Source organism: Mesorhizobium sp. CA15, from assembly GCF_020165215.1.
Lineage (GTDB): Bacteria > Pseudomonadota > Alphaproteobacteria > Rhizobiales > Rhizobiaceae > Mesorhizobium.
In genome coordinates, this window is record NZ_JAIUHQ010000018.1 from 1 (window position 1) to 94,085 (window position 94,085).

The following is a 94,085-nucleotide window of genomic DNA, read 5'->3' on the forward strand; positions in this document are numbered from 1 at the left end:
TCGGGGGAGAGGTGGCTCGGCGAAGCCGAGACGGAGTGGGGGTCGACCAGCGCTACATAAGACAATGCATGCGCCAAGCACCAATCAAACGGCCGGTAGCGAAAACAACCGGCCGCCGGCCGGCACGACGTCATCGATGCCGGCAAGCCGCAGGCAGTGCCAGGCCATGGCGTGGTTGGAGGAGGTGACGGGAATGCCGATGCGCCGCTCCAGCTCGGCGACCGCTTCCGCCACGCGCAGGCTGGTGCAGGAGATGAAGATCGCGTCCACCCCCGGCACGGTGGCCATGGTCTCGGCCGCCGCCTCGATCGAGGCAAGCGAGATGCGAGCCGCCTCGCGGTCGTCGCGCCGGTCGAAAGTGGCGACGGCTGATATGTCGAGGCCGCGGCCGGTGAAATAGCGGACCAGGCCCTGGTTGATCTCGGGTGCATAAGGGGTCAGCAGGCCGATGCCCCTGGCGCCGAGCGCCTTGACGGCGGCCAAAGCGCCGGTGACCGGCGTGGTGCAGGCGACGCCCGGCCGCGCCTTGCGGATCTCGGCGAAGACGGCTTCCTCGCCGAGCGTCATGGTGGCCGAGGTGCAGCCGAAGCCTACGACGTCGAGCGGGATGCTGGGCAGGATCAGATCGACGGTCGGCGTGATGCGCGGGCCGATGGCGCGCAAAGTATCGGGCGTAATGTCGTTGTCGTTGAACAGGCGCGCCTCGTAGAAGGCGACGCCCGGAATGCGGATCAGGGCGCGGAACTCATGCTCCAGCGTCTGGTCGGTGGCGAGGATCGCCAGGCCGATCGCCGCGCGCGAGGCGAGGCCGCCGTCGATCTCCGACGGAAGGACGCCCAGGTCGACTGGCTTGGGGTCGACCGGTCCTGGCGATTGCGGGCGGGTAGCGGCCGCGCTGACAGACATGGCATTCCCTTTCCTGCTCGATCCCCTCCGGGATCATGCTCTCAGTTCAAAATTCCGTCCATCGAGATCGCCGGCTTGCGGCCGGCGATCAGGTCGGCGGTAATGCGGGCCGAGCCATGCGACATGGTCCAGCCGATATGGCCGTGCCCGGTGTTGAGATAGAAATTGCTGAGGCGGCGCCGGCCGAATTCGGGCAGATTGTTGGGCGTCATCGGCCGCAGGCCCGCCCACATCTCGGCGCGGTCGTAGTCGGCGCCTTCGGGATAGAGTTCCTCGGTCGCCCCTTTCATGAAGGCGAAATCGGCCGGTTTATGGCTGGTGTCGTAACCGGCGAACTCGGCCGTAGCGGTGACGCGCAGCCGGTCGCCGAAGCGCGATACGGCGACCAGGTTGTGCTCGTCGATCGCGGCGATGGTGGGCGGCCGCGGCTGGTTGCCGATCGGAATGGTTAGCGAATAGCCCTTGATCGGATAGATCGGCAGGCTGATGCCGACGGTGCTCGCGACCAGCGGGCTGTAAGAGCCGAGCGCCAGCACATAGGCATCGCCCTTGACGCTTCCCTTCTCGGTCAGCACCTGAGCGACATCGTCGCCGGACGTCTCGATGCCGGTGATGGTCGTGCCGGTGCGGATCTCGCCGCCGCGCGCGACCACTTTTGCCGCCAGCGCGCGGGTGAATTTCGCCGGATCGCCGGTCTCGTCGGTCGGACAATGGATGCCGCCGGCGATTTTTTCCTTGGCGGAAGCCAGCGCCGGATCGAGGGCGACGATGGCGTCGCGGTCGAGCACCTTGATCAGCTGGCCGTCGGATTCCAGCAGCTTCATATGCTCGACGCCTTTGTCGAGCGCCTGCTGGCTGCGATAGAAATAGAGGATGCCGCGATCGTTGCGGTCATAGTCTATCGCCTCGTCGGCGACGACCTCGTGCAGCACGGATTGCGAATAGACGGCCAGCCGATGCTTGAGCAGCGTGTTGCGCCTGGCCTTCCCGGCCGTGCATTCCATCAGGAACAGCCATGACCAGCTGTAGAGCCGCGGATCGGCCGAAAGCTTGAAGCGCAGCGCCTGGTCTTTCAGCAACAGTGATTTCAACAGGATCATCGGCGCCCTGGGCGAGGACCAGACGAAGGAATGCCCCGGCGCGATCATGCCGGCATTGCCCCAGCTGGTTTCGGCGGCGACTTCGGCGCGCCGCTCGAGGATGACGACCTCGTGCCCGTCCCTCTGCAACTGATAGGCCGTGGTGACACCGACCACGCCGCCACCCAACACGATCACGCGCATGGCGCCTCCGGAGATCGCAAGTTGGGACAGTTTAGAGGGTGGATGGCGGCGCGCAATGGCACACATACCGAGAGGTCAGCGGGACAGCGCCCCTCGTAGTCAGGGCGATGCAAGTGGCGCTTCGTCATTCTAGGGCGGAGCAAGGAGCGAAGCGACGCGCGCAGACCCTAGAATCCATGCCGTGACATTGGCCATAGAATGCAACGGTCCAGAATAGCGGTGGTAATGGCGCCAGCTAAGATCGCCACATGACAGGCTACGTCTACATGACCGCAAGCCAGAAAGGCGGCACGATCTATATCGGCGTCACCAACGACCTTGCTCGCCAGATGCCTGAGCATAAGTCCGGCCAAGGCTCCGGCTTTACCAGCCGCTACGGCGTGCAGCGTCTGGTCTGGTACGAAGAATATTTCGACATCACCGATGCCATTCAGCGTGAGACGTCATTGAAGCGGTGGCCACCGGCAATGGAAGATTGAACTGATCGAGAAGACCAATCCGGAATGGTTCGAGCTGTTTCGCGGGATTGGCTGGTGAACCGTTCTGCACCGTGGCGGCTCTCAACCGTCACGGCATGGATTCTACGGTCTTCGCGCGTCGCTTCGCTCCTTGCTCCGCCCTAGAATGACGAAGGACAAGGGCTGGCAGGCCATAGGGGGCGCGAAGGATTACCACGATGACGTGGTATCTACGAGTTCTCAGGTCTGCAACGCCTGCTCCAGATCCGCGATCAGATCGTCCCCATCCTCGATCCCACACGACAGCCGCACCAGCGAATCCGAGATGCCGATCGCACCGCGCTTTTCGGCCGGGATCGAGCCATGCGTCATCAGCGCCGGGTGCTCGATCAGGCTTTCGACGCCGCCGAGGCTTTCGGCCAGCGTGAAGAGCTGGGTGCGTTCGAGGAAGCGTTTCGTTCCCGCCAGGTCGCGGTCGAGGTCGACGGAGATCATGCCGCCGAAGGCGTGCATCTGCTGGACGGCGATGGAATGCTGCGGGTGGCTGGCGAGGCCGGGATAGATGACCCGGCGGACGTCTTTTCGCGTTTCCAGCCATTGCGCTATTTTCAGGCCGTTGGCCGAATGACGCTCCATCCTGAGCGCCAGGGTTTTTATGCCGCGCAGCGCCAGAAAACTGTCGAACGGGCCGGAGATGGCGCCGATGGCGTTCTGCAGAAATTTCAGCTGGGCGGCGAGGTCCTTGTTGTCGCCGACGACCGCCACGCCGCCGACCATGTCGGAATGGCCGTTGAGATATTTCGTCGTCGAGTGCACGACGATGTCGATGCCGAGCTCCAGCGGGCGCTGGATATAGGGGCTGCAAAAGGTGTTGTCGGCGACGGTGAGCAGCCCCTTGCGCCTGGCAAGCGCGGCGACGCCTTCGAGATCGACGATGCGCAGCAGCGGGTTGGTCGGCGTTTCGACCCAGAGCAGTTTAGTCTCCGGCCGGATCGCCGCCTCGACCGCGGCGAGGTCGGTGAAGTCGGCGAAGCTCACCTGCAGCCCGGCGGAGCGCTTGCGCACCCGCTCCATCAAGCGGAACGAGCCGCCATAGATGTCATCGGTGGCGACGATATGGGCGCTGGAATCGAGCAGCTCGAGCACCGTGCCGATCGCCGCCAGGCCGGAAGCGAAGGCGAAAGCCGCCGAGCCGCTTTCGAGGTCGGCCACGGCGCGCTCGAAGGCAAAACGCGTCGGGTTCTGGCTGCGGGCGTACTCAAAGCCCTTGTGCACGCCGGGCGACTGCTGGCCGTAGGTGGAGGTGGCATAGATCGGCACCATCACGGCGCCGGTCAGCGGATCGTGGCTCTGGCCGCCATGGATGGCGCGGGTGGAAAAGGCCAGGCGGTTCTTGCCGTTTGAAGTCATTTGGCGCGGCGCCTCAGATGGTTGATCAGGTCGATACGGGTTATCAGGCCGATGAACTCTTCGCCATCGAAGACAATGGCGACCTCGTTGCGGTCGAAGACAGGCAGCAGCGCGTCCAGCGTCTGATTGGCCTGCAGCGTGTGCAGGTTCGACGTCATGGCCGTGCGCACCGGCGCGTTGAAACGGTCCCAGCGGCCGTCATAGGGTCCATCGACCTTGGCTAAAATATCGCTCTCGTCGACGATGCCGACCAGCCTGCCTTCGTCCAGCACCGGCAGCTGCGAAACGTCGGAGCGGCGCATGCGGCCATAGGCGTTGAGCAGGCTTTCCTCCGGGCCAACGGTCACAATGTCGCCGGTGCGCGGCGAGCGCATGACCAAGTCGCGCAAATCGCCATGCTGTTCCTGGTCGGCAAGGCCCTGCTCGGCCAGCCAGATATCGTCGAAGACCTTTGACAGATATTTGTTGCCGCTGTCGCAGACCAAGGTCACGACGCGCTTCGGCACCGTCTGCTCGCGGCAATAGCGAAGCGCCGCCGACAGCAGCGTGCCCGAGGACGAGCCGGCCAGGATGCCTTCCCTCGACAACAGATCGCGCACCGCCAGCATGCTCTGCTTGTCGGGAATGGAATAGGCCTTTTTCACCAGCGACAGATCGGCATTGGGCGGCACGAAATCCTCGCCGATGCCTTCAACGGTCCAGCTGCCGGCCTCCACCATCTTGCCGGTCTTGATCAGCGGCGCCAGCACCGAGCCGACCGGATCGGCGAGCACCATCTCGGTCTTGGGCGAATGTTTCGCGAAAAAGCGGCCGAGGCCGGTGAGCGTGCCGCCGGAGCCGACGCCGACCACCGCGGCGTCGACATCACCTTCGAGCTGCGAAAATATCTCCGGCCCGGTCGTCGTCTCATGCGCGAGTGGGTTCGCCGGGTTGGCAAACTGGTTGGCATAGAAGGCGCCGGGGGTCTCGGCGGCGATCTTCTCGGCCATGTCCTGGTAGTATTCGGGATGGCCCTTGCCGACATCGGATCGCGTCATGCGCACCTCGGCGCCCAAAGCGCGCAGATGCTGGATCTTCTCGCGCGACATCTTGTCGGGCACGACGAGGACGATGCGGTAGCCTTTCGGGATGCCGACCTGGGCGAGGCCGAGGCCGGTGTTGCCGGCGGTGGCCTCGACGATGGTTCCGCCGCGCTTCAGCCGCCCCTCCTTCTCCGCCGCCGCGATCATCGAGAGCGCGATGCGGTCCTTGATCGAGCCGCCCGGATTCTGGCTTTCGAGCTTGATGAACAGGCGGCACTTGCCGGTGTCGAATTTGGTCAGCTCCACGATCGGCGTCTGGCCGATCAGGTCGAGCACCGAAGCGTAGGGCGGACGCAATCTCGACAGGTTGATGTGCGCGCCCTTCGGCGCCGCTTTTGTCTGCTCGCTCATCTTCATTGCTCCATAGAAGCAGTTCGAGGCGGATGTCGGCAATCTCGCGCGGGAAGCCGCGGGAATCCATTCCGGTTTTGCGGATCGCGCGCCCTGTCTTTTCCAGCCCTTTTCATCAGGAAAGAAGATAGATCGTGCCAATCCGGCGGCGAGTGGAGGAATGGAATTCTAGCGGGTTGCTTCGCAGTCTCTCATTGTTGAAGCCAGCGCGAGGCACCCCCCTCTGTCCTGCCGGACATCTCCCCCGCAAGGGGGAGATTGACAGTTCCGTCGCCGGCGCTTCCCCTTCGACGTTGGCGATTGGCGAAAGCGGGGATGAAGTCCGATCTCCTCCCTTGCGGGGGAGATGCCCGGCAGGGCAGAGAGGGGTGCTGTCCCGCCAGCATGTCAGAATTCCTGTTGCCAGCGAGAAGCCATGCTATCCCAACAACTGCTTGCTCAGCTTCGCGCATTGCACGCGGATATCCGGAATGGCGTCGATCTCGAAGAAGGTGCCGCGCGTCAGCGGTCCGACGGCGAGCAGCTTCGAGGACACCGTGCCGTCGGCCGCGATCAGCTCGCATTTCGCCGTGACATCGAGGCCGAGGCGCAGCGGATCGGGACGCGCCAGCCCGCGCTCGACCAGCGAACGCACGACACCGTTCGACGTCCGCGATATGTCGCGGGCGATGCCCATGCAATCATAGAGGCGGGCGACGTCCAGGGTCTCGACGTCCTGCGTGCCGCGCGGCTGGATTTTCACCACGAAGCCGCCGTTCGGTTCTATGGCCACCACCCTGCCGGCGACGAGACGGATGCGGCCTGAGGCGACCGCATCGGTGACGCGCGCATAGACTTCCGGCGCCATGCGGTGGCGGTGGATATCCCACCAGGCCTTGGTGTGCTCGACGAAGCGGCGCTTGGCCGAGGACGGCCAATTCTGCCAGATCGTCTGGTTGAAGGGTCTGAGACCATCGACGACGTCGCGCCAGTCGCCGCCGGCTTTCTGGGTCTCGCGGATCAGGTTGCGGAACCAGCCGACGAAATAGGAAAGCTGGGTGCCGAGCGGAATATCGGCGATATCGAGCTTGATCGGATTGCCTTTGCGGTGCGGCGACGGCAGCAGGCCGCGCCGCGACACCGCGACGATCGAACCGCGATGGCCGCGCTGCTCCAGCGACAGGAAAGCGTCGATCATGCTCAGGCCGGTGCCGAGCAGCAGCACCTGGGCTTCAGGATCGAGCGCGGTGTCGGCCTCCGTCCCCATGCGGACGGCATGACCTTGGAAGGCGCCGGGCTGCTCGTCGTGACCAGTGGCCAGGACGGCGAGATGCGCCACGACGCTGGTGCCGTTGGCGAGTACGACTTCGACGCCCGACGAGGTCGGCGCGATCGACAGGCTCTCCTCGCGGATCAACCGCAGACGACCGGTGTCGCGCTCGCGCTCCTCGAGGCCCTCGAGCACATCCTGCAGATAGCGGGCGTAGAGGCTGCGCGGCGCGTAGAACGGTCCCTGGTCCGGCCTGGCGAGGCCGCGTTCCAGCACCCAGCGCGCGAAATGGGTCGGGTCGTCGGCGTAAGCGCTCATGCCGGAGGCGTTGACGTTGAGCACATGCGCCGAAAGCAGCGTCGAATAGGCCATGCCCTGGCCGAAATGCGGTCGCTTCTCGATCAGCGTGACGCGCAGGTCCGGATTGGGCGACTTCAACAGGTGCGCGGCCAGCACGACGCCGCTCGCGCCGCCGCCGACAATGATGATGGAATTGCCGCGTCCAACCATGACTGCTACCCGAAACGGGACTCGAGCGATCAGCGCTGGGCGAGCGCCGCGGACGGCCTCAGCCGCAAGCCACGAACGATCGCCGGAACGGTTTTTTGAAGGTCGCGCATCGTTCTCTCACTCCCAATGTTGATAAGATTACTATACTAACCGTGCCGAGCACGAAATCGCAGTCCCAATGCCACCCCCTTTGAAGCATGGATTTGCCGAGAAGGGACGACAGGCGGATTTTTCGTTCGCTGGGGTGTTTTGTGGGAGGGCGGCGGCCATCTTCCTTCGTCATTCTGGGGCGGAGCGACGCGCGCAACGATGCTGCGTGCCGGCGAATGCGACCGCCTGACCGCCAACCGTCTCCGCCCCGACCGGCAAGGTCATATGCGCGAGCGGGTCGCCCAGCGCAGGCCGACCACGCCGACCAGCATGGTGACGAGGCCGATATAGAGCCATTGCGTCTGCCCGGTCATGAAACTGCCCTTGACGAGACCGAGGCCTTGCAGCGACCACAGCGCACCCAGCCCCAGCACAATCAGCGCCAGCACAAACCTGATCAATCGCATCGGCTGGACCCTCTCCGGAAGTCGATCCTGAACGGCAATGGGGACGCAACAAAAGACGTCGAGGAACCTAAGCAGTTCCGTCCCTCAGTACTTCAAATCTTGTGGGCCGATCTTGCCCCGAATGTCCCGTATGCCGGCCCGATATTCAGTGAGAATACGCGTTAATGGGGCTGTGAATATCATGACAAACTGTTTCGCGGCGACTCCAAACGTGTGCTGTCGCCATGGAACCGCCAGATCAATGCCGCATTTCCCGCCTCATTCGGCACATATCGGCGGGGCATATCTCTAACGGAGCCATCCCCAAAGCATGAAGAAAACCAACCAGACTGCGCTTGTCGCGGTAACGATCGCGGCTGGCCTGATGGCCGGCGCCTCATCCGCCTCCTCCGCCGCCGCGCAGTGCGGCCGCGCTTCTTGGTATGCGCTGCATTCCAGAACCGCCTCAGGGGAGCGCATGAACCCCTCGGCACTGACTGCAGCCCATCGCTCCTTGCCCTTCGGCACCAAGCTTCGGGTCACCAACAAGAACAACGGCCGCAGCGTCGTCGTGCGCATCAACGATCGCGGTCCGTTCGTGAAGGGACGTATGCTCGATCTCTCCCGCGGCGCCGCCGGCCAGCTGGGCTTCATCGGTTCGGGCCATACCGCCGTCTGTATGGCGCGCGTCTGAGCCGCCTTTTTTGATGCATGTCGTCATCCAAAGCGCTGCCCACTTCAGGGCGATATGCATTGGTCGTGTCCGGCATGAGGGGCCGGACACATATCCTTCACATTTCGGCAGCGCACATTGAGCCGGCTCGCCCGCTTAGGTCCGGTTTTCAACAGGTTGAACGAAAGATGCATTCGTCAGACAAAATGACGTATTGCATCGCAACAATATCTTGCTAACCTCGCCGGGAGACATTCAAGGCTCGGCGCAGTTCGTCGTCCTTTTGGTCGTCGGACGGCAGCGGGGTTCGCGATGTTCTACCAGCTCTACGAAATGAACCATGCGGCGCTGCAGCCGGCCCGCTTCTATGCCGACGCGGTGCGGCTCTTCTACTCCAACCCACTCAATCCGGTTTCCCACACCCCCTTCGGCCGCTCGGTCGCGGCGACCGCGGAGCTCTTCGAGCGGACCACCCGTCGCTACGGCAAGCCGCAGTTCGGCCTGGAAAAGGCCGTGGTCGACTGGAAAAGCGTCGGCGTCACCGAAAAGACGGTATGGTCGAAGCCGTTCTGCGACCTGATCCGCTTCGAGCGCGCGCTGCCCGCCGGCCGCAAGCCCGACCCGAAGCTTTTGATCGTGGCGCCGATGTCGGGCCATTACGCGACACTGCTGCGCGGCACGGTCGAGGCGATGCTGCCCCATGCCGACGTGCACATCACCGACTGGGTCGATGCCCGCATGGTGCCGGCGGCGCTAGGAAGCTTCGATCTCGACGACTATGTCGACTACATCATCGAGATGTTCCACGCGCTCGGCCCCGACACGCATGTGATGGCCGTATGCCAGCCCTCCGTGCCGGTGCTGGCGGCGGTGGCGCTGATGGAAAAGCGCGGCGATCCCTTCGTGCCCTCCACCATGACGCTGATGGGCGGACCGGTCGACACGCGCCGCAACCCGACCGCGGTCAATCTTCTGGCCAAGGAAAAGGGCATCGACTGGTTCCGCGATAATGTCATCATGCCGGCGCCATGGCCGGTGCCGGGCTTCGGGCGTCCGGTCTATCCGGGCTTCCTGCAGCTCTCGGGCTTCATGAGCATGAACCTCGACCGCCACATCATCGCGCACAAGGACTTCTTCATGCACCTTGTGAAGCATGACGGCGACAGCGCCGAAAAGCACCGCGACTTCTACGACGAATATCTGGCGGTGATGGACCTGACGGCGGAATTCTACCTGCAGACGGTCGACACCGTGTTCGTGCGCCACGCTCTGCCGAAGGGCGAGATGACGCATCGCGGCGAGGCGGTCGATCCGAAGGCGATCCGCAACGTCGCGCTGCTGACCATCGAGGGCGAGAACGACGATATTTCCGGCCTCGGCCAGACCCAGGCCGCGCATGATTTGTGCGTCAACATCCCGGCCGACAGGCAGGCGCACTACATGCAGCCGGCCGTCGGCCATTACGGCGTCTTCAACGGCTCGCGCTTCCGCTCCGAGATCGTGCCGCGCATCGTCGACTTCATTTCCAGCTATGGCCGCCAGCACCGCGTGGCGGCGAAGCCTAAACTGGTCCGTTCCGCCAAAAGCTGAACTCCGGAGCACATCATCAGCCTTGCCGCCACCTGGCGGCCAGCGGTGTTGCACCTGCGCTTCTGTTGCGAAAGTGCCGCTACCGGATCGCGCAGGTAACCATGCCGCTAAACTGACCGTCGTCTCCAATTGACACGGACTGTAAATCGCCCTTAACGTTTCGTTAATAAAGAACAGGGCGGGGGCAATGACTTCCTCAGCGATGACGCGGATTCTGCGCTTGTGCGCAGCCGCAGGACTGGCGATCTCTGCGCATTGGGCGGTGCCGGCCTGGGCGGCTGGCGCGATGGCCACCGGCGGCCTGACCTCGCAACCGATCGGCCACTATGATTTCTGCAAGTCGCATCCGAGCGAATGCAACATCCGCCCGGTCACTCTCGGGCCGGCCACGATGACGGACGGGCTGTGGCGCAGGCTGGTCAGCGTCAGCGCCAAGGTCAACGCCGCCGTCAAGCCGTTGAGCGATCTCGATCACTACGGCAAGGACGAAGTCTGGGCCTATCCGGACGACGGCTATGGCGACTGCGAGGACTATGTGCTGGAAAAGCGCCGCCAGCTCTACCGCCTGGGCATGTCGCTGGCCGACCTTTTGATCACCGTCGTGCGCAAGCCGGACGGCGAAGGCCATTCGGTGCTGACGGTGCGCACCGACAAGGGCGACTATGTGCTCGACAACCTGACCGACAAGGTCAAAGCCTGGGACGCGACCGGCTACCGCTTCCTCAAGCGGCAGGCGATCGACAACACCGGGCGCTGGGTCTCGATCCGCGACGGCCAGCCTGTGCTTGTGGGCTCGGTGCAGTAGGCCTCGAACACCCTGCTTTCTTCGCGAGGCGCTCTACCCCCTCCGCTGTGGGTGCACCGAGCGGCGCATGCCAGGCTGGTTTCGACGGCCGGCGAAAAGGCTCTGTGGCTGGCGGTGGGTTGAGCGGGGCGCTTCTGGTGCCAACCTTGGAGATTGGCCGAAACCCACGTGACGTCGTCATACTCGGGCTTGACCCGAGTATCCATGCCGTGACCCTTGCTGCAGAGTGCAACGGTGCAGAATTCTGTAACCGTTGGAACGCCTTGGCGTAACGGCATGGATTCCAGGGTCTGCGCGCGTCGCTCCGCTCCTTGCTCCGCCCTGGAATGACGACCGAGCAGTCGTAGCCGCACATCGCAACGGGCGATGACAACAAAAGCCCGGCCGATAGCCTTGCCGAATATTTTCACGCAACTCCATGAACCTTTTGCGTCCGGCCGGCGACACACAGCCGTGGACGACAAACCCAACCATGGAGAATTTCAATGACTGCTTTCCTGCGAAACACCTTGCTTGCCGCCATCGCGGTGTCGGCCTTGACCGGATCGGCCCTGGCGGACGAGACCACCAAAAGCTGTGCCAAGACCAATCTCAACGATCTGTGGAGCGGCCGTTGCTGCGGCGTCGACTCCTCGGCTTGTCTGGGCGGTGGTAACGGCGGCCGCGATCACAACAACAATGGCGGACGCGGTAGCACGAACGGCGCCGGCAAGCAGTGATTTCAGGAATAAGGGCTGTCCGCGGCCCAGCACACGGAAGCCGTGGCCCTCGCTGAACGTCACCGCGGTGCAGAACGATCTCTGTTCTGCGCCGCCTTGTCCTTCGCGGGAGGTCACGGAATGGATCCTCAGGCCTGCGCGTCCGCTTCGCCCGTGGATGACGAAGTTCGGGCGGCTTCGGCTAGCCGCCCCGTTTCATCAGGGCAAGCTATCCGCGCAGCGCAGCGCGGACAGCCGCCGTGATTTTCCTCAGCTCCGCCTCATCCAACTTCTCGATGCTCTCGGCCAAAAGGTTGGCCAGCTCGGTTGCCGCAGGCGACAGGCCGGATGTATCGATCCTGACCCTCGGATGCGAGCTTTCGGCGAGGCGGGCAAGATCCTCGGCGTCGTCCCAGATGATGTTGAAATAGCCGATGATCTTCTGGATCAGTGTCCAGGTCGGCGCGCCGCGGCGGCCGTGCTCGAGCGCCGAAAGATAGGCGGCGCTGACGCCGATGGCCTTGGCCATCGCCTTCTGGCTGACGCCGCGCTCGGCGCGCAGCGTCCTGAGCTTCTCGCCGAACGGGGTCATGTCGGCTGGCTCATTCGCGAATCCTCATGACCGTATCCGCCGCAGCCGCACATAGAGCGCGCCCGAGCCGCCATGATTGCGGGCAGCATGATCGTGGCTGGACACCAGATGCCGGAAAGCGGGCGTCGACAGCCAGGCCGGCACGGCGCGGCGCAATATGCCGTCGCCGCCCGAGGACGAACCCTTTCCGGTGATGATCAGCACGTAACGGATGCCGCCGGCATGCGCGCGGTTGAGGAAGGTGAGCAGCAGCGAATAGGCCTCGTCCTGCGTCATGCCGTGCAGGTCGACGCGGCCTTCGATCGGCAGCCGGCCTTTTTTCAGCTTGTGCAACGTCTGGTCGTCGAGCGAATGCGCCACATGCGGCGCCTTCGGCTTGGCGGCCACGGCCGCAACGCCATTGGCGGCAGGCCGGGGCGTCTCAGGCTTGGGCTCGACGATGTCGGGGATCTCGACGGCCGTTTTGCCCTTCAGCGGCCGGGCAGAGCGCGCCACCAGGTTCCACAGGATGCGGTCGTCGTCGCTGAGATGGTCGTCGCGGCGGCTCACCGGGTCGCTCCATGCAGAAGCGCACGCGGCAGCAGCGCATGGAAATCGGCCGCGTTGCGGACCACGCCGGCGATCTCGCCGGCAGCGTCGCCCCAGCCGGCGAAGAGATCGCCGCGCGCCGCACCGGTGATAGCCGAGCCGGTGTCCTGCGCGATCATCAGCCGCCGGAACGGTTTTTCATCGAAGGCGGTAAGGGTCGGCGCATCGATATAGAAGGGCGTGCCGAATGTGTGCAGCAGGCGGTCGACCGCGACCGAGCGGCCCGGCGTCAGCGGCACCTTGGCGGCGGCGATCGGGCCGAGCGAAGCATCGTCGACCGCGGCTTCGCGAAAGAAAATGTAGGAGCGGTTCCGCCACAGGATCTCGTCGACCCGGTCGGGATGTGCCTTGAACCAGGCTCGGATCGATTGCATCGTTACCTTTGCCAGCGGAATCTCGCCGAGATCGCTCAAGATCTTGCCTGGGCCGGTGAAGCGCTGGCCGGACTTGGCGGCATAGGTGACGCGGGCGAGCCTGCCGTCGGTCATCTTCAGACGTGCCGCGCCCTGCACATGGATGAAAAACGCATCGACCTTCTCGGCGAGCCAGGCGATTTCGAGATTTCGGCCGGCGAGCGCGCCGCGCTCGATTTCGCCGCGGTCGAAATATTCGACGGGAGCATCATCCGTCCGGCGGGCGAAGGCCAGATAGGCATCCATGCCGGCTGGCCGGTTGCCGTCGTCGATGTCGATCAGGTCGGCGGGGCGCGTCAGCAGCGGCACGGTGAACCGCTCGGTCCTGACCGGCGAGGCTTCGACCTCGGGCTCGTAGAAGCCGGTGACGAGACCCGCGCCGTTTTCGGCCTTGACCAGCATCGGCACGAAATGCCGTTCGAAGAAGGATCGCGCCTCGGACCTGCTCGGCGCCGAAACGGCACGCGCCTCGGCATAGGCATCGGCAAAAGCATTGAAATCGACGCCGAGCGATCCGGTGCGGTAAGATTTTATCGGCGTGTGGAAGGCCGAGCGGCGAAACGCGGCGAAGGCCGCAGCATGGTCATCTTCGCCCCAGCCCGGAAGGTCGCTGAAGGATTTTATGCCGAATGCGGAAGAGAGCGGCACGACTGGGGCCCCGCCGCTTGATCTCAATCTTCTTCTTCGGTGGCGACAAGCTTCCAATTCGGGTCGCGCGAGCGGGTGTCGCGGGCGAAGGTCCAGACATCCTTGACCTCGGCCACCGTTTCAGGGTCGCCGTCGATGACCGCGCCGGCCTTGTCGCGGGTCGCCGAGATCAGCTCGGAGACGACGCGCAGCGTGATATGCGCTTCCGAGCCCTTCATTTCGGCGGCGACGATGTCGGCCTTGTCGATGCCGACGAAGGAGGATTGGATCTTCTCCGATTTGGCCTCGCGGTCGCCGATCGCGGCGACGAAACCATCATAGACTTCGCGCGACAAAAGGTTCTTCAGCGTCTTACGGTCGCCGTCGGCATAGGCCATGACGATCATCTCATAGGCCATCTTGGCGCCGTCGACGAAGGTCTTGGGATCGAAGGACGGATCATTGTCCTTGATCGTGCGCAGGCCCCTGTTGAGGTCGGTATCCGGCTTGGCGAAGGCGTCGATCGCGGCATAGGTCTCGGGCGCAGGTTCGCCCGGCATGCGCTTGCGCGGCAGCGACACGACATTTTCAGGCTTCTGCGCCGCATCGGCCTCGCGCGTGCGGCTCGCCGAATAGGGATCGAAGGGCGGGCGCTCGTTTCCGGTGCGACGTCCAAGCACGTTGCGCAGCTGGAAAAAGATCACAACCGCCGCAATCAAAAAGAAAATCGTGCCGAAGTCGAAGAAACCCATAATTTCCGCCAACTCGATCCCTGTTCTTGCCGCACCGGCGTAAACCCCTCGGGGATCGCGGTCGCATAGCGTTCAACACCCAAAGCATATAGAACGGCAGGCGCTATCATTCAAATCAAAGGCAGCCATACCTATCTAAAGGCGCCAAGGCCAGCGGCGATTGTCCGCGAGCGCCGCAAAAGAAGAAAGCGATCGGTCGACACTTTGCGCATTTCCTTCATCCCGTTGTTCCTGCTGTTGCTGCCGCTGCTGGAGATCGCCGGCTTCGTCGTCGTCGGCCGCGAAATCGGCGCTTTGGCGACGGTCGGGCTGGTCATCCTGTCCAGCGTCGCCGGCAGCCTGCTGCTTCGGCATCAGGGTTTCGGCGTCATGGCGCGGGTGCGGACGGAAATGGACGCCGGGCGCGACCCCAGCCGCCAGCTCGCGTATGGGGCGATGATCGTGCTGGCGGCGATCCTTCTGATCATTCCGGGCTTCATCACCGACATCTTCGCCATTCTTCTCTTGTTGCCGCCAGTGCGCGACTTCGCCTGGCGCCTGCTCAAGAACCGCATCGTCATGGCGACCAGCTTCGGCCGCGGCTTTTCGGCCCGCCGGCGCGACAACGTCATCGACCTCGACGACAGCGACTATTCGCGCGACGATTATCCGAACCGGCCGGATCACAATTCGCCCTGGCGGCGGCTGAAGAACGATTAAGGGCCAAAACGCCTACCGGTTCGTCCTTGGGCGGAGCGGGAAGCGAGCGTACCGCGCAGCCCACAGGATCCAGTGACTTCGAGTGTTGCCGCGGTGCAAAATTCTGCTCCGCCGCATTGCACGGCTCAGGTCACGGAACGGATTCCAGGGTCTCCGCGACGCCGCTTCGCGGCTGCTCCGCCCTGGAATGACGAGGTTGAGAGGCTTCGGCCAATACCTGGCGTTCGCGCTGTCCTGTTCCTTCCGCCGATGAGGGCGGCAAAACTTGTTTTGTCCGGCCGAGCATGGTAGCGAACCCGCGATTTCAATCCGGTCAGCAATGCTGCCCAGGCAAAAGGACTTAAAGGCTCATGGCCAGCAACGATGACGCCGCGACCGGCGCCGCCAACGGCAACGGCACCCAAAACCAGCCCTCGCTCAATGTGCTTGCGCAATATGTGAAGGACCTCTCCTTCGAAAGCCCCGGCGCACCGAATTCGCTGCGCGGCCGCGACAAGGCTCCGGGCATCGCAATCAATGTCAATGTCAACGCCAACCCACTCTCGGACAAGCAGTTCGACGTCAATTTGACGCTGAACGCCAAGGCCTCCTTCGACCAGGAAGTGCTGTTCAATGTGGAGCTGGTCTATGGCGGCGTCTTCGCCATCAGCGGCTTCCCGCAGGAGCACATGCTGCCGCTGCTGTTCATCGAATGCCCGCGGCTTCTGTTCCCCTTCGCCCGCCAGATCGTCGCCGACGCCACCCGCAATGGCGGCTTCCCGCCGCTGATGCTCGATCCGATCGATTTCGCGCAGATGTTCCAGCAGCGCATCGCCGAGGACCAGGCTGCGGCTGGCAAGGTCCAGGTGAGCTGAGGCTAACCGGCGCGACACCCTATCGAAAGCCCGGCTTCGCGCCGGGCTTTTTTCGCTGCTTGCTCCGCCCTGGAATGAGACCGGGAACATGGCCATGGCCAATCTCGAAGGTTGACGGCTGATCGCTGGGCCTGATCAACAAAAACCCCGGACAAAACGATGCCGGGGTTTTTTCGTCTTAGCAGTTCAGGAGCCGTCTATTCCGCTGGCGATGGTTTCTTGCGGAAAATCGATGCCAGATTGTCCCACAACTCGATCTTGGCGCCCTGGCGCTTCATGATCACGCCCTGCTGCAGGATCGACAGCGTGTTGTTCCAGGCCCAGTAGATGACGAGGCCGGCCGGGAAGCTGCCCATCATGAAGGTGAAGATCACCGGCATCCAGGTGAAGATCGCCGCCTGCGTCGGGTCCGGCGGCGCCGGGTTCATGCGCATCTGCAGGAACATGGTGATGCCCATGACCACCGCCCAGGCGCCCATATGCGGGAGGAAGGCGGGAGCCGCGAACGGCAACAGGCCGAACAGGTTGAAGATCGAGGTCGGATCCGGCGCCGCGAGGTCGTGGATCCAGCCGAAGAACGGCGCGTGCCGCATCTCGATGGTGATGTAGAGCACCTTGTAGAGCGAGAAGAAGACCGGGATCTGCAGCGCCACCGGCCAGCAGCCGGCCAGAGGATTGATCTTCTCGGTCTTGTAGAGCTCCATCATCGCCTGCTGCTGCTTCATCTTGTCGTCCGCGTATTTCTCGCGGATCTCGACCATCTTCGGCTGCACCTTCTTCATGTTCGCCATCGAGGCATAGGACTTATTGGCGAGCGGGAAGAAGATGGCCTTGACGACGACGGTGGTGGCGAGGATCGCCAGCCCGAAATTGCCGAAGAATTTGTAGAGCGTGTCGATGAGCCAGAACATCGGCTTGGTGATGAAATAGAACCAGCCCCAGTCGATCAAAAGGTCGAACTGGCGGATCTGCCGGTCCTTGGCATAGGCATTGATGGTCGAGACTTCCTTGGCGCCGGCGAAGATTTCGGATTCGACCGTCGTCGACTGGCCGGGCGCGACGCTGATCGCGTCGGACAGGTAGTCGGACTGGTAGCTGTGGCTGTGCGGCCCGTCCTTGAACTCGAAATAGGAGAATTTCGGCTGGAAGGGCTGCTTCTCCGTCGGGATGAGCGTCACGGCCCAGTATTTGTCGGTTATGCCGAGCCAGCCGTTGGTCGACTTGCTGGGCGTGTATTCCTTGTCCTTCTCGATCTTGGCGTATTTGTATTCCTGCAGCCCCTCGCTGCCGGTCACGCCGATCAGGCCCTCATGCAGCACATAGGTGCTGGCGACGGCCGGCTTGTCGAAACGGGTGACGCGCCCGTAATTGTACAGCGAGACGGCGGCCGTTCCCGAATTCTGCACCGTGTCGGAAACGGTGAACATGTATTCGTTGTCGATCGAGATGGTGCGCTTGAACGTCAGGCCCTTGTCGTTGGTGAAGGTCAGCGTCACCGGCGTCGAGGGCGTCAGCGTCGGATTGCCGTCGACGCTCCACACCGTATCCGCGCCGGGCACAGTGCCGGTGGTGTCGTTGCCGACGAAGCCTATCTCGGCGAAATAGCCATTGGGCAGCGATGAGGGGTTGAGCAGCTCGATCTCGGGCGAGTTCTTGTCGACCGTCTCGGTGTAGTGCTTGAGCCTCAGGTCGTCGAGGCGCGCGCCGGCCAGATTGATCGAACCCTCGAGGCTGGGCGTGTCGATCTTGACGCGCTTGGTGGCGGCAATCGCCTGGTCGCGGCTGGCCGCGGTCACGCTATCGCTGCCGGGCGCGCTGGGGATGGCGCCGGCGGTCGGGGCCGGCGTTCCGGTCGCGCTTGGATTGGTGCCCTGCGCTTCCTTCTTTTGCGCCTCGGCGCGCTGTTGCTCGATGCGGGCCTGCTCGCGCTGCTGCTCCATGCGCGGGTTCATGTAGAACACCTGCCAGAGCGTCAGGATCAGCACCGACAGCGCGATGGTGATGAAGAAATTGCGGTTGTTTTCCATCGAAGCCCTTGGCCTATCGTGTTCCGCGCAGCCGGCGGGAGAGCTCGGCCTTCAACTGGCCGAACGGAATGGCAAGCACGTCTTCACGCCCGACGATGACATAGTCATTGCCGGGCGCCATGTCATCGGCGGCATGAACGCGCACGGCTTCCCTCAGCCGCCGCCGGACGCGGTTGCGCACCACGGCGTTGCCGACCTTCTTGGTGACTGTGTAGCCGACGCGCGGCGCAAGGTCATCGCCGCGGTCGAGAACTTCAACGAGAAAAAGCCGACCGCGGCGTTTCTCGCCGCCGCGCACAGCCAAGAAATCCGCGCGTTTCAGAAGCCGCCCGGGAGTTTTCCCCTGTGGCTTGCCGGGTGCGGGCAACGATCTCGTCTTTCGTTCAGGCGCTGAGCCGCTTGCGGCCGCGGTTGCGACGGGCGGCAACGACGCCACGGCCACCCTTGGTGGCCATGCGGGCACGGAAACCATGCCGGCGCTTACGGACGAGCTTGGACGGTTGGTAGGTACGCTTCATTTGTTTTAATACCGCGGGGTGCGGCCCTTCTTGATTCTGTCACTGTGTAACAGGAGCTTTGCCGGGCCGGCCTAGGCGCGATCGAAACCGCGCCGGGACGAATGGCCCGAGCGTGAGCGGGCTTATAGAAAGAAGGTCTTTGGAAGTCAATCCGCCCCGCCGCGAGGCATTTTTCGCCGAGCCGACGATGAAATTGGCAAAAAAGCCGCAAATCGCATAATCTTGGCCGATCAAGCCTTTGTGAATGCGCGTCAATGACGAGTGAAACTCTGCCCACGAACGAGAAGGCACAGCCGGCGGCGGCGAATTCGTCGCGCCGGGTGCCGTTGTCGCGCGGTCTGTCGACCAAGCTGCTTTTACTCACCATCGCCTTCGTGCTGCTGGCTGAAATCCTGATCTTCCTGCCCTGGATCGCCAGCTACCGGGTCAACTGGCTGAAGGAGCGCCTGAGCACAGCCGCCGCGGTGTCGATCGTGCTGTTGCAGGGCGAGCCCAACTCGCTGTCCCACAACGCCCAGAACGATGTGCTGATGGCGATCGGCGCCAAGGCGATCGCGGTGCGTGACGGTGGCGTCTCACGGCTTCTGGTGGTCGCCGACATGCCGCCACAGGTCGACGCGCACATCGATATAGCCAATGTCGGCCTGATCAACGGCATGACCGGCGCGCTCGACACGCTGTTCTTCGGCGGCAAGCGCATGCTGCGCGTCTTCGGCCCGGTCGGCGACAGCGACAAGGAATTCGAGCTGATCATGCCGGACTACCGTTTGCGCGACGCCATGCTGAGATACTCGCGCAACGTCGCCGTCGTCTCGCTGCTCATCTCGCTGTTCACCGCCATGCTGGTCTATGCGGCGATCGACCTGATCATGATCGGGCCGATTCGCACCATGACGCGCTCGATCCTGGCCTTCTCCGAGGCGCCCGACGATCCCGGCCGCGTCATCCGCCCCGCCGACCGCGCCGACGAGATCGGGGTCGCCGAACGCGAGCTGTCGCAGATGCAGGACCGGCTGCAGAAGATGCTGTCGGAGCAGAAGCATCTCGCGGATCTCGGCCTGGCCGTCTCCAAGATCAACCACGACATGCGCAACATCCTGGCGTCCGCGCAGCTGATGTCGGATCGCCTGCGCCAGGTGAAGGACCCGACCGTGCAGGCCTTCGCGCCGAAGCTTCTGCGCGCCCTCGACCGCGCCGTCTCCTACTCCGAAGGTGTGCTTCACTATGGCCGTACGCAGGAGCCGGCGCCGTCGCGCCGCCGCGTGCGGCTGCGCCAGTTGGTCGACGACGTGCACGGCCTGCTCGACATCGAGGACGGCATCGAGTTCATCAACGCCATCGAGCATGCCTTCGAGGTCGATGCCGATTCCGACCAGCTGTTCCGGGTGCTCACCAATCTCTGCCGCAACTCCGTGCAGGCGATGGCAGCCGACACCGAAAGCGCGGTGGTGCGCCGGCTGGCGGTCGCGGCCGAGCGCCAGGGCAGCGTCAGCCGCATCACCGTCACCGACACCGGACCCGGCCTGCCGCCCAAGGCGCGCGAGAACCTGTTCGCCGCCTTCCGCGGCTCGGCGCGCAGCGGCGGCACCGGGCTTGGCCTAGCGATCGCGCACGAGCTGATCCGCGCTCATGGCGGCACGGTCGAGCTGGTCGAATCGATCGGCGGCCGCACCGTCTTCGCCGTCACCATTCCCGATCAGCCGGTGCGGCTCGATCAGGCGCGCAACGGCCTGCGCCGCCCGGCTTGAGGTATGCCGATATTCAGGTGAGGCCGGCCTGCAAATGGCGGCTTCCTGCGCTTCCGGTGCTCACGTACTTTAAGTACGCTCCGCTCCGGTTCTCAGAAACCACCATTTTCGACTCGGCCTGACCTGAATCTCGATACACCTCAGGCACGGCAAAACCACCTGCGACAAAACTTTTGCCGGATCGGCTTGCTTTTCGCAAATTCAGTCGTTAGGGAACACTCCACATCGCGGCCGGCCTTCTCGACCGGATCGCGGGGCCTGTTTCATGCACGGCCTGTTGCGCGCCCGTAGCTCAGCTGGATAGAGCACCAGACTACGAATCTGGGGGTCAGGAGTTCGAATCTCTTCGGGCGCGCCAACAATTTCAGATGTTTAGCTGAATCCCACCGTTTTCAAATGGCCGTTTTGAAACGGCTTTGCATCGTCGGATGGATTTGCGCGGTTGGGAGAACTGCAGCAAAGGATCGGGCGATCATCCGGCCCGAAACGTGTTGCGTTTATGTATGCGGCAGAACCAATTGCAAAATAAAATCAGTCGGCCTAATCTGAACCGATTGCACAATGCAATTAGATTTGTGATGCCGTGTGAGGAACAGACAATGGCCAAGCTCGTGTTCGGAATGAACCAGTCGCTGGACGGCTACGTCGATCACACGGCCTTCGGGCCGAGCCCCGCGCTTTTCCGCCACTTCATCGAGGAGGCCGAGCGTCAGGCGGGCAGCATCTACGGTCGCCGCATGTATGAGATCATGCGCTACTGGGACGACGAGCATCCTGAATGGGATGCCGAGCGACTTGCCTACGCGGCGGCGTGGCGGAACCAGCCGAAATGGGTCGTCTCGCGCTCGTTGAAGTCCGTCGGGCCCAATGCCAGTCTTGTCGAGGATGATCTCGAAGGCGCTATCCGCAAGCTGAAAGCCGAGCGCGCCGGCGAGATCGAAGTCGCCGGCCCGGATTTGGCGCGAAGCCTCACTGAACTGGGCCTGATCGATGAGTATCGGATCTACCTGCACCCCGTGGTGCTTGGTCACGGCAAGCCGTATTTCGCCGGGCCCCGGCCGCCGCTGCGCCTGATGGCTCATGATCGGATCGGCGAGGATGTGATCAGGTTGAGCTACGTTCCTGCCTGATCTCGCGACGTCCTCTCGTGCCGCACCAGACTGCTTATCCGAGCTTCGCAGTCCGAATCTTCGGGCGCCATTCCTGTTCAACGCCCACTCTGAATGATCAGGGCAGGGCTCAGCGCGCCTATGCCGGGTAAGCCAGCGCCAGGATTCTGGGCTCGATGGTGACGCGCACGGTCAACCGATTGCCGGATGAAGTGACCGCCTCGCCCGAGGCGAGATCGACGGCGATGTCCTCAAAGCCCAGCACGCGGCCGTCGAGCGGAAACGAGGCCTTGTAGACCGCCTCCTTGATCGCAAACAGAATGCGGCTGCCTATACCGGAATCAAGATCGCCCAGACGGTCCTGCGGCGTTGCCACCATGCCTTGGAGGTCGTGCGGCAGGGGCAGGGCAGGCTCGATGTCGACGCCCACGCTTCTCATCGCGTCGGATCGCGCGGCGACCGCCACGGCAAGTTCGTCGTCATGCGCGATTGAACCGACGATACCTGCAGGCCAGATCGGGTTTCCCAATTGGCTCCGCAAGACGGCGAGATCCGCACAGCTCAGGCTCCGCAGCAATTCATGCGCGACCTGACGGCCTGCTCCGGTGGCGGCGCGCGCCCTTTGTTCGCGCGTGGCGATGGAAGCGCCTTCCGCCGGCAGGAGGTATTGTTCGTCGCCGGCACGAATAAGACGGCAGCCGGTGACGAGGCCGGGCTGCGCGAGGCCGGCCAGCGCCTGCTCGACGGCGCTCTCGATGTCCGGTCGCGCGTCGTCCGGCCGTGTGATCACTTGCTGCTCAATTCGAGCACGGCAATCATCTCGCCATCCTCGTCCAGTTCCGTCTCGACGAAACCGAAGCCGGCATAGAGCCGGCGCGCCGCCTCGTTGTCCGGTTCGTAGCAGATCGAGACGCGGCGTATGTGGCCGAGTTGCGCGATCTCCTCCAGCACCCGGGCAACCGCGGCACGGCCAAGGCCCTTGCCTTGTTCGCGGCGGTCGATCATGAAACGATAGATGATCGCCTCGTCATCGTCCTCCGGAGCGCTGTACATCAGGAATCCGACGACGCGCCCGGCCGCAACTACAGCGCGGGCGATGGCCTCGTCATCCTCCCCGGCCTCTTCCAGCGAGTCGACATTTGAAGCGACGAAGCCTTGCTGCTCGGGCGTCAGCTCGAGCGCCAGGATCGCCGCCCGGTTATCTTCGCCGACGGGACGCAGGACAACCGGGCGGTCGCCTGTCCGCGCGTCGGCGGCACGCTTCACTGTTTCTGCCCGATCTTGATCGCGCTCGCGTCGATCGGCGTCACCACGCCATAGAGCTTCGCCGGGTTGCCGCGCCACACGGTGTTGGGCTCCAGCACTTCGCCCTTCATGACGAAGCAATCGAGGTCCGCCACGGATCCCTCGCCCATTGCCACGGCGTAGTGGACGAAGGCGGCGGGGGCGAGCGTGCAGCCATTGCCGATGCGGATGTAGTCGGACTTGAACGCGCCTTCCTCCAGCGAATGCGCCTGGATGACGCAGCCCTCGTTGAGCGTCGCGTCGTCGCCGATCTCCACCAGCGACCGCTCGGTGATGATGCTTCCCCCGTCATAGACGCGCCGCCCGACCTTAACGCCCACCAGACGCAGGAGCAGCGGCCTGAACGGTGTGCCGGTGAACAGGCCCATGATCGGCGAATCGGACAGTTTCCAATGGCGTTCGTGCCGCCAGAAGACCGGGTCGTAGATCGTCGCCATCCTGGGCTTCAGCCGGCGGAAACCGAGGCTGACGCGTTCCAGGAAGACATAGAACGGAATGCCGATCGCCGTGGTCAGCACCACCGCCACGAACAGCGCCGTCTGCTCCCATTCGTTGTAGTAGTTGAGCGCCCTGTCCCAGATGGCGAGCGTCAGGAACAGGATCAGCCACTGCGCGGCCAAGAACAGCAGCGCGGTGACCAAATTGTGGAGGTTCTTCAGCGGCAGCCGGCGGCGGCGCTCCTCGTCGGAGATCAAGCCGAGCAGTTCCTTGTCGCGATTGACCATGCGCGGGATTTCAAAGGGCGGCGACCCCAGCAGCCCGACATTCTCGCGCACGGGACCATCGACCGGTACATGCACCTTGGTTCCGAGCAGGCAATTGTCGCCGGTGCGGGAATCCGGCGAATAGATGATGTTGTTGCCGAAGAAGTTGCGCTCGCCGACCCGCGTATGCTCGAGGCGGAAGGAGTTGGCGGACTTCTGCATGTTGACCATGAACAGGCCGTCGGAGACCATGGTTTCCGAGCCGATCTCGCTGAGCTGCGGGTTTTCATGCCGCTGGTTGGTGCCAAAATTCGACCCGGTCTGGTTCACCTTGTTCAGCCGCCAGCCGATGGCGCGCAAATAGTAGACTACTGCCGAGCTGTCGCCGAACAGCACATTCAGCAGCCGCACGTTGCTGACCAGCTCCAGCATCGATTGCAGCCAGTAGTGAAAGCCGTAGAGCGAATAGTCTCGGCCGGGCTTCAGCATGAGGTTGAACAGCCGCGGCACGATGGCCGCCAGCAATACGCCGCCGATGATGAAGCCCGCCAGCGTCACCGTGGTGCCGATCGCCACGATGCCGATGGTCTCCTGATAGTCGTCGCCGACATTCTCCCAGTAGGTGTGGAACAGAAGCGGGAACGGCGTGACGATGGCGAAGAGGATGAAGAGCTGGATCGCCTCGTAGATGATCCGGCGCGCTCGCGACAGCGGCACGTTGGGAACCGTGCAATAGTCCGCCTCGGTCGGAATCGCCGGCGATCCGTGCCAGCGCTCGCCGGCAGGGATCGCCTGTCCGCGATGCAGCGACGAAGCGTGGCCAAGCTGGGCGCCGTCGCCGATGCGGGTGTCGATGTCCAATGTTGAGCCGACGCCGACGAAAGCGTTGTGGCCGATGTCGAGCGGGCCGGTGTGGATGTAGCCCGCCTGGGCGCGGAAGCCCAGGATCATGGAATCCTTGCGCAGGATCGAATTGTCGCCGATGCTGATCAGGTCGGTGCAGACCGGAACGGACCGGCACTCGATAACGGTGCGGTTGCCGAGCCGGGCGCCGAGCAGGCGCAAATAGAGGCTGTATAGCGGGCTGCCGCGGAACAGCACCACCGGCGCGCTGCGAACCAGCGCCTTGACGACCCAGAAGCGATAATAACGCCAGCCCCAGATCGGGAACGTCTCGGCCTTCCAGCGGCCGACCAGCAGCCATTTGGCGATGATGGCAAAACCGCTGAGCCCGAAGAAGACGCTGGCGGACAACAGAACGCAGCGCAGATAGAGCTGCACCGGGTCGTCCAGCGCGTCATAGACCCAGTTGAGCCCGTCATTGATCGCCCAGAGCGAGCCATAGCTGTAGAGCGCGTAGAACATGAGCTGCCCAAAGCCCGTGCTCCAATAGGCAAGGCTGGAAGCCCGATGCGTCAGCATCGGCTCGCTCGTCGCAACCGCGGCCATCTGCGGCGCGCGCAGGTGCTCGGCGAGCTTCGCGACCGTGGGATGCAGGTAGACGTCGCGCATCGAGGTCGTCGACCAGGCCTTGCGGGAGCGGATGCGCGCGCAGAACCTCGCCATCAACAGCGAGTTCGCGCCGAGGTCGTCGAAGAAGTGGTCTTCGATGGAGATGTCCTCGAATTTCAGCACATCCTGCAGCGTGTCGACCAGAAACCTCTCGTCCTCGTTGCGCGGGTCGATCATCGCATGGCCGGCCGCGACGCGCGCGCTGGTCGGCTTTGGCAGCTTTCTCAGGTCGACCTTGTTGGAGACGGTCATCGGGATCGCGGGCAGCTGCTCCAGATAGGCCGGAACCATGTAGTCGGGCAGCCGCTGCTTGAGTTCCCGCACGAGCGTGGTGCGATCCACACTGTCGCCTCCGCTCCTTGGGGCGTAATAGGCGACCAGTTCCGTGCGCTCGGGCTCGATCTCCCACGTCGTGACCGCCGCCTGCGCGATGCCCGGCTGTTCCAGCAGCACGGCCTCGATCTCGCCCAGCTCGATGCGGTAGCCGCGGATTTTCACCTGCGTGTCGATGCGGCCGTGGTACTCGATCTCGCCCTTGCCGTTGATGCGGCCGAGATCGCCCGTCCGGTAGATGCGGCCGCTGGGATTGTTCGGCAGGCCGATGAAATCCTTGATGAATCGCTGCTCGGTGAGTTCCGGCCGGTTGAGATAGCCTACCGCCACGCCCATGCCGCCGATGCAGATCTCGCCCAGCTGGTCGCCGGTCAGCACCTTCGGCTTTTCGGGGTCGAGAATGGCTATCGAATAGGTGGGCAGCGGCCTGCCGATGGTCACCGGTTCGTCCGGCGTCAGCAAACCCATGGTGGCAGTGACCGTCGCCTCGGTCGGGCCATAGGTGTTCAGGATCTGGCGGCCGGGCTTCGCCCAGCGCACCACGAGCTTTTGCGAGCAGGCTTCGCCGCCGACCAGGATCGTGCGCAGGCTGGGCGCGTCGCTCTCGATCGACGACAAAAGCGTCGGACTGGAGGCCATGCAGGTGATGTGATGCTCGCGCAGGAAGCTGGCCAGCTCTTCGCCCACGAGGGGCTGTTGGCCGGGCGCCGGCACGACCGTGGCACCGGCGGCAAAGGGCACCCAGATCTCCTCGGAGGAGAAGTCGAAGGCGATGGTCATGCCCTGGTACACGCGGTCGCCCGGCTGGTAACCGTAGGATGCCGCGGCAACGCGGATGAAGTTGCAGAAACTCCGATGCGTGATGACCACGCCTTTCGGCTTGCCCGTGGTGCCGGACGTGTAGAGAATGTAGCAGGTCTGGTCGTGGCTGCCCTCCGGCAGGGGCGCCGTTTCTGGCTTGAGAGCGATTTCGGATTCCGCCGAGTCGATCGAGATATGCGGAACCGGCAGGCGCGCCACGCGCGCGGCGTAACCGGAGACGCTGATCACCATCGTGACATTGGCGTCCTCGATGATCATCACCATGCGATCTTCGGGGAACGCGGTGGCCAAAGGGACGAAGGCCGCCCCGGCCTTCATCACGGCAAGGATAGCGATATAGGTTTCAGCGGAGCGGTCCAGCAAAAGGCCTACCCTGTCGCCCGGCTTCACGCCACGCTCGATCAGCAGATGCGCGAACTGATTGGCACGGCTGTTCAGCTCGCGATATGACCAGGGCCGGCCGCCGGAAATCACCGCCGGTGCTGCGTCGAAGCGGCTCGCCAGATCGCCGAAGAAGCGGTCAAGCCTCTCGTGCGGCTCGCCCTTATGTATGAAATCAGGGCCGATCAGGATCTGATCGCGCGGTGGCGATTCCGTCACTGGTTTGGCTTTGGGCGCGTTTTTCTTGGCGGGCTTGGTTGCTTCATTCAGAGACATTGGAGGACCCGCGAGCTCGTATGGCTCGCACTATGCCGTGATTGGCGAAAAGACAATTGACTGACGATGACGGGCCAGTTGATTTGCCTTTGCGGCGGATTTGAGATGGCGTTCCGATCGGCAATTCATGCCACGCGACGTTCACGATGATGTGACGGAGCGCCGTCCCCGCGACGGCACCTGATCGCCTCTATTCAGCCCTTGCCGGCATTGGCCTTTCCGTTCGCTCCGTCGAGCAGGGCGATCAAGGCGGTGGCTAACGGCAGCAAAGAAACGCGCTCGGTTCTATTCGAACCGTGATCGCTTCGCAGCTCAATTGGTAAGCAAGCAGATATCCGCCTCGGCGACGCAGTACGGCACGTAGCGGAAATCGCGGATGCGGGCGACCTCTTCATCGCGCCAGTCGATCAGCACGAAGCCGCGCACGGCATCGTCCGCCTGTGGGTTGCGGATGAGGATCGCCGGCCGGCCATCGACGAAGCCGAGCGACAGGGCCCAGTCGCCGAGGTGGTCGTAATTGCCGAAATAGGTCGAGGCTTCCTTCTTGCCGTTGAGGCGGGTGCGATTGAGGACGTCGACCTGGACATCCTCGGCGATCAGCCTCCTGACCCCGTCGAAATCGCGCGCGTTGAACAGGTCCACATAGCGGCGCAGCCGGCGCTCCTCCTCCCGGTCGAGCTTCGGCATGGCCACTTGGTCCGTTCGGGCGGCCAGCGCCTTCAGCTCTGCCCGGCCGCGATGCAGCGCCGCCTTGGTTGCAGCCAAAGTCGCTCCCGTCACCTCGCAGGTTTCGGAAAGGCTGAGACCGAGCACGTCGATCAGGACCACGGCGCTGCGCTGCGCCGGCGTGAGTTGCATGAACGTGCGCAGGCTTGCTGCCGCCGCAAGCCTCGCCTCGGCGCTGGCCGAGAGATCCTCAATCGTCGTCATGTCGGTTTCGGTGATACGTGAGCGCTCCCGCTGGCGGCGGCGCAGATGATCCTGCGCCGCATTGTGGGCGATGCGGAACAGCCACTGCTCGAGGCGCTCGACGCGGGCGCCGCCATCATACGCGGCAAGCGCCTTTACAACCGTCTCCTGCACGATGTCCTCGCCCTCGATCGACGAGCCGGCCATGCGGGCGGCGTAGCGGTGAAGTTTCGGCCGCAGGCCGACGAGCATGGCGTCAAGTTCCGCACGGCCGAACCCTGCTGAGCTCATCGTCCTCTTTCTCGCCTTGCCGAGGCCGTGCCGGATCAGGCGGGCACGGCTTCATAGGCCTTGGCCAGCATACGATAATTCCCGACGATCTTCGCCGGCGCCCTCACAAGAGGCGTCGAACGCCGCGCGGCATGATCGGCGCCGAAGGCCTTGAACGCGTCGAGCTCGGTCAGCGCCGAGCTATCCTTGTCGTAGCCGACGATGTGGACGAACTCGCCATTCTCCAGTTCGAGCACCAGATAGCGCAAGGTTTGCGGCTGCGTTTCATCCAGCGCCTCGAACACTTTTGCCACCAGCGCCCGGTTCTCGGCGATGCTTGCGTCTTTCACGCCGTAGCGGATGAGATTGTAGGTCATGGTCGTCTCCTGTTTGCGATCTGCGTGAGGAAGACGTTCCATGGCCTCCAAAGGATTCCCGGGCCGGGTCTTATTTTTTGATCGTCTCGGGCGATCAGCCGGCTGCGCCGATCATGGAGACGATCGTGTCGTCGCCGGCCGATTGCGGCCGCATCCGGCCGCTGGCCAACTCGACCGACAGTTTGCATAGGGCTGAGTTGACGGGCGTCGCCATGCCGTGCAGCCGCCCGAGAAGCACGATCTCGCCGTTGAGGAAGTCGGTTTCGAGGGAGCCGGTCCCTCGCACGATGCTCTGCAGCGTCGAGGAGCCGACACGCGTTCGGCCGGGGATGGCGGTTATGGTCAATTCCTCGCGCGCCATGGCGTCGGTCTTGTCCCAGTCGATCCCGGCGGCGGTGAGCACCGCCTCGGCTTCGGCGCGCGCCTTGGCATACCATTTCCGCTGCAGCTCGGTCTCGCCCAGCGCCGCGTCGATGATGTTGCGAAGGTTGGCGAGCAGCTTGCGGTACTTGCTGCTCATCACATTGTCCCTGGGGTCGGCGATGAAACCGGAGGCGCTCAGAACCCCGCACAGTTTCTCGACTGTGTCGTCGATTCCGGAAGGATAGCGGCCGATATCGAAGGCGCCGATCTTGGGCGCGAAATAGGCCGCGACCTGACCGGGCGTGTCGTAATCGGCCGGCAGCATGACCGTCGCGCCATAGACATTGGCGAAGAAACGCAAGGCCAGCGCCTCGTTGGCGACGCCGTTCTGGAAGCAGCACACCGGCTGCGCCGTGACACCGGCGGCGTTGAGCCGTTGCAGCGCCCCGAGCGTATCAGGCGTTTTCATCGTCAGCAGCACGACATCGTCCGGCTCGAAGGAAATCTCCGACGGGTCGGCATGGACGGGAAAGCGCGCGGTCCTTGTGCCTTGCGGGGTGGAAAGCGACAGTCCCGAGGCGCGGATGGTATCGAGCTGCCTGCCGCGGGCGATGCCGAGCACCGTGTGGCCTGAAAAACTCAGCTGGGCCGCGATGGCGCCGCCGATAGCGCCGATCCCATAGACGATGATGCGCATGCTGTTCCCGTCATGATTGGAGTTGGGACTTCAGTCGAGTTGACCGAAAAAGCCTACAGCGTTGTCGCCGAGGCGGCGACCATCCGCACCCTCCGTTCACGCAATCGTGGCCGCCGCCGCCCGCCCGGCGCTGCGCCCCGAAAAAATGCAGCCGCCGAGGAAGGTGCCTTCCAGCGCCGCATAGCCATGCACGCCGCCGCCGCCGAAGCCGGCGGCTTCGCCCACTGCATAAAGCCCCGGCACCGGTTGGCCGGCGGCGTCGAGCACGCGGCTGTCGAGATCGGTCTGCAGCCCGCCCAGCGTCTTGCGGGTCAGGATGTTGAGGCGCACCGCGATCAGCGGGCCGTTCGCCGGATCGAGCATCTTGTGCGGCTTGGCGGTGCGGATCAGCCTGTCACCGAGATAGGAGCGCGCACCGCGCAGCGCGGTGATCTGCGCATCCTTGGAGAACGGATTGTCGAGCTGCCTGTCGCGGGCGCGGATCTCGCGCTCGACCTGGGCGACCTCCAGCAGCGGCTCGCCGCCGGCCAGCGCGTTCATCCGCGCCACCAGTTTCGCAAGATCGGCCTCGACGATGAAATCCTCGCCCTTTTCCATGAACGCCTTCACCGGGGCGGGAATTCCCGATGTCGCGCGGCCCAGCACCTGCCGCCAGCTTTTGCCAGTGAGATCGGGGTTCTGCTCGGAGCCCGACAGCGCGAACTCCTTCTGGATGATCTTCTTGGTCAGGATGAACCAGGAATAGTCGAAGCCGGTGCTCATGATGTGGCTGAGCGTGCCCAGCGTGTCGAAGCCCGGATAGAGCGGCACCGGCAGCCTTTTGCCGCGCGCGTCGAGCCAAATCGAGGAGGGGCCGGGCAGGATGCGGATCGCGTGCTCGGTCCAGATCGGTGCCCAGTTCCTGATGCCCTCGACATAGTGCCACATGCGGTCGCGGTTGATGACCCTTCCGCCGGCCGCCTCGGTTATCGCCAGCATGCGGCCATCGACATGGTCCGGCACGCCGGTGATCATCCGCTTCGGCGGCGCGCCCAGCCGCGACGGCCAGTTCTGGCGCACCAGCTCGTGATTGCCGCCGATGCCGCCGGAAGCGACGATCACCGCTTGCGCGCTGAGATCGAACGTGCCGGTCACGGCGCGCGAGCTCTTGTGGCCGCGCTCGACGCTGCTCGGTTCCAGCACATCGCCGCGCACGCCCGTCACTGTATCGCCGGTGCGGATGATCTCGTTGACCCGGTGGCGGAACCTGAACTGGACGAGCCCGCGCTTCTGCGCCTCGCGCACGCGCAGCACGAAAGGCTCGAGCACGCCGGGCCCGGTGCCCCAGGTGATGTGGAAGCGCGGCACCGAATTGCCGTGGCCGACGGCATTGCCGCCGCCGCGCTCGGCCCAGCCGACGACGGGGAAGAATTTCATGCCCCGCTCGATCAGCCAGGAGCGCTTCTCGCCGGCGGCGAAGCCGACATAGGCCTCCGCCCATTTGCGCGGCCAGAAATCCTCCGGACGGTCGAAGGCGGCGGTGCCCATCCAGTCCTCGAGCGCGAGGTCGTGGGAATCGCGGATGCGCATGCGCCGCTGCTCCGGCGAATCGACCAGGAACAACCCGCCGAACGACCAGAAGGCCTGGCCGCCCAGCGACTGTTCCGGCTCCTGGTCGACGATGATGATTTTCTTGCCGGCCTCCGCCAACTCCGTCGCGGCGACGAGGCCGGCCAGCCCCGCGCCGACAATGATCACGTCCGCGTCAGCCATTTTCCCTCCCAGGATCAGCCGGCAAACTTATTGCAAAGCCTCAGACGGGCTCCCAGCCGTCTTTGTCACCGGCGCGGAAGATGGCGTCGATGACTTTCTGGTTGAGCACCGATTCCTCCAGCGTGAAGACGCGGTCCTTGCCGCCCTGGGCGGCGCGCACGAAGGCTTCGCACTCCAGCCTGTATTGCTGCGTGCCTGGGAAGCGGAACACCTGCGCCTCGCTGTGGTTCTGGTTGTGCAGCTCGATGCGGTGGTGATCGTAGAGCCCGGCATTGAACGGGGCGAAGACCTCGATGAAGCCCTTCTCGCCGTGGAATACCATCACCTGCCGCGCCGCCATCTGCGTCGACAGGTAGAAGGACAGCTCGAAATCGCCGAAATCGGCTCGGATCGAGGAACAGATGTCGGTGCCGAAAGTCTTGTCGCGCTCGATCGTCGCCTGCACCCGCAGCGGCTCCTTGCCGGTCGAAAAGCGCGTCGACACGGCCGGATAGACGCCGATGTCAGGCAGCGCGCCGCCGCCGAGATCGAGCTGGTTGCGCATGTTCTTGGGGTCGACATTGTAATAGGAAAACGCGCCCTGCACATGGCGCAGCCGGCCGATGGCGCCGCTTGCGATCAGGTCGCGCACCTTGATCCATTGCGGGTGATAGACGACCATGAAGGCCTCGCAGACCAGCACCTTCTTCTCATCGCGCAGCCTGATCAGCGGCGGAATGTCCTTGGCGTCGAGCGCCAGCGGCTTCTCAACCAGCACATGTTTTCCGGCCTCGATCGCTTTCGCCGTCCATTCGACATGCTGGGAGGTGGGCAGCGGGATGTAGACGCCGTCGACCTCCTCGGAGGCGAGCAGTTCCTCATAGGAGCCGAAGGCATGACGGGCGCCGAAACGCTCGCCCAGCGCCTTGGCTTTCGACAAGTCGCGGCTGGCGATCGCCGACAGGACGCCGTTCTCCGACTCCACGATTGCCGGCAAAAGCTGCTCGCGGCCGATCTTCGCCGTCGACAGAACACCCCATCGGAACATCGCTTCTCCGTGTCGGTTTACAGGCGACGAGGTTTGCCTGAAATCGGCGGAAAAGCCAATGCGTGAGGCAGCCCGCCGTTCCTCGCCCCACGCAGTGGGCTACGGCATGCACACATTTCCAAGCGGCTGGCCTTTGGCGATAGCGTGCATGGCAGCTTGGCGCTTGCGTTATCCTATGCTGCCTGGTCGACCTCCACTCCGTCTCGGCTTCGCCGAGCCACCTCTCCCCCGATCGACGGGGTAGAGGAAAGGCGCCAAGCTTTTTGCCTCAACGCCCGTCCAGCAACGCTCCTTTCCTTCCCTCCGGAGGGGGGAAAGGTGGCGCTGCGAAGCAGCGACGGATTGGGGGAACCACCTGGCAATCAAGCCTCGGCCTGATCAGTCGCGCCAGTCACAGAAGATGTGTGCATAGCGTAGACGAAGTGGTGAGAGTTGACCGCACAGCGGACGAGAGGGGGCAGCGCTGCCCTTTGCGATGCAGCAGATCGTCGTCCGTTAACCGAATCGGAAGGAGATGCTTAACGCTTCCTCTCTATGTCCCCTCCCGGGAGGCACCACAGAGCGAGCATGATGAACGATAGCCCCGAAAAGCGAAACGAATGGCGTGCCATCTTTTACGTGCAGGCGCGCGTCGCCATCCTGTTTGTGCCGGTTGTGCTCAGTCTTCTCCTCATCGGCATCTTCGCCGGCAATGAGCGCAAATCCGTGCCCGATGCCGTCGATCCGACCGTGACGAGCTCGGTGCGCTGAACAAGGCGTCGCCCGGCCGGCTTGCCCTGCACCGTCAAACAAATTTCGGGATCGGGCCGTTCTGCGGCGTCGTGTCTTCGCCGAGATCGATGAACACCTCGTCGACGAAGCACCAGCCCCAGCCTTCCGGCGGGTCGTAGCCCTCGATGATCGGATGCTGCGTGGCATGGAAATGTTTCGTCGCGTGGCGGTTGGGCGAGTCGTCGCAGCAGCCGACATGGCCGCAGGTCCGGCAGAGCCTCAGATGCACCCACCAAGAGCCGCTCTTCAGGCATTCCTCACAGCCGAGCGCGCTCGGCGTGACCTTTTTGATGTCCCTGGTGTGCCTGCATTCGTCCATCAGGATCTCCTCGTCGGTTTGGCTTATTGGCTTGAGGCGGCGCCGTCCCGCGCCAGATAGGCATGCAGCGCCGCAACCACCTGGGCGCCTTCGCCGACGGCGGCTGCGACGCGCTTGATCGAGCCGCAGCGCACGTCGCCGATGGCGAACACGCCGCTGCGGCTGGTCTCCATCAGCCCGTGCCCCGGTGTCGTGTCCGGCCCGGTGCGCACGAAACCCTTGGCGTCCAGCGCCACGTTGCAGTTCACCAACCAGTCGGTGTTCGGGTCGGCGCCGATGAACAGGAAGAAATGGCGGATTGCGCGCGTCGTCTCTTCGCCGGTCGCCCGGTTGCGCCAGTGCAGCCGCTCGAGATTGCCCTCATGGCCCTCCAGCGCCGCGACCTCGGTCTCGGTCAGCACCTCGATGTTGGGCTGTGCCTTGATGCGCTCGACCAGATAGCGCGACATGGTGGCGTCGAGGCTGTCGCGGCGCGCCAGCAGCGTCACCTTGCGCACTTGGCTCGCCAGATAGACGGCCGCTTGGCCGGCCGAATTGCCGGCGCCGACCAGCGCCACCTCCTGGTGCCGGCAAAGCCTGGCCTCGATCGGCGACGCCCAGTAATGCACAGAGGTGCCCTCGAATTGCGCGAGGTTGGCGATATCGAGGCGGCGGTAGCGCGCGCCGCTGGCGATCACCACCGCGCGTGCGCGCACCGTTTCGCCATCGCCGAGGGCAAGCTGGTAGCGGGCGCCGTCGGTAGCGTCGTCGAGCAGCTTCGCCTCGTCAGGGATAACCATCTCGACGCCGAATTTCTGCGCCTGGTTATAGGCGCGCGCCATCAGCGCCATGCCGGTGATTCCGGTCGGGAAGCCGAGATAGTTTTCGATGCGGGCCGAGGCGCCTGCCTGTCCGCCGAAGGCGCGGCAATCGAGCACGATGGTCGACAGCCCTTCCGAGGCGGCATAGACCGCGGCCGCCAGCCCCGCCGGCCCGGCGCCGACGATCGCCACGTCGTAGATTTTTTCGGCATCGATCGGCCGCAGCAGGCCGACGCAGCGGGCAAGCTCGGTCTCGCCCGGATTGTGCATCAGCTTGCCGTTCGGACACAGCACGATCGGCAGGTGGTGCGGGTCGACATGAAACCGCTCGATCAGCGTTTTGGCGCAAGGGTCGGTGTCGGAATCGAGAGCGCGATGGGGAAGTCCGCTGCGGCGCAGAAAGCCCTGCAGCCGCAGCACGTCGCCATTGCCGGGCGGGCCGATGACGACCGGCCCGCTGGTGCCGCTTTCGAGCAGGCCGACCCGGCGCAGGATCAGCGCCCGCATGACGCGCTCGCCGAGATTGGCCTCCTGCACCATCAGATCGCGCAGGCGCTGCGAGGGGATGACGATAGCCTCGACCGGTCCGTCCGCCTCGGCATTGACCAGCGACGGCCGGTTCGACAATTGCGCCAGCTCGCCGACGAAATTGCCGGCACCATAGCTGATGATCGCCTCGCGCGGGCCAAGCCCGCCGGCCTGGGTGATGTCGACCTTGCCCGCCAGAATGAGGATCACGCCGGGCGACACCGTGCCGGCCGTCACGATGTGATCGCCGGCGGCATAGGCGCGCGCCTCGCCGAAGCGGCGCATGCGTTCGATGTCCGCGTCGGTGAGGATCGGAAACATCTGGTCGCGGCGCGCGGCGATGGTCGGGCTGACGGAAGGGGCCATGGGGCGGACCGTAGCGTCGTCGAGGCCGGGTTTGAAGCGCTTTGTTGGGAGACTGGCCGGAAGGAGAGGTTGGTCGCTATGCTTTCATCTATCCGAGCGACGTCGCCAGCTTGCGCAGCGCCCCGCGCGGATCCTCGGTGATGACTAAGCCATGCGAGACAAGGATGCGCTTGAGCGCCGGCTGTTCGGCCCATTGTCTCAATTGCGCCGCGAGTGCCGCCTTGTCGCGGACCATCGTCAGCTTGACTGGCCAGGGTATATGCGGCTCATCACCGGCAAATCCCATCATGCGCAATGCCCAGCCTGCAAAGCCGGATGCGCCGCGGATGTTGCTGACGATATCGTTGAGAACGAGCGTCGTGCCGTTCGCTCCGTCAATTTGCAACGCCGCTTCGCGACCACGGGTTCCGGGGACGGTGACGAGCTTGACGTCGGGATCCCCAAAGTCGCCGCGTGCCGCATCGACATGTACCGCCTTCTCGACGCTATTGAGCGCGCCAGCCGGTGCAATCACCTGAAGGGTGGGATAGCGATCCTTCCATGGTTTTGCATCGAGCCGGTGATGATTGTTAGGGACGATCAAGAAGGCCGGCTGGCCGAAGGCCTCGATCTCGCGCATCTGTTCGTCGTCGAGCGCGATGGCGCTGAAGATGACAAGCCGCCGGTCGCGCAGTCGCACCACGGTCATGCGCCGTTTCATGTTGCCAACCGGCATCGGTATGTCGCCGGTCACCGTCAGAATATCGTCGTCGACAGGAGAGAGCCTGCCATGCGGCAGAACCTTCCACTCCTTGAACGGCGCGGGCATCACGAAACCTCGGGTTAGCCGGCAAGATAGAAACGGTTCAACGCGAGATGAGTTGCAGGACACAAAAAAGCCCGGAAAATCCGGGCTTTTTTGCTCATCGCGTCAGATCGTCTGAAACGGGAATTTGGTGCCCAGAAGAGGACTCGAACCTCCACTCCTTGCGGAACACGGACCTGAACCGTGCGCGTCTACCAATTCCGCCATCTGGGCTGGTGGGCGCTCTAGTAAGCGGGCAAACGGTATGTGTCAACGCGGTTTTTTTCGTCGGCGTTGGCGCTGCCCCTCATCCGCCTGCCGGGTATTTTCTCCTCGTGAGCGGGCTACGCCATGCACACATCGTTCTGTGATTGGCGTGACTGATCAGGCCGCGGCTTGATTGCCACGTGGTTCCCCCAATCCGTCGCTGCTTCGCAGCGCCACCTTTCCCCCTCCGGAGGGAAAGGAAGGGAGTGTTGCTGGACGGGCGTTGACGGCAAAAGGCTTGGCGCCTTTCCTCTGCCCCGTCGATCGGGGGAGAGGTGGCTCGGCGAAGCCGAGACGGAGTGGGGGTCGACCAGCGCTGCATAAGACAAGGCATGCGCCAAGCTGCCATGCACGCTATCGAGAAAAACCAGCCGCTTGGAAATGTGCGCATGCCGTAGCGTGAACGGGGAGAAGGAAGCTCACCCCTCCAGCACTTCTTTCTTCGCCACGGTGGAATCGCCGTTGAGCTTGTAGATCACCGGCACGCCGGTGCCGAGCTCGAGCTTGACGATCTCCTCGCCCGACTTGCCGTCCAGCGCCATGATAAGCGCGCGCAACGAATTGCCGTGCGCGGCGACCAGCACGGTCTCGCCGCGCAGCACATGTGGCTGCACCTCGTGCAGGTAATAGGGCCATACGCGCGCGCCGGTGTCCTTCAGGCTTTCGCCGCCGGGAGGCGCGATATCGTAGGAGCGGCGCCAGATATGCACCTGCTCCTCGCCCCATTTCTTGCGCGCGTCATCCTTGTTGAGGCCGGAGAGGTCGCCATAGTCGCGCTCGTTGAGCGCCTGGTCGCGGATCGTCTTCAGGTCGCTCTGGCCGACGATCTCGAGGATATGCTGGCAGGTCACCTGCGCCCGCTTCAAGGCAGACGTGTAGGCGATGTCGAATTTCAGGCCGCGCGCCTTGAGCTTCTCGCCGGCGGCAAGCGCCTCTGCTGTGCCCTGGTCGGTCAACCCGACGTCGCGCCAGCCGGTGAACAGGTTCTTCAGGTTCCATTCGCTCTGGCCGTGGCGCACGAGCACGAGAGTTCCCGACATGTTTGCTCCTATGGAATGGTTTGGATAGGGATCAGCTCAGGCCGAGCACGTCCCGCATGGAATAAAGCCCCGGCTTCTTCGCGCGGGCCCAAAGCGCGGCTTTCACGGCGCCGCGGGCGAAGATCGCCCGGTCCTCGGCATGGTGGGAAAGCGTGATGCGCTCGCCGGTGCCGGCCAAGATCACGCTGTGGTCGCCGACGACGGAGCCGCCGCGCAGCGTGGCGAAGCCGATCGAGCCCGCCTTGCGCACGCCGGTATGGCCGTCGCGCACCCGCACGCTGTTGTCGGCGAGATCGATGCCGCGCCCTTTCGCCGCCGCCTCGCCGAGCAGCAGCGCCGTGCCGGACGGCGCGTCGACCTTGTGCCGATGGTGCATCTCCAGGATCTCGATGTCGAAATCCTCCGGGTCGAGCGCCTTCGCGGCCTGCTCGACCAGCACCGCCAGCAGATTGACGCCGAGGCTCATATTGCCCGATTTGACGATCGTGGCATGGCGCGCGGCGGCGGCGATCTTCGCGTTATCGTCGGCCGAGCAGCCGGTGGTGCCGATGACATGGACGATGCGCGCCTGCGCGGCATAGCCGGCGAATTCGACGCTTGCCGCGGGCGCCGTAAAATCGAGCACGCCGTCGGCCTTGGCGAAGGCCGGCAGCGGGTCGTCGACGATCGGCACGTTGATGATGCCGATGCCGGCGAGCTCGCCCGCATCCTTGCCGAGATGGGCCGAGTCCGGCCGCTCGACCGCGGCGGCGACGCGCGCGCCGGGCATGGTATGGATGGCGCGGATCAGCGTCTGGCCCATGCGGCCGGCGGCGCCCACCACCACCAGGCCCATATCGCCGGCTTCACTCATGCGCTTCTCCTGACGGTCTTCTTGGCGCGGCTGCGCGATGCGGGAGTTTGGGCCGAAGTCTGGCTTGCCTTGACGTCGTCGACAAGCCCCAGCCCCTTCTTGCCCTGTATCCGGTGGAAGCGGGCATAGATGCTGTGCGGGTCGGCCATCAGCGTCGCGTGCGTGCCTTCCTCGACCAGCCGCCCCTCTTCCAGCACGATGATGCGGTCGGCATTGACCACGGTCGACAGCCGGTGAGCGATCACGATGGTGGTGCGGCCTTCCATGACATGGGTCAGCGCTTCCTGCACGCGCGCTTCCGCCTCGTTGTCGAGCGCCGAGGTCGCTTCGTCGAGCAGAAGGATGGGCGCCTGGCGCACGATGGCGCGCGCGATCGAGACGCGCTGGCGCTGGCCGCCCGACAGCGTCACGCCGTTCTCGCCGACCGGCGTGTCGTAGCCTTGCGGCTGCTGGCGGATGAAATCGTCGGCGGCCGCCTGTTTCGCCGCCTGCTCGATCTCGGCGTCGGTGGCCGACAGCCGGCCGTAGCGGATGTTGTCGCGGATCGTGCCTTCGAACAGATAGGGCGCCTGCGAGACATAGGCGATCGATTGGCGCAGCGACCGCTTCGTCACCTTCGAGATGTCCTGGCCGTCGACTTCGATCGAGCCCTGGTCGACGTCGTAGAAGCGCTGCAGCAGCGCCACCAACGTCGACTTGCCGGCGCCCGAGGCGCCGACGATCGCCGTCACCTTGCCGGCGGCGGCGGTGAAGCTCAGGTTTCGCAGCACCGGCATGTCGGCGCTGTAGCCGAACGTCACATTGTTGAAGCGCACCTCGCCGGTGGTGATCTTCGCCTCAACCGCGTCGGGCGCGTCGCCCTGCTTCGGCTCGAGGTCGAGCAGCTCGTAGATCATGCGCGCATTGACCAGCGCGCGTTCCATCGTGACCTGCATGCGCGCCAGGCGCCGCGCCGGATCATAGGCGAGAATCAGCGCGGTGATGAAGGAAAACACCGCGCCCGGCGGCTGACCCAGCACCAGCGCCCGGTAGCCGGAATAAGCGATGACGGCGGTGACCGCGAGGCCGGCCAGCATGTCCGAAATCGGCGACAGCCGTTCGGAGACGCGGGCGATCTTGTTGCTGCGCTGCTCGGCGGTGTCGGCCATGATGCCGATGCGGCGGGCCAGCTCGTCCTCCATGGTGAAGGCCTTGACGATGGCGATGCCTTGGGTGGCCTCCTGCACCGACCCGCTCAGCCGCGAGTTGATCAGCACGGATTCGCGGTTGATCTTGCGCACCCGCCGCGTGATGTAGACGACCGCCCAGATCAGCGGCGGCCCGATCAGCAGCGAGCTGAGCGACAACACCGGATCCTGGTAGACCATCAGGCAGACTAGGCCGACCAGGGTCACCGCGTCGCGGGTGATGGAAATCAACGTCAGCGACAAGAGATCGCGAATGCCGCCGACATTCTCGTCCACCTGCGCCGCCAGGCGGCCGGAGCGCGTGTCGTTGAAGAAATCGACGCCGAGCTTCATCAGATGGTCGAAGATGCGCTTCTGGTAGCGGGCCACCAGATTGTTGCCGATCGTCGCCAGAGCTATCGCCTGGCCGTAGCCGGCGAAGCCGCGCACCAGAAAGGCGCCCATGAAGCCGGCGCAGATCCACACGATCGCGTCGCCGCGCCGTTCGTAGAAGATCTCATTGACCATCGGGGCCATGACCCAGGCCGAGAAGGCGGTCGCGCCCGAAACCAGCAGCGAGCAGACGATGACGACCGCATAGGACCAGCGATGGTCATAGCCGTTTTCAGCGACGATACGGCGCAGCACCGCCGTGACCTCGGCGGGCCGGCTTTTTGCCTTGTTTGGATTTTGAAGTGTCAAATCGAAGCGCTTCGTGGGTTCTCGTAAACGTCAGGACGCCTTTTTCGCATCCTCTTAGCGTCCCGGCTACGGCTTGCCTATGGCGAAACTTCGTCGCGCCGTCCCGAGCGCCGGAGCGATCACGCCCGCCAGTGCCGCCCCGCCGTCCGCACGCCAAACAGCGAAGGCGTCCTGGCATAGGCGGCAAGCCCGAGCAGCGCCGCCAGCGGATGGGTGATGACGTAGACCGGCATTTCGCGCATCAGCGCGCGGTGCGGCGCCTTGTCCTCGAAGGCGGCGCGGAAATTGCCCGCTTTGAGCGCCGGCACGATCTTTTGCGCGATGCCGCCGGTCAGGAACACACCGCCGCGGCCCATGAACACCAGCGCCAGGTCGCCCGCGGTGCGGCCGAGGCAGGTGACGAACAGCGCCAGCGCCTCCTCGGCCACCGGATCGGACTTCGAAAGCGCCGCCGCCGTGACCTCGGCCGGCGTGGTCAAGGGCGTCGGCCTGCCGTCCGTGCTGGCCACGGCGCGGTAGACGTTGACGAGCCCACGTCCGCACAGGATCTGCTCGCCGGATATGCGGCCCTCAAGCTTGTCGATATGCGGGAACACTTCGAAGTCGCGCGGCGTGCGCGGGCCAATGTCCATATGCCCGCCCTCGCCCGGCACCGGTATCCAATGGTCGAGCGCATAGATCAGCCCGGCGACGCCGAGACCCGTTCCGGGACCGAGCACAACCCGGCTCGCATTGGGTTCCGGCGTGCCGCCGCCGATCTTTTCCATATGCTCTTCGCCGAGCGCCACCACGGCCAGCGCCTGCGCCTCGAAATCGTTGAGCACGACGACCTCGCTCAAGCCCAGATTGGCAAGCATCTGCCGGGGCCTCACGACCCAGGGGCAGTTGGTGAGCGGGATCTCGTCGCCGTCAACCGGCCCGGCGACCGCCAGCACCGCCGAGTTCGGCTGGATGGACGAGCGGTCGAGCACCGCCGCCTGGATCGCCTCGTCGATGGTCTTGAAATTCGCCGTCTGGACGATCTGCGGCTCGGTCGCTTCCGAATTGGCATCGAGCACGATCGAGAAGCGCGCATTGGTGCCGCCAATGTCGCCGATCAGGACCGGAAACCGCAGCGCTGTCTCGTTCTCGCCTGGCATGTTCTCGCGCATCCCCGTTCAGGCTGTCTGCCGCTGTTTGTTCGTTGACTAGCGCATGGCCCGGCAAAGGGAAAGCGGCTTCGGCCATTGTCTCAGCTTGAAATTTGACCGGCGACTACCCGCTGTCGGCCGATTGTCGCAAGGCGCGCCGAACTCCTATATGCTGACCGAAAACACGGGGGACTTCATGTCATATGCCATCGCGACATGCCCTGACGACGTTGAGCGGCTGAGGACGCTGCTGCACAGTTTGGGCGAAGAGGGAAGCCGGATCATCAATGTGATCTGGCAACCGGAACGAGACATCCGGACGGAAGATGGCGAATTCAGGCAGCCGTCTGGCTATGTCATCGTGTTGGAGTATTCAAGCTAAAATGCGGCATCAGCTGACTGGCAACGCCGGTTTGTACCACGTAGCACGAGAACTATCGCGTCGCGGTTGGCATGTCATGCCCACTGTACGCAACGCGCGGGGCGCAGACCTCTATGCCGCAAGTGACGACGAAAGCCGTGTCCTACCCATTCAGTCGAAAGCACTATCGAAGAGAGCTCCTGTGCCATTGGGTAGTTCGCTGGATATCCTTCGTTCAGATTGGTGGGTTGTAACGATCAATGCGAACACCGTCTCACCTACCTGCTATATCCTCACAAAAGACGAGGTGAAAGCAGCGGCCCATCGCGGGACGAGTGAGACTGGCACAGTATCATTTTGGCTGCAGCCAAAATCCTATGCACTCCCTCAATATCTAGAGGCCTGGGACAGGCTAGGAAATCCCACCAGTTTCCAAGGCCATTAAATTTCCAACTGAGACACCACTGGCGTCAGTTCCCGGGCCTTGGCCTTGGCAGTGGGATGCCGATCTTTGGCGTCGGCGCGAAAGCGCTTGCCGCCGCCGGGATCGCGGCGTTGCCGCTGGAGATCGTTTCCGCCGGCTCGGTCGGCTGCGGTTCGGCCACGGCCACCGCGGCGTCGCCGCCGCCATGATAGGTCACGGCCTCCAGCGAGGGCGCGTCCGGCGCATTGACCACGTCCTGGCATTGCTTGGGCAGGTTGGCCATCGTCATCAGGTCGCGCGCCTTGGGCGCATCCGGATTCTTGCTCGGCCGCCACGGCTCCTCGGTGAACCACCAGGCCAGCGGCTTGCCGCAGCCATCGTCGTCCGGCGTCGTCTCTTGCCCCTTGCAGAAGGGCGAGCCCGGCTGGCAGCCGATGCGCATATGGAAATGATAGTCGTGGCCCCAGAACGGCCGGATCTTGCGCAGCCAGGAGCGGTCGCCGGTGACGGTGTCGCAGAGCTTCTTCTTGATGCCGGGATTGACCAGGATGCGCTCGACCTCAGGATAGCTCGCCGCGCGCTTCAAAAGCCGCGTATGCGCCGGCGTCCACAGCGCGTCCTTCACCAGATGCGTTTTTTCGTCGACCATCAGCGTCGCGCTCATGGTCTCGCGCTGCGCGATGGTCAGCGGTCGCTTCGGCATCGGCGTCAGCCAGATATCGGCGTCGAGCCCGATCTGGTGCGAGGCATGGCCGGTCATCATCGGTCCGCCGCGCGGCTGCGAGACATCGCCGACCAGAAGCCCTGGCCAGCCATCGGCGTTGGCATCGCGCGCGAGCTTCTCGATCAGCGCGATCATTGCCGGATGACCCCAGCGCCGGTTGCGCGACGGGCGCATCACTTCCCAGGTCGGGCCGTCCATCGGCAGCGCAACGCCACCGGTGAAGCAGCCTTTCGAATAGAAACCGAAGGATTGCGCGGGCGCCACGGCCGGCAGTTTTCGGGCGCCGAACAACTCCTTGGCACGAGGTTCGGCCGAAATGGCGACAGCCGCCAGCGCGGCGAGCGCCACCAGCGCCAGCGCGGCGGTCAGGAACGGCTTGCGGTCAGGCAGCGATCGCAAATTCATCAGGCTGGGTCCCTCTCCAGTCTATCCGTTTGCCGCGCGTCAAGCGATCTGATCAGGAACGAATCATACCACGCCGCGCGTCCCACATCGATCAAAGCAGTAGAAGATGATCGTCCTTCACCGGCATCATCCTCGCATCGGGCTGCGCGGCGCTCCGTCCCGCCAGTTGCCCTCGGCCCACATCCGCTCCAGCGCCACCCGGTAGTTGGGAAACCGGAAGCGGTAGCCGGCCGCCTTGATCGCCTGATTTGCGACGCGCTTGTTCTCGCCATAGAAAGACCGCGCCATGGGCGAAAGTTGGGCGGTCTCGAAAGGAATTTCGGGCGGCGGCTCGATCCCCATCAGCCCGGCGGCGTAAGCCACGACGTCCTGCGGCGGCGCCGGCTCGTCATCGGTGACGTTGAAGATGCCGCCGAGATTGTTTTCCGCCAGAAGCCAGAGCGCCCCGGCGATGTCGTCGCAGTGAATGCGGTTGAACACCTGTCCCGGCTTGACCAGCCGCCTTGCGGTGCCGTCCTCGAGGTTGGCCAGCGCGTTGCGGCCCGGCCCGTAGATCCCGGAAAGCCGCAGGATCGCCACCGGTTTGCCGATCGCCCGGCCAAGCTTCAGCCATTCCTGTTCGGCCGCCACCCGCATCATCGAGCGCTTCGACACCGGCCGGCAGTCGCAGGTCTCGTCCACCCAGGCGCCGCCATGGTCGCCATAAACGCCGACGGTCGAGAGATAGCCGATCCATTCCAGCGCCGGCATCTTTGCCCGGACCGTCTCGCTGGCGGCGTTGAGCACCGGGTCGCCGGCCTCGTCGGGAGCGATCGAGACGACGAGATGCGTGGTCATTGCGAGCGCATCGCTGACCTCGGGCGAGAGCGCGCCATCGAATTGTAGCGGCTCGATCCCGGCCGATCGCAGCACCTCGAACTTTTCCTGCGCCCGCGTCGTGCCGCAGACCGGAGCGCGCCGGTCATTGGCCCGCGCGAAAGCCTTGCCGGAATAGCCAGCGCCGAAGATGAGGAACCGTCTTTCGCCCATCGATGAACCCCCTTCAATCGGCCTTCGCCGGATTTGCCGGCGCGGCCAGCCATTCCTCCCGGACCGTCGCATCCGTCTCGGCTTTCGCAGCGGTGGCGGCAAGATCGCCAAATTCGCGGTCGGGGAGCAGTCGCGACAGGGCCCAGATTGCCGCACCCCGCACCAGCGGCGAGGCGTCGTCGAGCAGGTGATGCACAATGGGCGTTAGCGAGGCGTCGTCCGAATTGCCGGCGGCAATCAGCACGTTGCGGACAAAGCGGTCGCGGCCGATGCGCTTGATCGGCGAGCCCGAGAAGAATGAGCGAAACCCGGCATCGTCGAGCGCGAGCAACTCCGAAAGCGGCGGCTCGCGAAGATCGGCGCGCGCGGCCAGCTTTGCCTCGGACGCCGCGCTGGCGAACTTGTTCCACGGACAGGCGGCCAGGCAATCGTCGCAGCCATAGATGCGGTTGCCGATCTTGTCGCGGAACTCGCGCGGGATCGGCCCCTTGTTCTCGATGGTCAGGTAGGAAATGCAGCGCCGCGCATCGAGCCGGTAGGGCGCGGGGAATGCGCCGGTCGGGCAGACGTCCAGGCAGGCTCGGCAGGAGCCGCAATGGTCGATTTCGGGCTGGTCCGGCTCCAGCTCGGCCGTGGTGAAGATCGTGCCGAGGAACAGCCACGAGCCATGCGCGCGGCTGACCAGGTTGGTGTGCTTGCCCTGCCAGCCGAGCCCCGCCGCTTCGGCAAGAGGCTTTTCCATCACTGGTGCTGTATCGACAAACACCTTCACATCGCCGCCTGCCTTCGCCACGATCTTGCCGGCGATCTCCTTCAGCCGCCCCTTCATCACGTCGTGATAGTCGCGGTTCTGCGCATAGACCGAGATCGCGCCGCGGTCGCGCTTTTCGAGGACATCGCGCGGGTCGCTGTCCGGGCCGTAATTCATGGCGAGAACGATGATCGAGCGCACCTCCGGCCACAGCGCCGAGGGTTCGGAGCGGCGCTGAACAGTCTCGGCGATCCACTCCATCGAGCCGTGGAAACCGTCGGATACGAATTCGGCGAGCCTTGCCGGCGCCAGCGGGATCGCGTCCGGCCGGGTCACCGCGACAGCCTCGAAGCCGGCGCGGCGCGCCTCCGCCTCGATCAGCGCGCGTAAGGTTTCAGAAGTCGAGGTCCGCATAGTGCGATACCGGCGACAGGCCGCGCACCCGGTCTGAAAGCAGCGGCCGGAACGACGGCCGCGATTTCACCCGCGTGTACCATTCGCGCGCGGCGCCATGTTCGCGCCAGTCGATCTCGCCGAGATAATCGAGCACCGAAAGCGTCGCCGCCGCCGCGAGATCGGCATAGGTCACCTTGTTGCCGGCCAGCCAATGGCGCGTGCCGGCCAGCCAATTGGTGTATTTCATGTGTTGGCGGATGTTGGCGCGCGCGGCGCGGATGGCGGCCGAGTCCGGCGAGCCGCCGCCGGCGGTTTCCGGCATGACCGGCTTCAGCACGCGCTCCCGCACCAGATGCCGCGTCACTTCGCTTTCAGCCTTCGCCAGATACCAGTCGGTCAGCCGGCGGATTTCGGCGCGCTGCATCGGATCTTCGGCGAACAGCCGCTTGTCGCGCTTGAGCACACCGCGCGTCTCGTCGAGATATTCGGCAATCACCATGGCGCCGACGATCGGCACGTCGCCTTCGGCGAGCAGGATCGGCAGCGTGCCGGCCGGGTTCAGCGCCAGGAACTCCTTGCGCCGCGTCCACGGCTTTTCCTCGATCAGCGCCAACTCCTCGCCATACTCGCCGAAAGCGAGGCGCACGAAGCGGCAGGTGGCAAACATGGGATGATGGAAAAGCGTCAGCATGGTTCCGCGATGAAAAGGCGCACTGGCGAATCGGTGTCAGCGCCGATAAGTCTTGGCCGCCCGATTCCAGGGACTGTCATGGTGTTGCGACCTATAGGGGGACTTCCGCCCCATGACAAGCAAGCCCTTCCCTTAGCCGTCATTCAAAAGCAGAGGTTGCCATGGAAAGCCAGACCATCGTCGAAGCGCTGCTGCTTGGGCTGCTGGAGGGCCTGACCGAGTTCATCCCGGTGTCCTCGACCGGCCACATCCTGCTTGCCGGCCATTTCCTCGGCTTCCATTCCACCGGCAAGGCCTTCGAGATCCTGATCCAGCTCGGCGCGATCCTGGCGATCCTCAGCGTCTATTTCAGCAAGCTGTGGCAGATGCTGATCAAGCTGCCCAGCGATCCGCAGACCCGGCATTTCGTCATCGGCATCCTGATCGCCTTCCTGCCGGCTGCCGTAATCGGTGCGCTGGCGCATGATTTCATCAAGACCATATTGTTCGAATCGCCCCGGCTGATCTGCATCATGCTGATCATCGGCGGCGTGGTGCTGCTCATCGTCGACCGCATCAACCTCAAGCCGGTCCACCACGATGTCGAGGACTTCCCGTTGAGCGTTTATCTCAAGATCGGCCTGTTCCAGTGCCTGTCGCTGATCCCCGGCACCTCGCGCTCCGGCTCGACCATCGTCGGCGCGCTGCTGATGGGCGTCGACAAGCGCGCGGCGGCCGAATTCTCCTTCTTCCTCGCCATGCCGACCATGGTCGGCGCCTTCGCCTTCGATCTTTTCAAGAACCGCAACGTGCTGACCTCGGCCGATTTGCCGATCATCGCCGTCGGCTTCATCGCCGCCTTCGTCACCGCGCTCATCGTGGTGCGTTTCCTGCTCGATTACGTCTCGCGCAACGGTTATTCGCTGTTCGGCTGGTGGCGGCTGGTGGTTGGAGGACTCGGGTTGGCGGCGCTGATGGTCTGGGGGTGAACTGAGGTCGCTCTCTTATACTGCTTCGTCGAGTTCCTTCGCGCCCCCCTCTGCCCTGCCGGGCATCTCCCCCACGAGGGGGAAGATTAGCAGTTCCGCCAGCGGCACCACCTCTTGAAACGTTGGCGTCTGGCGAAAGCGAGAGCGACATCTGATCTCCCCCTCGTGGGGGAGATGGCCGGCAGGCCAGAGGGGGGCGCTGTCCCGCCAGCCCATCGCCGTTGGGCAGACCCTCAACTCTTCCCGTAAAACGCGTTCTCGACATGCACCGGCCAGCGCCAGGGCAGCACCGCCACCATGTCGAAGCGCATCGACAGCCGGCCGTAATCCGGCTGGCGCGACAGCCACAAATCCGCGGCACCCTCGATGCGGCGCTCCGATTCGCGGCCGATTGCTTCCATCGCCTCGATCAATGTCCGCCGCGCCTTGACCTCGACGAACAGCACGAGGTCGCCGCGCCGGGCGATGAGGTCGATCTCGCCGAGCCTGGTGCGGTGGCGGCGGGCAAGGATGCGATAGCCTTTCAGCATCAGCGCCAGCGCCGCCAGCCACTCGCCGCGGTGGCCGCGCCGATACGCTTTTCGGCGATGGCCGACCGTGCGTTCAGCCATCCCCGGCTCCATTCTGTTTGACCATGATCCTGTCCGAAAACCGGCCTCCACTTTTCGGGATCATGGCCTGTCCTTGAGCTCGATCAGCCGGCGGTAAAGCGCCTGCTTCTGGCCGCCGGTCATCTTCGCGGCTTCCGCCGCCGCCTTCGATGCCGGCATTTCGGCCGCAAGCGAGAGCAGGAGGCGGTCGATGTCGGCCGGCTGGTCCTCCGCCGCTTCGGGCGGACCGACACAGATAACGACCTCGCCCTTCGGCGTGTCGGCCGCCCCGTAATGGTCGGCCAGCTCGGCAAGCGTTCCGGTGCGCATCTCCTCGAAGGCCTTGGTCAGCTCGCGGCCGATGGCGGCTTTCCGCGCACCGCCCAGCGCCTCGACCATCGAGCCGAGCGTCTCTGCCAGACGGCGCGGCGATTCGAAGAAAATCAGCGTCGCCGGCACCTGCTTGAACGTCTCCAGCTTGGTCAGCCGCTGCCCGGCCTTCACCGGCAGAAATCCGGCGAACAGGAAAGCATCGGAAGGAAGGCCGGAAGCGGTCAGCGCCGCAAGCGGAGCCGAAGGTCCAGGGATGGGCACGACGCGGATGCCGTGATCCAGCGCCTCGCCGACCAGCCGGTAGCCGGGATCGGAGACCAAAGGCGTGCCGGCGTCGGAAATCAGCGCGACGCTCTGTCCGGCGGTCAGCGCCTCGATCAGCTTCGGCCCGGCCTCGCCCGCATTGTGCTCGTGATAGGCGGTGGTGCGGCGGCGGATGCCGTAGCGTTCGAGCAGCACCCGCGAGACGCGCGTGTCCTCGCAGGCGACGATGTCCGCTGCGGCCAGAGTCTCCAGCGCGCGCAGCGTGATGTCGGCCAGATTGCCGATCGGCGTCGCCACCAGATAAAGCGCCGGCTGAAGCGGCCGCGCCGCAATCTCGCTTTGTCCGATCAGATAGCTGCGTTTGTCGCCGGTCACCGAATGCCCCTCATTCCGAGCAATTCCCAGGAAAAGTGCGTCGCGGTTTTCCGTCCGGAATTGCGTAAGAACCAAGGCTGTTTCGCATGGCTGACGCCCCGTTGCAAAACGTGAGGTCGAGGCAACGAAATCGCCTTGCCTTTGCCACAGTGCGGAACGAAACCCACATCGGCGAATTTAACCCCTGATTCCCCGGGAGGAGGCAGGACCGAACGATGCCCAATCGCTTCGATATTTTTATCAGCCGACTTGAAAGCAAGACCGCCCGCGAGGGCATCCCTCCACACCCCATCGCCGCCGAGTCCGGCGCGCGCCGCGACAAGGCCGACCAGAAGCCTGTCCGTCACGGCGAGGCGCATGGCGAGAAGCACCGCGGCAAGCACCGCCAGAAGCACGACGCTTGAACTAACTGGCAACCTTTGCGACCTCGCGCCTCGTCATTCCAGGGCGGAGCAAGGAGCGAAGCGACGCGCGAAGACCCTGGAATCCATGCCGTTACACCGAAGCGCCACCCACGGTGCAGAATTCTGCACCGCCGCGCCCTTCGCGCGAGGTCACGGCATGGATTCTCGGGTCAAGCCCGAGAATGACGAAGATGCTCGATTACCGCGCCAAATCCGCCACCACCGCATCGAGCACGATCATGCCGGCGGTCGTGGCGCGCAGGCGGGCGTTGCCGACAGGCGCCACCAGGCCTTCTTCCTGCAGCACCGAAAGCCGCGCGCTTGAAAGGCCGCGACCCGAGAGCGCCTCGTAGCGCTGCAGGTCGATGCCTTCGGCCAGCCGCAGTCCCATCAGCAGGAACTCGTCCGCCTCCTCGGAACGCGTCAGGATCTCGCCGCCGGTGACGCCGTGGCCTTTGGCCTCGACCAGATTGGCCCAGGTTTCCGGCATTCTTTCCGCGATGGTCACCGTGCGGCGGCCGTTCTCGACGAAGCGACCATGCGCGCCGGGGCCGACGCCGACATATTCGCCATAGCGCCAATAGGTGAGGTTGTGCCGGCTCTCGGCTCCCGGCCGCGCGTGGTTGGAAATCTCATAGGCCGGCAGGCCTTGCGCCGCCGTTGCCTCCTGCGTCAGCGCGTAGAGGTCGGCAGCATGATCATTGTCGGGCAGCGTGAATTTGCGTGCCGCGTAAAGCGCGTGGAAGGGCGTGCCTTCCTCGATGGTGAGCTGATAGAGCGAAAGATGGTCGACAGCATAGCCGATCGCCTGTTCCAGCTCCGCCCCCCACGCCTCCGGCGTCTGGCCTGGCCGCGCGTAGATCAGGTCGAAGGACAGCCGCGGGAAGATTTCGCGCGCGAGGCCAATGGCGTGCAGCGCCTCCTCGACATTGTGCAGCCGGCCGAGGAAGCGCAGATCCTTGTCGTTCAGCGCCTGCACGCCGAGCGAGACGCGGTTGACGCCGGCGGCGCGGTAGCCGCGGAAACGCTCGGCTTCGACCGAGGACGGGTTGGCTTCCAGCGTCACCTCGATGCCGGCCGGCACCGTCCAGTTCCTCGCCACGGCCTCCAGGACGGCGGCCACCGTTTCCGGCTTCATCAGCGACGGCGTGCCGCCGCCGAGAAAGATGCTGGTCACCTCGCGCGGCCCGGTGCGGTCGCGCATGGTCTTGAGCTCCGTCTCGAAGGCGCGGGCAAAACGCTCCTGGTCGACCGGCTGGTGGCGGACATGGCTGTTGAAGTCGCAGTAAGGGCACTTGGCTGCGCAGAACGGCCAGTGGATATAAACGCCGAAGCCGGGGCTGCGGTCGAGCGGTAGGGGCACTGCGCTCATGCGGGTCCTGATCGCGCCAAATCCAATCTGGCCAAATTCAATCGCACTTCGGCGAATTTCTGAAAGGCGCGGGCGCGGTGCGAAAGCGCCGTCGCCTGGCCGGGCCTCCAGCCATGCTTTTCTTGCGCGCTCATCTCGCCAAAAGTCTTGTCGAAACCGTTGGGCAGGAACACCGGATCGTAGCCGAAGCCGAGCGTGCCGCGCGGCGGCCACACCAGCGTGCCTTCGGCCTCGCCGCGATAATATTCGGCCTCGCCGTCGGGAAAGGCCAGGCAGATGACGGCGACGAAGCGGCCGGTGCGCTGCGCGGGCTCCGTAGCGCCAACCTCCTGCAGCGCCACCTCGGTGCGCTGCATGGCCATGCCGAAATCCCTGCTGCCGTCCGGCGTCTCGGCCCAGCTGGCGGTATAGACACCGGGCGCGCCGTCGAGCGCGTCGACGCAGAGCCCGGAATCGTCCGACAGCGCCGGCAGGCCGGTCGCCTTGGCGGCGGCATATGCCTTGATATAGGCGTTCTCCTCGAAGGTGGTGCCGGTCTCGTCGGGTTCGGGCAGGCCGTATTCCTTGGCCGATTTCGCCTCGAATCCGAACGGCGCCATCAGGTCGGCGAATTCGCGCAGCTTGCCTTCATTGTGGCTGGCGACGACGATCTTTTTTCCGTTGAGCGAGTGCATCAGAAACCCCAGATCCTTGGCTCGGCGAACTCGATCGAATTGCCCGACGGGTCGCGGATATAGATCGAGTGCCCGCCCTGCGGCCATTCAAAATCGCTTTCGATGGCGATGTTGTTGGCGGACAGATGCTTGCGCCATGCAGCGATTTCATCGGCGGTTGCCGCAAAGCAGAGGTGCCCTTCGCCGGCCGTGCCGTGCGGCGGCACCTTCAGCCGAGCGTCCGGCGCCGGCGGGATTTTCGTTGCCTCGGCATTGAAGAGAAGCAATACGCCGTCGCCGCAGCGGAAGAAGACGTGGCGCCCTTCGACCTTGCCCAAGGCTTCGAGGCCGATGATGTCGCGGTAAAAGGCTTCGGCGGCGTGTAGGTCTGTGACGTAGAGGGCGGATTCGAGAATTGCGGAGGGTATCACGAGGCCCCCCTCTCTGCCCTGCCGGCCATCTCCCCCTCAAGGGGGGAGATTAGCTGTGGCCGCGCCGGCACCTCTTCTGCAGCATTGGTGATTGGCGAAAGCCGGCGTGACATACAATCTCCCCCCTTGAGGGGGAGATGGCCGGCAGGGCAGAGAGGGGGGCCTAGGCTCGGCATTCGAAAACCTAAGCCACCGCCATCTGCTGCAGGCTCACCAGGCGCGAAATACCCTTCTTCGCCAAGGCCATCAGCGCCGCGAACTGCTCCTCGGAGAAAGGCTCGCCCTCGGCCGTGCCCTGGATCTCGACGATGCCGCCCTTGCCGGTCATGACGAAATTGGCGTCGGTGCCGGCCGAGGAATCCTCGAGGTAGTCGAGATCGATGACCGGCTGGCCGTCATGGATGCCGCAGGAAATCGCCGCGACATGGTCCTTCAGCACCTTGGCGACGCTCACCATCTGGCGCGCTTCCATCCAGCGCAGGCAATCGTAGAGCGCCACCCAGCCGCCGGTGATCGAGGCGGTGCGGGTGCCGCCATCGGCCTGGATCACGTCGCAGTCGACGGTGATCTGCTGCTCGCCCAGCGCCTGCAGGTCGACCACGGCGCGCAGCGAGCGGCCGATCAGCCGCTGGATCTCCAGCGTGCGGCCGCCCTGCTTGCCGGCGGAGGCCTCGCGCCGCATGCGCTCGCCGGTCGAGCGCGGCAGCATCCCGTATTCGGCCGTCACCCAGCCCTTGCCGGAATTGCGCATCCAGGCCGGCACCTTTTCCTCCAGGCTCGCCGTGCACAGGACATGCGTGTCGCCGAACTTCACCAGGCACGAGCCTTCGGCATGCTTGGAGACGCCGCGCTCGAAGGAGATGGCGCGCATTTCGTCGGCTTGGCGTTTGGAGGGGCGCATTCGGCCTTCTTTCTTGTCGTTTCCGGAATCGTGGCCGGCTTGTAGACGTATGCGCAGCATGGCGCAAAGGAAAACGGGCCGCGTGACCGTAAACGCGCCACCGGTGACCGCAAACGCTAGGTGACCGCGAGCGCGGCACCGGGTTGCGCCGCCGTAGCTTAAGTCTATATCTTTCGGAAGGAGGTTTCTCGCCGGAATGAACAAACCAGTCGATCCGACGTCGCAGTCGCCGGTACTTCAGTCACTCGACATGCGCTCGCGCGATATCTTCCGGCGGATTGTCGATTCCTATCTGCGCGACGGCGAGCCGGTCGGCTCGCGCAGCCTGTCGCGCATCCTGCCCTCTTCGCTGTCGCCCGCCACCATCCGCAACGTGATGAGCGACCTCGAGCATCTGGGGCTGATCTACGCGCCGCATGTTTCCGCCGGGCGGCTGCCGACCCAGACCGGCCTACGCTTTTTCGTCGACGCCTTCATGGAGCTGGGCGACCTTTCCGACGACGAGCGCCGCACCATCGAGGCGCAGGTGCGCGCCTCCGGCTCGGGCGCGACGCTGGAGCATATGCTGACCGAGGCCAGCCAGATGCTGTCGGGCATGTCGCGCGGCGCCGGCCTCGTGCTCGCCTCCAAGCACGAGGTGGCGCTGAAGCACATCGAATTCATCCAGCTCGAGCCCGCAAAGGCACTCGCCGTGCTGGTGTCGCAGAACGGTGATGTCGAGAACCGCGTCGTCGACCTGCCGGCCGGCACCACCGTGTCCCAGCTGCACGAGGCGTCCAATTTCCTCAATGCGCATATCCGTGGCCGGACGCTGGCCGAGGCGCGGGCGGAAATCGCCCGCATCAAGGACGAGACAAGGGCGGCCCTCGACACGCTGTCGCAGGATCTGGTCGAGAAAGGCCTCGCGGTCTGGGCCGGCGCCGAAAGCGGCCTGCCGGCGCGCCTTATCGTGCGCGGCCGCGCCAATCTCCTGGAAAACGTCACCGCCCAAGCGGACATCGAATTGCTTCGCCATCTGTTCGAGGATTTGGAAACCCAGGACGGACTGCTGCAGCTGCTCGATCTCGCCGAAGAGGGGCCGGGCGTGCGCATCTTCATCGGCTCGGAGAACAAGCTGTTTTCGCTGTCCGGCTCCTCGCTGGTCGTCGCCCCCTATCGCGACAAGGACGCCCGCGTCGTCGGCGCGCTTGGCGTCATCGGGCCGACCCGGCTGAACTACGCCCGCATCGTGCCGATGGTCGATTACACTGCACAACTGATTTCCCGCATGCTTCGTTAGGTGTATCGATATTCAGGTGAGGCCGGCCTGACCTGAACCTCGACACAGCTGAGGGTGCAAAGGAGAAGAACATGGCGCTGGAATCGCTCAAGGCCCAGATCAGCCTGCTGCTCGAGGAAATGGTGAACCAGCCCGAGGACGAGCACGAGATCCAGGAGCAGCTGCGCGAGAAATTGAGGGAGATGCGCGCCATGGGCCTGCCCCTGCCGGCTGATCTCGTCGAGTTGGAAAAGCGCCTCGACGACGATCTGGATGCCGAAGAGGCCTGAGGCCGGCAAGTCACGTGCGCAAGCTTCTCTTTTCGATCGTTAGCCCAATATGTTCTATCTCCGGGGCCTTATCGACTGAGGCACCCGAAGGCGGGACATAGTGGCAGAGACGGAGGACAGCATGATGCGGATCGCCGGCCTTGCGGGCCTCGCACTGGTTTTTGCCACGGCTGCCTTTGCGCAGCAGACCGATCAGCCCTTGCTCAGCGGCGAAAAAGCTTTCGGCGACTGGAAAGCCGACCGTCCGGGCGTGCGCCGGCTGCTGAAACCTGAGGATTTGCCGAAACCCGATATGACGGAATCCGCCTCCAACGGCGGCGGCGTCACCGATCGTCCCGAGGATGCCAAGCCAAAGCTTCCGCCCGGCTTTTCCGCCGAGCTGATCGCGTCGGGCGTCGACAGTCCGCGCGTCGTGCGGGTGGCGCCGAACGGCGACCTCTTCGTTGCCGACAGCCGGGCGAGCCAGGTGCGCGTCTATCGCCTCGCAGAAGGCAGCGCCAAGCCTGCACAGGAGTCGATCTTCGCCAAGGGCCTGACCCGGCCCTACGGCATCGCCTTTTATCCGCCGGGCGACAAGCCGCAATGGGTCTATGTCGCCAACAGCAACAGCGTCGTCCGCTTCCCCTATCGCGAGGGTGACCTGGAAGCGTCTGGCAAGCCGGAAACCATCGTCGCCAAAGTCCCCGCCAGCCACCACTGGACGCGCGACATCGCCTTCTCGCCCGACGGCAAGACGCTCTATCTGTCGGTCGGCTCCGGCTCCAATATCGCCGAGGACATGGGCGCGAAGCCGAAGGGCGGTGTCGAGGCGTGGACGAAATCGCAGCCGCTGGGCGAGGCCTGGGGTCCGGAACAGGGCCGCGCCGACGTGCTGGCCTTCGACCCCGACGGCAACAACCGCAGGACGGTCGCCACCGGCCTGCGCAACTGTTCCGGCATGACCATGCAGCCCGAGACAGGCGCGCTCTGGTGCGTCGTCAACGAGCGCGACGAGCTTGGCGACAACACCCCCTTCGAATATGCCACCGCCGTGAAGGAAGGCGCCTTCTATGGCTGGCCCTGGTATTATATCGGCGACAATGAGGACCCGCGCCACGAGGGCGCCCGCCCCGATCTCGCCGGCAAGGTCACGGTTCCGGACGTGCTGATGCAGGCGCATTCGGCGCCGCTCAACATCGCCTTCTATGATGGCGCCAACTTCCCGGCCGATTTTAAGGGCGACGCCTTCCTCACGCTGCACGGCTCGTGGAACCGCAATGTCCGCACCGGCTACAAGGTGGTGCGGCTGAGGTTCAAGGACGGCAAGCCGACCGGCGAATACGAGGACTTCGCCACCGGCTTCGTCATATCCGACGACGCGGTCTGGGGCCGGCCGGTCGGCGTCGCCGTGGCCAGCGACGGCGCGCTGATCCTGACCGAGGACGGCAACGGGACGATCTGGCGTATTACATATGGTGGGTAGCTCCCCCAACCTCGTCATTCCAGGGCGGAGCAGCCGCGAAGCGGCGTCGCGGAGACCCTGGAATCCATTCCGTGACCCTGATCAAAGAGTGCAGCGGCGCAGAATTCTGCACCGTTGTGGCGCTCGGAGGTCACGGAATGGATCCTCGGGTCTGCGCGCGTCGCTTCGCTCCTTGCTCCGCCCGTGGATGACGAGGTTGGGCCGTTTCGGCCAATCTCCAAAGTGTACGGACTGCCAACAAGGGAACGCGCACTCCGTCGAGCTGGGGCAACGAATCCCGCCGCGAGGGAATTACCAGTGGCCGGGCGTCATGATAAAAGCCCCGCTCCTCATCGATCCCTTCGGGGAATCATGCGCTAGGCCAGAACCATGACACTTACCGGATTCCTCACCTACAGCGCCGCGCTCGGCGTCGCCGCCGCCATTCCGGGCCCCGGCGTCACGGCGCTTGTCGCCCGCGCGCTCGGCTCCGGCTTCCGGTCCTCGCTTGCCATGTCGTTCGGCCTGATGCTCGGCGACCTCACCTATCTCACCGCCGTGGTGCTCGGGCTTGCCTTCGTCGCCCAGACCTTCGGCATGGTCTTCCTCGCCATCAAATGGGCGGGCGTTGCCTATCTCGCCTTCCTCGCCTGGCGCTTCTGGACCAGCGGCATCACGCCTGAAAACATCGAGGCGCGGAAGGCCAAGGGCGGGCTGGTGTCGAGCTTCATCGCCGGGCTGACGGTGACGCTCGGCAATCCCAAGACGATGATCTTCTATCTCGCCATCACGCCGACCATCGTCGACCTGAAGACCATCACGCTTGCCGACTACGCTATCCTTGCAATGCTCACGGTAGCGGTCCTGTTCGTGGTGCTGGTGCCTTATCTGGCGCTGGCCGCCAAGGCGCGCTGGTTCCTGAAATCGCCGCGCGCGCTGAAGGTGCTGAACCGCACCGCCGCCGGCTTCATGATGGGGGCGGCTGCCGCCATAGCGGCGCGTCAATAGGTTCCGATCTCAACCGATCCCGGATTCGGCCAAACTATTCCTGAAACCCGGTGTGGCGGAAAATGCATTTCCGGCCGCGGGTGCTTTTGAGCAACCGCCCCACTCGGATATTTTCCAGCCGCAGCCTATCTTGCGCGGCTGAAAGTCTTATTCTGTCCGCCTGTGCCATTGCCTTGGGAGCGAAACCAATGAACAAGCCCGTCACCTCCGCGCGCGTGCCCGGCCGCGGCCGCGTCTTCAACTCGATCACGGAGACGATTGGCGACACGCCGCTGGTCAGGCTGGACAAGTTCGCCAAGGAAAAGGGCATCGTCGCCAACCTTCTGGCCAAGCTCGAATTCTTCAATCCGATCGCCTCCGTCAAGGACCGCATCGGCGTCGCCATGATCGAGGCGCTGGAGGAGGCCGGCAAGATTTCGCCCGGAAAGACCACGCTGATCGAGCCGACTTCCGGCAACACCGGCATCGCGCTCGCCTTCGCCGCCGCCGCCAAGGGCTACAAGCTGATCCTCACCATGCCGGAGACGATGTCGGTCGAGCGCCGCAAGATGCTGGCGCTGCTCGGCGCCGAGTTGGTGCTGACCGAAGGCCCGAAAGGCATGAAGGGCGCAATCGCCAAGGCCGACGAGCTCGCCGCGACGCTGCCCAACGCCATCATCCCGCAGCAGTTCGAGAACCCGGCCAATCCTGAAATCCACCGCCGCACCACGGCCGAGGAAATCTGGAACGACACCAATGGCGAGGTCGACATCTTCGTTGCCGGCATCGGCACCGGCGGCACCATCACCGGCGTCGGCCAGGTGCTGAAGAAGCGCAAGCCCTCGCTGCACGTCGTGGCGGTCGAGCCGGAAGCCTCGCCGGTTCTGTCGGGAGGCCAGCCCGGCCCACACAAGATCCAGGGCATCGGCGCCGGCTTTGCGCCCAAAATCCTCGACACCTCGATCTATGACGAGGTCGTCAGGGTCTCGAACGAGGATTCGGTCGCCAATGCGCGTCTCGTCGCCCGGCTCGAAGGCGTTCCGGTCGGCATCTCGTCGGGCGCCGCGCTCCAGGCGGCAATCGTCGTCGGCTCTCGGCCGGAGAACAAGGGCAAGACCCTCGTCGTCGTCATCCCCTCCTTCGCCGAGCGCTATCTCTCGACCATCCTGTTCGACGGGCTGGGGGCCTGAACGGACTGGACCGCTGAAAAGGCGCCGGTGGCATTCGTCGGCGGCTTGAGGCAGGCGCCGCTTCCGGCTCATATCGCCGCCGGCCCAATCGGCCGGTGGGAGGGTTTTCATGTACAAGCTCTATACGCGCCCAAACAGCGGCGGCTTCGTCGTCGAGGCGGCGCTTGCCATGGCCGGCGTGCCCTTCGAGCAGATCGACGTGCCCAAGAAGGATCCGCCGGATCCGGCCTTCCTCGCCATCAGCCCTTTGAACCAGGTGCCCGTGCTGACACTGCCGGACGGTCATTCGCTGACCGAGTCTGCGGCGATCTGCATCCTGCTCGCCGAGCGCCACCCTGAAGCTCGTCTCGCGCCGCAAGCGGGCTCGCCCGCCCGCGCCGATTTCCTGCGCTGGCTGGCTTTCATGTCGTCGGTGCTCTACCCGGCGGTGCTGCGGCTCTATTATGCCCATCGCTACACCGCCGATGGCGACGGCCTGCAGCCGGTTAAGCAGGCGGCGGTCGCCGAGATGGATCGCGGCTTTGCCATTCTCGATCAGGCTTTGGCCGGCCGCGACTGGCTGGCCGGCAAGACGCTGTCGCTGGCGGACATCTACCTCGTCATGCTGGTGGCCTGGCATCCCGAGGTCCAGAAGGCGCGCGGCGCCTGGCCGAACATCGAACGCCTGTGGGCGAGGCTGCGCGAGAATGAGCTGATGCGCAAGCTGAACGCCACGCACGAGATGTGGGCCTAGGGCAATTCCAGGCAAGTGCGCAGCGGTTGCGCTGGCAGATCGCACGCCTTGGAGATTGGCCGAAACGGTCCGGCATCGTCATCCACGGGCGAAGCAAGGAGCGAAGCGACGCGCGCAGACCCGAGGATCCATTCCGTGACTTCGACGCGCCGCAACGGTGCAGAATTCTGCGCCGTTTGCATCCTTCGGCCAAGGTAACGGCATGGATTCTAGGGTCTGCGCGCGTCGCTTCGCTCCTTGCTCCGCCCTAGAATGACGAGGTCGGGAGGCTGCAGCCAATCTCCCTGGCATTGCCCTAATTCCTGACGAGCTTCGCCTTCTCGCCCTGCAGGAAACGCCGCAGCGCGGCGTCGCGCTCAAGGCCGATCGCCCGGTCGTAGGATTCTGCCGCCTGCTTGATATTGCCGAGTCTCGCCAACAGCCCGGCGCGGGCGGCCCAATAGGGCTGGTAGTCCTGCAGCCGCTTGTCGTCGCCCAGCACGTAAAGCGCCGCTAGGCCGGCCGTAGCGCCCTCGGTTTCGGCGATCGCCACCGCCCGGTTGATCGCCACCACGGGCGAGCCGGCCACGGCCTGCAGCGCGTCATACAGCTGGCGGATCGCCGCCCAGTCGGTGCCGCTGCCGCGCCGGCGCGCCGTATGGGCGGACTGCACGGCGGCCTCCAGCTGGTAGCGGCCGATGATGCCCCTTTGCGCGGCGCGCACCAGCAAGACCTCCGCCTCGTCGATCAGGCGGTCGTCCCAGAGCGCGATGTCCTGCTCGGCTAAAGGCACGAAATCCCCCTCCGGGCCGCGTCTCGCCGAGCGGCGCGCCTCGGCGAACAGCATCAGCGCCAGCAGCCCGAGCGCCTCCGGCTCGTCGGGCATCAACGAGGCGACCAGCCGTCCAAGCCAGATGCCTTCGGCGGCGAGATTGCGCCGGCGGCTGTCCGTGCCGGTCGGATCCGACCAGCCCTCGGCGAAGGTGGCGTAGATCGCTTCGAGCACCGCGCCCAGCCGCTCGCCCAGTTCCGCCTGCTCCGGCACGCGAAACGGAATCCCTGTCTCGCGGATGCGGGCTTTGGCCCGCACCAGCCGCTGGCCCATAGTCGCCGGCGAAACCAGGAAGGCCGAGGCGATCGTCGCGGCGTCGAAACCGAGGATCGTCTGCAGGATCAGCGGCGCGCGCACGCTGGCCTCGATCGCCGGATGGGCGCAGGCGAACATCAGCCGCAATCGATCGTCGGGCAGGTCTTCGCCGCGCACGCGCTCCTCCATCTCCTCGGCGATCAGCTTCAGGTGGTCGCGCGCCGCCTCGCCGGTCAGCCGCCGCCGCACGGCGTCCACGTCGCGCCGCCGCGCCACGGCGAGCAGCCAGGCTTCCGGCTGCGCCGGCACGCCGGTCCGCGGCCAGCGTTCGAGCGCGGCGGCGAAGGCATCGGCCAGCGCGTCCTCGGCGCCGGCGACGTCGCGCGTGCGCGCCGCGAGCCAGGCGACCAGCTTGCCGTAGCTGCGCCGGGCGGCCGCCTCGGCCGCCGCCCGCGCGATCTCCGAGCGATCATCCATCGCGGGGTCACTCCGCGGCGGCGACGTACTCTGCCATTTCCCAGATCGGCCGCAACTCGACCGTGCCGGTGCTGGACGCGGGGCAGCGCGCAGCCCATTCGATGGCCGTGTCGATGTCGGCTGCCTCGATCATGTAGAAACCTGCCAGCTGCTCCTTGGTGTCGGCATAGGGGCCGTCGAGCACGTTGGTCTTGCCGTCCGCCATCCGCACCGCGGTAGCCGCCTGCGTCGGGCGCAGCCGCTCGCCGGCGATGTACGCGCCGGATTTCTTCAGCGCCTCGGTATAGGCGCCATAGGCTGCGAGCACCTGCTGGGTCTGCTCCTTCGGAGCATTCGCCATCGCGGCTTCGTCATTGTAGATCAAAAGCATGTATCGCATGGTCTTCTCCCGTTTCTTGAGGGCCGCATCGTCGCGTGCCGGCCTATGTCGTGCGGCCTCGGCCGATTTCGACAGGCGCCGCGAGAATCTTTTTTTGCCGCGCCGCTGATGTGCCGGTCGATCGGCTCCTTTTGCCACTCTCAACCATTGGTCTAACGCACGCAATTGCGGGTTGGCATTTGCTTTCCGCCGTCTAAACTCGTCGCGGGCTCGCCGGGAGGGGGCGGATTGCGGGCCGACATTTTCAGGGAGGAAATCGCGATGTTCAATTTCAGGACCAAATCTATTGCCGCCGGCGCGCTGGCCTTGTCGCTCGGCCTTGGCGCCGTGTCGGCCGGGGCGCAGGAATTCATCAATGTGCTCACCGGCGGCACGTCCGGCGTCTACTATCCGCTCGGCGTCGCCCTGTCGGAGATTTACGGCAAGGGCATCGAGGGCTCGCGCACCCAGGTTCAGGCGACCAAGGCTTCGGTCGAGAACCTCAACCTGCTGCAGCAGGGCAAGGGCGAGATCGCCTTTGCGCTCGGCGATTCCGTCAAGATGGCCGCCGAAGGCAATACGGAGGCCGGCTTCCCGGGCAAGCTCGACAAGCTGCGCGGCATTGCCGCGATCTATCCCAATTACATCCAGATCGTCGCCAGCCAGGACTCCGGCATCAAGACGCTCGCCGACCTCAAGGGCAAGAGCCTGTCGGTCGGCGCGCCCGCCTCCGGCACCGAGCTCAACGCGCGCGCCATCTTCGCCGCCGCCGGTCTCAAATACGAGGATCTCGGACGGGTCGAATACCTGCCCTTCGCCGAGTCGGTCGAGCTGATCAAGAACCGCCAGCTCGACGCCACCTTGCAGTCGGCCGGCCTCGGCGTCGCTTCCATCCGCGATCTCGCCACCTCGGTTCCCATCAACGTCGTCGCCGTGCCGGCCGAGGACGTCGCCAAGATCGGCGCGCCCTATCTTTCCGTGGTTATCCCGAAAGGCACCTATGAAGGCCAGACGCAGGATGTCGCGACCGCCGCGGTCGGCAATTTCCTGATTACCCGGGCCGACGTCTCCGACGAGACCGCCTACCAGATGACCAAGCTGCTGTTCGAGCATCTCGACCAGTTGGTAGCCGCCCATGCCGCCGCCAAGGCGATCGATCCGGCCAAGGCGCTGGACGGCATGCCCGTGGCGCTGCATCCCGGCGCGGAGAAATATTACAGGGAAAAAGGGCTGCTGAAGTAGAAAGAGTGGTGCGACTAGCTGAGATGTCTTCGCCAAGCACCCCCCTCTGGCCTGCCGGCCATCTCCCCCGCAAGGGGGGAGATTGGCTGTCGCCGCGCGCTTCGCCAATTGCCGATGTAGCAGGAAGAGCGCCGTCATTGACGCTTCCGATCTCCCCCCTTGCGGGGGAGATGCCCGGCAGGGCAGAGGGGGGTGCCTCGCACTGTCATTCGTTCGTCTTGGAGCCCGTCGGATGAGCGAAGCCAAGCCCGCAACAACAAGCGACGGCAACCCGCCCAAGTTCCATCTTCCCGTCGCCGAGGAACAAGTCGAAGGTCTGCCGCCCGGTTTCGGCGAAGGCCTCGCCGGCAAGGCGGCCTTCCTGGTTGCCGTCGCCTTCTCCGTTTTCCAGATCTACATCGCCGCCTATGGCAGCCTGCCCAGCCAGGTGGTGCGGCCCATGCATGTCGGTTTCCTGCTGCTGCTCGGTTTCGGCTTGATCGCCAATCTGCGCGCCAGGAGCGCCGCGGCGAAGGCGGGCTTCTGGGTGCTTGGCCTGCTCGGCTTCGGCACCGGCCTCTACAACTGGATCTTCTATGCCGATCTCATCCGCCGCTCCGGCTTCCTCACCACGCCGGACCTGATCGTCGGCGCACTGCTGGTGGTGCTGGTCTTCGAGGCGGCGCGGCGGCTGATGGGCCTGCCGCTGGCGGTCATCGCCTTCATCTTCCTCGCCTATTGCTTCGTCGGCAATCATTTGCCGCCGCCCTTCATACATCGCGGCTATGATTTCGCGCAGCTTGTCGACACCTTCGCCTATGGCACAGAAGGCATATACGGCACGCCGGTCTATGTTTCGGCCGCCTACATCTTCATCTTCGTCGTCTTTGCCGCCTTCCTCGAACGGGCCGGCATGATCGCGCTGTTCAACGATTTCGCGCTCGGCCTCGTCGGTTCGTGGCGCGGCGGCCCGGCCCAGGTCTGCGTGCTGTCCTCGGCGCTGATGGGCACCATCTCCGGTTCGGGTGTCGCCAATGTCGTCGCCAGCGGCCAGTTCACCATCCCGCTGATGAAGCGCTTCGGTTTCCGCTCCGCCTTCGCCGGCGCGGTCGAGGCGACCTCCTCGATGGGCGGCCAGATCATGCCGCCGGTGATGGGAGCCGTCGCCTTCATCATGGCCGAGACCCTGAACATCCCTTACGCGGAGGTGGTCAAGGCGGCGATCATCCCGGCGCTGCTCTATTTCGGCGCCTGCTTCTGGCAGGTGCATCTGGAGGCCGGCAAGGCCGGCCTGCACGGCATGGCCAAGACGGAGCTGCCCAATCCGTGGGAGGCGGTCAGGAAGCACTGGCCACTCGTGCTGCCGCTTGCCGTTCTGGTCTATCTGCTCTTTGCCGGCTACACGCCGATCTTCGCCGGCACGATGGGCCTTGCGCTGACCATCGTGCTCATCCTCGGCACGCCGCTGGCAGCGCTGATCGGACCGCTTGCCTTTCGCTTCGTCTTCTGGCTGGCGCTCGGGCTTGCCGCGGCGTCCTTCATGCGCTTCGGCGTCAATGTGCTGAGCCTCGTCATCGCGGCGCTCGTCATCGCCTGCCTCGCCTTCAAGGGCGGGCGCGAGACGCTGCGCATTTGCGTCGACTCGCTTGCCGAAGGAGCCAAGAACGCCCTGCCCGTCGGCATCGCCTGCGCCATCGTCGGCATCGTCATCGGCACGCTGACGCTCACCGGCATCGCCTCCACCTTCATCGGTTGGATCATCTCCATCGGCGAGAACAATTTGTTCCTGTCGCTGGTGTTGACCATGCTCACCTGCCTGGTTCTCGGCATGGGTATTCCGACCATCCCGAATTACATCATCACCTCCTCGCTTGCCGGCCCGGCGCTGCTGTCGCTCGGCGTGCCGCTGGTGGTCAGCCACATGTTCGTCTTCTATTTCGGCATCATGGCGGACCTGACCCCGCCGGTGGCGCTCGCCGCCTTTGCCGCAGCACCCATGGCCAAGGAAAGCGGCCTCAAGATCGGCATCCAGGCGACCAAGCTCGCCATTGCCGGCTTCGTCGTGCCGTTCATGGCCGTCTACACGCCGGCGCTGATGCTGCAGGACGCCGGTCCCATCGCGGCGTCGTTCGGCTATCCCGTCGAGGTCGGCTATATCCTCATCAAGGCCTGCATGGGCATCGTGCTCTGGGGCGCCGCCGCCGTCGGCTTCCTCGCCCGCCGCATGGCCTGGTGGGAGCGTCTCGTCGCGTTCTGCGCCGGCCTGCTGCTGGTGGCCGCATTGCCGCTCACCGACGAGACCGGCTGGGCGCTGGCGTTTGTCTGGATCGGCTGGCACTGGTGGCGCGCCCGCCGGCTGTCCGCGGCCGGGACCGCATGAGCCTGTGCATCCTCGCCGCCGGCAAGACGGTGACGCTTGCCGTCGCCGCCTTCACGCTGTCCTGGACGCATTCGGTGGAACGGACGCGCTGGCAGGAGGATTGGAAAGTGTTGCCGGCCGGGCTGCAGGTCGTTGAGGCGCGGGTCAAGGGCTCCGGCGCCGGCATGGAGCCGCCGGAGGGCTCGATGCTGCGCAGCGGCTGGTGGGTCTATGCGCCGCGGATCGGACCCCAGCCGCGCCTGGTGCTCGCGGCGTCCGGCGCCACCGGGAAGGGTTGGACGCTGTGCACGGCCGCCGGCTACCGCGAATTGGGCGAGACGGCCGGCGAACCCACCGTGCTTGAACCGTGCGACGGCTCGAGCCAGCCGCGGTAGCGCACGATCAGCCCGGCGACCGGGTGCGATATCTCGACATGGAAGCGGAAGCGGCCGTCCTCGACGGTTTCGTACGCGGTCGAGCGCGGACAAAGCCACATCGGCAGCGGCAGGCCGAGAAAGCTCCAGCGGCGCAGCACGAGCGACAGGCGGTTCTTGCCCGCCACCAACGCCATGGCGAAGGTGAGCGGGCCGAAGCGCTCGCAAAGCAGCCGCTCCGATCGGCGACGCCCGGCAAACTGCCGGCTCGAAAAACCGTACGTTGCGAAAGTCCGCGTCCAGGTCTCACCGTGCCCGTCGGCAGCGAAACGCACCTTGACGGGGACATCGGCCGCGCCAGGTGGGAAGCCGGCCATGCGGGCGGCAAGCCGGCTAAGAATGTCGCCGCCGCGTTCGATGCTGGCGCGTCCATTCGCCATTGCCGCTCCCTCATGCATGGCGCGGATTTCAGCCGGAAGGCTTTCCCACGCATCGCCGAGCAGACCGGGATAAAGCGCCTTCCTTTGCCGGTGTCGTCCCTGAAGCCGGTGTAAATCGTCTTGCCGGCGAACGGCGTTTCATAGTCCTCCAGCTCGACGTCGCGCACGGCCGCCCGCGCGCCTGGTGGGGGCATGCGGCCGTCGAGCGCCTTGCGGACGATCGCCGCGACCGCCATGGACGGGATCAGCGGCCCGTCATCGCCCTCGGCCAACAGGTGCCAGGACCGCTTGTTTGGTCTGCCCTCTGCATCTGCGCCGTCGACCTCCACGAACATACCGCCGCGATGCTCGCCCCATGACAGCCGGTTGGTCGCCCAATGCATCAGCGGCGCCAGCGGCGACAGCGACCGCACCAGGCCAGCGCGGACCAGCCAAGCCAGGCCGATCAGCGCCCGGTGCAGCAGCTCGGGCACCGGGCCGGCGCCCATCCAGATCATCTTCGTTTCCGGCCACAACGCCTGCAGCGCGCGCAAATCCGGCACGTCGACCAGCGAGAACAGCGTGTTTCTCAACGGCACGCGCCCGGGCGGCGCGATCGTATAGCGCATCTGCTCGGTGAACGGATAACCTTCGGCCGGTCTGCCGCCCCGCAGCATCTGCACCGGCCGGCCGGCATAGCTTGCAATGGCGCGGATGACGTTCTCGCCGACGCCGGCGAAGGGCGACGGTGCGATGCCGCCGCGGATGCCGTCGACACGCACCATGCCGGCCGAAAGGCGCCGCACGACCGCCGCCGTCAGCACAGGAAAGCTCGACACGCCGGAGAGCACCATTACGCCCGCCGCCTTGGCCGCCGCGTCGAAGGCTGATACCCCGGCGACGAAGTCCGAACCGTCGGCAAGGTCGAGATAGTGGATGCGCGCACCGATACAGGCTTGGACCAGCCGGTAGCGCCCCTCGCCATAGGCCTGGAACGGACCGCTGGCGTCGACCACGATGTCGGGCAGCATGCCGGCGAGTTGCGCGGCAAGGTCGCCGTCGCGGTCGAATGCCGTCGGCACAAGCCTGGCCTCGGTCGCGCCCCGTCCTTTGCAGTAAGCCTCGGCCCTGGCGAGCGACCGGCCGGCGATGATGAGCTCGAGGCGTGGCTCGTTCTCCAGCAATCGGACGATGCGTCCGCCGAAGGTGCCGTAGCCGCCGACGATGAGAAGCTTCATGCCTTGCCCCCAAGCCTGCCGCAACCGCCGTCAGCCGATCAATCGCTCCCGCAACTCGGCCGAAGGTATCTCGCAACTGTCTTTCCGGCCGAACAGCGCGTAGCGGTTCTTGGCGACGCGGTCATAAAGCCAGTCGCGCAGCGGCCGCGGCAGGATGAGCAGCGCCTTCGCGGCGCGCCATGGCCAGCCGAGCGCGTCCATGACCGCGACGAAACTGTCGAGCTTGGAGAAGGCCGCGCCGTCGATGATGGCGAGATTGCTGTCGTAGTCGTCGGTCGGCAGGCCGTGCTCGCGAAACAGCGCCTCGCCGAGCGGCGACTGCGCGGTGGCGAAGCGGAAACGTTTTTTTCGGTCGAGCTTGAGGATAAGCTGAACGAAGCCCGAGCAGAACACGCAGACGCCGTCGAACACGATGAGCGGCTGGCGGGCGTCATAGGCCCGGCGCGGCAAGATGGGACGTTCGGGCAGGTCGGTCATGGCGGCCCCGGCTGCTTGTGACCCCCTTACGCTGTACCAAGGGGGCACTAAGCTAGGGGAGACACTAAGGCAGCCGGCGGCGGCGTCAAAGTCGCGGCGTTGTCGCACGCCAGTTGCCGGCGAGCGTCAACCGCTCGGCGCGATAGGTGGTGGCGCGCTGGTCGGCGGCCGGCCGGCAGATGCGGCCATGGTGGGCTCGTTCGCGGGTCATGATCAGTTCACGCCGACGCCCAGCGAGTTGCCGCGGCGCGCGCAGGCCGGCCCTGGGCCGCGCATGTAATAGCGCTCCGGCCGATAGGTCGGCGCGACGAATTCGCGAATGGCTGCGGCATAGCCGGCGATGTGATTCCAGAAGTTCATTTTACCTGGTCCCTGTCCCGCTTTCGGATGTCCCGTCCGAATTGTTCGAGAGCATAGCGTCGAGGCGTGAATAGTCGGTGAACGTGATGTTAATTTCTGGTCCGAAACACGTTGCTTCGTGGCGGGATTGCGGCTGATTCGGGGTCTTTCGGCGCCTTTCGTCGCGATTCCGCTCCGTGTGACTTTTGCATCACATATGTTTCGTTCCGATGTCGCTTGCGCGCGCATCTGTTTCACGTCCGGCTGGTGACAGGGAATTTCCTTTCGTGCGCCTGGTCGGGCAGGAACCTGTCCCGGAACACGACGTTGACCCCTCAAGGCCGGGGGCGAACCGGCCGTGTTGGCGGCCCTCTGCCGCGCAACTTCCCGACAATGCGAAACATGGAAAGGCAACCGCCATGGGCTTCTTTTCGAAAGACATCAAGACGCTGGACGACCTCTTCATCCACACGCTGCGCGACATCTATTATGCCGAGAAGCAGATCGAGAAATCGCTGCCGAAGATGATCGACAAGGCGACCGATCCGCAATTGAAGGGCGGCTTCGAGAAGCATCTCGCGCAGACCAAGGGTCACATCGAGCGGGTCGAGCAGGTGTTCGAGCTGCACGGCGTCAAGGCCAAGACCGTCAATTGCCCGGCCATCGACGGCATCCTCGCGGAGGCTGACGAAGTCAGCGGCGATGTCGACGACAAGGAGGTTCTGGACGCTGCGCTGATCGCCTCCGCCCAGGCCGTCGAGCACTATGAGATAACGCGCTACGGCACGCTGATCGCCTGGGCCAAGCAGCTCGGCCGCAGCGACTGCGCCAACGTGCTGGCCAAGAACCTCAAGGAAGAAGAGGCGACGGACCGCAAGCTCACCGAGATCGCGGAAAGCAAGGTCAACCTGCAGGCCGCCGAATAGCAGGCCGCGTGGCCAGCCCTCCCGGAACCCAAGCGAACCCCTGTCCGTTGCGATTGAAACCGCATCGCGCAGGAGTTCGCAATGGCACCACGCCCGGCTTGGAAGGGCTATCTCAAACTGTCGCTGGTCACATGCGCCATCGAGCTCACCAACGTCGTGACCCAGGCCGAGAAGGTCTCTTTCCGCATCCTCAACCGCAAGACCGGCAACACCGTCAAGCGCATCTATGTCGATGCGGGCACCGGCAAGCCGCTTGAAGAGGGCGACGAGGTCAAGGGCTATGAGGTGAGCGACGGCGACTTCGTCCATATCGAGGAGGACGAGATCGAGGCGGTGCAGATCGAATCCTCGCACACGATGAGCCTCGACGGCTTCGTCGAGAAATCCTCGATCGAGCAGATCTACCTCGACACGCCCTACTATGTTTCCCCGGCGGACGAGGTGTCGCAAGAAGCCTTCGCCGTCATCCGCGACGCGATGGCGGCCAGGAAGATGGCGGGGCTTGCGCGCATCGTGCTTTATCGGCGCGAGCGGCCGGTGGCGATCGAGCCGCTCGGCAAGGGCATGGTGCTGACCACCTTGCGCTACGACGACACGGTGCGCCGGCCGGCGACGGTGTTCGAGGACATCGCGGCGGCGAAGACCGACAAGGAGATGATCGACCTGGCCCAGCACATCATCGACGGCAAGAAGACGAAGTTCGACCCGTCGAAATTCGACGACCGCTACGAGGAGGCGCTGCTTGAGCTGATCCGCGCCAAAAAGGCGGGCAAGAAGGCGCCCAAGGCCAAGGCGCAGCCAAAGCCGTCCAATGTGGTCAACCTGTTCGATGCGTTGAAGAAGAGCCTGAACGCGGAAGGCGGCGGCAAAGCCGGCAAGGCCACATCGAAAGCGGCGGCCGGGAAAAGCAAGAGCAAGGCCGCGCCAAAACGCAAATCCGCATAGGAGGATGGCGGCATGGCCGGCCTCGAGCAGTATCACGCCAAGCGCGACTTCAAGAAGACCGCCGAGCCGGCCGGCAAGGTCGGCAGGCAAAAGCAAGGCGGCGGCATCTTCGTCGTCCAGAAGCATGCCGCCACGCGGCTCCATTATGATTTCCGGCTTGAGCATGACGGCGTCTTGTGGAGCTGGGCGGTGACGCGCGGCCCGAGCCTCGATCCGCATGAGAAGCGGCTGGCCGTGCATGTCGAGGATCACCCGATCGACTACGCGTCCTTCGAAGGCACCATTCCGAAGGGCCAATATGGCGGCGGCTCCGTGATCGTCTGGGACGAAGGCAAGTGGACGCCGGATGGCGATCCGGCCAAGGGCATGAAGAAGGGCCATATCGACTTCGAGCTCGAGGGCCACAAGCTCAACGGCCGCTGGCATCTGGTCAGGCTGCGGCCCCGCCCGGGCGAGAAGCGCGACAACTGGCTGCTGATCAAATCCGACGATGCCGCCGCCCGGCCCGGCGAGGATGTTCTCGAGGAGGAACCGAAATCGGTGAAGTCGGGCCTGACCATCGAGGAGGTGGGCGAAGGCAAGACCGCCAGGGGGCAGACACCGAAAGTCTGGCAATCCAACAGGCCGGCTGCCGCCAAGACCAAGGCCGGGCCTGGCAAGCGTCTCGAATTCATCGAGCCGCAGCTGGCGACGCTGGAAAAGGATGCGCCCGCCGGCGAGGACTGGCTGCATGAAGTCAAATTCGACGGCTACCGCATGCAGGCGCAGATCGCCGGCAGCGAGGTCAGGCTGCTCACCCGCGCCGGTCTCGACTGGACGGACAAATTCGATGGTCCTGTCACCGCTGCGCTTGCCAGGCTGAAATGCCGCGACGCCATCATCGACGGCGAGATCGTGGTTTTGGCCGACAGCGGCGTGTCATCCTTCCCGTTGCTGCAGGCGGACCTGTCGGCCCGACGCGCCGACCGCTTCGTCTACTATGTCTTCGATCTGATGCGGCTCGACGGCAGGGACCTGCGCCCCGAGCCCTTGGTCGAACGCAAGCAGGCGTTGGCAGAGCTGCTGGGCCAGCAGCCCGACCATTCGGCGCTGCGCTTCAGCGACCATTTCCACGAGCCGGGCAAGGTCATGCTGCAGCATGTCTGCCGCATGGGCCTGGAAGGCGTGGTGTCGAAACGCGCCGACGCGCCCTACCGCAGTGGGCGGGGGCTCTCCTGGATCAAATCCAAATGCACGCTGCGCCAGGAATTCGTCATCGGCGGCTATCTGCCCTCGGACAAGACCGGGCGCGGCCTGCGCTCGCTGCTGGTCGGCTTCAACGAAGGCGGCAAGCTGCACTATGCCGGCCGTGTCGGCACCGGCTTTTCCGGCAAGGTGATGACGGATTTGAAGAAGAAGCTCGACGGCCTCAAGGCGACGGCCTCGCCGTTCTCGGCCGCCGTGCCCAAGGGCAAGGGCCTCACCTTCGTCAAGCCGGAACTTGTCGGCGAGGTGGAGTTCCGCAGCTGGACTTCCGACCGTATAATCCGGCACGCCTCGTTCCAGGGGTTGCGCGAGGACAAGCCGGCGGAGGAAGTCGTGCAGGAACAGCCGAAGAAGGCCGAAACCGGGGCGAAGCCGGGTGCAAAGACCGCGCCGAAACCCTCGGCCGGAACGGCGAAGACCTCGATCAAGCTCTCGCATCCCGACAAGCTGCTATGGCCCGACGAAAAGGTTTCCAAGCGGGACCTGCTCGATCATTACGCGCTGGTCTGGCCGCGCATGGCAGAATTCGTCGTCAACCGGCCGCTGAGCCTGGTGCGGGCACCGGACGGCATCCACGGCCAGCGCTTCTTCCAGAAACACGCCTCGCCCGGCATGAGCGACAAGATCGCCAGGATGAACGATCCGACCGACGGCGAGGAGATACTGTTCATCAAGGATTTCGACGGGCTGGCGGCGCTTGTCCAGTACGGCGTGGTCGAGGTGCATATCTGGGGCTCGACGATCGATAAGCTGGAAAAGCCGGACCAGATCATCTTCGATCTCGATCCTGACGAAGGCGTCGATGTCGGCCGCGTGCGCGAGGCCGCGCTCGACATCCACGAGCAGCTCAACGAGCTGTCGCTGCCGAACCTGGTCAAGACCTCAGGCGGCAAGGGCTATCACGTGTTGGTGCCGCTGAAGCCGTCGGCGGAGTGGGACGAGGTCAAGGATTTCGCCCATGATTTCGCCCGCGCGCTCGAGCAGGCCGCGCCCGACCGCTACACGGCGACGCTGTCGAAGAAGGCGCGCGCCGGCAAGATCTTCGTCGACTATCTGCGCAACGGCAGGGGCTCGACCACCGTCGCGCCCTATTCCTCGCGCGCCAAGAAGGGCGCGACGATATCGATGCCGGCGACCTGGCCGGAGATAAAGAAGGGCCTGGCGCCGAATGCGTTCCCGCTTGGGGATGCTTCCACGCTGGCACAGCTGAAGAAGGCCGATCCGTGGAAGGAGTTCTTCAAGCTGGGGAAGCCACTGAAGCGGGGGTAGGTTTGCGTGGACGGCAGAGCCGGCAAAGCCGCGATCCTTCGCGCCCCCCTCTGGCCTGCCGGCCATCTCCCCCTCGAGGGGGAGATTAATCGCTCAGCCGGTTTCGCCAATCTCCAACGTTGCAAGAATGGCGGAGCGCCAGAACTGCCAATCTCCCCCCTTGAGAGGGAGATGGCCGGCAGGCCAGAGGGGGGCGCCTCGCGCCGACATTGCGAAGGTATCGCTTGCGCGTGACCCTACGCCAGAAACACCCGCTCAAACTCCTGCTTGCCCGTCGGCGAGAACACCACGGCGCGGCTGTCCTTCTCGCGTCGCGCCCATTTCTCGGCGATGATCTTGTCGAGGATGGCCGCACCAAGCGTGCCGGCGAGGTGCGATCGCCGCACGCTCCAGTCGAGGCAGGCGCGGCAAACCGGCCGCCGCGCCTTGACACCGGTCTCGATACCGAGCGCGGAAAAATGCGAGGCGCCGGATGGCGAGAGCCTGATCTGGTTGTCGTCGCGCAGCAAAAGCTTCCTGTCGAGCAGCCGGTCGAGCATCGTAACCGCCTGCTCGCCGGCCAGGTGATCGTAGCAGACTCGCGCCACGCGCATGGCCGCGTCGCGCGGTCCCGGCCGCACGCGCTTCGGGCCGACCGCTTCGGCGACGCCGATGATCGCCTCGATCATGCCGGCCACCTGCGCGCCGGCGAGACCGTAATAGCGGTGTCGGCCCTGGCTGGCCAAGGTCAGCAGGCCGCCATCCATCAGCTTCGACAGATGCGAGGAAGCGGTGGGCAGCGACACGCCGGCTTCCAGCGCCAGTTCCGACGCCGTCAGCGCCGTACCGCCCATCAGGGCGTTCAGCATGTTGGCGCGGGCCGGGTCGCCGACCAGGCTGGCGATGCGGGCGATGTCGGGTCCTTCACGCATGGTTCGATCCTCATCGAAGCATTCCTGTCAGGGAAGCACTATTCTGCGGTCGGCTCAAGCAGCGCGGCAAACTCTCCTGGCAGGAGAATGCCTAGCACAAAGGCGCAAGCGATGTTTCGACCGCGGTCGAACCGTCGTCGTCCAAAACCAGCCGACGAGGAGACCGGCATGACCATCACCTGCTTTATCCGCTACGAGATCGACCCGTTCGGCAAGGCGGCGTTCGAGCAATATGCACGGGCCTGGGGCCAGGCCATTCCGCGCTGCGGCGCCGACCTGATCGGCTATTACGCCCCGCATGAAGGCTCGGCCACCACCGCTTACGCCGTCTACAACATCGAGAGCCTCGCGGCCTATGAGGCCTATCGCGCCCGGCTTGCCGCCGACCCGGCGGGCAAGGCAAATTACGAATTCGCGCGGCGCGAGAAATTCATCTTGAAGGAGGACCGCGTCTTCCTGAAGCTGGTGTCCGGGCCGCATGGGCCGAGACAGGTCTTTCGTACCGACGTGGTTGTCAAGGAAGGGGTCGAGACATGATCGCTGTCATCTTCGAGGTGGAGCCGGCGGAAGGCAAGCGCGATGCCTATCTCGGCATCGCCGCCGAGCTTAAGCCGCTGCTCGAGAGCATCGACGGCTTCATCTCGGTCGAGCGCTTCCAGAGCCTGACCGATCCCAGGCGGGTGCTGTCGCTGTCCTTCTGGCGCGACGAGGAAGCGGTGAAAGCCTGGCGCAACACCGAGGAGCACCGGCAGGCGCAGAAAGCCGGGCGCGGCGGCATCTTTGCCGGCTACCGTCTGCGCATCGCCCATGTCATGCGCGACTATGGGATGGAGGAAAGGGCCGAGGCGCCGCAGGATAGCCGCGAGGTGAACGGGTAGGCTCCCCCTTCTCCCCTTGTGGGAGAAGGGGGATCGGCGCGCAAGCGCCGAGACGGATGAGGGGTGGTCCAGCGGAGTGAGACGCTTGCTTTCCCTGGAGCACCCCTCATCCGTCGCCTTCGGCGACACCTTCTCCCACAAGGGGAGAAGGGGAGCGCCGGCGCTACGCATTGCCGATCAGCACGCCCGCCCCGAACACCAGCGCGCCGCCCAGCACCACCTGGAAGGCGGCGCGCCAGAAGGGGGTCTGCATGTAGCGGTTCTGAACGAAAGCAATCGCCCAGAGCTCGAAGAACACCACCACGGCCGCCACGGCAGTGGCCGTCCAGAAATGCGGGATCAGATAGGGCAGCGCGTGGCCGAGACCGCCCAGCGAAGTCATCAGGCCGACGGTCAGCCCGCGCTTGAGCGGCGAGCCGCGCCCCGACAGCTTGCCGTCGTCGGAGGCGACCTCGGTGAAACCCATCGAGATGCCGGCGCCGATCGAGGCGGCGAGGCCGACCAGGAGCGTCTGCCAGGTGTCGTGCGTGGCGAACGCCGCGGCGAAGATCGGCGCCAGCGTCGACACAGAGCCGTCCATCAGCCCGGCCAGCCCGGGCTGCACATAGGTGAGGATGAACTGGCGCTGCTCGGCCGTCGCCTCCTCCACCTTGACGGTTCCCGGCACATGCTGCTGTTCCAATTCATGGGCCGAGCTTTCATGACCCTGCTCGGCCGCGGCGAGGTCATTGAGCAGCTTGCGCGTCGAGGCATCGGTGGTGCGCTTGGCCGCCTCGACATAGAAGCGATAGGCCTGCCGCTCCATTTCCTCGGCCTGCCGCCGCACATGCTCGATGCCGAGCGGCCTCACCAGCCAGTCCGGCTTGCGCTCGAAATAGCCTTTCACATGCTCGCGTCGGATCAGCGGGATGCGCTCGCCGAAGCGCTTGCGGTGAAGCTCGATGAGCGAATCGCGATGGCCGTCCTCTTCCTCGGCCATCGCCTCGAAAACTTTTGCCGATTGCGGAAAGTCCTGCGCCAGGCCATCGGCATAAGCGCGGTAGATGCGTCCGTCATCCTCCTCGGAGGAGATCGCCAGCGCCAGGATCTCCTGCTCCGAAAGCGAATCGAAGGAACGGCGGCCGAAGCCGAAAACACGGGAAAGCATGATGGGATCACTCTAGTTTAGAATTGTTCTAAACTATGATCTTGGCAGTTGAAGGTCAATTGCCAACGGCGCGGGCTGCGGGCGCGCGAACGCTGATCGCGCGAGGCCAAACCCTTCATTATTGCCGAATGTTTGCCTATATAACTGACCGCCACCGAAATTGAAGGACGCCCGGCATGACGGACAAGAAGCCCCCGCACGCATTTGACGCCAAGCCGGTTCTCGATCTCATCGCCAGCATCGAGGCCGACCTGCAGCGCCTGAAGGGTCTTGTCGAGGAACAGCTCGATAAATTCGACCCGGCCAACCCGCACAACAAGACGCCGGACGGCAAGCTGACCGAGGAAGGCGCCGAGTGCTGCTACCGCATGTTCGACGAAGGCAAGTCGCGCTACACGGTTTCGCAGCAGATGAAGATATCCTTCGCCGCCGCCACCCACCGCTTCAACTCCTGGCGCAAGCTGGGCGGCAGCAAAAGGACGAAGACGCTGCTGGGGTGAATCTGCGCTTTCGTCATCCTCGGGCTTGACCCGAGGATCCATGCCGTGACTTCTGCCGTAGAATGCGGCGGTGCAGAACAATCGTTCCAAATTCGCTGTAAAAAGCGACCCAATTCTGGTCCGCTTTCGCGCGTCACGGACGTTACGGCATGGATTCCAGGGTCTGCGCGCGTCGCTCCGCTCCTTGCTCCGCCCTGGAATGACGAAGGTGACAGCCGCTGGCGCATCTTCCAAAACCTTGTCTCCATCACATTTTTTCGTTGGCGCGACGCCTCGGTTTGCGTGCACCATGACGGTGCTCATCCCGCGAGGCCCATCATGCTCACCCTGCCCGGCATCTCCGACATCCGCGCCGCCGCCGACCGGCTTTCCGGCCTGATCGTCGAAACGCCGCTCATCGAATCGCCCGAGCTCAACGAGCGCTATGGCGGCCGCATTCTGTTCAAGCCCGAGACGCTGCAGCGAACCGGCTCCTTCAAGATTCGCGGCGCCTATAACAAGCTGTCTACCCTGAGCGAGGAAGAGCGCGGCCGGGGCGTCGTCGCCTTCTCGTCCGGCAACCACGCGCAAGGCGTGGCGGCCTCGGCCGCCATGTTCGGCGCCAAGGCGGTGATCGCCATGCCGGCCGATGCGCCGGCGCTCAAGGTTGGCAATGTCCGCAAGATGGGCGCCGAAGTGGTCCCGTTCGATCGCTACAAGGACGACCGCATGACGGTCGTTCGCCCCTATATCGAAAAGGGCATGGCGCTGGTGCCGCCCTTCGACGATCCGGCGATCATCGCCGGCCAGGGCACGATCGGCCTGGAACTGATCAAGCAGGCGAAAGCGCTTGGCGCAGCGCTCGACGCCGTCGTCGTTCCTTGCGGCGGCGGCGGCCTGTCGAGCGGCATTTCCGTCGCGGTCAAGGACGCTTCGCCGAGCACGCAAGTTTGGGCGGTCGAGCCGGAGCATTTCGACGACACGCGCCGCTCGCTGGCCAAGGGCGAGCGGGTCGCGAACGAGCCCGGCCACAGCTCGATCTGCGATGCGCTGCTCACCGCCGAGCCGGGCGCCATCACCTTCGAGATCAACCGCCGGAATCTCGCCGGCGCCATCGCCGTCTCCGACAAGGCGGCCGCCCAGGCGATGCGCGACGCCATGGCCCATCTCAAGCTGGTGGTCGAGCCCGGCGGCTGCGTCGCGTTTGCCGCGCTCTCATCCGGCGAGATCGACCTTGCCGGCAAATGCGTTGCCGTGGTGCTCTCCGGCGGCAATGTCGATTTCGGCACCTATGCGGAGATCATGGCGGCGGCTTAGAGGCGCGGCCTGCACGCGAGAATCGTTGTGATCCTTCGCGCCCCCCGCTGTCCCGCCAGCCTTAGGCTTTTGTGCGCAAGATTTTCCGTGATCTCAATCCAGCGTTCGCCTGAAGCGCACCAGCGCTACCCCGGCAAACAATGCCACGAACACGACCAGCCAGCCGACTTCCGTCGCCACCGCCGGCAGCTCCGCCCCTTTCAGCATGACGGCGCGGGTGATGCGCAGAAAATGGGTCAGCGGGAAGATCTCGCCAAAGGTCTGCGCCCAGCCCGGCATGCCGCGATAGGGGAACATGAAGCCCGACAGCATGATCGAGGGCAGGAAGAAGAAGAAGGTGAGCTGCAGCGCCTGCATCTGCGTGCGCGCGATCGTCGAGATCGTGTAGCCGAGCAGCACCAGCGACAGCACGAACACCAGCACGGTCGACAGCAGCAGCGACAGCGACCCCATGAAGGGAATGGCAAACAGAAGCTTCGCTGCCGCCAGCACCACCACCACCTGCACTGCGCCCACCACCAGGTAGGGCAGCACCTTGCCCATCATGATCTCGAGCGGGCTCGACGGCATGGCCAGCAGGTTTTCCATCGTGCCGCGCTCGGTCTCGCGCGTCAGCGCGATCGAGGTCATCATCACCATCGTCATCTGCAGGATGACGCCGAGCAGGCCGGGAACGATGTTGTATTGCGATATGCCCTCGGGATTGTAGCGCCGGTGCACGACGACATCGAGCTGGCCGCGCGCCGCCTCCTTGGCCGTTTCCTCAGTGCCCTGTGCCCTGAGCAGCGCCTGGCCGGCCACAGTGCTCAGCGTCGAGATCGCGCCGCTGGCCACCGCCGGGTCGGTGGCGTCGGCCTCGATCAGGATCTGCGGGTTGTCGCCGCGCTCGACGCGGCGGGCGAAATCGGCGGGGATGGTGACGACGAAGGAGACGTCGCCGCGCGCCATCAGGAACTCGGCTTCCGCCGCACTTTGCGCGACATGGTCGAAGCGGTAGTAGCCGGTGGTCTGCAGCGCCGAGACCATCGCCCGCGTGTAAGGGTCGCTGCTGGTCGCCACCAGCGCGGCCGGCAGGCTCTTCGGGTCGTTGTTGATCGCATAGCCGAACAGCACCAGCTGGATCAGCGGCACCCCCAGCATCATGGCGAAGGTGATGCGGTCGCGCCGCATCTGGATGAATTCCTTGATGAGCAGCGCGCCCAGCCTGGCGAAGGAGAAGACCGCTTTCATGCCATATTGTCCTTCGAGCCGGCCATGAACTGGATGAACACATCCTCGAGGCTGGTCTCGCCTGGCTTCACGGTGACGCCCTTGTGTTCCTTCTCGACGTCGGCCAGCGCCTTTTCGAGCGCCGCCTTGTCGGAGCCGACGACATGCAGCGTCGCGCCGAACGGCGCCACCTGGTCGACGCCGGGCCTGCCTTGCAGCGCCTCGGCCACCTGGTCGAGCCGCGGCCCCTGCAAGACGAAAGTGGTCAGCCCGGCATTCTTCACCACCTCGTCCACGGTGCCGGTGGCGAGCATCTTGCCGTAGGAGATGTAGCTGATGCGGTGGCAGCGCTCGGCCTCATCCATGTAGTGGGTGGAGACGAGCACGGTCAGCCCGCCGCCGGCGAGGCGATGGATCTCGTCCCAAAACTCGCGCCGCGCCTTCGGATCGACGCCGGCCGTCGGCTCGTCGAGCAGCAGCAGCTTCGGCTCGTGCATGATGCAGGCGGCCAGCGCCAGCCGCTGCTTCCAGCCGCCGGAAAGCGTGCCGGCCAACTGGTTGCGGCGGCTGGCCAGGCCGAGATCCTGAAGCGTGCGCGAGACATACTCCTCGACCGGCCTCAGCCGGTAGAGCCGCGCCACGAATTCGAGGTTCTCGCCGATCGTCAGATCCTCGTAGAATGAGAATTTCTGCGTCATGTAGCCGACTTCGCGCTTGATCTTGAGCGCGTCGGTGCGGATGTCGAAGCCCAGCACCGTGCCGTCGCCTTCGTCCGGCGTCAAAAGCCCGCACATGATACGGATGGTCGTCGTCTTGCCTGAGCCGTTCGGCCCGAGGAAGCCGACGATCTCGCCTTCGGCGACCGTCATCGTCACATGGTCGACGACGGTCTTGTCGCCGAAGCGCTTGACCAGGCCGCGAACGTCGATGGCGTTCATTGCCCGAGATCCGCAAGATCGACATCGACGATCTGGCCGGGCTGCAGCGGTCCCGCATCACCCTCCGGCCGCGCCTCGACGAGATAGACCAGCTTCTGCCGGTTCTCCAGCGAGTAGATCACCGGCGGCGTGAATTCGGGGTCGGGCGAGACATAGCTGACGCGTGCCTTCAGTCCCGTCCCGCAGCCGTCGCAACGGACGTTGAGCTCGGTGCCGACCTTGACCGCCGAGAACGCGCTTTCGGGCACATAGACGCTGAGCTTCACGGCGCCGTCCGGCAGCATCGAGATCACCGGCGCGGTCGGCCCGGCTGTGTCGCCTGGATTGCGGATGACGTCGTTGACGCGGCCAGGCGAGGGCGCCGCCAGCACCCGCTTCGACAGCCGCCACTCGGCCTGCTCCAGGGTCGACCGCGCCTGCTTGACCTGGTTGTCGGCGGCCTTGATGGTCTCGGCCCGCGCCGGCAGATTGCCGACGGCGAGATTGGCTTCCGCCTGGCCGACCTGGGCGTTGGCGGTCTCCAGCGAAGCCGAGGCGGTGTCGTAGTCGGCCTGGGTGCCGGTGCCGCGCTTGTAGAGGTCGCTGGCGCGGTCGTATTTGCGCTTGGCGTCGGCCGCCTGGGCTTTGGCCATGTCGACCTCGGCCTTGAGCACGGCGATTTCCTCGGGGCGCTTGCCGACCTGAAGGTCGGCAAGCTGCGCCTGCGCCTGCGCAAGCGCGGCTTTAGCCTGCGCAACCTCGATCTTGGCGTCGGCGTCTTCCAGCGTCGCCACCGCCGTGCCGTTCTCAACGCGGTCGCCGCGCCGAACCGTCACCGTCGCCACCTGGGCCACTTCGATCGGCGCCATCAGCACATATTCGCCTTCGACATAGCCGACGGCCAAAGGTGCGGCCGGCGCGCAGGCGCCGAACAATTGGGCCGCGAGCGGCAGCGAACAGAGAAAGCTCATGATTTGCCCTTCTTGCCGGCGGCGGCCCCCCGCGCGGCCAGCATTGCCCTGAGATTGTCGGTTGCGACCGCCACCACCTTGGCGGCCTCTTCATTGCCGATGTCGCGCCAGCCCATCCGGCGCATCACCGCCTCGCGGCCGATGCGGAAATAGATGACCTGGCCGATCATGGTGAAGACGGTGAGCTTGGTCGCTTCGCTCTCGGCCGGCTCGCCGGTCGCCTGTTCCCAGACCTGGCACAGCCGCCGGTGCGTCGGCTCGAACACGCCGGCATAGATGCGGTCGAGCGCGGCCGTCGGATGCGAGAGCTCGCGAAGTACGAATTGTACGATCTCGCCGGCCTGCGGACTGGCCACGATGAAACCCACCATCCGCTCGAGCGCCGCGAAAAGCTGCGCCCGGGCTGCTTCCGGGTCCAGGGGAGCCGTTGCTTGCACGCCGCCCAGCGCCTGGCCGGCAATTCCCTGGATGGTGTCGACGATGAAGTCGGCGGCGGCGGCGCGCAGGCCCTCCTTGCCGCCGAAATGATAGGCGATGGAACCGATATTGGCCTTGGCCTCGGCCGCGATCTCCCGCGTCGAGGTGCCGTCGAAACCCTTTCGCCCGAACAGCCTGAGCGCCGCGTGGACAAGCGCCGCGCGCGTTTGATCGGCGGTGCCGACCTCGCGCTGCGGCCTTCTTGCGATTGATCGTTTGTTCATACCTACACTTTAATCAATCGATTGATTAAAGTCAAATTTGGGCTCGACTCGGCTTGCCTTCCTGGCCCTCACAGGCTTTAGTGCCCGGCCATGAGCAAGGAAGTCGAGCGCAAATTCCTGGTCTCCAGTCCCGCCTGGCGCGGTGAGGTCGAGGCGGAAATCCGCATTCGTCAATTCTATGTCGCCGCGCAGCCCGGCCGCACGGTGCGGGTGCGCATCAGCGACGGGCGCTCCGCCAAGCTGACGCTGAAGTTCGGCGACAGGGCGCGCGAGCGCGACGAATTCGAATATTCGATCCCGCTTGCCGAGGCCGAGGAATTGATGGCGTTCGCCGTTGGACGTGTCATCGAGAAGACACGCCACCATGTTAGACACCGCGGCTATCTCTATGAAGTCGATGTTTTCGGCGGCAAGCTCGCGGGGCTGGTGATCGCGGAGTTGGAGACGCCGGAGGACGTATCTGACGAAATGCTGCCCGACTGGCTCGGTCGCGAGGTCACCGGCGAGTCGAGGTTTTACAACGCGTCGCTGGCCCTCGGGGGGATTCCGGAGATCGCCGCATGAGCTTCCGCATCGATCCGCGCTTGCCGCTGACCGGCGAGGTCAGGCGCATATTGGCCGACGAGATCGGCAAGGCAGTCGCTCATCTCGAGATGGCGCGCGAGAAACCGGAGCAGGGACTGCACAAATGTCGCAAGCGGCTGAAAAGCGTGCGCGCCTTGCTGCGCCTGGTTCGTTCCGGAGACGAACCGTTCTGCCAGACCGAGAACGAGTGTTATAAGCAGGTGTCGGCGCTGCTGGCCGGCCCGCGCGAGGCGACCGCCTTGATCGAGACCGTCGACCGCTTGGCCGATGCCTTTCCGGAACAATCGGCAGGCGGCGGTCTCGACCCCGTGCGCGAGCGGCTGGTGCTGCGCCAGCACGAGCTCCACGCCGGTCCGAGCCTCGACGCGGCCATCAATGCGGGGATCGCCGCATGCCGGGAAGGCCTGGAGCGCATCGACAGGCTGACTTTGCCCGACCAGCCGGAGCAGGCGGCCGATATACTGGCCGACGGCGCCCGCGCCACCTTGCGGCGGGCGAAGAAGGCGCTGGACAAGGCGGAATCACGCGGCGCGGCCGACGATTTTCACGACCTGCGCAAGGCGGCAAAGACCCACGCCATGCATCTGTCGCTGCTCGGCCGCCTGTGGCCGACGCCGATCAAGGCGCGCCGCAAGGCGGTCGACAGGCTCGGCGAGCAGCTCGGCGAATTGCACGACGTCTTCGTCATCTGCGCCCTGCTCGACGCCGAAGGCGAGCCGCTCGGCCCCGCCGACGAGACGAAGCTTCTGCGCAAGCTGCTGAAGCGTGCCGAAAAGAGCCTGGCCAAGGCCTGCCTCGCCGATGCCGCCGAGCTGTTCGGCGACAGCCCCAAGCGCTCGGCCAGGAGATTGGCCCGCAAGGCGCGCGATGATCTCGCCGGACCCCAGGAAGAAGCAAAGGCGGCTTAGCGCGGCGTGTCTCCTTCTCCCCTTGTGGGAGAAGGTGGATCGGCGCGGAGCGCCGAGACGGATGAGGGGTGGCCCAGCTTGGCCAACACGCTCGTTAGTCGCTGATGTCTCATTCCCTGGAACACCCCTCATCCGTCGCCTTCGGCGACACCTTCTCCCACAAGGGGAGAAGGTGAAGGCGCTACGCCGGCAGCGCTCGTTTCTCCTTCGCCGCCCTGGCGCCCGCATCCCTCGGATGCGGCCCGATCGGCATGATCGCCGGAAACGGCGTCGCGCCGAAGGCGAAGGTCCATTTGTAGCCGGTGAGCTGGTCCTCGGGCGTGGTGTGCTGGTCGTGATGGGCAAGCAGCCTGGCGCGTTCGGCGAGCTCCTCGGCCTCGCGGCGCAGCATCTCGGCCGTTTCCGGCCGCATGCGCCTGGAAAAGCTGATGAAGGTCGCGGCCTGCTCCATATGGCCGATCGCCCAGCCGATAAAGTTCTTGTTGGTCATCTCGAAATGCGGCTTCAGCGGCCCCTCGAAATCCCACTGGATCGGCGCGTCGATCAGTAGCCTTGCCGACAGGCCGCGCCCCAGCGCCACCAGCCCGAGCTCCTCGAGGTCGCGCAGGTAGAGGAACATCGAAGCTTCGCTCAGGCCTTGCGAGCGCATGATGCCTTCGGGCGTGAACTTCTCCGACAGCATGACGAAGACGAAGAGCAGCGCCGGCCGCGCCGCCAGCCGGCGCTCGATCTCCGGCGCGACGCGGTTGGCCGGACCCGGCCCGCGGTTCATCGCGCCGAGCACGTTCTCCAGCTCGACATCGGCCGCGGCGCAGATCTCCATCAGCCGGTCGAGCTTGCAGTTCTTCTCATGGAAGATGCGCTTCACCGTCGGCTCGGAAACGCCCATGCGCTCGGCCAGCGTCCGGTAGGTCAGGCCCTTGGCCTTCAGCGTCCGTTTCAGCGCCTCGAAGATCGGACCGTTCATGGACTGCGCCTCATTCGCGCGAATTCGTATTGAACTGCGATACTAGTCTCGTTCCGGCTTCCAGGAAAGTATCGAAAATCCTAGCTCTCTGCCGTCATCACCGGAGAGCACCCATGAAACACCTCATCGCTTCAACCGTCTTCGCCGCCATCTCCGTGTCCGCCGTGCAGGCCGGCGAGCTCTGGCGGGCCACCGGCTTCGAGCAGCCGGAATCCGCGCTTGTCGATGCCGCCCACAACCGCATCGTCGTCTCCAACATCGTCGGCAATCCCGGCGCGGCGGACGGCAATGGCTATTTGTCGCTCTTGTCGATGGACGGCAAGGTCGTCTCTCGCCGCTGGGTGGACGGCATGGACGCGCCCAAGGGCATGGCTATCGCCGGCGGCAAGCTCTACGCCGCCGACATCACCAAGGTGCGCGTCGTCGATCTCGCCAGCGGCAGACTGGTCGAGACCATCGATGTGCCCGGCGCCGTTTTTCTCAACGACATGACCGCCGACAGTGCCGGCAAGGTCTATGTCAGCGACATGCAGGCCGACACGATCTACCGCATCGACGGCGACAGGCCGGAACTGTTCGTCAAGGATGCGCTGCTCGCTTCGCCGAACGGCGTGTTCGCCAATGGCGGCAGGTTGATCGTCGCGTCCTGGGGCAAGGACATCAACAGGACCGATTTCAGCACCGCCGAGCCCGGCGGCCTGCTGTCCGTCGACCTTGCCACAAAGAAGGTCACGCCGCTGCCCGGCGCCCAAAAATTCGCCGATCTCGATGGCGTCATCGCCATTGGCGACACCATCTACGCCACCGCCTACATGACCGGCACGCTCTACGGCTACAAGCCCGGCGGCGCGTCGACGGTGGTAGCGACCTTCAAGCCGGGCAGCGCCGATATCGGCACGGACGGCGAAAGGATCTTCGTGCCGCTGATGGGCGAGGGCGAGGTCGTGGGGCTGTCACTGGATTGAGCATGTCGTGGCGGAGAGCATTGCAACGCCGGCGGGACAGCGTTTCGCATCTCGGCACTCAGCGATGAGGCGAGCTTTTCGCCTCGCCGCTCGATATTGGACCGCCATGTCGGTGCGGCTGCCATCTGGTTTCGCCACCCGCTCCGGACTATTCGGCGGCAACCCTCATGTGAGCAAAGCCGTGAACACATCCAGCCTGAACGGCGCCGTTTCACCGACGATCCCGGTGCTCGTCTGCGCGCTGGCGATCTTCCTGCTGTCGGGCATGGATGCGGCGATGAAGTCGCTGGTCATCGCGGTCGGCGTCTACAATACGGTGCTATGGCGCAGCATGGTCGCGATCGTGGTCGCGGGCGCGGCCTGGTCGATGGGGCCGCGCTCGAAACCGACCCTCCCGGTGCTCGGTCTGCATGCGCTGCGCGCCGTCATTGTCGGCATCGTCCTAGTCTCGTTCTTCTGGGGTCTCGCCAGGCTGCCGCTCGCCGAAGCCATAGGCCTGAGCTTCGTCGCGCCGTTGTTTGCACTTTTCCTCGCCGCATTGCTGCTGGGCGAGCGCATAAGGCGGCAGGCGGTGTGGGCGTCGCTGGCCGGCATCGCGGGCGTCTTGATCATACTGGCCGGCCAGTTCGGGCAGGCAGGCCATTCGCAGGATGCGCTTTGGGGTACGGTCGCCGTGCTCGTATCGACGGTCTTCTACGGTTACAATCTGATCCTCGCTCGACGACAGGCACTTCTGGCCAAGCCGGTCGAGATCATGCTGTTCCAGAATATCTTCGTCGGGATCATCCTTGGTTGCGCGGCGCCCTGGCTTGCGATCGCGCTGCCGAGAGAACTTTGGCTCCCCTTGGCAGGCGTTGCGATGCTGTCGCTTGCCGGCCAGTTCCTGATGAGTTGGTCCTACGCCCGCGCCGAAGCGCAATATCTCATCCCGACAGAATACTCGGCCTTCATCTGGGCGATCGCGCTCGGCTGGTTCTTCTTCGGCGAGAAGGTGGCCTGGACCACGCTGGCGGGCGCATGTCTCATCGTCGCCGGCTGCCTGATCGCCGCACGGGCCAGCCCCAAGCTTGCCGAGCCGATCGAAGCGACCGTTTGAGCAGGGCGCCTACGCCGTCTCCGCTTTTCCGCCCAGCTGCGCCCGCGCGTCACGGATCGAGGCTGCATAGGTCACCAGCGGCCGCTTGACGCCATGGCTTATCAGGGTGCGCCTGACTTGCGACGAGGCGCCCGCGATGATGAAGCGTCCTCCGGCGCGCCTTGCGTTGTTCGCCGTGCTTTCGATGACGTTTGCCGCGGTCGAATCGAGGAAGGGCACAGCCGAGCAATCGAGGATGAAGTTCCTGTGCTGGTCGGCGATACGGTCCAGCACGGTCGCGATCGTTGCCGCAGCGCCGAAGAAGAACGCCCCCGATATGCGATAGATGACGGTATCCGGATCGGTGGCGGCGGCGAGGTCATAGGCAACGCGCCCGCCATTTGCGGCGTCGGCGCGGTCCTCCGTCACCGGCGGGACATGTGCCTCCACCTCGACCGAACGCGCCATCCGCCCGATGAACAGCAGAGCGCCCAGCGCAAAGCCGACCACGATGCCGGTAGTGAGGTCGCGGAAGATGACGAGTCCGAAGGTAACCAGAAGCACCAGGGCGTCGCCCCAGGACGATCGGATCAGCGCCAGGAAGGCGGGCTTCTCCACCATGTTCCAGGCCACCGTGGCCAGCACCCCGGCAAGCGCCGCCAGCGGGATGTAGCTGGCAAGCGGCGCAGCCACCAGCATGAACAGCAGCAGGAAGGCGGAATGGAATATTCCCGACAACGGTCCATGCGCGCCCGCGCGGATGTTGGTCGCCGTGCGCGCGATCAGTCCAGTCACGCAGATCCCGCCGAACAGCGCCGAGCCGATATTAGCGATGCCCTGTGCCACCAGTTCGCAGTTGGAGCGGTGCCGTCGTCCGGTCATACCGTCCGCGACCACGGCGGAAAGCAGCGATTCGATTGCTCCGAGCAGAGCGAAGGAAATTGCGTCGGGCACCACGGAGACGAGCTTCTGCGCATCCAGCGCCGGAAGAGCCGGATCCGGCAACATCCGCGGAATGCCACCGAATTGCGTTCCGATCGTCTCTACGGGAAGACCGAGAAGCGTCGTCGCCAGCGAGGCCGCCGCCACCGCGATCAGGAGGCCCGGCCACGAAGGGCGCCAGCGCTTCATGGCCACGATGATCCCTATCGTCAGCGCGGCGAGCGCAATGGCCGCCGGGTTTGCCGTTCGGGCCGCCTTGCCGAGCGCGATAAGCCGCGGCAGCAGGTCGCCTGGCTCCTTGCCCGGCAGCGTCAGGCCGAACAGGTCGTGCAACTGGCTGGACAGGATGATGACGGCGATGCCCGCGGTGAAACCCACCGTCACCGGATACGGAATGAACTTCACATAGGCGCCGAGCCTCAAATAGCCGGCCGCGAGCAGGAAGACGCCGGCCATGAGCATTGCCAGGATCAGCCCGTCGACACCGTGCCGGTCGACCGTCGAGGCCACGACCACGATGAAGGCGCCAGCGGGCCCGCCGATCTGGAAACGGCTGCCGCCAAGCGCGCCGACTATGAAACCGCCGATGATCGCCGTAAACAGTCCGCGCTCGGGCTCCACATGCGAGGCGATCGCGATCGCCATCGACAGCGGCAACGCCACGATGGCGACCGTCAGGCCGGCGATCACATCGGCCCTCAGCTGCTTGAGGTGGTAGCCCTCGCGCAGCACCGTCACCAGCTTTGGTGTAAACAGCTCGGCGAAGGTCGGCCGTGCTTGGTGGTGAATTGCCCGCCGCGCCTGATCCATGAACTGCTTCCGCTCCACAGGGCGGCGGGATCGTCGGCTGGATGTCGGCGGTCGCCGTCGCGATAAACCGTTGCGACGCCGCATCGCTGCCCGAAAACCGGCAACGGTTCCCGAGACGGACACGGTTGCGGCTCAGCCCTGCGGGTTCTGCGCCACGGTGGCCTTGAGGCGCACGCCCCTGCCGCCGCGTTCGCTGGTCTGGTTCTCGCCGATCAATTCCACCCCGGCCTCATCGAGGGCATGGATGACCTTCATCAGCGTGTCGACGACGCCTCGCACGACGCCCTCGCTCGCTTCCATACGCTGTATCGTCGGAAGCGAAACGCCGGCGCGCTCGGCAAGCGTTCGCTGGTCGATACCGGCCAACGCCCTTGCGGCGCGCATCTGCGCAGCAGTGATCATCGGCCAGAACCTTTGTCTGAGTCTGCGATATCAATGGATAATACAATCATAGTGATGTTTCAAGTATCATTTAATGTGGATGAGACATTGGTTATTCGCTATCCTTGACGACTTTGCGTCGCTGCAGCAGCCGCGCCGCAAGCCAGCACAGCATGGCCCAGGCAAAGCCCGCGCACCAGCCTGCAAGCACGTCGGAGGGCCAATGCACGCCGAGATAGACGCGGCTGGCGCCGACCAGCACGGTGGTGAGCACAGCAAAGCCGAGCACGAAGACCTTGGTCGTCCGGTCCGGCAGGAAGCGGGCCGCCAGCGAGCCTAGCGTCAGATAGGTCACGGCCGACAGCATGGCATGCCCGCTGGGGAATGAGAGCGAGGTCTCGGTGACGAGATGCGAGACGAGATCGGGCCGCGGCCGGTCGACCTCGAGCTTGAGCAGGCTGGAGAGCGCTTGCCCGCCGGCGACGGCCGCGAACATGAACAGGGCTGTCGAAGGTCTGCGGATCAAGAGCAGATAGAGGATGGTCGCCGTCGTGATCAGCACCAGCACAGCGGTGCTGCCCAGCGCGGTGACATCGCGCACCGCGCCCTCCAGCCAAAGCGGGCCGATCGGACTGTCCGGCTGCCCGGCATGGCGGAAGGCGAGCAAGATTTCCGTGTCGAAGGCGTGCGGGGTCGTGGCGCGCGCCAGTTCGATGAGTTCCACCAGGCCCCATAGCCCGCCGGCAATCACCAGCCCGGCCAGCAGCACCGGGAATTCCAACTTGTTGAGGAGCGCGTTGGCGGTCGATTTCATTCGAGCCCTCAGGTCCAGCTACAGCCGCTGCATATAGGGCCCGAGCGTGATCAGCGCGACCGCGGCGATCGCCAGCACCATGCCGATCGCCTGCAAGGCATTGAGCCGTTCGCCGAAGAAGGCGAGCGCCACGACATTGACCGCGACGAGCTGGATCACCGCCGACAGGCTGAACGATACCGACATGCCGAACTCGCGCACCAGTCTCAGCATGATCAGATTGCCGGCCGAGTAGAGCGCCAGCGTCAAAAGGAGCTTGGCCAAGCTCGGCGCCATCCCCCATTGCTTGGCCGCCGTCGCCGCCAGCAGGAATATCACGGTCGAAATGCCGAGCTGCGCCAGTCCCCAGAAACTCACCTTGCCGTCCCTTTTTTGAAGCGCCGTCGCCACGCCGGCCAGCCCTTGTTTCCGAAGCGGGCGATGCCGTCAAGCTGACCGCAGCGAAGCGCGGGCGCTCAAGGGACTGAAGCCGGGTGTCGCAAAAGCCGCCGCGAGCCGGCAAACAACTATTGCGGTTCTATCACGGCAGTGTCACGAAAATGTGATCGGCGCGCTTTAGGGGTCGAAAGGTCAAAATCCCCAGCCACTCAGAAGCCAGAGGACAAACTCATGACCGTGACCCCTGAGACCCGTTTCCGGACCAGCCAGCTCGAGGAAAATGACGGCCCGCCGGTCAACCCGACCGACAACAGCACCATGGGCGAGATCATCGCCGCGCGTTTCTCGCGCCGCGGCTTTCTCATGGGTTCGCTGGCCGTGTCGGCCATCGCCGCCACCGTCAGCCCGCTGGCGCTGATTGCGGCCGACGAGGCGCGCGCCGCTGAGGCTTCGGCCTTCAAGTTCGACGAGCTCGAAGCCGGCATCGACGACAAGCACCATGTCGCGCCCGGCTATGACGCCGACGTGCTGTTGCGCTGGGGCGATCCGCTGTTTGCCGATTCCCCCGACTTCGATCCGCTGAAGCAGTCGGCCGAAGCCCAGGCAAGACAGTTCGGCTACAACAACGACTATGTCGGCTATATTCCGATCGACGGCTCGGCCGAGCACGGCCTTCTGGTCGTCAACCACGAATACACCAATCCGCATCTGATGTTCCCCGGCATCGTCTCGGTCGTCGAGAAGGACGGCAAGAAGAAGGCCGAGGTGGCGCCGCTCTCGAAGGAGCAGATCGATGTCGAGATGGCCGCGCATGGCGGCACCATCGTCGAGATCCGCAAGCAGGACGGGAAGTGGCAGGTGGTGCGCGACGGCAAGCTCAACCGCCGCATCATGTCGACCACCGAGATGGCGCTGTCCGGCCCGGTCGCCGGCCATGACCGCGTCAAGACCAATGCCGATCCGTCCGGCACCAAGGTCTTCGGCACGCTCAACAACTGCGCCGGCGGCGTCACGCCATGGGGCACCTATGTGATGGCCGAGGAGAACATCCACGGCTATTTCTCGGGCGAATTGCCGGAAGGCCACAGGGAAGCGGCCAATTACAAGCGCCTCGGCATCCCCGAAGGCGCCTATGAGTGGGGCGCGCATTACGATCGCTTCAACCTTGCCAAGGAGCCGAACGAGCCGAACCGTTTCGGCTGGATCGTCGAGGTCGACGTCAATGATCCCAATTCCGTGCCGAAGAAGCGCACCGCCATGGGCCGCTTCAAGCATGAGGGCGCCGAATCGATCGTCGCCAAGGACGGCCGCGTCGTTTTCTATCTCGGCGACGACGAGCGCTTCGACTATGTCTACAAATTCGTCACCAAGGGCATTTTCAACCCGAACGACCGCGCCGCCAACTTGGACCTGCTCGACGACGGCACGTTGCATGTGGCCAAATTCGCCGAGGACGGCTCGGTCGAATGGATGCCGATCGTTTTCGGTCAAGGCCCGCTGACGGCGGAGAACGGTTTTGCTTCCCAGGCCGACGTTCTCATCGAGACGCGCCGCGCCGCCGACCTACTCGGCGCCACCAAGATGGACCGGCCGGAGGACATCCAGCCCAATGCCGGCAACGGCAAGGTCTATGTCATGCTGACCAACAATTCCAAGCGCAAGGCCGAGCAGGTCGACGCCGCCAATCCGCGCGCCGAGAACGCTTTCGGCCACATTATCGAGATCGTCGAGGACGGCGGGGATTTCGCCGCCACCAAGGGCAAATGGGAAGTGCTGTTGAAATGCGGCGATCCGTCCGTTGCCGATGTCGGCGCCACTTTCTCGACCGCGACCACCGCGCATGGCTGGTTCGGCATGCCGGACAATTGCGCCGTCGATTCCGCCGGGCGCCTGTGGGTCGCCACCGACGGCCAGGGCCCGAAGGCCACCGGCCGCACCGACGGTCTCTGGGCGGTCGATACCGAGGGTGCCGCGCGGGCAACGTCGAAACTGTTCTTCCGCGTGCCGATCGGCGCCGAAATGTGCGGCCCGCTATTCGCGCCGGATGACCAGACAGCTTTCGTCGCCGTTCAGCACCCGGGCGACGGCGGCGAGGACTGGGAAGGGTTCGGCCGCCCGTCCTACTACGAGGATCCGTCGACCCGCTGGCCGGACTTCAAGCCGGACATGCCGGTGCGGCCGTCGGTCGTTGCGATCACGAAACAGGGCGGCGGCAAGATCGCGGTGTGACCTCTTGTAGCTGAGACGTCGAGAGGGAGGATTTCGATCAAATCCTCCCTTTCGTCACTCCGCGCGTTGGACCATGGCCATGTTCATCTTGCTTCTCAAGCGGAAGCCGATGGACTCGTAAAGCCTGATCGCCGCAGCGTTGCTGTCATAGGCGTGCAGGTATGGAACGTCGCCGCGTGCCGCGATCCGTCCGGCCGCGAACACCGACAGCAGGCGGGCAAGGCCGCCGCCGCGGAAATCCGGATGCGTGCACACGCCGCTGAGTTCCGAGTATCCGGGCTGCTTCATGCGCTCGCCGGCCATTGCCGCCAGCCTGCCGTCGATCCTGATGCCCCAGAAATCGCCGAGGCTCAGCGCCTCCAGCGTGAAGGGACCGGGCCTGGTGAGCGAGGCGAGCGCCAGCATTTCCGCCGCGTCCCTTTTTGTCAGCTGCCGGATGCGCTCATCGGACGCCGATGGCATCGGCGCTTCGGCGATCATCTGCACCAGCGGCGCTGCCGAGATCGCGGAGATTTCCGGCGGCAGGGCGATCTCATCCGCCTGAACCAGGATGGCTGTTTCGCCCGACGGGAGAAGCCCGGCCAGAGCTTGCAGGCTGTCCGCATCGTTGGCGGCAGTGGCAGCGAAAGGCACGATCGACGGACGATATCGCCTGGCAAGGTCGCCGCCTTCGGCGAAAGCCTGGTGCCGCGTGGCAAGCGCGCTCCAGATGGGGCGGTCGAGAATATGTTTCATGATGCGGCCAGCTTGGCGTTTTCGACGCGGCGATGGAGCGGCGTTGCGGCAAGACGATCCTCGATTGCCGCAAGTTGGCCGAGCAGCGGCCCGGAAAGATCGGCGCACAGATCCGCCACGGCATTTTCGATGCTCGGCCAGATGTCCCGCTTGGCCTGGTCGACCAGCCGCCTGCCGTTGCGGCTCAGCGAAACGATCCTGCGCCGCTGGTCTTCTTCCGAGGGGTTGACCTCGACAAGCCCCAGCTCAGCAAGCAGCGCCACACTGCGCGTCACGCCGGGCTGGGCGATGCCCAAGGATTGGGCCAGCTCGCCGACCGGCAGCGGGCCCAGCCTGTCGAGCGCGGCGAGCAGCGGGTACTGGCTCGACTGGATGCGCATGTCCAGGCGGTCGAGCACGCGCTGCGTGTCGGCCTGCAACTGCTCGCCTATACGCTTCATCCGGCTGCCGAGGCACAGAAAGCCGAGGGATCGGAGAACGTCTTCCATAGCAGCCTCGTCGCATATTAATAACTTGATATATAACAATATATGGAAAATATCAAGCCGATCTTTCGCATGTCCGTTGCGGCAGCCGATGAGCGACAGCACCGCCTTCGGACGTTTGCCCTTCATTCGCGGTCAATTGCATCCTATATCGCGTTGACGCACGCGGCCCGCAGCGGTCGCCAGCGATTCGCGACCTGAGGGCGGCAGGTCATCCATTCTTGGCACGCGGAGCTCATGGCGCCCCTGCGCATCTATTTCGACAGGCTTCTCGACGCCGTGGCACCCAAGGTCCCGCGACGCGACCTGACGGACGACGAACGCCTGGCGCTGGTGCGCCGTTACGGCGATTTCTCGCTCGCCTATTCGACGGCCGTGCAGCAGAAACTGTCCTATTTCAGCGATGGCGACGGCTACATCGCCTTCGGCACCAAGATGAGCCATCATTTCGCGCTTGGCGATCCGGTGGCAGACCCGGCCGACCGTCCGGCCTATATCAAGCGCTTCGTCGAGACCGCAGGCAGCCCCTGGTTCGTCCAGGTCGGCGCCGACACGGCCAAGGTGCTCGCCGGCCTCGGCTACCAGGTCAATCGCCTCGGCATCGACACCAGGCTGCCGCTGCCCGCGCATAATTTTTCCGGCAAGCGCAACGAGACCGTGCGCTATTCCGAGCGCTGGCTGACGAAGAAGGGTTTTACCCTCACCGAGGACAAGGGCGACGGGCTGCAGGACGAGATCAAGCAGCTTTCCGCCGACTGGCGCAAAGAGCGCATCATCAAGCGCTGGGAAATGGGTTTCCTCAACCGTCGTTTTTCCGAAGAGATCGGCGCCGACATGCGCCGCTTCCTCCTGCACGGACCTGAAGGCCGGCTTCTCGCCATCCTCGACTTCGATCCGTTGTTTCGCGACGGCAAGGTCATCGGCTACACCACCTCCTTCAAGCGCAAACAGGTCGATGCGACGCCACATGCCGAGATCGGCCTGACCAAATTCGCCGTTGACCGCTTTCGCGAGGAGGGCGTCTCACAGGTGACGCTCGGCCTCTCGCCGCTGCTCGACATCGAGCCGAGCGGCTTCGCCGAATCGAGCTTCTGGCGCGGCACCTTTCAGCGCGCCTATAACTCGTCCTGGGTCAACCGCTCGCGCTTCAACCTGCAGGGCCAGGCGGCCTTCAAGCGCCGCTTCCACGGCGTCGAGGAGCCGACCTATATCGCGTTCCGCAAAGGGACCTTCGTGGAAATGCTGGGCCTGCTGCGGCTGATCAAGGCGGTTTAGGCAGGCGCTTTCTCTCCCCACTTGGTCTACGCTATGCACATATCTTCTGTGACTGGCGTGACTGATCGACCTGAGGCTTGATTGCCAGGTGGTTCCCCCAATCCGTCGCTGCTTCGCAGCGCCACCTTTCCCCCCTCCGGAGGGAAAGGAAGGGAGCGTTGCTGACCAGCATTGACGGCAAAAAGCTTGGCGCCTTTCCTCTACCCCGTCGATCGGGGGAGGTGGCTCGGCGAAGCCGAGACGGAGTGGGGGTCGACCAGCGCTACATTGGACAATGCATGCGCCAAGCTGCCATGCACGCTATCGCCAAAGACCAGTCGCTTTGAAAGGTGTGCATGCCGTAGCCCACTGCGTGGGGCGAGGAACTCCGTCAGTTCCTCAACCGATAGCCCGTCTTGAATATCCACGCGACGATCGCGATGCAGATGGCCAGGAACATCACCGTCATGCCGAGGCTGACGCCGACCGAGACGTCGGCCTTGCCGTAAAAACTCCAGCGGAACCCGCTGATCAGGTAGACGACCGGATTGAACAGCGTGATCGTCTTCCAGATGCCGGGCAGCATGTGGATCGAATAGAAGCTGCCGCCGAGGAAGGTGAGCGGCGTGACGATCAAAAGCGGCACCAGCTGCAGCTGCTCGAAGGTCTTTGCCCAGATGCCGATGATGAAGCCGAACAGGCTGAAGGTCACCGCGGTCAGCACCAGGAAGGCAACCATCCAGAAGGGGTGCTCGATCCTGAGCGGCACGAACAGCGCCGCGGTGGCCAGGATGATCAGGCCGAGCATGACCGACTTGGTCGCAGCACCCCCGACATAGGCGATGATGATTTCCAGGTAGGAGACCGGCGCCGACAAAAGCTCGTAGATCGAGCCGACGAATTTCGGGAAATAGATGGCGAAGGAAGCGTTGGAGATCGACTGCGTCAACAGCGACAGCATCATCAACCCCGGCACGATGAAGGCGCCGTAGGCAATGCCGTCGATCTCGGTGATGCGTGAGCCGATGGCCGAGCCGAAGACGACGAAATAGAGCGATGTCGAGATGACCGGCGAGATGATGCTCTGCAGCACCGTGCGGAAGGCGCGCGCCATCTCCACCCGGTAGATCGCCCATACCGCGCGCAGGTTCATGGCTCTTGCCTCAGAAGATTGACGAAGATCTCTTCGAGCGAGCTGTTCTTGGTGTCGAGGTCGCGGAACTGGACGCCGGCCGCCTCGAGGTCGCGGATCAGCGAGGCGACGCCCGGACGGTCGCTCTGGTTGTCATAGGTGTAGGTGAGCTGGTTGCCGTCGTCCGACAGCTCCAATGAATAGTGCGACAGGCCGTCCGGAACGGCGGCAAGCGGCGCGCGCAGCTCCAGATTCATCTGCTTGCGGCCGAGCTTGCGCATCAGCTCGGCCTTGCCCTCGACCAGGATGATCTCGCCCTTGTTGATGACGCCGACGCGGTCGGCCATCGCTTCGGCCTCTTCGATGTAATGCGTGGTGAGGATGATGGTGACGCCGTCCTCGCGCAGGCGCCGCACCATCGCCCACATGTCCTGGCGCAATTCGACATCGACACCGGCCGTCGGCTCGTCGAGGAACAGCACGCGCGGCTCGTGCGACAGCGCCTTGGCGATCATCAGCCGGCGCTTCATGCCGCCCGACAGGGTGATCGCTTTGGAATCCTTCTTGTCCCACAGCGAGAGGTCGCGCAGCACTTTCTCGACGAAGGCCGCGTTGGGCGCCTTGCCGAACAGGCCGCGGCTGTAGTTCACCGTGGCCCAGACCGTCTCGAAGGCGTCGATGGTGAGCTCCTGCGGCACCAGCCCAATCAGGCTGCGCGCGGCGCGGTAGTCGCGGCCGATGTCGTGGCCGCCCACCGTGACAGTGCCCGACGAGCGGTTGACGATGCCGCAGACGATCGAGATCAGCGTCGTCTTGCCGGCGCCGTTGGGCCCGAGCAGCGCGAAGATTTCGCCGCGCTCGATGTCGAGATTGATTTCCTTCAGCGCCTTGAAGCCGGTGGCATAGGTTTTCGTGACACCGGAGATCGAGATGATGGATGACATGCTGAAATACGGCCGGCTGGAAAAGGTGATCTCATATAGGTCGGATGCCGCCGGGTGCAACTGTCAATCGCCGCTGCTGCTGACAGTTCTGGACAGGGAGCGCCCAACTGGCCGCCTTGCCAGACCAGGTATACCGGCCGCGGCGACTGGAGCGCCGCCGCCCACGACAGATTCTTTCCCGATTTACGCCACGGCATGCACACAAGCGGCTGGTCTTTGGCGATAGCGTGCATGGCAGCTTGGCGCATGTATTGGCTAATGTAGCGCTGGTCGACCCCCACTCCGTCTCGGCTTCGCCGAGCCACCTCTCCCCCGATCGACGGGGTAGAGGAAAG

At 64.8% G+C, this 94,085-nt stretch carries 93 protein-coding genes, 2 tRNA genes and 2 pseudogenes; 36 read left to right on the forward strand and 61 right to left on the reverse strand.

Going from position 1 to position 94,085, the window contains the following annotated elements; translation table 11 throughout:
• Positions 1-84: 84 nt before the first annotated feature.
• Both LB515_RS23430 and LB515_RS23435 read right to left on the reverse strand, forming a co-directional pair.
• A complete protein-coding gene (locus LB515_RS23430; RefSeq protein ID WP_224709112.1) occupies positions 85-906 on the reverse strand; it encodes an aspartate/glutamate racemase family protein in 822 nt (273 codons plus the stop codon).
• 41 nt (positions 907-947) lie between these two features.
• Positions 948-2,189: a D-amino acid dehydrogenase gene (locus tag LB515_RS23435; RefSeq protein ID WP_224709113.1), complete on the reverse strand. Its 1,242-nt coding sequence runs from the start codon at positions 2,187-2,189 to the stop codon at positions 948-950.
• A 248-nt stretch (positions 2,190-2,437) separates the two neighbouring features.
• Between LB515_RS23435 and LB515_RS23440 the strand changes: the two are divergent.
• Positions 2,438-2,726 (forward strand): annotated as a pseudogene (locus LB515_RS23440) (GIY-YIG nuclease family protein).
• Between the two features lie 161 nt (positions 2,727-2,887).
• Here LB515_RS23440 and LB515_RS23445 read toward each other — a convergent pair.
• From LB515_RS23445 to LB515_RS23460, 4 genes are all read right to left on the reverse strand, one after another.
• The gene (locus LB515_RS23445) at positions 2,888-4,057 is read right to left on the reverse strand and encodes a trans-sulfuration enzyme family protein (RefSeq protein WP_224709114.1); all 1,170 of its coding nucleotides are present in this window, start codon (positions 4,055-4,057) and stop codon (positions 2,888-2,890) included.
• A complete protein-coding gene (locus tag LB515_RS23450) occupies positions 4,054-5,490 on the reverse strand; it encodes a pyridoxal-phosphate dependent enzyme (protein WP_224709115.1) in 1,437 nt (478 codons plus the stop codon). Before LB515_RS23450 ends, LB515_RS23445 begins: the two co-directional genes overlap by 4 nt.
• Before the next feature lie 418 nt (positions 5,491-5,908).
• A complete protein-coding gene (locus tag LB515_RS23455; protein WP_224709116.1) occupies positions 5,909-7,249 on the reverse strand; it encodes an FAD/NAD(P)-binding protein in 1,341 nt (446 codons plus the stop codon).
• Positions 7,250-7,620: 371 nt separating this feature from the next.
• Positions 7,621-7,806: a hypothetical protein gene (locus tag LB515_RS23460; protein ID WP_140542964.1), complete on the reverse strand. Its 186-nt coding sequence runs from the start codon at positions 7,804-7,806 to the stop codon at positions 7,621-7,623.
• A 310-nt stretch (positions 7,807-8,116) separates the two neighbouring features.
• On the opposite strand from LB515_RS23460, the gene LB515_RS23465 reads away from it, so the two are divergent.
• From LB515_RS23465 to LB515_RS23480, 4 genes are all read left to right on the forward strand, one after another.
• A complete protein-coding gene (locus tag LB515_RS23465) occupies positions 8,117-8,479 on the forward strand; it encodes a septal ring lytic transglycosylase RlpA family protein (RefSeq protein ID WP_095767965.1) in 363 nt (120 codons plus the stop codon).
• 291 nt (positions 8,480-8,770) lie between these two features.
• Complete coding sequence (locus tag LB515_RS23470) at positions 8,771-10,048, forward strand: polyhydroxyalkanoate depolymerase (RefSeq protein ID WP_224607188.1); 1,278 nt, start codon at positions 8,771-8,773, stop codon at positions 10,046-10,048.
• Positions 10,049-10,235: 187 nt separating this feature from the next.
• On the forward strand, positions 10,236-10,853 hold the full coding sequence (locus LB515_RS23475; protein ID WP_224526059.1) for a transglutaminase-like cysteine peptidase: 618 nt from the start codon (positions 10,236-10,238) through the stop codon (positions 10,851-10,853).
• 485 nt (positions 10,854-11,338) lie between these two features.
• Entirely contained in the window at positions 11,339-11,572 is a 234-nt protein-coding gene (locus LB515_RS23480; RefSeq protein ID WP_095767962.1) for a hypothetical protein, read from the forward strand.
• A 208-nt stretch (positions 11,573-11,780) separates the two neighbouring features.
• Here LB515_RS23480 and LB515_RS23485 read toward each other — a convergent pair whose 3' ends face one another.
• From LB515_RS23485 to LB515_RS23500, 4 genes are read right to left on the reverse strand one after another with little or no spacing between them, the layout of a single operon-like run.
• Positions 11,781-12,143, reverse strand: coding sequence for a helix-turn-helix domain-containing protein (locus LB515_RS23485; RefSeq protein ID WP_224633791.1), 363 nt, complete (start codon positions 12,141-12,143; stop codon positions 11,781-11,783).
• Positions 12,144-12,167: 24 nt separating this feature from the next.
• On the reverse strand, positions 12,168-12,692 hold the full coding sequence (locus LB515_RS23490) for a Smr/MutS family protein (RefSeq protein ID WP_140847517.1): 525 nt from the start codon (positions 12,690-12,692) through the stop codon (positions 12,168-12,170).
• A complete protein-coding gene (locus tag LB515_RS23495; RefSeq protein WP_224709117.1) occupies positions 12,689-13,792 on the reverse strand; it encodes a murein transglycosylase A in 1,104 nt (367 codons plus the stop codon). Before LB515_RS23495 ends, LB515_RS23490 begins: the two co-directional genes overlap by 4 nt.
• A 23-nt stretch (positions 13,793-13,815) precedes the next feature.
• On the reverse strand, positions 13,816-14,523 hold the full coding sequence (locus LB515_RS23500) for a Tim44/TimA family putative adaptor protein (RefSeq protein WP_224709118.1): 708 nt from the start codon (positions 14,521-14,523) through the stop codon (positions 13,816-13,818).
• A 204-nt stretch (positions 14,524-14,727) separates the two neighbouring features.
• On the opposite strand from LB515_RS23500, the gene LB515_RS23505 reads away from it, so the two are divergent.
• Both LB515_RS23505 and secB read left to right on the forward strand, forming a co-directional pair.
• Positions 14,728-15,222 (forward strand): FxsA family protein, encoded by a 495-nt coding sequence (locus LB515_RS23505; protein WP_224709119.1) that lies wholly within the window; start codon positions 14,728-14,730, stop codon positions 15,220-15,222.
• A gap of 350 nt (positions 15,223-15,572) precedes the next feature.
• Positions 15,573-16,076 (forward strand): protein-export chaperone SecB, encoded by a 504-nt coding sequence (gene secB, locus LB515_RS23510; RefSeq protein WP_095767956.1) that lies wholly within the window; start codon positions 15,573-15,575, stop codon positions 16,074-16,076.
• A gap of 197 nt (positions 16,077-16,273) precedes the next feature.
• Here secB and yidC read toward each other — a convergent pair whose 3' ends face one another.
• From yidC to rpmH, 3 genes are read right to left on the reverse strand one after another with little or no spacing between them, the layout of a single operon-like run.
• A complete protein-coding gene (gene yidC, locus LB515_RS23515) occupies positions 16,274-18,103 on the reverse strand; it encodes a membrane protein insertase YidC (RefSeq protein ID WP_224709120.1) in 1,830 nt (609 codons plus the stop codon).
• 13 nt (positions 18,104-18,116) lie between these two features.
• Positions 18,117-18,470 carry a ribonuclease P protein component gene (rnpA, locus tag LB515_RS23520; protein WP_095767954.1) on the reverse strand — a complete coding sequence of 118 codons (354 nt, stop codon included), beginning with the start codon at positions 18,468-18,470 and terminating at the stop codon, positions 18,117-18,119.
• A 16-nt stretch (positions 18,471-18,486) separates the two neighbouring features.
• Positions 18,487-18,621 (reverse strand): 50S ribosomal protein L34, encoded by a 135-nt coding sequence (gene rpmH, locus LB515_RS23525; RefSeq protein ID WP_008833937.1) that lies wholly within the window; start codon positions 18,619-18,621, stop codon positions 18,487-18,489.
• Positions 18,622-18,875: 254 nt separating this feature from the next.
• Here rpmH and LB515_RS23530 point away from each other — a divergent pair, with 254 nt between their 5' ends.
• From LB515_RS23530 to LB515_RS23540, 3 genes are all read left to right on the forward strand, one after another.
• Positions 18,876-20,369: a sensor histidine kinase gene (locus LB515_RS23530; protein WP_224709121.1), complete on the forward strand. Its 1,494-nt coding sequence runs from the start codon at positions 18,876-18,878 to the stop codon at positions 20,367-20,369.
• Positions 20,370-20,650: 281 nt separating this feature from the next.
• Positions 20,651-20,727 (forward strand) — tRNA-Arg (locus tag LB515_RS23535).
• 241 nt (positions 20,728-20,968) lie between these two features.
• On the forward strand, positions 20,969-21,499 hold the full coding sequence (locus tag LB515_RS23540; RefSeq protein WP_224709122.1) for a dihydrofolate reductase family protein: 531 nt from the start codon (positions 20,969-20,971) through the stop codon (positions 21,497-21,499).
• Between the two features lie 118 nt (positions 21,500-21,617).
• Here the strand turns inward: LB515_RS23540 and LB515_RS23545 are convergent, their stop codons facing one another.
• From LB515_RS23545 to LB515_RS23580, 8 genes are all read right to left on the reverse strand, one after another.
• Complete coding sequence (locus LB515_RS23545; protein WP_224709123.1) at positions 21,618-22,268, reverse strand: 4'-phosphopantetheinyl transferase; 651 nt, start codon at positions 22,266-22,268, stop codon at positions 21,618-21,620.
• Entirely contained in the window at positions 22,265-22,744 is a 480-nt protein-coding gene (locus tag LB515_RS23550) for a GNAT family N-acetyltransferase (RefSeq protein WP_224607201.1), read from the reverse strand. The genes LB515_RS23545 and LB515_RS23550 overlap by 4 nt, the downstream gene beginning before the upstream one ends.
• Positions 22,741-26,754: a Pls/PosA family non-ribosomal peptide synthetase gene (locus LB515_RS23555; protein WP_224709124.1), complete on the reverse strand. Its 4,014-nt coding sequence runs from the start codon at positions 26,752-26,754 to the stop codon at positions 22,741-22,743. Before LB515_RS23555 ends, LB515_RS23550 begins: the two co-directional genes overlap by 4 nt.
• A 369-nt stretch (positions 26,755-27,123) precedes the next feature.
• Positions 27,124-28,011 (reverse strand): RNA polymerase sigma factor, encoded by an 888-nt coding sequence (locus tag LB515_RS23560; RefSeq protein ID WP_224709125.1) that lies wholly within the window; start codon positions 28,009-28,011, stop codon positions 27,124-27,126.
• 35 nt (positions 28,012-28,046) lie between these two features.
• Positions 28,047-28,367: a hypothetical protein gene (locus tag LB515_RS23565; RefSeq protein ID WP_224709126.1), complete on the reverse strand. Its 321-nt coding sequence runs from the start codon at positions 28,365-28,367 to the stop codon at positions 28,047-28,049.
• 94 nt (positions 28,368-28,461) lie between these two features.
• Positions 28,462-29,427 (reverse strand): ketopantoate reductase family protein, encoded by a 966-nt coding sequence (locus LB515_RS23570; protein ID WP_224709127.1) that lies wholly within the window; start codon positions 29,425-29,427, stop codon positions 28,462-28,464.
• A 96-nt stretch (positions 29,428-29,523) separates the two neighbouring features.
• Complete coding sequence (locus tag LB515_RS23575) at positions 29,524-31,179, reverse strand: FAD-binding dehydrogenase (RefSeq protein WP_224709128.1); 1,656 nt, start codon at positions 31,177-31,179, stop codon at positions 29,524-29,526.
• Between the two features lie 40 nt (positions 31,180-31,219).
• Positions 31,220-32,206 (reverse strand): Gfo/Idh/MocA family protein, encoded by a 987-nt coding sequence (locus LB515_RS23580; protein WP_224709129.1) that lies wholly within the window; start codon positions 32,204-32,206, stop codon positions 31,220-31,222.
• A 570-nt stretch (positions 32,207-32,776) separates the two neighbouring features.
• Here LB515_RS23580 and LB515_RS23585 point away from each other — a divergent pair.
• Positions 32,777-32,956 (forward strand): hypothetical protein, encoded by a 180-nt coding sequence (locus LB515_RS23585; RefSeq protein WP_181174984.1) that lies wholly within the window; start codon positions 32,777-32,779, stop codon positions 32,954-32,956.
• 34 nt (positions 32,957-32,990) lie between these two features.
• Here LB515_RS23585 and LB515_RS23590 read toward each other — a convergent pair whose 3' ends face one another.
• The 8 genes from LB515_RS23590 to LB515_RS23625 form a co-directional block, all read right to left on the reverse strand.
• Entirely contained in the window at positions 32,991-33,296 is a 306-nt protein-coding gene (locus tag LB515_RS23590) for a UBP-type zinc finger domain-containing protein (protein WP_224709130.1), read from the reverse strand.
• Positions 33,297-33,319: 23 nt separating this feature from the next.
• Positions 33,320-34,990, reverse strand: coding sequence for an FAD-dependent oxidoreductase (locus LB515_RS23595; protein WP_224709131.1), 1,671 nt, complete (start codon positions 34,988-34,990; stop codon positions 33,320-33,322).
• Between the two features lie 88 nt (positions 34,991-35,078).
• Positions 35,079-35,861 carry a hypothetical protein gene (locus LB515_RS23600; protein ID WP_224709132.1) on the reverse strand — a complete coding sequence of 261 codons (783 nt, stop codon included), beginning with the start codon at positions 35,859-35,861 and terminating at the stop codon, positions 35,079-35,081.
• Between the two features lie 62 nt (positions 35,862-35,923).
• A tRNA-Leu gene (locus LB515_RS23605) sits at positions 35,924-36,008 on the reverse strand.
• 452 nt (positions 36,009-36,460) lie between these two features.
• On the reverse strand, positions 36,461-37,081 hold the full coding sequence (locus LB515_RS23610; protein WP_224709133.1) for a 2,3-bisphosphoglycerate-dependent phosphoglycerate mutase: 621 nt from the start codon (positions 37,079-37,081) through the stop codon (positions 36,461-36,463).
• Between the two features lie 31 nt (positions 37,082-37,112).
• Positions 37,113-37,934: a 4-hydroxy-tetrahydrodipicolinate reductase gene (gene dapB / locus LB515_RS23615; protein ID WP_224709134.1), complete on the reverse strand. Its 822-nt coding sequence runs from the start codon at positions 37,932-37,934 to the stop codon at positions 37,113-37,115.
• Positions 37,931-39,802 (reverse strand): ABC transporter ATP-binding protein, encoded by a 1,872-nt coding sequence (locus tag LB515_RS23620; RefSeq protein WP_224709135.1) that lies wholly within the window; start codon positions 39,800-39,802, stop codon positions 37,931-37,933. The genes dapB and LB515_RS23620 overlap by 4 nt, the downstream gene beginning before the upstream one ends.
• 119 nt (positions 39,803-39,921) lie before the next feature.
• On the reverse strand, positions 39,922-40,941 hold the full coding sequence (locus LB515_RS23625; protein WP_224709136.1) for a glucokinase: 1,020 nt from the start codon (positions 40,939-40,941) through the stop codon (positions 39,922-39,924).
• A 55-nt stretch (positions 40,942-40,996) separates the two neighbouring features.
• Between LB515_RS23625 and LB515_RS23630 the strand changes: the two genes are divergently transcribed.
• Positions 40,997-41,314: a hypothetical protein gene (locus tag LB515_RS23630; protein ID WP_224709137.1), complete on the forward strand. Its 318-nt coding sequence runs from the start codon at positions 40,997-40,999 to the stop codon at positions 41,312-41,314.
• Positions 41,315-41,763: 449 nt separating this feature from the next.
• On the opposite strand, the gene mepA is transcribed toward LB515_RS23630, so the two are convergent.
• From mepA to LB515_RS23650, 4 genes are all read right to left on the reverse strand, one after another.
• Positions 41,764-42,846 (reverse strand): penicillin-insensitive murein endopeptidase, encoded by a 1,083-nt coding sequence (mepA, locus tag LB515_RS23635; protein WP_224709138.1) that lies wholly within the window; start codon positions 42,844-42,846, stop codon positions 41,764-41,766.
• A 126-nt stretch (positions 42,847-42,972) separates the two neighbouring features.
• Complete coding sequence (locus LB515_RS23640; protein ID WP_224709139.1) at positions 42,973-43,875, reverse strand: SDR family oxidoreductase; 903 nt, start codon at positions 43,873-43,875, stop codon at positions 42,973-42,975.
• Between the two features lie 13 nt (positions 43,876-43,888).
• On the reverse strand, positions 43,889-45,040 hold the full coding sequence (gene queG / locus LB515_RS23645) for a tRNA epoxyqueuosine(34) reductase QueG (protein ID WP_224709140.1): 1,152 nt from the start codon (positions 45,038-45,040) through the stop codon (positions 43,889-43,891).
• The gene (locus LB515_RS23650) at positions 45,021-45,713 is read right to left on the reverse strand and encodes a glutathione S-transferase family protein (protein ID WP_040986376.1); all 693 of its coding nucleotides are present in this window, start codon (positions 45,711-45,713) and stop codon (positions 45,021-45,023) included. Before LB515_RS23650 ends, queG begins: the two co-directional genes overlap by 20 nt.
• Positions 45,714-45,874: 161 nt before the next feature.
• Between LB515_RS23650 and LB515_RS23655 the strand changes: the two genes are divergently transcribed.
• Entirely contained in the window at positions 45,875-46,681 is an 807-nt protein-coding gene (locus tag LB515_RS23655; protein WP_224629793.1) for an undecaprenyl-diphosphate phosphatase, read from the forward strand.
• A gap of 233 nt (positions 46,682-46,914) precedes the next feature.
• Here LB515_RS23655 and LB515_RS23660 read toward each other — a convergent pair whose 3' ends face one another.
• Together LB515_RS23660 and rsmI are read right to left on the reverse strand one after the other, a co-directional pair.
• The gene (locus LB515_RS23660; protein WP_095767933.1) at positions 46,915-47,292 is read right to left on the reverse strand and encodes a YraN family protein; all 378 of its coding nucleotides are present in this window, start codon (positions 47,290-47,292) and stop codon (positions 46,915-46,917) included.
• Positions 47,293-47,352: 60 nt separating this feature from the next.
• The gene (rsmI, locus tag LB515_RS23665) at positions 47,353-48,243 is read right to left on the reverse strand and encodes a 16S rRNA (cytidine(1402)-2'-O)-methyltransferase (RefSeq protein WP_224709141.1); all 891 of its coding nucleotides are present in this window, start codon (positions 48,241-48,243) and stop codon (positions 47,353-47,355) included.
• Between the two features lie 215 nt (positions 48,244-48,458).
• On the opposite strand from rsmI, the gene LB515_RS23670 reads away from it, so the two are divergent.
• Positions 48,459-48,647: a hypothetical protein gene (locus LB515_RS23670; RefSeq protein ID WP_095767932.1), complete on the forward strand. Its 189-nt coding sequence runs from the start codon at positions 48,459-48,461 to the stop codon at positions 48,645-48,647.
• 199 nt (positions 48,648-48,846) lie between these two features.
• Here the strand turns inward: LB515_RS23670 and hemW are convergent, their stop codons facing one another.
• The 4 genes from hemW to rph all read right to left on the reverse strand — a co-directional run bounded on the left by hemW (position 48,847) and on the right by rph (position 52,004).
• The gene (hemW, locus tag LB515_RS23675) at positions 48,847-50,019 is read right to left on the reverse strand and encodes a radical SAM family heme chaperone HemW (protein WP_224607246.1); all 1,173 of its coding nucleotides are present in this window, start codon (positions 50,017-50,019) and stop codon (positions 48,847-48,849) included.
• A complete protein-coding gene (rdgB, locus tag LB515_RS23680; protein ID WP_224709142.1) occupies positions 50,016-50,693 on the reverse strand; it encodes an RdgB/HAM1 family non-canonical purine NTP pyrophosphatase in 678 nt (225 codons plus the stop codon). The genes hemW and rdgB overlap by 4 nt, the downstream gene beginning before the upstream one ends.
• Positions 50,693-51,103 carry a VOC family protein gene (locus tag LB515_RS23685; protein ID WP_224709143.1) on the reverse strand — a complete coding sequence of 137 codons (411 nt, stop codon included), beginning with the start codon at positions 51,101-51,103 and terminating at the stop codon, positions 50,693-50,695. The genes rdgB and LB515_RS23685 overlap by 1 nt, the downstream gene beginning before the upstream one ends.
• Before the next feature lie 184 nt (positions 51,104-51,287).
• Positions 51,288-52,004, reverse strand: a complete 717-nt coding sequence (gene rph / locus LB515_RS23690; protein WP_224709144.1) for a ribonuclease PH — start codon at positions 52,002-52,004, stop codon at positions 51,288-51,290.
• 196 nt (positions 52,005-52,200) lie between these two features.
• Between rph and hrcA the strand changes: the two genes are divergently transcribed.
• The 6 genes from hrcA (at position 52,201) to LB515_RS23720 (ending at position 57,903) form a co-directional block, all read left to right on the forward strand.
• Positions 52,201-53,283 carry a heat-inducible transcriptional repressor HrcA gene (gene hrcA / locus LB515_RS23695; RefSeq protein WP_095767927.1) on the forward strand — a complete coding sequence of 361 codons (1,083 nt, stop codon included), beginning with the start codon at positions 52,201-52,203 and terminating at the stop codon, positions 53,281-53,283.
• Between the two features lie 71 nt (positions 53,284-53,354).
• Positions 53,355-53,552: a hypothetical protein gene (locus LB515_RS23700; RefSeq protein ID WP_095767926.1), complete on the forward strand. Its 198-nt coding sequence runs from the start codon at positions 53,355-53,357 to the stop codon at positions 53,550-53,552.
• Positions 53,553-53,673: 121 nt separating this feature from the next.
• Positions 53,674-55,014, forward strand: coding sequence for a PQQ-dependent sugar dehydrogenase (locus LB515_RS23705; RefSeq protein ID WP_224639906.1), 1,341 nt, complete (start codon positions 53,674-53,676; stop codon positions 55,012-55,014).
• Between the two features lie 369 nt (positions 55,015-55,383).
• The gene (locus LB515_RS23710; protein ID WP_224709145.1) at positions 55,384-56,001 is read left to right on the forward strand and encodes a LysE family translocator; all 618 of its coding nucleotides are present in this window, start codon (positions 55,384-55,386) and stop codon (positions 55,999-56,001) included.
• 188 nt (positions 56,002-56,189) lie between these two features.
• Positions 56,190-57,170 (forward strand): cysteine synthase A, encoded by a 981-nt coding sequence (cysK, locus tag LB515_RS23715; RefSeq protein ID WP_140847075.1) that lies wholly within the window; start codon positions 56,190-56,192, stop codon positions 57,168-57,170.
• A 109-nt stretch (positions 57,171-57,279) separates the two neighbouring features.
• Positions 57,280-57,903, forward strand: a complete 624-nt coding sequence (locus tag LB515_RS23720) for a glutathione S-transferase family protein (RefSeq protein ID WP_224709146.1) — start codon at positions 57,280-57,282, stop codon at positions 57,901-57,903.
• A gap of 295 nt (positions 57,904-58,198) precedes the next feature.
• Here LB515_RS23720 and LB515_RS23725 read toward each other — a convergent pair whose 3' ends face one another.
• The gene (locus LB515_RS23725) at positions 58,199-59,446 is read right to left on the reverse strand and encodes an RNA polymerase sigma factor (protein ID WP_224709147.1); all 1,248 of its coding nucleotides are present in this window, start codon (positions 59,444-59,446) and stop codon (positions 58,199-58,201) included.
• A 7-nt stretch (positions 59,447-59,453) separates the two neighbouring features.
• Positions 59,454-59,825: a YciI family protein gene (locus LB515_RS23730; RefSeq protein ID WP_140847080.1), complete on the reverse strand. Its 372-nt coding sequence runs from the start codon at positions 59,823-59,825 to the stop codon at positions 59,454-59,456.
• Between the two features lie 261 nt (positions 59,826-60,086).
• Here LB515_RS23730 and LB515_RS23735 point away from each other — a divergent pair, with 261 nt between their 5' ends.
• The 3 genes from LB515_RS23735 (at position 60,087) to LB515_RS23745 (ending at position 63,779) form a co-directional block, all read left to right on the forward strand.
• Positions 60,087-61,046, forward strand: a complete 960-nt coding sequence (locus tag LB515_RS23735; protein WP_224630090.1) for a TAXI family TRAP transporter solute-binding subunit — start codon at positions 60,087-60,089, stop codon at positions 61,044-61,046.
• 232 nt (positions 61,047-61,278) lie between these two features.
• Positions 61,279-63,405, forward strand: coding sequence for a TRAP transporter permease (locus tag LB515_RS23740; protein ID WP_224709148.1), 2,127 nt, complete (start codon positions 61,279-61,281; stop codon positions 63,403-63,405).
• Positions 63,402-63,779 (forward strand): DUF1850 domain-containing protein, encoded by a 378-nt coding sequence (locus LB515_RS23745; RefSeq protein ID WP_224709149.1) that lies wholly within the window; start codon positions 63,402-63,404, stop codon positions 63,777-63,779. Before LB515_RS23740 ends, LB515_RS23745 begins: the two co-directional genes overlap by 4 nt.
• Here the strand turns inward: LB515_RS23745 and LB515_RS23750 are convergent.
• The 5 genes and pseudogenes from LB515_RS23750 to LB515_RS23765 all read right to left on the reverse strand — a co-directional run bounded on the left by LB515_RS23750 (position 63,704) and on the right by LB515_RS23765 (position 66,252).
• Positions 63,704-64,216 carry a DUF4166 domain-containing protein gene (locus LB515_RS23750; protein WP_318012645.1) on the reverse strand — a complete coding sequence of 171 codons (513 nt, stop codon included), beginning with the start codon at positions 64,214-64,216 and terminating at the stop codon, positions 63,704-63,706. The two genes, LB515_RS23745 and LB515_RS23750, sit on opposite strands and share 76 nt — an antisense overlap.
• A gap of 866 nt (positions 64,217-65,082) precedes the next feature.
• Positions 65,083-65,415: pseudogene (locus tag LB515_RS23755) on the reverse strand (saccharopine dehydrogenase NADP-binding domain-containing protein); the annotation flags it as partial.
• 30 nt (positions 65,416-65,445) lie between these two features.
• Positions 65,446-65,892 (reverse strand): thiol-disulfide oxidoreductase DCC family protein, encoded by a 447-nt coding sequence (locus LB515_RS23760; protein WP_224709150.1) that lies wholly within the window; start codon positions 65,890-65,892, stop codon positions 65,446-65,448.
• Between the two features lie 85 nt (positions 65,893-65,977).
• The gene (locus LB515_RS28210; RefSeq protein ID WP_263481806.1) at positions 65,978-66,103 is read right to left on the reverse strand and encodes a hypothetical protein; all 126 of its coding nucleotides are present in this window, start codon (positions 66,101-66,103) and stop codon (positions 65,978-65,980) included.
• A gap of 2 nt (positions 66,104-66,105) precedes the next feature.
• Positions 66,106-66,252 carry a hypothetical protein gene (locus LB515_RS23765; protein ID WP_095770181.1) on the reverse strand — a complete coding sequence of 49 codons (147 nt, stop codon included), beginning with the start codon at positions 66,250-66,252 and terminating at the stop codon, positions 66,106-66,108.
• 398 nt (positions 66,253-66,650) lie between these two features.
• Between LB515_RS23765 and LB515_RS23770 the strand changes: the two genes are divergently transcribed.
• The 3 genes from LB515_RS23770 to ligD all read left to right on the forward strand — a co-directional run bounded on the left by LB515_RS23770 (position 66,651) and on the right by ligD (position 70,616).
• Positions 66,651-67,157 (forward strand): ferritin-like domain-containing protein, encoded by a 507-nt coding sequence (locus LB515_RS23770; RefSeq protein ID WP_095770182.1) that lies wholly within the window; start codon positions 66,651-66,653, stop codon positions 67,155-67,157.
• 81 nt (positions 67,158-67,238) lie between these two features.
• On the forward strand, positions 67,239-68,102 hold the full coding sequence (locus LB515_RS23775) for a Ku protein (RefSeq protein WP_224526179.1): 864 nt from the start codon (positions 67,239-67,241) through the stop codon (positions 68,100-68,102).
• Between the two features lie 12 nt (positions 68,103-68,114).
• On the forward strand, positions 68,115-70,616 hold the full coding sequence (gene ligD / locus LB515_RS23780; RefSeq protein ID WP_224709151.1) for a DNA ligase D: 2,502 nt from the start codon (positions 68,115-68,117) through the stop codon (positions 70,614-70,616).
• 236 nt (positions 70,617-70,852) lie between these two features.
• Here ligD and LB515_RS23785 read toward each other — a convergent pair whose 3' ends face one another.
• Complete coding sequence (locus tag LB515_RS23785; protein ID WP_224709152.1) at positions 70,853-71,527, reverse strand: ArsR/SmtB family transcription factor; 675 nt, start codon at positions 71,525-71,527, stop codon at positions 70,853-70,855.
• 168 nt (positions 71,528-71,695) lie between these two features.
• On the opposite strand from LB515_RS23785, the gene LB515_RS23790 reads away from it, so the two are divergent.
• Both LB515_RS23790 and LB515_RS23795 read left to right on the forward strand, forming a co-directional pair.
• A complete protein-coding gene (locus LB515_RS23790) occupies positions 71,696-72,064 on the forward strand; it encodes an NIPSNAP family protein (RefSeq protein ID WP_140847103.1) in 369 nt (122 codons plus the stop codon).
• Positions 72,061-72,405, forward strand: a complete 345-nt coding sequence (locus LB515_RS23795; protein WP_140847106.1) for an antibiotic biosynthesis monooxygenase family protein — start codon at positions 72,061-72,063, stop codon at positions 72,403-72,405. The genes LB515_RS23790 and LB515_RS23795 overlap by 4 nt, the downstream gene beginning before the upstream one ends.
• A gap of 163 nt (positions 72,406-72,568) precedes the next feature.
• Here the strand turns inward: LB515_RS23795 and mbfA are convergent, their stop codons facing one another.
• Positions 72,569-73,552, reverse strand: coding sequence for an iron exporter MbfA (gene mbfA / locus LB515_RS23800; RefSeq protein WP_140847109.1), 984 nt, complete (start codon positions 73,550-73,552; stop codon positions 72,569-72,571).
• 176 nt (positions 73,553-73,728) lie between these two features.
• Between mbfA and LB515_RS23805 the strand changes: the two genes are divergently transcribed.
• Positions 73,729-74,052: a hypothetical protein gene (locus LB515_RS23805; RefSeq protein ID WP_095770189.1), complete on the forward strand. Its 324-nt coding sequence runs from the start codon at positions 73,729-73,731 to the stop codon at positions 74,050-74,052.
• Between the two features lie 318 nt (positions 74,053-74,370).
• Entirely contained in the window at positions 74,371-75,348 is a 978-nt protein-coding gene (locus LB515_RS23810) for a threonine/serine dehydratase (protein ID WP_224709153.1), read from the forward strand.
• Between the two features lie 93 nt (positions 75,349-75,441).
• Here LB515_RS23810 and LB515_RS23815 read toward each other — a convergent pair whose 3' ends face one another.
• Genes LB515_RS23815 through LB515_RS23830 form a run of 4 tightly spaced genes read right to left on the reverse strand, consistent with a single transcriptional unit; the run spans position 75,442 to position 79,146 of the window.
• Positions 75,442-76,578 (reverse strand): ABC transporter permease, encoded by a 1,137-nt coding sequence (locus tag LB515_RS23815; RefSeq protein ID WP_224606533.1) that lies wholly within the window; start codon positions 76,576-76,578, stop codon positions 75,442-75,444.
• Positions 76,575-77,495 carry an ABC transporter ATP-binding protein gene (locus tag LB515_RS23820; RefSeq protein ID WP_095770115.1) on the reverse strand — a complete coding sequence of 307 codons (921 nt, stop codon included), beginning with the start codon at positions 77,493-77,495 and terminating at the stop codon, positions 76,575-76,577. Before LB515_RS23820 ends, LB515_RS23815 begins: the two co-directional genes overlap by 4 nt.
• Complete coding sequence (locus LB515_RS23825) at positions 77,492-78,445, reverse strand: HlyD family secretion protein (protein ID WP_224709154.1); 954 nt, start codon at positions 78,443-78,445, stop codon at positions 77,492-77,494. The genes LB515_RS23820 and LB515_RS23825 overlap by 4 nt, the downstream gene beginning before the upstream one ends.
• Positions 78,442-79,146 (reverse strand): CerR family C-terminal domain-containing protein, encoded by a 705-nt coding sequence (locus LB515_RS23830; RefSeq protein ID WP_224709155.1) that lies wholly within the window; start codon positions 79,144-79,146, stop codon positions 78,442-78,444. Before LB515_RS23830 ends, LB515_RS23825 begins: the two co-directional genes overlap by 4 nt.
• Positions 79,147-79,236: 90 nt before the next feature.
• On the opposite strand from LB515_RS23830, the gene LB515_RS23835 reads away from it, so the two are divergent.
• Both LB515_RS23835 and LB515_RS23840 read left to right on the forward strand, forming a co-directional pair.
• On the forward strand, positions 79,237-79,710 hold the full coding sequence (locus LB515_RS23835) for a CYTH domain-containing protein (protein WP_224606543.1): 474 nt from the start codon (positions 79,237-79,239) through the stop codon (positions 79,708-79,710).
• A complete protein-coding gene (locus LB515_RS23840; RefSeq protein ID WP_224709156.1) occupies positions 79,707-80,639 on the forward strand; it encodes a CHAD domain-containing protein in 933 nt (310 codons plus the stop codon). Before LB515_RS23835 ends, LB515_RS23840 begins: the two co-directional genes overlap by 4 nt.
• Before the next feature lie 181 nt (positions 80,640-80,820).
• Here the strand turns inward: LB515_RS23840 and LB515_RS23845 are convergent, their stop codons facing one another.
• Positions 80,821-81,606: a helix-turn-helix domain-containing protein gene (locus tag LB515_RS23845; protein WP_263490386.1), complete on the reverse strand. Its 786-nt coding sequence runs from the start codon at positions 81,604-81,606 to the stop codon at positions 80,821-80,823.
• A gap of 113 nt (positions 81,607-81,719) precedes the next feature.
• On the opposite strand from LB515_RS23845, the gene LB515_RS23850 reads away from it, so the two are divergent.
• Together LB515_RS23850 and LB515_RS23855 are read left to right on the forward strand one after the other, a co-directional pair.
• On the forward strand, positions 81,720-82,571 hold the full coding sequence (locus LB515_RS23850) for an ATP/GTP-binding protein (protein ID WP_224709157.1): 852 nt from the start codon (positions 81,720-81,722) through the stop codon (positions 82,569-82,571).
• Positions 82,572-82,740: 169 nt separating this feature from the next.
• Positions 82,741-83,667, forward strand: coding sequence for a DMT family transporter (locus LB515_RS23855; protein ID WP_224709158.1), 927 nt, complete (start codon positions 82,741-82,743; stop codon positions 83,665-83,667).
• Between the two features lie 9 nt (positions 83,668-83,676).
• On the opposite strand, the gene LB515_RS23860 is transcribed toward LB515_RS23855, so the two are convergent.
• From LB515_RS23860 to LB515_RS23875, 4 genes are all read right to left on the reverse strand, one after another.
• On the reverse strand, positions 83,677-85,398 hold the full coding sequence (locus LB515_RS23860) for a SulP family inorganic anion transporter (protein WP_224709159.1): 1,722 nt from the start codon (positions 85,396-85,398) through the stop codon (positions 83,677-83,679).
• A 132-nt stretch (positions 85,399-85,530) separates the two neighbouring features.
• The gene (locus LB515_RS23865) at positions 85,531-85,800 is read right to left on the reverse strand and encodes a helix-turn-helix domain-containing protein (protein ID WP_140847140.1); all 270 of its coding nucleotides are present in this window, start codon (positions 85,798-85,800) and stop codon (positions 85,531-85,533) included.
• 91 nt (positions 85,801-85,891) lie between these two features.
• Positions 85,892-86,593 (reverse strand): phosphatase PAP2 family protein, encoded by a 702-nt coding sequence (locus LB515_RS23870; protein ID WP_224709160.1) that lies wholly within the window; start codon positions 86,591-86,593, stop codon positions 85,892-85,894.
• An 18-nt stretch (positions 86,594-86,611) separates the two neighbouring features.
• On the reverse strand, positions 86,612-86,950 hold the full coding sequence (locus tag LB515_RS23875; RefSeq protein ID WP_140847158.1) for a hypothetical protein: 339 nt from the start codon (positions 86,948-86,950) through the stop codon (positions 86,612-86,614).
• Between the two features lie 252 nt (positions 86,951-87,202).
• Here LB515_RS23875 and LB515_RS23880 point away from each other — a divergent pair, with 252 nt between their 5' ends.
• Positions 87,203-89,200: a PhoX family protein gene (locus LB515_RS23880; RefSeq protein WP_224709161.1), complete on the forward strand. Its 1,998-nt coding sequence runs from the start codon at positions 87,203-87,205 to the stop codon at positions 89,198-89,200.
• A gap of 54 nt (positions 89,201-89,254) precedes the next feature.
• Here LB515_RS23880 and LB515_RS23885 read toward each other — a convergent pair whose 3' ends face one another.
• On the reverse strand, positions 89,255-89,935 hold the full coding sequence (locus LB515_RS23885) for a GNAT family N-acetyltransferase (protein ID WP_224709162.1): 681 nt from the start codon (positions 89,933-89,935) through the stop codon (positions 89,255-89,257).
• Positions 89,932-90,423: a MarR family winged helix-turn-helix transcriptional regulator gene (locus tag LB515_RS23890; RefSeq protein WP_224709166.1), complete on the reverse strand. Its 492-nt coding sequence runs from the start codon at positions 90,421-90,423 to the stop codon at positions 89,932-89,934. Before LB515_RS23890 ends, LB515_RS23885 begins: the two co-directional genes overlap by 4 nt.
• 234 nt (positions 90,424-90,657) lie before the next feature.
• On the opposite strand from LB515_RS23890, the gene LB515_RS23895 reads away from it, so the two are divergent.
• Positions 90,658-91,695 (forward strand): phosphatidylglycerol lysyltransferase domain-containing protein, encoded by a 1,038-nt coding sequence (locus tag LB515_RS23895; RefSeq protein ID WP_224709163.1) that lies wholly within the window; start codon positions 90,658-90,660, stop codon positions 91,693-91,695.
• 370 nt (positions 91,696-92,065) lie between these two features.
• Here the strand turns inward: LB515_RS23895 and LB515_RS23900 are convergent, their stop codons facing one another.
• Together LB515_RS23900 and LB515_RS23905 are read right to left on the reverse strand one after the other, a co-directional pair.
• A complete protein-coding gene (locus LB515_RS23900; RefSeq protein ID WP_224611717.1) occupies positions 92,066-92,827 on the reverse strand; it encodes an ABC transporter permease in 762 nt (253 codons plus the stop codon).
• Entirely contained in the window at positions 92,824-93,750 is a 927-nt protein-coding gene (locus tag LB515_RS23905) for an ABC transporter ATP-binding protein (RefSeq protein WP_224532627.1), read from the reverse strand. The genes LB515_RS23900 and LB515_RS23905 overlap by 4 nt, the downstream gene beginning before the upstream one ends.
• Positions 93,751-94,085: the final 335 nt, after the last annotated feature.

Bases quoted from the DNA above. Each gene is read 5' to 3' on its own strand.
- LB515_RS23430 (WP_224709112.1), bottom strand. From the start codon at position 906: ATGTCTGTCAGCGCGGCCGCTACCCGCCCGCAATCGCCAGGACCGGTC.
- LB515_RS23435 (WP_224709113.1), bottom strand. From the start codon at position 2,189: ATGCGCGTGATCGTGTTGGGTGGCGGCGTGGTCGGTGTCACCACGGCC.
- LB515_RS23445 (WP_224709114.1), bottom strand. From the start codon at position 4,057: ATGACTTCAAACGGCAAGAACCGCCTGGCCTTTTCCACCCGCGCCATC.
- LB515_RS23450 (WP_224709115.1), bottom strand. From the start codon at position 5,490: ATGAGCGAGCAGACAAAAGCGGCGCCGAAGGGCGCGCACATCAACCTG.
- LB515_RS23455 (WP_224709116.1), bottom strand. From the start codon at position 7,249: ATGGTTGGACGCGGCAATTCCATCATCATTGTCGGCGGCGGCGCGAGC.
- LB515_RS23460 (WP_140542964.1), bottom strand. From the start codon at position 7,806: ATGCGATTGATCAGGTTTGTGCTGGCGCTGATTGTGCTGGGGCTGGGT.
- LB515_RS23465 (WP_095767965.1), top strand. From the start codon at position 8,117: ATGAAGAAAACCAACCAGACTGCGCTTGTCGCGGTAACGATCGCGGCT.
- LB515_RS23470 (WP_224607188.1), top strand. From the start codon at position 8,771: ATGTTCTACCAGCTCTACGAAATGAACCATGCGGCGCTGCAGCCGGCC.
- LB515_RS23475 (WP_224526059.1), top strand. From the start codon at position 10,236: ATGACTTCCTCAGCGATGACGCGGATTCTGCGCTTGTGCGCAGCCGCA.
- LB515_RS23480 (WP_095767962.1), top strand. From the start codon at position 11,339: ATGACTGCTTTCCTGCGAAACACCTTGCTTGCCGCCATCGCGGTGTCG.
- LB515_RS23485 (WP_224633791.1), bottom strand. From the start codon at position 12,143: ATGACCCCGTTCGGCGAGAAGCTCAGGACGCTGCGCGCCGAGCGCGGC.
- LB515_RS23500 (WP_224709118.1), bottom strand. From the start codon at position 14,523: ATGGGTTTCTTCGACTTCGGCACGATTTTCTTTTTGATTGCGGCGGTT.
- secB (WP_095767956.1), top strand. From the start codon at position 15,573: ATGGCCAGCAACGATGACGCCGCGACCGGCGCCGCCAACGGCAACGGC.
- yidC (WP_224709120.1), bottom strand. From the start codon at position 18,103: ATGGAAAACAACCGCAATTTCTTCATCACCATCGCGCTGTCGGTGCTG.
- rpmH (WP_008833937.1), bottom strand. From the start codon at position 18,621: ATGAAGCGTACCTACCAACCGTCCAAGCTCGTCCGTAAGCGCCGGCAT.
- LB515_RS23530 (WP_224709121.1), top strand. From the start codon at position 18,876: ATGACGAGTGAAACTCTGCCCACGAACGAGAAGGCACAGCCGGCGGCG.
- LB515_RS23540 (WP_224709122.1), top strand. From the start codon at position 20,969: ATGGCCAAGCTCGTGTTCGGAATGAACCAGTCGCTGGACGGCTACGTC.
- LB515_RS23560 (WP_224709125.1), bottom strand. From the start codon at position 28,011: ATGAGCTCAGCAGGGTTCGGCCGTGCGGAACTTGACGCCATGCTCGTC.
- LB515_RS23565 (WP_224709126.1), bottom strand. From the start codon at position 28,367: ATGACCTACAATCTCATCCGCTACGGCGTGAAAGACGCAAGCATCGCC.
- LB515_RS23570 (WP_224709127.1), bottom strand. From the start codon at position 29,427: ATGCGCATCATCGTCTATGGGATCGGCGCTATCGGCGGCGCCATCGCG.
- LB515_RS23575 (WP_224709128.1), bottom strand. From the start codon at position 31,179: ATGGCTGACGCGGACGTGATCATTGTCGGCGCGGGGCTGGCCGGCCTC.
- LB515_RS23580 (WP_224709129.1), bottom strand. From the start codon at position 32,206: ATGTTCCGATGGGGTGTTCTGTCGACGGCGAAGATCGGCCGCGAGCAG.
- LB515_RS23585 (WP_181174984.1), top strand. From the start codon at position 32,777: ATGAACGATAGCCCCGAAAAGCGAAACGAATGGCGTGCCATCTTTTAC.
- LB515_RS23590 (WP_224709130.1), bottom strand. From the start codon at position 33,296: ATGGACGAATGCAGGCACACCAGGGACATCAAAAAGGTCACGCCGAGC.
- LB515_RS23595 (WP_224709131.1), bottom strand. From the start codon at position 34,990: ATGGCCCCTTCCGTCAGCCCGACCATCGCCGCGCGCCGCGACCAGATG.
- LB515_RS23610 (WP_224709133.1), bottom strand. From the start codon at position 37,081: ATGTCGGGAACTCTCGTGCTCGTGCGCCACGGCCAGAGCGAATGGAAC.
- dapB (WP_224709134.1), bottom strand. From the start codon at position 37,934: ATGAGTGAAGCCGGCGATATGGGCCTGGTGGTGGTGGGCGCCGCCGGC.
- LB515_RS23625 (WP_224709136.1), bottom strand. From the start codon at position 40,941: ATGCCAGGCGAGAACGAGACAGCGCTGCGGTTTCCGGTCCTGATCGGC.
- LB515_RS23630 (WP_224709137.1), top strand. From the start codon at position 40,997: ATGGCCCGGCAAAGGGAAAGCGGCTTCGGCCATTGTCTCAGCTTGAAA.
- mepA (WP_224709138.1), bottom strand. From the start codon at position 42,846: ATGAATTTGCGATCGCTGCCTGACCGCAAGCCGTTCCTGACCGCCGCG.
- LB515_RS23640 (WP_224709139.1), bottom strand. From the start codon at position 43,875: ATGGGCGAAAGACGGTTCCTCATCTTCGGCGCTGGCTATTCCGGCAAG.
- queG (WP_224709140.1), bottom strand. From the start codon at position 45,040: ATGCGGACCTCGACTTCTGAAACCTTACGCGCGCTGATCGAGGCGGAG.
- LB515_RS23650 (WP_040986376.1), bottom strand. From the start codon at position 45,713: ATGCTGACGCTTTTCCATCATCCCATGTTTGCCACCTGCCGCTTCGTG.
- LB515_RS23655 (WP_224629793.1), top strand. From the start codon at position 45,875: ATGGAAAGCCAGACCATCGTCGAAGCGCTGCTGCTTGGGCTGCTGGAG.
- LB515_RS23660 (WP_095767933.1), bottom strand. From the start codon at position 47,292: ATGGCTGAACGCACGGTCGGCCATCGCCGAAAAGCGTATCGGCGCGGC.
- LB515_RS23670 (WP_095767932.1), top strand. From the start codon at position 48,459: ATGCCCAATCGCTTCGATATTTTTATCAGCCGACTTGAAAGCAAGACC.
- hemW (WP_224607246.1), bottom strand. From the start codon at position 50,019: ATGAGCGCAGTGCCCCTACCGCTCGACCGCAGCCCCGGCTTCGGCGTT.
- rdgB (WP_224709142.1), bottom strand. From the start codon at position 50,693: ATGCACTCGCTCAACGGAAAAAAGATCGTCGTCGCCAGCCACAATGAA.
- rph (WP_224709144.1), bottom strand. From the start codon at position 52,004: ATGCGCCCCTCCAAACGCCAAGCCGACGAAATGCGCGCCATCTCCTTC.
- hrcA (WP_095767927.1), top strand. From the start codon at position 52,201: ATGAACAAACCAGTCGATCCGACGTCGCAGTCGCCGGTACTTCAGTCA.
- LB515_RS23700 (WP_095767926.1), top strand. From the start codon at position 53,355: ATGGCGCTGGAATCGCTCAAGGCCCAGATCAGCCTGCTGCTCGAGGAA.
- LB515_RS23705 (WP_224639906.1), top strand. From the start codon at position 53,674: ATGATGCGGATCGCCGGCCTTGCGGGCCTCGCACTGGTTTTTGCCACG.
- LB515_RS23710 (WP_224709145.1), top strand. From the start codon at position 55,384: ATGACACTTACCGGATTCCTCACCTACAGCGCCGCGCTCGGCGTCGCC.
- cysK (WP_140847075.1), top strand. From the start codon at position 56,190: ATGAACAAGCCCGTCACCTCCGCGCGCGTGCCCGGCCGCGGCCGCGTC.
- LB515_RS23720 (WP_224709146.1), top strand. From the start codon at position 57,280: ATGTACAAGCTCTATACGCGCCCAAACAGCGGCGGCTTCGTCGTCGAG.
- LB515_RS23725 (WP_224709147.1), bottom strand. From the start codon at position 59,446: ATGGATGATCGCTCGGAGATCGCGCGGGCGGCGGCCGAGGCGGCCGCC.
- LB515_RS23730 (WP_140847080.1), bottom strand. From the start codon at position 59,825: ATGCGATACATGCTTTTGATCTACAATGACGAAGCCGCGATGGCGAAT.
- LB515_RS23735 (WP_224630090.1), top strand. From the start codon at position 60,087: ATGTTCAATTTCAGGACCAAATCTATTGCCGCCGGCGCGCTGGCCTTG.
- LB515_RS23740 (WP_224709148.1), top strand. From the start codon at position 61,279: ATGAGCGAAGCCAAGCCCGCAACAACAAGCGACGGCAACCCGCCCAAG.
- LB515_RS23745 (WP_224709149.1), top strand. From the start codon at position 63,402: ATGAGCCTGTGCATCCTCGCCGCCGGCAAGACGGTGACGCTTGCCGTC.
- LB515_RS23750 (WP_318012645.1), bottom strand. From the start codon at position 64,216: ATGCATGAGGGAGCGGCAATGGCGAATGGACGCGCCAGCATCGAACGC.
- LB515_RS23760 (WP_224709150.1), bottom strand. From the start codon at position 65,892: ATGACCGACCTGCCCGAACGTCCCATCTTGCCGCGCCGGGCCTATGAC.
- LB515_RS28210 (WP_263481806.1), bottom strand. From the start codon at position 66,103: ATGACCCGCGAACGAGCCCACCATGGCCGCATCTGCCGGCCGGCCGCC.
- LB515_RS23765 (WP_095770181.1), bottom strand. From the start codon at position 66,252: ATGAACTTCTGGAATCACATCGCCGGCTATGCCGCAGCCATTCGCGAA.
- LB515_RS23770 (WP_095770182.1), top strand. From the start codon at position 66,651: ATGGGCTTCTTTTCGAAAGACATCAAGACGCTGGACGACCTCTTCATC.
- LB515_RS23775 (WP_224526179.1), top strand. From the start codon at position 67,239: ATGGCACCACGCCCGGCTTGGAAGGGCTATCTCAAACTGTCGCTGGTC.
- ligD (WP_224709151.1), top strand. From the start codon at position 68,115: ATGGCCGGCCTCGAGCAGTATCACGCCAAGCGCGACTTCAAGAAGACC.
- LB515_RS23785 (WP_224709152.1), bottom strand. From the start codon at position 71,527: ATGCGTGAAGGACCCGACATCGCCCGCATCGCCAGCCTGGTCGGCGAC.
- LB515_RS23790 (WP_140847103.1), top strand. From the start codon at position 71,696: ATGACCATCACCTGCTTTATCCGCTACGAGATCGACCCGTTCGGCAAG.
- LB515_RS23795 (WP_140847106.1), top strand. From the start codon at position 72,061: ATGATCGCTGTCATCTTCGAGGTGGAGCCGGCGGAAGGCAAGCGCGAT.
- mbfA (WP_140847109.1), bottom strand. From the start codon at position 73,552: ATGCTTTCCCGTGTTTTCGGCTTCGGCCGCCGTTCCTTCGATTCGCTT.
- LB515_RS23805 (WP_095770189.1), top strand. From the start codon at position 73,729: ATGACGGACAAGAAGCCCCCGCACGCATTTGACGCCAAGCCGGTTCTC.
- LB515_RS23810 (WP_224709153.1), top strand. From the start codon at position 74,371: ATGCTCACCCTGCCCGGCATCTCCGACATCCGCGCCGCCGCCGACCGG.
- LB515_RS23815 (WP_224606533.1), bottom strand. From the start codon at position 76,578: ATGAAAGCGGTCTTCTCCTTCGCCAGGCTGGGCGCGCTGCTCATCAAG.
- LB515_RS23820 (WP_095770115.1), bottom strand. From the start codon at position 77,495: ATGAACGCCATCGACGTTCGCGGCCTGGTCAAGCGCTTCGGCGACAAG.
- LB515_RS23825 (WP_224709154.1), bottom strand. From the start codon at position 78,445: ATGAGCTTTCTCTGTTCGCTGCCGCTCGCGGCCCAATTGTTCGGCGCC.
- LB515_RS23830 (WP_224709155.1), bottom strand. From the start codon at position 79,146: ATGAACAAACGATCAATCGCAAGAAGGCCGCAGCGCGAGGTCGGCACC.
- LB515_RS23835 (WP_224606543.1), top strand. From the start codon at position 79,237: ATGAGCAAGGAAGTCGAGCGCAAATTCCTGGTCTCCAGTCCCGCCTGG.
- LB515_RS23840 (WP_224709156.1), top strand. From the start codon at position 79,707: ATGAGCTTCCGCATCGATCCGCGCTTGCCGCTGACCGGCGAGGTCAGG.
- LB515_RS23845 (WP_263490386.1), bottom strand. From the start codon at position 81,606: ATGAACGGTCCGATCTTCGAGGCGCTGAAACGGACGCTGAAGGCCAAG.
- LB515_RS23850 (WP_224709157.1), top strand. From the start codon at position 81,720: ATGAAACACCTCATCGCTTCAACCGTCTTCGCCGCCATCTCCGTGTCC.
- LB515_RS23860 (WP_224709159.1), bottom strand. From the start codon at position 85,398: ATGGATCAGGCGCGGCGGGCAATTCACCACCAAGCACGGCCGACCTTC.
- LB515_RS23865 (WP_140847140.1), bottom strand. From the start codon at position 85,800: ATGATCACTGCTGCGCAGATGCGCGCCGCAAGGGCGTTGGCCGGTATC.
- LB515_RS23870 (WP_224709160.1), bottom strand. From the start codon at position 86,593: ATGAAATCGACCGCCAACGCGCTCCTCAACAAGTTGGAATTCCCGGTG.
- LB515_RS23880 (WP_224709161.1), top strand. From the start codon at position 87,203: ATGACCGTGACCCCTGAGACCCGTTTCCGGACCAGCCAGCTCGAGGAA.
- LB515_RS23885 (WP_224709162.1), bottom strand. From the start codon at position 89,935: ATGAAACATATTCTCGACCGCCCCATCTGGAGCGCGCTTGCCACGCGG.
- LB515_RS23890 (WP_224709166.1), bottom strand. From the start codon at position 90,423: ATGGAAGACGTTCTCCGATCCCTCGGCTTTCTGTGCCTCGGCAGCCGG.
- LB515_RS23895 (WP_224709163.1), top strand. From the start codon at position 90,658: ATGGCGCCCCTGCGCATCTATTTCGACAGGCTTCTCGACGCCGTGGCA.
- LB515_RS23900 (WP_224611717.1), bottom strand. From the start codon at position 92,827: ATGAACCTGCGCGCGGTATGGGCGATCTACCGGGTGGAGATGGCGCGC.
- LB515_RS23905 (WP_224532627.1), bottom strand. From the start codon at position 93,750: ATGTCATCCATCATCTCGATCTCCGGTGTCACGAAAACCTATGCCACC.